The organism is Candidatus Kerfeldbacteria bacterium (genome assembly GCA_016214565.1).
Lineage (GTDB): Bacteria > Patescibacteriota > Patescibacteriia > UBA10025 > JAHIVO01 > JAXDBW01.
This window is the reverse complement of record JACROE010000002.1, coordinates 922,248-1,037,590: the sequence shown is the minus strand read 5'-3', so window position 1 is coordinate 1,037,590 and position 115,343 is coordinate 922,248. Positions and strand designations below refer to the sequence as shown.

At 44.0% G+C, this 115,343-nt stretch carries 130 protein-coding genes and 3 tRNA genes (2 of these 133 cut by a window edge); 69 read left to right on the top strand and 64 right to left on the bottom strand.

Annotated features, from left to right (window positions below):
- The 40 genes from mnmA to HZC01_04965 form a co-directional block, all read left to right on the top strand.
- Positions 1–286 carry the 3' end of a tRNA 2-thiouridine(34) synthase MnmA gene (gene mnmA, locus HZC01_05160; GenBank protein MBI5038060.1) on the top strand. Its footprint begins 788 nt before the window's first position, so only the last 286 of its 1,074 coding nucleotides appear in the window; its start codon lies off the left edge, out of view; it ends in the stop codon at positions 284–286.
- Between the two features lie 46 nt (positions 287–332).
- Positions 333–2,153 (top strand): alanine--tRNA ligase, encoded by a 1,821-nt coding sequence (locus HZC01_05155; GenBank protein ID MBI5038059.1) that lies wholly within the window; start codon positions 333–335, stop codon positions 2,151–2,153.
- Positions 2,154–2,328: 175 nt separating this feature from the next.
- On the top strand, positions 2,329–2,553 hold the full coding sequence (infA, locus tag HZC01_05150) for a translation initiation factor IF-1 (GenBank protein ID MBI5038058.1): 225 nt from the start codon (positions 2,329–2,331) through the stop codon (positions 2,551–2,553).
- An 8-nt stretch (positions 2,554–2,561) separates the two neighbouring features.
- Positions 2,562–2,675, top strand: a complete 114-nt coding sequence (gene rpmJ / locus HZC01_05145) for a 50S ribosomal protein L36 (protein ID MBI5038057.1) — start codon at positions 2,562–2,564, stop codon at positions 2,673–2,675.
- A gap of 5 nt (positions 2,676–2,680) precedes the next feature.
- Positions 2,681–3,076: a 30S ribosomal protein S13 gene (gene rpsM, locus HZC01_05140; protein MBI5038056.1), complete on the top strand. Its 396-nt coding sequence runs from the start codon at positions 2,681–2,683 to the stop codon at positions 3,074–3,076.
- Between the two features lie 5 nt (positions 3,077–3,081).
- Positions 3,082–3,486, top strand: coding sequence for a 30S ribosomal protein S11 (rpsK, locus tag HZC01_05135; protein ID MBI5038055.1), 405 nt, complete (start codon positions 3,082–3,084; stop codon positions 3,484–3,486).
- 3 nt (positions 3,487–3,489) lie between these two features.
- A complete protein-coding gene (gene rpsD, locus HZC01_05130; GenBank protein MBI5038054.1) occupies positions 3,490–4,104 on the top strand; it encodes a 30S ribosomal protein S4 in 615 nt (204 codons plus the stop codon).
- Positions 4,105–4,121: 17 nt separating this feature from the next.
- Entirely contained in the window at positions 4,122–4,931 is an 810-nt protein-coding gene (gene rpoA, locus HZC01_05125) for a DNA-directed RNA polymerase subunit alpha (protein ID MBI5038053.1), read from the top strand.
- A gap of 6 nt (positions 4,932–4,937) precedes the next feature.
- A complete protein-coding gene (gene rplQ / locus HZC01_05120; protein MBI5038052.1) occupies positions 4,938–5,288 on the top strand; it encodes a 50S ribosomal protein L17 in 351 nt (116 codons plus the stop codon).
- A 7-nt stretch (positions 5,289–5,295) separates the two neighbouring features.
- Positions 5,296–5,658, top strand: a complete 363-nt coding sequence (locus tag HZC01_05115; protein MBI5038051.1) for an uL13 family ribosomal protein — start codon at positions 5,296–5,298, stop codon at positions 5,656–5,658.
- An 11-nt stretch (positions 5,659–5,669) separates the two neighbouring features.
- Positions 5,670–6,203, top strand: a complete 534-nt coding sequence (gene rpsI, locus HZC01_05110; protein ID MBI5038050.1) for a 30S ribosomal protein S9 — start codon at positions 5,670–5,672, stop codon at positions 6,201–6,203.
- Between the two features lie 4 nt (positions 6,204–6,207).
- Complete coding sequence (locus HZC01_05105; GenBank protein ID MBI5038049.1) at positions 6,208–7,689, top strand: flippase; 1,482 nt, start codon at positions 6,208–6,210, stop codon at positions 7,687–7,689.
- Positions 7,686–8,825 carry a glycosyltransferase family 4 protein gene (locus tag HZC01_05100; GenBank protein MBI5038048.1) on the top strand — a complete coding sequence of 380 codons (1,140 nt, stop codon included), beginning with the start codon at positions 7,686–7,688 and terminating at the stop codon, positions 8,823–8,825. Before HZC01_05105 ends, HZC01_05100 begins: the two co-directional genes overlap by 4 nt.
- The gene (locus tag HZC01_05095; GenBank protein MBI5038047.1) at positions 8,822–9,472 is read left to right on the top strand and encodes a glycosyltransferase family 2 protein; all 651 of its coding nucleotides are present in this window, start codon (positions 8,822–8,824) and stop codon (positions 9,470–9,472) included. Before HZC01_05100 ends, HZC01_05095 begins: the two co-directional genes overlap by 4 nt.
- A gap of 12 nt (positions 9,473–9,484) precedes the next feature.
- Entirely contained in the window at positions 9,485–10,354 is an 870-nt protein-coding gene (locus HZC01_05090) for a glycosyltransferase family 2 protein (GenBank protein MBI5038046.1), read from the top strand.
- Positions 10,351–11,871 carry an O-antigen ligase family protein gene (locus HZC01_05085; GenBank protein MBI5038045.1) on the top strand — a complete coding sequence of 507 codons (1,521 nt, stop codon included), beginning with the start codon at positions 10,351–10,353 and terminating at the stop codon, positions 11,869–11,871. The genes HZC01_05090 and HZC01_05085 overlap by 4 nt, the downstream gene beginning before the upstream one ends.
- Before the next feature lie 48 nt (positions 11,872–11,919).
- Positions 11,920–12,750 (top strand): glycosyltransferase family 2 protein, encoded by an 831-nt coding sequence (locus HZC01_05080; protein ID MBI5038044.1) that lies wholly within the window; start codon positions 11,920–11,922, stop codon positions 12,748–12,750.
- Between the two features lie 54 nt (positions 12,751–12,804).
- On the top strand, positions 12,805–14,289 hold the full coding sequence (locus tag HZC01_05075; protein MBI5038043.1) for a glycosyltransferase family 39 protein: 1,485 nt from the start codon (positions 12,805–12,807) through the stop codon (positions 14,287–14,289).
- Positions 14,290–14,446: 157 nt separating this feature from the next.
- Positions 14,447–16,402, top strand: coding sequence for a DUF4012 domain-containing protein (locus HZC01_05070; GenBank protein MBI5038042.1), 1,956 nt, complete (start codon positions 14,447–14,449; stop codon positions 16,400–16,402).
- A 10-nt stretch (positions 16,403–16,412) separates the two neighbouring features.
- Positions 16,413–17,420 carry a rod shape-determining protein gene (locus HZC01_05065; protein ID MBI5038041.1) on the top strand — a complete coding sequence of 336 codons (1,008 nt, stop codon included), beginning with the start codon at positions 16,413–16,415 and terminating at the stop codon, positions 17,418–17,420.
- Positions 17,420–18,595 carry a glycosyltransferase family 4 protein gene (locus tag HZC01_05060; GenBank protein MBI5038040.1) on the top strand — a complete coding sequence of 392 codons (1,176 nt, stop codon included), beginning with the start codon at positions 17,420–17,422 and terminating at the stop codon, positions 18,593–18,595. Before HZC01_05065 ends, HZC01_05060 begins: the two co-directional genes overlap by 1 nt.
- 73 nt (positions 18,596–18,668) lie before the next feature.
- Positions 18,669–19,604: a hypothetical protein gene (locus tag HZC01_05055; GenBank protein ID MBI5038039.1), complete on the top strand. Its 936-nt coding sequence runs from the start codon at positions 18,669–18,671 to the stop codon at positions 19,602–19,604.
- A gap of 2 nt (positions 19,605–19,606) precedes the next feature.
- Positions 19,607–20,665, top strand: coding sequence for a hypothetical protein (locus HZC01_05050; protein MBI5038038.1), 1,059 nt, complete (start codon positions 19,607–19,609; stop codon positions 20,663–20,665).
- Positions 20,666–20,674: 9 nt separating this feature from the next.
- A complete protein-coding gene (gene frr, locus HZC01_05045) occupies positions 20,675–21,232 on the top strand; it encodes a ribosome recycling factor (protein ID MBI5038037.1) in 558 nt (185 codons plus the stop codon).
- Position 21,233: 1 nt separating this feature from the next.
- Positions 21,234–22,397 (top strand): RIP metalloprotease RseP, encoded by a 1,164-nt coding sequence (gene rseP, locus HZC01_05040; protein ID MBI5038036.1) that lies wholly within the window; start codon positions 21,234–21,236, stop codon positions 22,395–22,397.
- Positions 22,398–22,401: 4 nt separating this feature from the next.
- Positions 22,402–23,637 (top strand): prolyl-tRNA synthetase, encoded by a 1,236-nt coding sequence (locus HZC01_05035; protein ID MBI5038035.1) that lies wholly within the window; start codon positions 22,402–22,404, stop codon positions 23,635–23,637.
- A gap of 2 nt (positions 23,638–23,639) precedes the next feature.
- A complete protein-coding gene (locus HZC01_05030; GenBank protein MBI5038034.1) occupies positions 23,640–24,695 on the top strand; it encodes a rod shape-determining protein in 1,056 nt (351 codons plus the stop codon).
- A gap of 2 nt (positions 24,696–24,697) precedes the next feature.
- Complete coding sequence (gene mreC, locus HZC01_05025; protein ID MBI5038033.1) at positions 24,698–25,519, top strand: rod shape-determining protein MreC; 822 nt, start codon at positions 24,698–24,700, stop codon at positions 25,517–25,519.
- Complete coding sequence (locus HZC01_05020; protein ID MBI5038032.1) at positions 25,506–26,039, top strand: hypothetical protein; 534 nt, start codon at positions 25,506–25,508, stop codon at positions 26,037–26,039. Before mreC ends, HZC01_05020 begins: the two co-directional genes overlap by 14 nt.
- Positions 26,040–26,043: 4 nt before the next feature.
- Positions 26,044–27,972, top strand: coding sequence for a penicillin-binding protein 2 (mrdA, locus tag HZC01_05015; GenBank protein ID MBI5038031.1), 1,929 nt, complete (start codon positions 26,044–26,046; stop codon positions 27,970–27,972).
- A 155-nt stretch (positions 27,973–28,127) separates the two neighbouring features.
- Positions 28,128–28,598 (top strand): transcription elongation factor GreA, encoded by a 471-nt coding sequence (gene greA / locus HZC01_05010; protein MBI5038030.1) that lies wholly within the window; start codon positions 28,128–28,130, stop codon positions 28,596–28,598.
- An 88-nt stretch (positions 28,599–28,686) separates the two neighbouring features.
- Positions 28,687–30,168 (top strand): lysine--tRNA ligase, encoded by a 1,482-nt coding sequence (gene lysS / locus HZC01_05005; GenBank protein MBI5038029.1) that lies wholly within the window; start codon positions 28,687–28,689, stop codon positions 30,166–30,168.
- Positions 30,155–30,712, top strand: coding sequence for an HDIG domain-containing protein (locus tag HZC01_05000; protein ID MBI5038028.1), 558 nt, complete (start codon positions 30,155–30,157; stop codon positions 30,710–30,712). The genes lysS and HZC01_05000 overlap by 14 nt, the downstream gene beginning before the upstream one ends.
- 7 nt (positions 30,713–30,719) lie before the next feature.
- Positions 30,720–31,220: an MgtC/SapB family protein gene (locus tag HZC01_04995; protein ID MBI5038027.1), complete on the top strand. Its 501-nt coding sequence runs from the start codon at positions 30,720–30,722 to the stop codon at positions 31,218–31,220.
- 6 nt (positions 31,221–31,226) lie between these two features.
- Positions 31,227–32,495, top strand: coding sequence for a serine--tRNA ligase (serS, locus tag HZC01_04990; GenBank protein ID MBI5038026.1), 1,269 nt, complete (start codon positions 31,227–31,229; stop codon positions 32,493–32,495).
- Positions 32,496–32,497: 2 nt separating this feature from the next.
- The gene (alr, locus tag HZC01_04985) at positions 32,498–33,622 is read left to right on the top strand and encodes an alanine racemase (protein ID MBI5038025.1); all 1,125 of its coding nucleotides are present in this window, start codon (positions 32,498–32,500) and stop codon (positions 33,620–33,622) included.
- A gap of 7 nt (positions 33,623–33,629) precedes the next feature.
- A complete protein-coding gene (locus HZC01_04980) occupies positions 33,630–33,848 on the top strand; it encodes a hypothetical protein (GenBank protein ID MBI5038024.1) in 219 nt (72 codons plus the stop codon).
- A gap of 5 nt (positions 33,849–33,853) precedes the next feature.
- On the top strand, positions 33,854–34,981 hold the full coding sequence (locus tag HZC01_04975) for a D-alanine--D-alanine ligase (protein ID MBI5038023.1): 1,128 nt from the start codon (positions 33,854–33,856) through the stop codon (positions 34,979–34,981).
- Between the two features lie 3 nt (positions 34,982–34,984).
- Positions 34,985–35,833: a hypothetical protein gene (locus tag HZC01_04970; GenBank protein ID MBI5038022.1), complete on the top strand. Its 849-nt coding sequence runs from the start codon at positions 34,985–34,987 to the stop codon at positions 35,831–35,833.
- Positions 35,834–35,841: 8 nt separating this feature from the next.
- On the top strand, positions 35,842–36,516 hold the full coding sequence (locus HZC01_04965; GenBank protein ID MBI5038021.1) for a PD-(D/E)XK nuclease family protein: 675 nt from the start codon (positions 35,842–35,844) through the stop codon (positions 36,514–36,516).
- 59 nt (positions 36,517–36,575) lie between these two features.
- On the opposite strand, the gene HZC01_04960 is transcribed toward HZC01_04965, so the two are convergent.
- Positions 36,576–36,857 carry an HU family DNA-binding protein gene (locus HZC01_04960; protein ID MBI5038020.1) on the bottom strand — a complete coding sequence of 94 codons (282 nt, stop codon included), beginning with the start codon at positions 36,855–36,857 and terminating at the stop codon, positions 36,576–36,578.
- A 289-nt stretch (positions 36,858–37,146) separates the two neighbouring features.
- Here HZC01_04960 and HZC01_04955 point away from each other — a divergent pair, with 289 nt between their 5' ends.
- The 3 genes from HZC01_04955 to HZC01_04945 all read left to right on the top strand — a co-directional run bounded on the left by HZC01_04955 (position 37,147) and on the right by HZC01_04945 (position 38,200).
- Positions 37,147–37,398 (top strand): DUF4342 domain-containing protein, encoded by a 252-nt coding sequence (locus tag HZC01_04955; GenBank protein MBI5038019.1) that lies wholly within the window; start codon positions 37,147–37,149, stop codon positions 37,396–37,398.
- Positions 37,399–37,547: 149 nt separating this feature from the next.
- The gene (locus HZC01_04950; GenBank protein MBI5038018.1) at positions 37,548–37,811 is read left to right on the top strand and encodes a hypothetical protein; all 264 of its coding nucleotides are present in this window, start codon (positions 37,548–37,550) and stop codon (positions 37,809–37,811) included.
- Between the two features lie 59 nt (positions 37,812–37,870).
- Positions 37,871–38,200 carry a hypothetical protein gene (locus HZC01_04945; GenBank protein ID MBI5038017.1) on the top strand — a complete coding sequence of 110 codons (330 nt, stop codon included), beginning with the start codon at positions 37,871–37,873 and terminating at the stop codon, positions 38,198–38,200.
- 132 nt (positions 38,201–38,332) lie between these two features.
- On the opposite strand, the gene HZC01_04940 is transcribed toward HZC01_04945, so the two are convergent.
- A complete protein-coding gene (locus HZC01_04940; GenBank protein ID MBI5038016.1) occupies positions 38,333–38,932 on the bottom strand; it encodes a hypothetical protein in 600 nt (199 codons plus the stop codon).
- Between the two features lie 374 nt (positions 38,933–39,306).
- Between HZC01_04940 and HZC01_04935 the strand changes: the two genes are divergently transcribed.
- The 11 genes from HZC01_04935 to HZC01_04885 all read left to right on the top strand — a co-directional run bounded on the left by HZC01_04935 (position 39,307) and on the right by HZC01_04885 (position 47,545).
- Positions 39,307–40,263, top strand: coding sequence for a tyrosine-type recombinase/integrase (locus tag HZC01_04935; protein MBI5038015.1), 957 nt, complete (start codon positions 39,307–39,309; stop codon positions 40,261–40,263).
- Positions 40,263–41,177 carry a hypothetical protein gene (locus HZC01_04930; protein ID MBI5038014.1) on the top strand — a complete coding sequence of 305 codons (915 nt, stop codon included), beginning with the start codon at positions 40,263–40,265 and terminating at the stop codon, positions 41,175–41,177. Before HZC01_04935 ends, HZC01_04930 begins: the two co-directional genes overlap by 1 nt.
- Before the next feature lie 153 nt (positions 41,178–41,330).
- On the top strand, positions 41,331–41,636 hold the full coding sequence (locus HZC01_04925) for a DUF1905 domain-containing protein (GenBank protein MBI5038013.1): 306 nt from the start codon (positions 41,331–41,333) through the stop codon (positions 41,634–41,636).
- An 89-nt stretch (positions 41,637–41,725) separates the two neighbouring features.
- Positions 41,726–42,190: a GNAT family N-acetyltransferase gene (locus tag HZC01_04920; GenBank protein MBI5038012.1), complete on the top strand. Its 465-nt coding sequence runs from the start codon at positions 41,726–41,728 to the stop codon at positions 42,188–42,190.
- A gap of 18 nt (positions 42,191–42,208) precedes the next feature.
- On the top strand, positions 42,209–42,952 hold the full coding sequence (locus HZC01_04915; GenBank protein MBI5038011.1) for a class I SAM-dependent methyltransferase: 744 nt from the start codon (positions 42,209–42,211) through the stop codon (positions 42,950–42,952).
- A gap of 1 nt (position 42,953) precedes the next feature.
- A complete protein-coding gene (locus tag HZC01_04910) occupies positions 42,954–43,721 on the top strand; it encodes an inositol monophosphatase (protein MBI5038010.1) in 768 nt (255 codons plus the stop codon).
- Position 43,722: 1 nt separating this feature from the next.
- Positions 43,723–44,352 carry a class I SAM-dependent methyltransferase gene (locus HZC01_04905; protein ID MBI5038009.1) on the top strand — a complete coding sequence of 210 codons (630 nt, stop codon included), beginning with the start codon at positions 43,723–43,725 and terminating at the stop codon, positions 44,350–44,352.
- A 120-nt stretch (positions 44,353–44,472) separates the two neighbouring features.
- On the top strand, positions 44,473–45,138 hold the full coding sequence (locus tag HZC01_04900) for a hypothetical protein (GenBank protein MBI5038008.1): 666 nt from the start codon (positions 44,473–44,475) through the stop codon (positions 45,136–45,138).
- 129 nt (positions 45,139–45,267) lie between these two features.
- Entirely contained in the window at positions 45,268–45,504 is a 237-nt protein-coding gene (locus HZC01_04895) for a hypothetical protein (protein ID MBI5038007.1), read from the top strand.
- 148 nt (positions 45,505–45,652) lie between these two features.
- On the top strand, positions 45,653–45,976 hold the full coding sequence (locus HZC01_04890; GenBank protein ID MBI5038006.1) for a hypothetical protein: 324 nt from the start codon (positions 45,653–45,655) through the stop codon (positions 45,974–45,976).
- Between the two features lie 102 nt (positions 45,977–46,078).
- Entirely contained in the window at positions 46,079–47,545 is a 1,467-nt protein-coding gene (locus tag HZC01_04885; protein ID MBI5038005.1) for a VCBS repeat domain-containing M23 family metallopeptidase, read from the top strand.
- A gap of 79 nt (positions 47,546–47,624) precedes the next feature.
- On the opposite strand, the gene HZC01_04880 is transcribed toward HZC01_04885, so the two are convergent.
- The 11 genes from HZC01_04880 to HZC01_04830 form a co-directional block, all read right to left on the bottom strand.
- Complete coding sequence (locus HZC01_04880) at positions 47,625–48,884, bottom strand: peptidoglycan DD-metalloendopeptidase family protein (GenBank protein MBI5038004.1); 1,260 nt, start codon at positions 48,882–48,884, stop codon at positions 47,625–47,627.
- Between the two features lie 48 nt (positions 48,885–48,932).
- Positions 48,933–50,366 carry a glutamate--tRNA ligase gene (locus HZC01_04875; protein ID MBI5038003.1) on the bottom strand — a complete coding sequence of 478 codons (1,434 nt, stop codon included), beginning with the start codon at positions 50,364–50,366 and terminating at the stop codon, positions 48,933–48,935.
- Positions 50,367–50,370: 4 nt separating this feature from the next.
- The gene (locus HZC01_04870; GenBank protein MBI5038002.1) at positions 50,371–51,489 is read right to left on the bottom strand and encodes an amino acid permease; all 1,119 of its coding nucleotides are present in this window, start codon (positions 51,487–51,489) and stop codon (positions 50,371–50,373) included.
- The gene (locus HZC01_04865) at positions 51,479–52,009 is read right to left on the bottom strand and encodes a macro domain-containing protein (protein ID MBI5038001.1); all 531 of its coding nucleotides are present in this window, start codon (positions 52,007–52,009) and stop codon (positions 51,479–51,481) included. Before HZC01_04865 ends, HZC01_04870 begins: the two co-directional genes overlap by 11 nt.
- Before the next feature lie 60 nt (positions 52,010–52,069).
- Positions 52,070–52,639 carry a hypothetical protein gene (locus HZC01_04860; GenBank protein MBI5038000.1) on the bottom strand — a complete coding sequence of 190 codons (570 nt, stop codon included), beginning with the start codon at positions 52,637–52,639 and terminating at the stop codon, positions 52,070–52,072.
- 78 nt (positions 52,640–52,717) lie between these two features.
- Positions 52,718–53,770: a hypothetical protein gene (locus tag HZC01_04855; protein ID MBI5037999.1), complete on the bottom strand. Its 1,053-nt coding sequence runs from the start codon at positions 53,768–53,770 to the stop codon at positions 52,718–52,720.
- A gap of 37 nt (positions 53,771–53,807) precedes the next feature.
- Positions 53,808–54,743 (bottom strand): DMT family transporter, encoded by a 936-nt coding sequence (locus HZC01_04850; GenBank protein ID MBI5037998.1) that lies wholly within the window; start codon positions 54,741–54,743, stop codon positions 53,808–53,810.
- Between the two features lie 9 nt (positions 54,744–54,752).
- Positions 54,753–55,223, bottom strand: coding sequence for a 23S rRNA (pseudouridine(1915)-N(3))-methyltransferase RlmH (locus HZC01_04845; protein MBI5037997.1), 471 nt, complete (start codon positions 55,221–55,223; stop codon positions 54,753–54,755).
- An 87-nt stretch (positions 55,224–55,310) separates the two neighbouring features.
- On the bottom strand, positions 55,311–55,508 hold the full coding sequence (locus HZC01_04840; protein ID MBI5037996.1) for a hypothetical protein: 198 nt from the start codon (positions 55,506–55,508) through the stop codon (positions 55,311–55,313).
- 155 nt (positions 55,509–55,663) lie between these two features.
- On the bottom strand, positions 55,664–57,373 hold the full coding sequence (locus HZC01_04835; protein MBI5037995.1) for a DUF2207 domain-containing protein: 1,710 nt from the start codon (positions 57,371–57,373) through the stop codon (positions 55,664–55,666).
- 5 nt (positions 57,374–57,378) lie between these two features.
- Positions 57,379–58,125, bottom strand: coding sequence for a WecB/TagA/CpsF family glycosyltransferase (locus HZC01_04830; GenBank protein MBI5037994.1), 747 nt, complete (start codon positions 58,123–58,125; stop codon positions 57,379–57,381).
- 86 nt (positions 58,126–58,211) lie between these two features.
- On the opposite strand from HZC01_04830, the gene HZC01_04825 reads away from it, so the two are divergent.
- The 6 genes from HZC01_04825 (at position 58,212) to HZC01_04800 (ending at position 64,538) form a co-directional block, all read left to right on the top strand.
- A complete protein-coding gene (locus HZC01_04825) occupies positions 58,212–59,615 on the top strand; it encodes a hypothetical protein (GenBank protein MBI5037993.1) in 1,404 nt (467 codons plus the stop codon).
- A 3-nt stretch (positions 59,616–59,618) separates the two neighbouring features.
- On the top strand, positions 59,619–60,416 hold the full coding sequence (locus tag HZC01_04820; GenBank protein ID MBI5037992.1) for a hypothetical protein: 798 nt from the start codon (positions 59,619–59,621) through the stop codon (positions 60,414–60,416).
- Positions 60,417–60,421: 5 nt separating this feature from the next.
- Complete coding sequence (locus tag HZC01_04815; protein MBI5037991.1) at positions 60,422–61,114, top strand: hypothetical protein; 693 nt, start codon at positions 60,422–60,424, stop codon at positions 61,112–61,114.
- A 90-nt stretch (positions 61,115–61,204) separates the two neighbouring features.
- Positions 61,205–63,076 (top strand): primosomal protein N', encoded by a 1,872-nt coding sequence (gene priA, locus HZC01_04810; protein MBI5037990.1) that lies wholly within the window; start codon positions 61,205–61,207, stop codon positions 63,074–63,076.
- Positions 63,077–63,127: 51 nt separating this feature from the next.
- Positions 63,128–63,613 carry a peptide deformylase gene (gene def, locus HZC01_04805; GenBank protein MBI5037989.1) on the top strand — a complete coding sequence of 162 codons (486 nt, stop codon included), beginning with the start codon at positions 63,128–63,130 and terminating at the stop codon, positions 63,611–63,613.
- On the top strand, positions 63,585–64,538 hold the full coding sequence (locus HZC01_04800; protein MBI5037988.1) for a methionyl-tRNA formyltransferase: 954 nt from the start codon (positions 63,585–63,587) through the stop codon (positions 64,536–64,538). Before def ends, HZC01_04800 begins: the two co-directional genes overlap by 29 nt.
- On the opposite strand, the gene HZC01_04795 is transcribed toward HZC01_04800, so the two are convergent.
- From HZC01_04795 to HZC01_04710, 18 genes are all read right to left on the bottom strand, one after another.
- Positions 64,530–66,044, bottom strand: coding sequence for a glycosyltransferase family 2 protein (locus tag HZC01_04795; GenBank protein ID MBI5037987.1), 1,515 nt, complete (start codon positions 66,042–66,044; stop codon positions 64,530–64,532). The two genes, HZC01_04800 and HZC01_04795, sit on opposite strands and share 9 nt — an antisense overlap.
- A gap of 63 nt (positions 66,045–66,107) precedes the next feature.
- Positions 66,108–66,524 (bottom strand): cupredoxin domain-containing protein, encoded by a 417-nt coding sequence (locus tag HZC01_04790; protein ID MBI5037986.1) that lies wholly within the window; start codon positions 66,522–66,524, stop codon positions 66,108–66,110.
- A 15-nt stretch (positions 66,525–66,539) separates the two neighbouring features.
- A complete protein-coding gene (locus HZC01_04785; protein ID MBI5037985.1) occupies positions 66,540–67,526 on the bottom strand; it encodes a carbohydrate kinase family protein in 987 nt (328 codons plus the stop codon).
- 6 nt (positions 67,527–67,532) lie between these two features.
- Complete coding sequence (locus HZC01_04780) at positions 67,533–69,359, bottom strand: transketolase (GenBank protein ID MBI5037984.1); 1,827 nt, start codon at positions 69,357–69,359, stop codon at positions 67,533–67,535.
- Positions 69,360–69,364: 5 nt separating this feature from the next.
- Positions 69,365–70,012: a fructose-6-phosphate aldolase gene (locus HZC01_04775; protein ID MBI5037983.1), complete on the bottom strand. Its 648-nt coding sequence runs from the start codon at positions 70,010–70,012 to the stop codon at positions 69,365–69,367.
- 19 nt (positions 70,013–70,031) lie between these two features.
- A complete protein-coding gene (locus HZC01_04770; protein ID MBI5037982.1) occupies positions 70,032–70,664 on the bottom strand; it encodes a ribulose-phosphate 3-epimerase in 633 nt (210 codons plus the stop codon).
- A complete protein-coding gene (locus HZC01_04765; GenBank protein MBI5037981.1) occupies positions 70,652–71,092 on the bottom strand; it encodes an RpiB/LacA/LacB family sugar-phosphate isomerase in 441 nt (146 codons plus the stop codon). The genes HZC01_04770 and HZC01_04765 overlap by 13 nt, the downstream gene beginning before the upstream one ends.
- Positions 71,093–71,102: 10 nt before the next feature.
- Positions 71,103–71,474: a CoA-binding protein gene (locus HZC01_04760; protein MBI5037980.1), complete on the bottom strand. Its 372-nt coding sequence runs from the start codon at positions 71,472–71,474 to the stop codon at positions 71,103–71,105.
- 4 nt (positions 71,475–71,478) lie between these two features.
- Entirely contained in the window at positions 71,479–72,873 is a 1,395-nt protein-coding gene (locus HZC01_04755) for a HAMP domain-containing histidine kinase (GenBank protein MBI5037979.1), read from the bottom strand.
- Positions 72,870–74,855 (bottom strand): hypothetical protein, encoded by a 1,986-nt coding sequence (locus tag HZC01_04750; protein ID MBI5037978.1) that lies wholly within the window; start codon positions 74,853–74,855, stop codon positions 72,870–72,872. The genes HZC01_04755 and HZC01_04750 overlap by 4 nt, the downstream gene beginning before the upstream one ends.
- Before the next feature lie 106 nt (positions 74,856–74,961).
- Positions 74,962–75,972 carry a ribonucleotide-diphosphate reductase subunit beta gene (locus HZC01_04745; GenBank protein MBI5037977.1) on the bottom strand — a complete coding sequence of 337 codons (1,011 nt, stop codon included), beginning with the start codon at positions 75,970–75,972 and terminating at the stop codon, positions 74,962–74,964.
- Between the two features lie 24 nt (positions 75,973–75,996).
- On the bottom strand, positions 75,997–78,834 hold the full coding sequence (locus HZC01_04740) for a ribonucleoside-diphosphate reductase subunit alpha (GenBank protein MBI5037976.1): 2,838 nt from the start codon (positions 78,832–78,834) through the stop codon (positions 75,997–75,999).
- 373 nt (positions 78,835–79,207) lie between these two features.
- Positions 79,208–79,278: transfer RNA gene (locus tag HZC01_04735), tRNA-Gln, on the bottom strand.
- Positions 79,279–79,376: 98 nt separating this feature from the next.
- Complete coding sequence (locus tag HZC01_04730; GenBank protein ID MBI5037975.1) at positions 79,377–80,291, bottom strand: ABC transporter permease; 915 nt, start codon at positions 80,289–80,291, stop codon at positions 79,377–79,379.
- 2 nt (positions 80,292–80,293) lie between these two features.
- The gene (gene ftsE, locus HZC01_04725; protein MBI5037974.1) at positions 80,294–80,974 is read right to left on the bottom strand and encodes a cell division ATP-binding protein FtsE; all 681 of its coding nucleotides are present in this window, start codon (positions 80,972–80,974) and stop codon (positions 80,294–80,296) included.
- 15 nt (positions 80,975–80,989) lie between these two features.
- Positions 80,990–82,279 carry an ABC transporter permease gene (locus HZC01_04720; protein ID MBI5037973.1) on the bottom strand — a complete coding sequence of 430 codons (1,290 nt, stop codon included), beginning with the start codon at positions 82,277–82,279 and terminating at the stop codon, positions 80,990–80,992.
- Complete coding sequence (locus HZC01_04715) at positions 82,279–82,941, bottom strand: ABC transporter ATP-binding protein (GenBank protein MBI5037972.1); 663 nt, start codon at positions 82,939–82,941, stop codon at positions 82,279–82,281. The genes HZC01_04720 and HZC01_04715 overlap by 1 nt, the downstream gene beginning before the upstream one ends.
- A gap of 20 nt (positions 82,942–82,961) precedes the next feature.
- The gene (locus HZC01_04710) at positions 82,962–84,521 is read right to left on the bottom strand and encodes a serine hydrolase (GenBank protein MBI5037971.1); all 1,560 of its coding nucleotides are present in this window, start codon (positions 84,519–84,521) and stop codon (positions 82,962–82,964) included.
- A gap of 34 nt (positions 84,522–84,555) precedes the next feature.
- Here HZC01_04710 and HZC01_04705 point away from each other — a divergent pair.
- Both HZC01_04705 and HZC01_04700 read left to right on the top strand, forming a co-directional pair.
- Positions 84,556–84,629: transfer RNA gene (locus HZC01_04705), tRNA-Gly, on the top strand.
- 21 nt (positions 84,630–84,650) lie between these two features.
- A tRNA-Thr gene (locus tag HZC01_04700) sits at positions 84,651–84,726 on the top strand.
- A gap of 15 nt (positions 84,727–84,741) precedes the next feature.
- On the opposite strand, the gene HZC01_04695 is transcribed toward HZC01_04700, so the two are convergent.
- Positions 84,742–85,362 (bottom strand): peptidyl-prolyl cis-trans isomerase, encoded by a 621-nt coding sequence (locus tag HZC01_04695; protein MBI5037970.1) that lies wholly within the window; start codon positions 85,360–85,362, stop codon positions 84,742–84,744.
- Between the two features lie 562 nt (positions 85,363–85,924).
- The gene (locus tag HZC01_04690) at positions 85,925–86,344 is read right to left on the bottom strand and encodes a septum formation initiator family protein (GenBank protein ID MBI5037969.1); all 420 of its coding nucleotides are present in this window, start codon (positions 86,342–86,344) and stop codon (positions 85,925–85,927) included.
- Between the two features lie 196 nt (positions 86,345–86,540).
- Between HZC01_04690 and HZC01_04685 the strand changes: the two genes are divergently transcribed.
- Together HZC01_04685 and HZC01_04680 are read left to right on the top strand one after the other, a co-directional pair.
- Positions 86,541–87,059 (top strand): hypothetical protein, encoded by a 519-nt coding sequence (locus HZC01_04685; GenBank protein MBI5037968.1) that lies wholly within the window; start codon positions 86,541–86,543, stop codon positions 87,057–87,059.
- On the top strand, positions 87,059–88,414 hold the full coding sequence (locus HZC01_04680; protein ID MBI5037967.1) for a nickel-dependent hydrogenase large subunit: 1,356 nt from the start codon (positions 87,059–87,061) through the stop codon (positions 88,412–88,414). The genes HZC01_04685 and HZC01_04680 overlap by 1 nt, the downstream gene beginning before the upstream one ends.
- Here the strand turns inward: HZC01_04680 and HZC01_04675 are convergent.
- From HZC01_04675 to HZC01_04660, 4 genes are read right to left on the bottom strand one after another with little or no spacing between them, the layout of a single operon-like run.
- Positions 88,332–88,715, bottom strand: a complete 384-nt coding sequence (locus HZC01_04675; GenBank protein MBI5037966.1) for a hypothetical protein — start codon at positions 88,713–88,715, stop codon at positions 88,332–88,334. The two genes, HZC01_04680 and HZC01_04675, sit on opposite strands and share 83 nt — an antisense overlap.
- Positions 88,716–88,718: 3 nt before the next feature.
- On the bottom strand, positions 88,719–89,474 hold the full coding sequence (locus HZC01_04670) for a hypothetical protein (GenBank protein MBI5037965.1): 756 nt from the start codon (positions 89,472–89,474) through the stop codon (positions 88,719–88,721).
- On the bottom strand, positions 89,446–90,369 hold the full coding sequence (locus HZC01_04665; GenBank protein MBI5037964.1) for a DMT family transporter: 924 nt from the start codon (positions 90,367–90,369) through the stop codon (positions 89,446–89,448). Before HZC01_04665 ends, HZC01_04670 begins: the two co-directional genes overlap by 29 nt.
- A gap of 56 nt (positions 90,370–90,425) precedes the next feature.
- Positions 90,426–91,025 carry a class I SAM-dependent methyltransferase gene (locus HZC01_04660; protein ID MBI5037963.1) on the bottom strand — a complete coding sequence of 200 codons (600 nt, stop codon included), beginning with the start codon at positions 91,023–91,025 and terminating at the stop codon, positions 90,426–90,428.
- Positions 91,026–91,066: 41 nt separating this feature from the next.
- On the opposite strand from HZC01_04660, the gene HZC01_04655 reads away from it, so the two are divergent.
- On the top strand, positions 91,067–91,741 hold the full coding sequence (locus tag HZC01_04655) for a queuosine precursor transporter (protein ID MBI5037962.1): 675 nt from the start codon (positions 91,067–91,069) through the stop codon (positions 91,739–91,741).
- Here HZC01_04655 and HZC01_04650 read toward each other — a convergent pair.
- A complete protein-coding gene (locus HZC01_04650) occupies positions 91,722–92,972 on the bottom strand; it encodes a DNA polymerase IV (GenBank protein ID MBI5037961.1) in 1,251 nt (416 codons plus the stop codon). The genes HZC01_04655 and HZC01_04650 overlap by 20 nt on opposite strands.
- Positions 92,973–93,034: 62 nt before the next feature.
- Here HZC01_04650 and HZC01_04645 point away from each other — a divergent pair, with 62 nt between their 5' ends.
- Positions 93,035–93,664: a hypothetical protein gene (locus HZC01_04645; protein ID MBI5037960.1), complete on the top strand. Its 630-nt coding sequence runs from the start codon at positions 93,035–93,037 to the stop codon at positions 93,662–93,664.
- A 9-nt stretch (positions 93,665–93,673) separates the two neighbouring features.
- Here the strand turns inward: HZC01_04645 and HZC01_04640 are convergent, their stop codons facing one another.
- A complete protein-coding gene (locus HZC01_04640; protein ID MBI5037959.1) occupies positions 93,674–93,925 on the bottom strand; it encodes a hypothetical protein in 252 nt (83 codons plus the stop codon).
- 413 nt (positions 93,926–94,338) lie between these two features.
- Between HZC01_04640 and HZC01_04635 the strand changes: the two genes are divergently transcribed.
- A complete protein-coding gene (locus HZC01_04635) occupies positions 94,339–94,563 on the top strand; it encodes a hypothetical protein (protein MBI5037958.1) in 225 nt (74 codons plus the stop codon).
- Between the two features lie 70 nt (positions 94,564–94,633).
- Here the strand turns inward: HZC01_04635 and HZC01_04630 are convergent, their stop codons facing one another.
- From HZC01_04630 to HZC01_04580, 11 genes are all read right to left on the bottom strand, one after another.
- On the bottom strand, positions 94,634–95,032 hold the full coding sequence (locus HZC01_04630) for a cupin domain-containing protein (protein MBI5037957.1): 399 nt from the start codon (positions 95,030–95,032) through the stop codon (positions 94,634–94,636).
- A gap of 10 nt (positions 95,033–95,042) precedes the next feature.
- The gene (locus HZC01_04625) at positions 95,043–95,273 is read right to left on the bottom strand and encodes a DUF167 domain-containing protein (GenBank protein MBI5037956.1); all 231 of its coding nucleotides are present in this window, start codon (positions 95,271–95,273) and stop codon (positions 95,043–95,045) included.
- An 11-nt stretch (positions 95,274–95,284) separates the two neighbouring features.
- On the bottom strand, positions 95,285–95,596 hold the full coding sequence (locus tag HZC01_04620; GenBank protein ID MBI5037955.1) for a hypothetical protein: 312 nt from the start codon (positions 95,594–95,596) through the stop codon (positions 95,285–95,287).
- 33 nt (positions 95,597–95,629) lie between these two features.
- On the bottom strand, positions 95,630–95,872 hold the full coding sequence (locus HZC01_04615; GenBank protein MBI5037954.1) for a GIY-YIG nuclease family protein: 243 nt from the start codon (positions 95,870–95,872) through the stop codon (positions 95,630–95,632).
- 55 nt (positions 95,873–95,927) lie between these two features.
- A complete protein-coding gene (locus tag HZC01_04610) occupies positions 95,928–96,614 on the bottom strand; it encodes a hypothetical protein (GenBank protein ID MBI5037953.1) in 687 nt (228 codons plus the stop codon).
- 100 nt (positions 96,615–96,714) lie between these two features.
- Positions 96,715–97,215 carry a GreA/GreB family elongation factor gene (locus HZC01_04605; GenBank protein MBI5037952.1) on the bottom strand — a complete coding sequence of 167 codons (501 nt, stop codon included), beginning with the start codon at positions 97,213–97,215 and terminating at the stop codon, positions 96,715–96,717.
- A 15-nt stretch (positions 97,216–97,230) separates the two neighbouring features.
- The gene (locus HZC01_04600) at positions 97,231–97,614 is read right to left on the bottom strand and encodes a hypothetical protein (GenBank protein ID MBI5037951.1); all 384 of its coding nucleotides are present in this window, start codon (positions 97,612–97,614) and stop codon (positions 97,231–97,233) included.
- A gap of 102 nt (positions 97,615–97,716) precedes the next feature.
- Positions 97,717–98,805 (bottom strand): hypothetical protein, encoded by a 1,089-nt coding sequence (locus HZC01_04595; protein ID MBI5037950.1) that lies wholly within the window; start codon positions 98,803–98,805, stop codon positions 97,717–97,719.
- Positions 98,802–99,368: an RNA polymerase sigma factor gene (locus tag HZC01_04590; protein ID MBI5037949.1), complete on the bottom strand. Its 567-nt coding sequence runs from the start codon at positions 99,366–99,368 to the stop codon at positions 98,802–98,804. The genes HZC01_04595 and HZC01_04590 overlap by 4 nt, the downstream gene beginning before the upstream one ends.
- A gap of 53 nt (positions 99,369–99,421) precedes the next feature.
- A complete protein-coding gene (locus HZC01_04585; GenBank protein ID MBI5037948.1) occupies positions 99,422–100,786 on the bottom strand; it encodes a dihydrolipoyl dehydrogenase in 1,365 nt (454 codons plus the stop codon).
- Positions 100,783–101,496: a DNA alkylation repair protein gene (locus HZC01_04580; GenBank protein MBI5037947.1), complete on the bottom strand. Its 714-nt coding sequence runs from the start codon at positions 101,494–101,496 to the stop codon at positions 100,783–100,785. Before HZC01_04580 ends, HZC01_04585 begins: the two co-directional genes overlap by 4 nt.
- Positions 101,497–101,649: 153 nt before the next feature.
- Here HZC01_04580 and HZC01_04575 point away from each other — a divergent pair, with 153 nt between their 5' ends.
- Positions 101,650–103,509, top strand: a complete 1,860-nt coding sequence (locus HZC01_04575; GenBank protein ID MBI5037946.1) for an N-acetylmuramoyl-L-alanine amidase — start codon at positions 101,650–101,652, stop codon at positions 103,507–103,509.
- Here the strand turns inward: HZC01_04575 and HZC01_04570 are convergent.
- From HZC01_04570 to HZC01_04555, 4 genes are all read right to left on the bottom strand, one after another.
- Positions 103,477–104,436 carry a GTP-binding protein gene (locus HZC01_04570; protein ID MBI5037945.1) on the bottom strand — a complete coding sequence of 320 codons (960 nt, stop codon included), beginning with the start codon at positions 104,434–104,436 and terminating at the stop codon, positions 103,477–103,479. The two genes, HZC01_04575 and HZC01_04570, sit on opposite strands and share 33 nt — an antisense overlap.
- Positions 104,433–105,632: an MFS transporter gene (locus HZC01_04565; protein ID MBI5037944.1), complete on the bottom strand. Its 1,200-nt coding sequence runs from the start codon at positions 105,630–105,632 to the stop codon at positions 104,433–104,435. The genes HZC01_04570 and HZC01_04565 overlap by 4 nt, the downstream gene beginning before the upstream one ends.
- 16 nt (positions 105,633–105,648) lie before the next feature.
- Positions 105,649–106,704 carry an AI-2E family transporter gene (locus HZC01_04560; GenBank protein MBI5037943.1) on the bottom strand — a complete coding sequence of 352 codons (1,056 nt, stop codon included), beginning with the start codon at positions 106,702–106,704 and terminating at the stop codon, positions 105,649–105,651.
- A 108-nt stretch (positions 106,705–106,812) separates the two neighbouring features.
- Positions 106,813–107,307, bottom strand: a complete 495-nt coding sequence (locus HZC01_04555) for a hypothetical protein (protein MBI5037942.1) — start codon at positions 107,305–107,307, stop codon at positions 106,813–106,815.
- A 132-nt stretch (positions 107,308–107,439) separates the two neighbouring features.
- Between HZC01_04555 and HZC01_04550 the strand changes: the two genes are divergently transcribed.
- Positions 107,440–107,658, top strand: a complete 219-nt coding sequence (locus HZC01_04550) for a hypothetical protein (GenBank protein MBI5037941.1) — start codon at positions 107,440–107,442, stop codon at positions 107,656–107,658.
- Positions 107,659–108,032: 374 nt separating this feature from the next.
- Here the strand turns inward: HZC01_04550 and HZC01_04545 are convergent, their stop codons facing one another.
- The 10 genes from HZC01_04545 to HZC01_04500 all read right to left on the bottom strand — a co-directional run.
- Positions 108,033–109,184, bottom strand: a complete 1,152-nt coding sequence (locus tag HZC01_04545; protein ID MBI5037940.1) for a CapA family protein — start codon at positions 109,182–109,184, stop codon at positions 108,033–108,035.
- Between the two features lie 96 nt (positions 109,185–109,280).
- A complete protein-coding gene (locus tag HZC01_04540) occupies positions 109,281–109,784 on the bottom strand; it encodes a hypothetical protein (GenBank protein MBI5037939.1) in 504 nt (167 codons plus the stop codon).
- Between the two features lie 115 nt (positions 109,785–109,899).
- Positions 109,900–110,673: a hypothetical protein gene (locus HZC01_04535; protein MBI5037938.1), complete on the bottom strand. Its 774-nt coding sequence runs from the start codon at positions 110,671–110,673 to the stop codon at positions 109,900–109,902.
- Positions 110,670–111,251, bottom strand: a complete 582-nt coding sequence (locus HZC01_04530; GenBank protein MBI5037937.1) for an RNA polymerase sigma factor — start codon at positions 111,249–111,251, stop codon at positions 110,670–110,672. Before HZC01_04530 ends, HZC01_04535 begins: the two co-directional genes overlap by 4 nt.
- Before the next feature lie 61 nt (positions 111,252–111,312).
- Positions 111,313–111,756 (bottom strand): hypothetical protein, encoded by a 444-nt coding sequence (locus HZC01_04525; GenBank protein MBI5037936.1) that lies wholly within the window; start codon positions 111,754–111,756, stop codon positions 111,313–111,315.
- On the bottom strand, positions 111,719–112,228 hold the full coding sequence (locus tag HZC01_04520) for a prepilin-type N-terminal cleavage/methylation domain-containing protein (GenBank protein ID MBI5037935.1): 510 nt from the start codon (positions 112,226–112,228) through the stop codon (positions 111,719–111,721). Before HZC01_04520 ends, HZC01_04525 begins: the two co-directional genes overlap by 38 nt.
- 8 nt (positions 112,229–112,236) lie before the next feature.
- A complete protein-coding gene (locus HZC01_04515) occupies positions 112,237–113,637 on the bottom strand; it encodes a hypothetical protein (GenBank protein MBI5037934.1) in 1,401 nt (466 codons plus the stop codon).
- Between the two features lies 1 nt (position 113,638).
- Positions 113,639–114,115: a prepilin-type N-terminal cleavage/methylation domain-containing protein gene (locus tag HZC01_04510; protein MBI5037933.1), complete on the bottom strand. Its 477-nt coding sequence runs from the start codon at positions 114,113–114,115 to the stop codon at positions 113,639–113,641.
- A 56-nt stretch (positions 114,116–114,171) separates the two neighbouring features.
- Positions 114,172–114,603, bottom strand: coding sequence for a hypothetical protein (locus tag HZC01_04505; GenBank protein MBI5037932.1), 432 nt, complete (start codon positions 114,601–114,603; stop codon positions 114,172–114,174).
- A 181-nt stretch (positions 114,604–114,784) separates the two neighbouring features.
- A protein-coding gene (locus HZC01_04500) for a hypothetical protein (GenBank protein MBI5037931.1) crosses the window boundary here: on the bottom strand, positions 114,785–115,343 show its 3' portion. 32 nt of this gene lie beyond the right edge of the window; only the last 559 of its 591 coding nucleotides appear in the window; the start codon falls outside the window, past its right edge; the stop codon is at positions 114,785–114,787.

Below are 115,343 nucleotides of genomic sequence, written 5' to 3'. Positions count from 1 at the left end.
TAAAAAAAATGAATTAGTTGTTACCCCAGCATCAGATAACAAACCGTTATTTCAAACACGACTCGTGTTTAAAAATTCAAGCTGGGTTGAAAAAATACCTAACGTTCCACTCGTATGTCAGGTGCGTATTCGATATCGTCAGCCATTACAAAAAGCAAAATTGCGAAAAAAAGGGAACTTTTATCGTTTAGACTTTGTACAAAAGCAGCGTGCAGTTAGCCCTGGTCAAATTGCCGCGCTTTATAGCCGAGGCAGACTTTTGGGTGGCGGAATAATTGTAAAATAATCATGCACTGTTTTACAAATAAAGTTTAAATCTTTATACTGTAATTATGAAGTCCCACGCTATTAAAAAAAAATTCATTAGGTTTTTTGAAGAACAAGAACATCGTATAGTTCAGTCTTCATCTCTATGGCCTCAAGACGATCCATCTGTTCTTTTGACAACTGCTGGTATGCAGCCGTTTAAACCATATTTTATGGGCGAAAAGGATCCCAATGCTGATTTTGGAGCTTGCCGTTTAGCTTCGATCCAGCGCTGTTTTCGAACGTCTGATATCGAATCGGTTGGGGATGCAACTCACAGTACTTTTTTTGAAATGCTGGGTAATTTTTCGATTAATGACTACTTTAAAGAGGAGGCTATTCGTTTTGCCTGGGAATTTTTAGTTGATGAATTAAAGCTTGATAAAAAACGCATTTGGATTACGTATTTTAAAGGTGATGCTGATGTGCCAGCTGATCTTGAGTCAAAAAAGATTTGGAAGCAATATGTTGATGAATCACGCATCGTTGGTTTTGAGCGTGCGGATAACTGGTGGGGACCTCCGGGTAAAAGTGGCCCGTGCGGCCCGAGCTCGGAAATCCACTATGACATGGCGGATGTGCCTGTAACTGATGCTTTGTATGGTCCGAATGCAGCAAACGGATCTTGTATCGAGATATGGAATTTGGTTTTTACTGAATATCACATGAATGAGCAGGGCGTGATCAAGAAACTGAAGACCAAAAGTATTGATACGGGTATGGGCTTTGAGCGTCTTGCCATGATCATGCAGCGAGTAAGAGCCGTTAGTGATATTGACGTAAATCATTCTTTGGTTGAGCTTGTTCGAAGCGATCCGATGTTTGGATCAACGACTGACATTGAGGATATTTGGCGCAGTCGAATAGTGGCCGACCATATCAAGGGCACGGTTTTTTTACTTGCTGACGGTATCAGTTTTAGTAATAAAGAACAGGGCTATATTTTGCGTAGAATTTTCAGGAGAGCACTTGACCAATATTTGCATCAACCAACCCACCTGGAAAAACTTGTATCGCAAGTAATTAAGAATTATTATGAGGATTACCCACATTTGAAGAATAATGAACAACAGATTCTCGCCGCACTAGCTCAAGAACGTGCTGCCTATGAAAAGGTTCTCAAACTCGACGTAAGCGAGCTTGTACAGAAATTAAAAGGCATTCCATATCGTGATCAGGAGGAATCCCAATCATTTTCTCATGTGCCTTTAAGTGCCCAGGAAGCTTTTACGTTGTTTTCGACGTACGGCTTATCCCTTGATCGGCTAAAACGGAAGGGCTATCAGTTTGACGAAGTGGAATTTAATAAACTGGTTGCAGTTCATCAGGAAAAATCCAGAGCAGCAAGCCAAAGTAAATTTGGCGGGCACGGCATCAATAGTTCCGAGCTGACGCCTGAACAAAAAGTTGAAATGACTAAGCTGCACACAGCAACGCATTTGCTACATCAGGCACTTCGGACTGTTCTCGGACCTCACGTACGACAGCAAGGATCTGATATTAATGCCGAACGGCTTCGCTTTGATTTTGAACATCCAACGAAAATGACTCCTGACGAACTGAAGCGAGTAGAAGATCTCGTTAATGAGCAGATTCAGGCTAATCTGTCAGTTGAAAAAAAGGAAATGTCGTACGATGAAGCAATAAGAGCCGGAGCGCTTGCCTTCTTTAAGGAAAAATATGGAAACATGGTGACTGTGTATTCAATTGGCAATTTTTCTAAAGAATTGTGCGGTGGTCCTCACGTTTCTAATACTGGAGAGCTCGGTATTTTCAAAATAGTCTCAGAAAAATCTTCTTCAGCCGGTATTCGTAGAATAAAAGCAACGGTAGGTGGAAAAGGCTAAGGTTAGCAAAAATATTAATATTTTAAAAAGACACTTGACCTTTTTTAGCTAAGTGGTATACTCTCCGTGAGCATTTTATACTATCATTTCAGATCTCAAGCTTTTGGGTCGCCAGCGCAGGGTATATGAGTTTTAACTCATTTCTTGCCTGTACGAGGTAAGATTTTTTATTATCATGGGGGATAAATCAAATAAAGGCTTTATCGAGGTTATCGGAGTAGTCGAAGAGCTACTTCCTGCAACAACCTTTAAAGTACGCCTTGAGAATGGGCACACCATTCATGCTCATCTGTCAGGCAAGATGCGTATGCATAAAATTCGCATTCTTCCCGGAGATACCGTGAAGGTTGAAATGACACCTTACGATTTATCCAAAGGACGTATTATTTTCCGCGTATAAGATTTTCTATGAAAGTGCGAGCTTCAGTAAAAGCCATGTGTCCGAAATGCCACGTTATTCGAAGAAAGAAACGAGTGTACGTGATTTGTGATAATCCTAAACATAAACAGCGACAAGGTTAATATTTATGCCAGCAGCACGTATCGCGGGTGTTACATTGCCCCAGCAAAAAAGAATTGAGATTGCGTTAACATATATTTATGGCATTGGGCTTTCTCGCTCTCGTAAAATATTAGAAACAGCATCCATTAATGGGAATACCCGAACACATGAATTAACTGAAAGTCAGGTAAACTCACTTCGAGACATTATTGAGAAAACGCATCGAGTAGAAGGTGAACTGCGAAGGGAAATTTTGTTGAACATTAAGCGACTTAAAGAAATTGGTACTTATCGTGGGTCTCGTCATTCACGAAAATTGCCGGTTCGTGGCCAACGTACAAAAACTAATACCCGCACGGTCCGTGGTAATGTGCGTCGGACTATGGGATCGGGTAGATCTAAAGCTGCTGAGAAAACATAATTTATATGACAACAGAAGAGAAAAAAAAGATTATTCCGTCCGCACGTAAATCGAAAAAGAAATTTGTTGCGCACGGACGTGCCTATATTCAGGCAACGTACAACAATACAATTATTTCGATAACTGACGCACAGGGGAATGTATTGGCGTGGTCTTCGGCTGGCCATAAGGGTTTTAAAGGCCCGAAAAAATCTACACCGTATGCCGCGAGCCTTATTGTTCGTGACGTAGTTGAGCGGGTTAAACCGATTGGGCTTAAATCAGTTGATGTGTATGTCAAAGGCGTCGGCTCAGGGCGTGAGTCAGCGATTCGCTCGCTTAGTGCAAATAACATTATTATCCAGTCAATTAGAGATTTAACTCCAATACCTCATAATGGCGTTCGTCCACCAAAGGTTCGCCGCGTATAACATATGGCACGTAAATTAGGCCCAAAACACCGTTTATGCCGTCAATTCGGCGAAAAACTCTGCGATTCACCGAAGTGTCCAGTGGTTCGTCGACCGTACCGACCGGGCCAGCATGGTCCAAAAGGAAAACAACGGATTACTGAATATGGTACACAATTGCGTGAAAAACAGAAGGCGGCAGGACTGTATCGAATTCTCGAACGTCAATTCCGGGGTTATGTGCTGAATGCAAAAAAGGCAAAAGGCGATGCCGGTGCCTTTTTAATCCAATCTTTAGAAATGCGGCTTGATAATGTTGTTTATCGCCTTAAATTTGTGCGAACCAGAGACACTGCTCGCCAAATTGTTAGCCATGGCCATGTGATGGTTAATGGAAAAAAGGTTAATATCCCATCCTATCAAGTAAAAATCGGAGATACGGTATCAATAAAGCCAAAAAGCTTAACTCGACAAATGTTCGTAGAATCGTCAAAAGCACTGAATATTAAGGATGTACCACAATGGTTAGAAATTGTTGATCAGGCTACGCTGGTGGGGAAAGTTACTTCACTACCTGCAGCTGAGAGCTTAGACCAGGGATTTGACACTTCGTTAATAATTGAATTTTACTCTCGATAACCAAATAAATTTGCGTTATGGAACAGATACCATTACCAGAAATAATTGAAATAAAAGAAACAGGAGTTAATCAGGCTGATATTATTATCGGCCCGGCGTATCCAGGCTATGGCAACACGATTGGAAATTCTTTACGAAGAGTTTTACTGTCATCGTTACCCGGAGCTGCGGTTACCGCTGCAAAGATTAAGGGGATAACCCATGAATTTACCGCACTTGAAGGAGTTAAAGAAGATGTCGTAGAAATAATTCTTAATTTGAAAAAGCTTCGATTCAAAGTTCATAGCGAAGAACCGGTTGTGGTAAAAATTTCCGCCAAAGGAGACCAGATTGTCACCGGAAAAGATATTCAGCTTAATAGCGATATTGAATTATCAAATCCATCTCAAAGAATTGCGACCTTGACCAGCAAGACTTCAACATTTGAAATGGAATTAACAGTAAAAAGCGGTCGTGGTTATTTACCGGTAGAAAATATTAATAAGGATAATGCGCAGCTTGGCACTATCAATATTGATGCAGTATTTACGCCGGTTAAGAATGTAAATTACCGAATAGAGAACGTTCGTGTTGGGCAAATGACCAATTATGATCGAATTATTTTGACCGTACTCACTGACGGAACGATCACTCCTCAAGACGCGCTTCGCTATGCTGCTCAGGCACTAGTTGACCAATTTAGTAAAGTTGTTGAACTTGCTTCACCATTAGCGACGCCAGAAAAGGAAGTGGCAGAAAATAAGAATGACGCAGCTGAGGCTGAAATTGATGCGCCAGAAGAGAAGGCTAAGAAGAAGCGCGGACGGCCGAAAAAAGAAGCTAAATAATTTCTCATGCGACATCGTAGAACAGCTAAAAAATTAGGACGGTCCGGTTCAGCTCGTCGGGGATTAACTAAAAATCTCTATCGGTCTTTTTTCATCCATGGAAAAATGACTACAACCGAGGCAAAAGCAAAGGCGATTAAACCTGTTTTAGAAAAACTTATTACCACGGGAAAACGCAATACGCTTCATGCGCGACGTGAAATCATAAAGCAAACGGGAAGCGCTGCTGTTGCAAAATTACTGCTTTCAGATATTTCTGTACGGTATAAGGACCGAAATGGAGGCTATCTCCGTATTACGAAGTTATTCAAACGAACAGGTGATGCCGCGCCTATGGTTATTATTACCTACGTTTAAATACCGTATGCCAAATAAACCACTGCAATCAAATACTATTACACTCGATGCTACCAATCAGCGGTTAGGCAGACTTGCCTCTGTTGTTGCGCGGCATCTCATGGGGAAAACATCCGCTTCGTATGCGCCGGAACAGGTACCACGGACAAAAGTGGTAATTCAGAATATCAAGCATCTTAAGATTGATGACCGAAAACTTGTAAATGAAAAGTATTGGAAAACATCACGGTATCCCGGTGGAATGAAGAGCACTTCTTGGGCTACTGTTCATGCGAAGGGTTCGAGCAATCTATTTATCAAAGTGCTCACCAATATGCTTCCTAAAAACCGGCAACGCCGGACAATGCTTAAGCACGTTAGTTTTGAATAGTATTTTTACCTATGACCACTGCAATAAAAAAATCAGGTGTGCATAAAAAGAAAGCACCAGCGAAGAAAAAAGCTGAGAAGAAGCATGTCAAAAAGACGCCGGTAAAGCATCCGGAACATCCTGTACACGTGCCTGTCGCCAAGCCAAAGCGCAAACAAACCTATTTGTACGCCGTCGGTCGGCGCAAACAATCGGTTGCTCGAGTTAGATTTATTATTGGAGACCAGACTGAACTATTCGTAAATGGGAAGCCACTTAATGCTTTTTTTAATAACCCAAGTTGGCAGCGAATCGTTCAAGAACCAATAATAGTTGCTAACGTGCAGGGTTTGGGATCGTTTTCAGTTCAGGTTTCCGGCGGTGGTACTCAAGGTCAGGCCGAAAGCGTGCGTTTAGGCATCGCCCGCGTGTTGCTTAAGCATGATGAAAATTTAAAACCGCTGCTGAGGTCGCACAAATTGCTAACAGTCGACGCCCGCGTCAAAGAACGAAAGAAATACGGTTTAAAGAAAGCTCGACGAGCGCCTCAGTGGCAGAAACGGTAATACCATGCCACAATCAGCTGCAGTATCTAGTAATCAATCCACTGCCAGCGAGGAACGCATATTGAAGAATACGAGCTACTTAACGATTGCCTTTATTATACAGAAGGTACTTTCTTTTTTGTATTTTATTTTTATTGCCCGCCAATTAGGGCCGGTTGATCTTGGATTATATGATCCGATAAAATCATTGATTCCAATCTTGCTGATATTGATTGACTTTAGTTTAAGTACCGTAATGGTTCGTGAGATTGCTCGATCTCCCGACCGAGTGGAAAAATATTTGAGTAGCATTTTGGGAATTAAAGCCGTACTCGCTTTTGTCATAATAACCAGCATGGGACTGTTCACGAACTTTTCCGGCTATTCATCGATGGTCAAAATCGTGCTGTACCTTGATGCAATCATTGTTGTCCTTGATACGTTTACATTGACATTTTTTGCTGTTTTTCGTGGTTTGCAAAACATGAAATGGGAATCAATCGGAATGATTGGCACGCAGTTACTGACTATTATATTTGGCTCTATCAGTTTACTGCTAGGGTGGGGATTGCAATCTCTCTTTATTGCCGTAGTGATAGGCAGCGTTTTCAATTTTATTTTTTCCTTTTACATGATTCGAAGTCGGTTGAATATTCGCATACGGTTGCATTGGGACAAGGAAATAATAGTGAAATTTTTAAAAATGGCATTTCCGTTTGCCATCGCCGCAATTTTTATCAAATTTTACACGTTTACCGATCGTTTCATGCTCCTTTTCATTCATGGCCAAGGACACGCTGGCTGGTATGCTACAGCTCATAAGTTGACCTATGCGCTTGAATTTATTCCCTCTGCTTTCGCGGCAAGCATTTATCCTGCGATGAGCTCATATTTTTTACACTCTCACGCTGATTTGTCTAAAACGTTTCAGAAAGCGATGCATTATTTGATGATTATCGCCGTACCAATTTCCGTCGGCATGGTACTCGTTGCTGACAAGCTGGTGATTGCACTATATGGCGTTGATTACGAAACCTCAATCTTACCACTGAGAATACTTATTTCTAGCTTAATTGTAATTTTTCTAAATTTTCCCGTTGGCGCATTTCTAAATGCGTGTAATCGGCAAGTTATTAACACCCGGAACATGGGTATTACGGTGGCTATTAACATTATTCTTAACATTCTTCTTATTCCCAAATATTCATTTAATGGTGCAGCTCTGTCAGCATTTATTAGCGGCTTTATACTTTTTTTCCTCGGTTTACGCTGGGTAGGGAAGATAGTCGCCTATGACAAGCGATTTCTTATTACAGTGTTGGGTAAGTCGACACTTTCAGCTTTGGTAATGGCAGGGGTAATCGTAGTGTTGCAAAATTACATTTCAGTTTTTATAACTATTCCGATCGCGGCAGTTACATACATTGGCATATTGTTGCTTGTAAAAGGCGTTGATCGAAGCGAGATTGCGACGTTTTCGCGCGCATTATTAAATCGATTTAAATGAAGAAATCGTTATTAGTAACTTTTGATTTTCCGCCGGTCACTGGTGGTATTAGCCATTCACTATGGAATTTTTGCACTTCCTTTCCTGAAAAGAGTGTGGTGGTTTTAACGCAACCATCAGATGTAAAAATTCAATCAAGTTTTTCCATCGTACGAAGAAAACTTCTCGGTCCTCAGTATATATGGCCGCGGTGGTTGCTGCTTGTGTGGCATATGCTGAAAATCGCTCGCCAGGAAAAAGTTGAGTTGATTCAGGCTGGTCAAATTTTGCCTATTGGTACAGCAGCGTTGATTATAAAAAAATTCTTTCACATTCCCTACGTTGTGTATGTGTACGGGCAGGATTTAGTTATTTCTCAAGGAAATAATCGCAAACATGCGTTAATACAATCAATATTGAGGCAAGCTGATGGCGTGATTGCAAATAGTGAGTTTACAAAAAAGTTAGCTGTAAGCCTCGGTGCACATGAACAATCAACGGTCGTCGCATATCCTTATTTTCCGCGTTTTTTTGGTTCCGCAGTTAGTAGAAATGATGTTGACGCTTTTAAAAAAAATAACGATTTATTTGGGTGGCAAATCTTACTAACTGTCGGAAATTTAGTATCGCGAAAAGGCCACGATCAGGTTATACGTGCGCTGACTTTAGTAAAAAGAAAGTTTCCAACGATTAAATATATCATTATTGGAAAAGGTCCTAAGGAAGAGGAGTTGAAAAAATTAGTACGAGATTTAAATTTACTTGATAATGTCGTATTCAAGGGTAAGCTCGCTGATAATGAGTTGAATCTTTATTATACCGCTGCTGATATGTTTATTATGCCTTCACGTGCATTGAAAGATGCACAAGGTGAGCTCTGCGATGTAGAGGGTTTTGGCATGGTGTACTTAGAAGCATCGTCTTTCGGTAAACCGGTAATTGGCGGTAATACTGGCGGCATCCCGGAAGCAATACATGATGGCAAAACGGGTATTTTAGTTAACCCTGAATCAATAAATGAGATAGCGAATGCAATTATTGATCTGCTTTCTAATCCTCAGCGCGCACAATCACTCGGTGACGCTGGGAAACAATTTGTGAACGAAAAATACTCTACCATTGACCAGGCAAACGCCATTATTAGTTTATTGTCATGAATCAAGTTTTAATTAGTATTATCATTCCTTGTTATCAAGCGGCGGACACTATTGAAAAGACGCTTGATTCAATTTTCAAACAAACATACCCATTCCTAGAGGTAATTGCTGTCGATGATGGGTCTACTGATCAAACATTATTAGTTCTTAAAAAATATCAAAACAAAATTACGATTATTTATCAAAAAAATCTAGGCGCGTCAGCCGCTCGCAATGCAGGTTTTAAAGTATCAAAAGGTGAGTACGTGCTTTTCTGCGATGCAGATGTGGTACTGACTAATACAATGATTTCAGATATGCTGTCTGAATTATCTCGTAATCCACGCTCAGCCTATTGCTATTCAAATTTTAAATTTGGCTTTCATACATTTGATTTGTTTCCTTTTGATGCAAACCGTTTAAAAAAAGAGAATTACATAAGTACCATGTCATTAATTCGGCGGGAAAGGTTCATTGGATTTGATGAATCATTATATAAATTTCAAGATTGGGATTTATGGAAGCGGATGCTTGAGCGCGGGGATACCGGCTGCTGGGTTAATAAGCGATTGTTTTATGCACCAATGCGCGCAGGTGGTATTTCTTCATACTCACTAACCAACATTATTAAACTCATTTTTCGAAAAATTACTCAGTTTTTTAGCTAAATTGCTTCAATCATGGATGTTTCAATAATTATTGTTAGCTGGAACAGTCGACAACAAATTCGTCGTTGTTTAGATTCAATATTTAATACGCAACAAGCGGTTTCGCGTGAGATCTTTGTTGTGGATAACGCATCAACTGACGGAACTCAAGAAATTATTGAATCATATGGCTCAATTATAACCGCCATATATAACAAAAAAAACTTTGGATTTGCTCGAGCTTGTAATCAAGCCATAAGCCAGTCACAAGGTGAGTGCATAATTTTATTGAATCCCGACACTGTTTTAACAAATAATTCCTTAAATGCGACTGTATCGTTTTTTGCTCAGCACGCTGAAGCTGGAATTATGGGCCCACATTTAATCTTTCCAGATGGTTCTACCCAATGGTCAGTTCGCCGTTTTCCTGACCTACTTTCGCACATGATTATTTTGACTAAGCTTCACAATTTCTTTCCAAATATCTCCATTTTGCAACACTATTATTGTTCCCAATTTAACTATACTCTAGAGGCGCCCGTGGACCAAGTAATGGGTGCTTTTTTTGCTTTTCGGCGTAGCCTGGTGAATCTGATAGGACTATTGGACGAACGATATTTTATTTGGTATGAGGAAGTTGACTACTGCTATCGTGCGGCCTCAAAAGGATGGAAAACATTCTACAATCCCGCTATTCAGATTGTTCATGAAAAGGCCGCCAGTTTTAAACAGCGGCAGCCATACGCCCTTCAGTTAATTATGTGCCACAGCATGCTTCACTACTTTTTTAAAAATAAAGGCGTACTATACTATATATTACTTTTGCCGTTTGCTTTTCTAAACATCATTCTTGGCTTGTTGCAATCAGTGTTTCGAATTCATAAAGTTAAGAGAAATTTGTGACTACTTTTTTCAAAAACAAAAGTATATTTTACATTTCAATTATTTGTATTGTATGCTTTGAAATGCTATCTTTAATTGGTTTTCAGCAACCGATCGTAAATACCGCTACATTTTTTTTAATTGGGGTGCTTACGTTTGTGCTCAGCTTGCGATTTCCGTTTGCTGGGCTTTGTATAGTTGCTACGGAAATTGTAATTGGTTCGTTTGGCTATCTTTTCTATTTTCAGGTTCATGATACCCGGATTTCTGTGCGGATAGCGATTTTTGCTGCAGTTTTTTTGGCCTGGCTTATTCGACGATTCAGATTCCGGACCCTCTACTTTTTTAAAAACCCTTTAATCAAGCCCATAATTGCACTGGGAATAATTGTCAGTTTTGGGATTTTACTGGGTATTGCTCATGGCAATGGATTGTCAGCAGTATTCAATGACGCAAATAGCTATTTATTCTTTCTGCTACTCTTAGTCATTTCTGATATCGTTTTTTCAAAAAATGATTTTAAAAAACTGTTTATTGTTATATCAGCTGCTTGTACTTGGGTTATTATCAAAACGTACCTGGTACTAGTGTATTTTAGTCATGTTTCTGACGAGTCATTGATTAAGTTTGCTTATCGTTGGCTTCGAGTTACACGAATAGGTGAAATAACAGCCGTTGTCGGCAGTGTCAGTCGAATTTTTTTCCAAAGTCATTTGTGGATTGTATTTGCCATGGTCATCGCTGCTTTTGTGCTTATAAGTTACGTTCGTCGGAAAAACTCGCTTAAATCAAGGGTATTGTTAATTATTATGATTGTTCTTTCAATGAGTGTAATACTAATTAGCTACTCAAGAAGTTTTTGGCTCGGGTTGGCGATGGGTTTGACCATTTCGTTTTCAATATTATTGATAAAAAAATTAATTTCATTTCGCGAGTTCATCGGTATAGCGATCGGCACATGCATAGTTGTAGCGCTTGGACTCGGTATTAATGCATTTCTTATCTATTTGCCATTACCTGGTCTATCAGGGGAACTCGTAAATACAGGTGATTTACTCGTTGATCGAGTGACTGATTTAGATGAACCAGCAGCAAGTAGTCGCTTCGCTTTGCTTGATCCACTCATCGATACAATACGCACCCGACCAATTATGGGCAGTGGCTATGGCACAACCGTAACATACCAATCTGTTGCACCACGTGCGCTCGAAGTTAACAATGGCGTATATACCTCCTTTGCTTTTGAATGGGGTTATCTCGATATATTGACGGAAGTAGGGTTAGTTGGATTAGCTGTTATTGCATATTTTATGTATCGGGTTTTTAAATTTGGCATACAGGTACATCAGGCGAGTCAAGATGATGAAGAGCGTTTGTTTATAATTGGTTTACTCAGCTGTTTGCTGATCCTGATGTGCATTCACATAACCACCCCTTTTCTTAATCATCCGCTTGGCATATTCTTTGTTATTTTATGCATACAATATTTTACGGTTTCTTCTCAAGCAGGATCTGGGGGGAGGCTATGGAAAGCTTGAAAAAAGAGTTTAAAAATTGTATACTTGCAGCTACTGACGTGATTACTTATGCTTGACGTATCCATTGTTATCGTCAATTACAATGCTCGAGGCTTGCTTCGACAATGCCTTAAGTCTATTTTCGATAATCTTACGTTGCCACGTGATAAAGCAACTGTAGTTGTTATTGACAATAATTCCAATGACGACAGCGTTGCCATGGTTCGTGAACAATTTCCGGAAGCACGTTTAATTCCTTTGGAACATAATGGCGGGTATGCCAAAGCGGTAAACTTTGGGATTCGTTCAGTTGAATCCCGTTATTACCTCATCCTAAATATGGACACCACGTTGGTTCAGCCTCGGACAATTGAACGTATGGTTGAATTTATGGATACTCACCCCAAAGTTGGTTTGGCCGGCCCGAAATTAATTAACCCAAATGGCACAACTCAAGCATCTTCATGCATGTTTCCGAAGTTTGTATATCCGCTGTATCGACGAACGTTCCTTGGTTCATTTAGCTTTGCAAAAAAGGCCATTAGTCGCTATTTGATGCTTGACTGGGATCATAACGAGACGCGTGCAGTGGATTGGGTAATTGGGACTGGTATGATTGTTCGACACGAAGCGCTCCAACACGTCGGATTGATGGACGAACGTTTTTTTATGTATTTTGAGGACGTCGACTGGTGTCGCAGATTTTGGGAATCAGATTGGCACGTGATGTATATTCACCTCATCGAGGTTGTCCACTACCACGGCAGGGGATCTGCAAAACAACACGGCTTGATATCAATTATGCTAAATCGACAGACCAGGGTTCACATTATTTCGTGGTTAAAATATGTGTGGAAGTATTTGGGCAAACAGCAGATTCATGGTAAAACTGCTACATAAGCAACTTTGCTGTTCTCAGCAAGGCGGCTACTTACTCTAGTCGTTGCAGTCACTATGCTCAATGTCAGTCCCAATCTAGACGGTAAATTTTACTTGAGAAAAGTATTATTAGTTACTATCCCGCTGCTTGCGACAGTAGGTGTTTTTTGGAAATTTTTTATTGTTGCGGAAGTGCCTTTTAGGCTCGATTATGCCGAAGGGTTTATTTTTACCAATTCACTGAGTATTCTGCAAGGGGAATCAATATACCAAAATATTGTTTCCGGGCCGTATATATTTGGTTTTTATACCCCACTTTTCAATTATGTAAGCGCTGTCTTGATGAAACTGTTTGGGTCTGATATATCTGTTCTGCGAACCCTTTCATTTATTTTTTTCCTAGGCAGCGGAGTAAGTGTCGGGTATATTGTAAAAAAGTACACGCACAGTTTATTTGCAAGTCTATTTGCCGCTTTATTGTTTTTGAGCGCATTTGTCATATCCCAGTGGAGCAGTGTGGCACGACCCGACATGTTTGGCCTTTTTTTAATTTGTCTCGGGTTGGCCACAACTGTTGTTCCGTGGCGAATTAACTTTTTAAGGATCGTAATACCATCAGTTATTTTTGCGCTCGCTTTTTTTACAAAGCAAAATTTTGTGTTTGCCCCTCTGGCATATAGTATTTATTTGGGTTTAAATAGCAACAAGAAGAACTTGTTAAGTTTCGCTGGAATTTACGCGTCGTGCCTTACACTTGGTATACTCCTTCTTCATTATTGGACAAAAGGTGAGTTTACAAAACAGGTATTTGTATATACGGGGTTGGTTTCTTATGGAAATTTGTATACTGCATTTAGAATTGTGGCAATTACGGCTATAACCGCAACCCCTTTCATTATAGCCTCAGTCAAAAGAATTATCAGTAAACCAAAAAATCTACTTTCTATATATGTTGTGTGTAGTGCGCTGACTGGTTTAATGCTATTGCGTGATGGGGGAATACAAAATTATCTCATCGAATTTATTCTGGCGGTTGTCCTAGCGGCCTGCACGACGGTACCCTGGGATACATTACAACGGGCACCAGCTGCGCATGTCTACCCTCTATTGTTTGTCCTACAGTTTTTTTTCGTCCTTTGGTCATATTCCGCCATGCCATGGGATGTGCAAACCTACGCCACAGAACGGCTAAACATATTTAACCAAGAGGTATCTACTATTAGACGTTCATCGCGAATTTTGGTCGAGGACCCTTTGGTAGCGCACGCGACTGCGTCAAAAATTGAACTCGATCCATACACCTATGGGCAAATTACCGAATCTGGCTTGCTGTCGAATACTCAGTTATTTTCTGAAATTAAAAATGGACAATTTCAATATCTTGATGATTATGGCGCATTTGATCGGATTAACGGTATGTTGGCCATAAAAAGTGAATATTTTTATCCAGAATTGCTTCTCAAATTTTCTAATCCAATAAAGCCGTTTGATTACAGTTTGTATAACAAACATGTCGTAAGTGAAATTGGGACGCTGTATCATTTTGGTGTTTCGGACTAGATTGTTAAAAAGTATTTACCATTTCACGATTAGTGCATTACTTGAGTCTATTCAAATAATTTGGTATAATAGTTTGACTAAAGGCTCAAAAATTACGCATTAAACAAGTATTTTTTAGTATTAATCTTGAATAAGTGGTTAGAAATCTGGTTCCTCTATGAAAAATAAAAAGATTAGAAACTTTGTAAATCCAAAAGTAATTTATCATCCGCCCCGCAAAACACGAAAAAAAGTATGGTGGTATTGTTTTGGGGGGATTGTTATGTTGTCGCTTTTTTGTATTGTACTTGGGTGGACATACATGGCCCCCGCACAGGAGGTTCTGGCTCAGAGCAAGGCTGGTAAAGATTCCTTTTTAAAAGCACAGGATTCATTACTTGCCCAGGATTTCAGTGGTGCGCAGATTCTCCTTGATGCAGCAATAAATGATTTTACATCGGCCCAAAAAACGTTTAAAAAATTTCTTTGGCTGCAGCATGCGCCTTGGTTAGGAACTCAAATTAAGGCAATCGATAATTTATTTTCTGTAGGAATAGCTACTGGCCAGTCAGTTCATGATGTTTCTGCAATAGCCTCGTCAATCGTCGCCCCACTTACGAAAGACGAAGAAATTAGTTTAGCAACATTAACAGAGGAGCAGACACATCAATTACTTGCCGATATATACAATTCAAAACCAAAACTTGAAGAAGCAAAGGTGTCTATTGATCAGGCCGTTTCCTATGTCGACAAAATTCCCAGCCATGGCTTAATTCGGCAAATAAGTGAGGTTATTGCCCCACTTAAAGAACAGGTGCCGCTCTTGCAGTCAGGTTTGGATCAGGCGATATCCGTGAGTCAAATTTTACCCTTAATAGCAGGCTATCCAGAACCTAAAACGTATCTTTTTTTATTGGAAAATAATGCGGAGTTGGCCCCGTCTGGTGGATTTATTGGAACCTATGGCATTCTCAAAATTAGGGATGGCGACATTACTTCATTTGTAACCGATAACGTATACAACTTGGATGAGCCAGCTGAAGAATGGCTTGACGTTGACGCCCCATGGCAGGTCGCTCGCTATAATGCCGCCCCAAAGCTTTTTTTAAGAGGGGCTAGTTGGTCACCAGATTTTCCAACTACTGGTGAATTGGCTCAGTGGTTTTATCGCGAAGAACGAGGTCCAGAAAAAAACTTAGATGGTACGGTTGCGATAACCCCGACCTTTATCCAGTCGTTACTCGGGCTAACCGGAGAAATAACCGTTAACGGATTAACGTTTACCTCTGAAAATTTTACCGATCAGCTTCAGGATCAAGTAGAACGTGGATTTCTACGACAAGGTCTAGAATTGTCCGAGCGCAAAGAAATAATCGGCGTATTATCAAAAATTATCCTTGATGATGTACTCGCGCTGCCGAAAAGTCGTTGGCCAGAATTATGGGAAGTATTTCAGCAAAATATTAAGGAAAAACAAATTTTGTTATATGCCAACGACGAGTACGTCCAAAGTATGATTCTTAAGGAAAATTGGGGTGGGGCAATTGAACAAGTTGATCACGATTATTTGTCAGTTATTGATGCAAACTTAGCAAGCTTGAAAACTGATCCGGTGGTTAGAAGGACAATTAACTATTCAGTTGAGCGCGATGGTGAGAACTTGATAGCTGATGTGAACATTACTTATGAGAATACGGGAACAATAACCTGGAAAACAACTCGTTATCGAACGTACACTCGGGTCTATGTTCCGGAAGGGTCTACATTACTGAAATCAGAAGGCACCATGGTTGATTGCAAGATGGACGACGTGGGTGGCGTTGAAACACTTGAAGAGTATCAAAAGACTTCTTTTGGGGCGTTTATTTGCATTGAGCCGGGTGAATCAAAAACGCTGCATTATAAATACCACTTACCCAAAAGAATTTACGATCAAATGAGCGCAGGTTCTTATAAGCTTCTTATTCAGAAGCAAGCAGGAGCCGGAAATCATGCAGTGTCGGCACGAATAGATTTGAAGCAGCCGCCGCAGCAAGCTGCTGGGCTTGACATTGATACCATAATAGCCGATACTGTAGTTTCATTTTCATCCATTCTGTCCCAGGATCGTTTGGTTGAAATAACCTTCGATTAACCAAATTTCAATGTTTGCACGTAAATTAGCGATTGACCTCGGCACAACCAGTTCGTTGGTTCATATTCCAGGACGAGGTATTGTTATCAATGAGCCTTCCGTGGTTGCCATTTCGCTAACTGACAAAAAAGTCATGGCTGTCGGGCTTGAAGCTAAAGAAATGATCGGAAGAACGCCCGATACCATTGTTGCTTCGCGGCCTCTTAAGGATGGAGTTATTGCTGACTACCGTACGACTGAGGCTATGATTAAATACTTTATTAATAAAGCGCTCGGCGGCGTTCGTTTTTTTCGTCCAGAAATAATGATTGCGGTACCGGCCGGCATCACTTCTACTGAACGTCGAGCGGTCATCGAAGCTACTCTTCAAGCCGGGGCAAAAGCCGCCTACATTATTAAAGAACCAGTTGCTGCAGCGATTGGCGCTAATATACCTATTGGATCAGCTTCAGGCCACATGATAGTCGATATGGGCGGCGGAACATCTGAAGTAGCCGTTATTTCACTTGGTGGCATTGTTGCAAATTCCTCTGTTCGTATTGGTGGGACCAAGCTTGATGCAGCTATTCAAGAATTTATTCGTCGAAAATACAATTTGGCAATTGGCGAGCGCACGGCAGAAGATCTTAAGATAACCATTGGTTCGGCACTACCGTTAGCTGAAAGTATGTATATGGAAATACGTGGTCGAGATTCAATACAAGGATTACCAAAGACGGTAACCGTAGAAAGCAATGATGTCACTGAGGCAATTCAAGATGAGCTAAATGGAATGATTCAAGCCATCAAGTCAGTTTTACAAAACACCCCGCCCGAACTTTCAGCCGACATTATGGATAAGGGGATGGTTCTTTCCGGGGGAACTGCGCAGCTGCGTAATCTAGATAAGCTTTTTGCGCAGGCTATTGGCATCCCTGCATTTGTGGCTGATGAACCGCAGTTATGTGTTGCTAAAGGAACTGGCGTTGCTCTAGAGAATCTTGAGTCGTATAAGAAGAGCATTCTCGCAACAAAATAATGGTAATTGGGATTGACGCATCGCGTGCAAATCAGGTGCGCCGTACGGGCACTGAATGGTACGCGTTTCATGTGATCAATGAAATAATACGACGACTAGAACCGACGGATCGCGTCATTTTGTACGTAAAAGATAAACTAGTATCAGACTGGCCTGCCTTCACGTCGCAAGTTTCAGTTCGGATACTTCGCTGGCCACCGCAATTTATGTGGACGCAATTTCGGCTTGCCTGGGAAATGCTTTGGCATGCACCGGACGTTTTGTTCGTTCCCGCTCACACGATACCTATAATTTGCCCCCGTAAAACAATCACCACATTGCATGACATTGGATTTGAATTCTTTCCTGAATTATACTCACAGCATACGATTGGTCCTCGCTGGCTCGATCATGCACTGCGCCTAGTTTCTTTTAATACCATACGATCGGACGAATTATCGTATCATCGGTGGTCTGCTCGTGTGGCTCTGCGCAAAGCAGCTCGAATTATTACTGTTTCCGAATTTTCAAAAATGGAAATTGCGCACCATTATTCGGTTGACCCCACTCGCATTTTGGTTATACCCTGCGGATTTAATCGAGAATATGCGCCGATACCAGAAGAGAACCGCAAGTTTTTTTGTGACAAATATAAGCTGAATAGAAAGTTTTTTCTTTTTATTGGCAGAATAGAAATGAAAAAAAATATTATCAACATGGTAAAAGGATTTGAAATATTTTCTAAGAAGCACCGTGATTTCGACTTCGTTTTAGCGGGAACTCCCGGATATGGGTTTGAATCAATAGATCAGGTTATACAGAAGAGCGCAGTAAAAAGTAACATACGTCAACTGGGGTGGTTGCCAACCGAGGAAATGCCCACACTGATGAATAGTGCACACGCTTTTATTTTTGTGACTGCGTATGAAGGTTTTGGAATTCCTAATCTGGAAGCTATGGCATCTGGAGTGCCGGTGCTGACCTCGAGCCACGGAGCTACAGCTGAGGTGGTAGGTGATGCCGCCCTTACGGTTGACCCCCAAAACGCTGAATTAATTGCACAAGCAATGGAACGAATCGCTTTTGATGAATCATTGCGTAGCGAGCTTACCAAGAAAGCAACGCGTCGAATCGAGCGATTTAGCTGGGGGACCGCTGGCACAGGAGTCCTAAAAGTCATTAAAGAATTGGTATAACATTGGCATCATTCTCGACTTGCCAAAATGGTTGTTTTATGTTACTTTTTTATACACCTATATAGAAAATGTTATGATAAAATCACCCGTTGAATTGAGTGGGATTTGTGGTAACCAAAGTCAGTTTTTGTACGTATCAAGAATCATTGCGCAACCGCATGACCAGCCACATGCTATTTTATTGACTGGCCCCGAGCACGTAGGAAAACGATTTGGTTTATATCAAATTTTGCATTCTATACCGAAGCAATCGTCACTTGATTTTCTTAGCTTGACCCCAGCCGAAGAAAAATCCACAATTGGTGTAGATCAAATTCGTGAGCTGCAAGCCGACATTTCACGACGGCCCCTTTCCGGAAAATATTGGGTACTGATTGATGATGCAGCTTTACTTACAGAAGAGTCTGCTAATGCATTATTGAAAGTTCTAGAAGAACCTCGCACGAATTGCAGTTTTTTTCTTATTACCAACTCAACCGAACGAATTCCCCAAACTATTCGCTCACGGTGTTTGGCGATTCAATTTCTTCCTGTAGCGACTGACGAAATAGCGCACTGGCTTCGCACGATCAACGTATCAGCCGGAACCGCACGAATTATTGCAGCTGCGGCACAAGGGCGGCCAGGCATTGCTTTTCAGTACAGTAGCGAACCGTCTAGTCTATCTGAATGGGAAGAACGAGGAAGAGCATTGTGCGCATTGATGGGGGAACCAATACACGCGCGATTACAGACTGTCCAGACTTTGTTACCAGCCAAGAGCAGTACTGCAGTGACTCGCTTGATTATTGAGCAATGGCTCGGCATTATACGCGATATTTTGCTTATACAACATCATCAGCGCGCTCGTATTAATATATATGCCGAAGCCACACTCGAATCGTTATCCGCGCGTATTTCACGAGGACGAATACTCAACCTAGCTCGAACGCTGACACGTGCATTTGATATGTCCGACATGCCACTTCAAAGTAAAGTCCTTTTAGAAAATTGCGTATTAAGCATATAGCTATGCGATTTATTTACCGATCAATACTTCTTCTTTTGCTTGCTGCATTAACAATCGGTGCAACCGGCTGTTCAATTACCAAAAAACAAACTTCACAAACTGATGGCGGATTTTATGCTTCTACCGATTTTGGTGAGAATTGGAAGCAAAAGGTATTTGTAAATAAAGAGAAAAATGGCATACGTACAATTGCCTCAGTCGGAACAAAAAAAATGATTTTTGATCCGTTAACTCGTAGTCGGGTCTATTTGCTATCGTCAGCTAACGGCATATATGTTAGTAGTAATCGTGGTGAACAGTGGACGCCGACCGGTCTGAGTACAGGTAGCTATGTCGATTTATCAATAGATTATCGGAATAACGCGGTATTATACGCGACACAAGGCACGAAGATTTTGAAAAGTGTTGATGAAGGAGTGCGTTGGAGTGAAATATATACCGAAACTCGACCAGATCAAAAATTAGTTTCAGTTCAGGTTAGTCCTACTAATTCGCCGATAGTGTATGCTGCAAGCAATGGTGGAATATTAAAAAGCACTGACTACGGAAATACCTGGAAATTGCTTGATTGGACAATGCCAGCTATTACTCAATTACGCGTCAGTGAACGAAGCGGAAACACATTATACGCTTTAACTTCGTCAGGAATTTACAAATCTACTGACGGTGCGCAAACATGGAACATCATTACTGATCCTTTGAAAAATTTTCCCGGTGCACTTAAGATACTGTGGTTCAATTTTGACCAACGCAATGAACATATTATTTTAGGTACGGCATATGGTGTTTTACGTTCTACTGATGGCGGGTCGACTTGGAATGAAATACCCACTCTATTTGATTTTAAGAAAGTGCCGATTGTCGCTGTCATTGACCATCCCAATGACCTAAATAGAATTGTGTTTGCCGTTAAAAACGTTTTGCACAAAACTGACGATGGCGGACTAACATGGAAAACGATTAAAACAGTTGGCACAAGCCGCTCAATAAACTATTTGATTAATGATCCAGAAATTGTCGATTCAATTTACGTTGGTACCCAAGAACCCCCTAAAAAATAACAAATATGTATGACATCTCCAATAATTGAAAAGCAACATTATCAGTTTGACGAAGCGGTGGCTCACTTTAAGCACGAGTTGAGCAATATTCGTACTGGTCGAGCCAACCCAGCGGTTATTGAGCAACTTCTTGTCGATTATTACGGTACGAAAACCCCCCTTATCCAGATAGCCTCAATTACCGTTCCTGACTCACACTCACTTGTTGTGCAGCCGTGGGATCAAAACGCTCTCAAAGATATAGAAAAAACTTTGCGCGCTTCTGATTTAGGTTTTAATCCGGTAAACGAAGGTCATCAAATTCGCATCCCGATTCCACCGCTGACTGAAGACCGGCGAAAAGAGCTGGCGAAGATTGTGCATGAGAAAGCTGAAATGGCCCACATTTCTGTCCGAACTGTACGAGAAGCAATTTGGAAAGAATTAAAGGATGCAAAAGCGAACGGTTCTATAACGGAAGACGACTTATTTAAGCAGCAAAAAGAGCTCCAGAAAGTCATCGATGAGCATAATGCAGAGATAAAATCGATGAGCGAAGAAAAAGAGCGTGAAATCATGACACTTTAATATGCTGCTGACGATCATACTTTTCGTTGTCATTTTAGGGCTACTTGTATTTGTGCACGAATTGGGGCATTTTATGGCCGCTCGTCGCATGGGTATGGCTGTAGATGAATTTGGTTTTGGATTTCCACCCCGAGCCTTTGGTTTGTATAAAAACGCTGTAGGAACATGGAAAATAGTTTTTCGAAAAACTCCCGAATCCGATCAACCAAGATCAACAATATATTCGATAAACTGGTTTCCGCTTGGCGGATTTGTCCGTATTAAAGGTGAGCAAGGGGATAAAAAAAATGAAGCTGACAGCTTTTCGTTTCACAAACCATGGCGACGCGCAGTTGTTTTGATGGCTGGCGTAAGTATGAACGTAATATTTGCATTTGTTTTAATAAGCATTGGTGCAGGCATCGGCTTGCCGGGTGTTGTTGACGAGTCGCTTCCATCATATGCTCGTGTCAGTAATGATCAGTTACAGATCGTGCAAGTAAATGATGACACGCCTGCGGCCCAGGCAGGATTACAAGCAGGGGATACTGTGCTTTCGATTGATGACCAAGAAGTTGCATCGGTCAGCGCATTTCAGGAATACACGCAGCCCCGGCTTGGGAAAGAGATGACTATCACCGTGAGGCGCGGCGATGAAGTTACCACTCACCCAGTCACGCCAGAAGCGCTCTACGAAGAGGGAAAAGGCGCAATTGGAACGGCACTTGCCGAGACCGCTTTTATCACATATCCCTGGTATATAGCACCCTGGATTGGCCTGCAAACAACTATTTCTCTGCTCTGGCAAATTATAGCCACCTTTGGGATAATTATTGCTGGTTTGTTTACTGGTCAAAGCGCCGGGGTTGATGTGGCTGGGCCAATTGGAGTTGCGGCACTGACCGGACAGGTAGCACAGCTTGGATTTATTTACGTACTCCAGTTTGCCGCTATATTATCTATAAACTTGGCAATCATAAACGCGATTCCATTTCCCGCGCTGGATGGTGGTCGACTCCTTTTTGTCATTATTGAAAAAATTCGTGGAAAAGTAATTCAACATCGAACTGAAACCCTAATTCACAATCTTGGTTTTATGCTTTTGATGCTTTTGGTTGTTTTTGTTACGTTTAAAGACTTAAATCGATTTACTTCAATTTTCGAAAAAATCGGAAATATTTTTTAGTTCTATGCGTCAATCTATTTTATTTCCAAAAACAGCGCGAACGGCGCCTAAAGACGAAGTTTCGCGTAATGCCCAACTCCTAGAACAAGCCGGCTATATTTCTAAGTTATTTGCCGGTGTTTATTCGTACTTACCGCTTGGTTTTAGGGTTTTAAGAAAAATTGAAAAGATAATTCGGGAAGAAATGGATTTGGCTGGTGGGCAAGAACTATTTATGCCAGCCCTGCATCCTTTGGAAAACTATCAGCAAACTGGCCGCGCAGACATTGACGTTCTCTTTCATCTCGAAATGGCCAATGGCAAGAAATTAGTTTTAGGACAAAGCCATGAGGAAGTTATAGTCCCTTTGTTTAAAAAGTATATTCAATCATATAAAGACTTACCCCGACATTTATACCAGATTCAAACAAAGTTTCGAAATGAACTGCGCGCGAAATCTGGCATTTTACGTGGACGAGAATTTATGATGAAAGATTTATACTCATTTCATACAACCGAGGAGGATTTATTGAAGTACTATGATCGAATGCGTCAAGCGTATGAACGTATATTTATGCGAGCCGGAATCGGTCATTTAACTCATTATACGTTTGCATCAGGCGGGACTTTTTCAGAATTTTCTCATGAATTTCAAACGATAACATCAGCCGGAGAAGATACCATTCATGTATGTGAAAAATGCGGTGTGGCAATTAACGATGAACTAATAACAAAATATCAGGCCTGTCCGGAGTGTAACGGTCGTACGTTTGCAAAACACACTGCGATTGAAGTGGGTAATATTTTTCCACTAAAGACAAAATTTTCAGAAAAATTTGATTTATCATACACATCGGAAAGTGGTACAAAGCAATTGGTCGTTATGGGATGTTATGGAATTGGCTTGGGGCGACTGATGGGCGCTGTGGTGGAAGTGAGACATGATGATAAGGGAATTTATTGGCCACGACAGCTGGCACCATTTCAAGTACATTTAGTTAATTTAAATCAGGAATCGGGAGCCACGGCTGACACGGTATACAACCAACTACTCGATCAACATATCGAGGTACTTTATGATGACCGCGATGAAAGTGCTGGTGTTAAATTTGGCGATGCTGATTTAATAGGCATCCCTATTCGATTAGTCATTTCAAAAAAGACCGCTCAACAGGTCGAATTAAGTCACCGCGGAACTCGCCAGGGAAGTTTAATGAGTGTATCATCAGCAATTAAAGAGATTGAACGACATTACGTATGAGTATTATAGATGGCTTTTTAGGACGCTTTTCAAAGGATATGGGCATTGACCTGGGTACGGCAAATACCCTGGTCTATGTACGAGACCGCGGGATCGTTATCAATGAGCCCTCGGTTGTTGCAATTAATACACGCAACGATCAGATTTTAGCCGTTGGAATTGAGGCGCAAAAAATGATCGGAAAAACTCCGGCACACATTGTTGCGTCACGACCGCTTGTCGATGGCGTCATATCTGATTTTGAAGTAACGGAAAAAATGCTTAAGTACTTTATTGACAAGGTGCATCGTGAAAGTTTCTCAGTATTGCCGCGACCGCGCATTGTAATTGGCATTCCGCTTGGTGTGACTGAAGTTGAGCGAAAAGCTGTAGAGGACGCTTGTCTCAATGCAGGCGCCCGTGAAGCATTCTTAATCGAGGAACCCATGGCTGCCGCAATCGGATCACGCCTTCCCATACAGGACGCATCGGGGAACATGGTTGTCGATATTGGCGGCGGAACGACTGAAATAGCCGTGATTTCGTTGGGTGGCGTAGTTACTTGGAAATCCTTACGTACCGCAGGAGACGAGCTTGATCAAAATATAATTCAATATGCGAGAGATCATTTTAATTTATTGCTTGGCGAACGTACTGCCGAAAGTATCAAAATTTTGATTGGATCAGCGCTTCCCTCAGATGAGCCACAAGAAACCACCATGCGCGGACGTGATCTAATCACTGGCTTACCAAAAGAGGTTGTTATCAATAGCAATCATGTCCGTGAGGCAATAAATAGATCCTTGCGCCAGATTCTCGAAGGAATTAAAACAACGATTGAAATTACCCCTCCAGAGCTGGTGGCTGATATTTTTGAACGGGGGATAGTTCTATCTGGCGGTGGCGCTTTATTGCGTGGTCTAGATGCGCTGATTCATCAAGAAACGAAGATTCCCGTTCACATTACCGATGATCCATTAACTGCTGTTGCGCGTGGCGCTGGCATTGTACTAGATGATTTGGAAAATTTGAAAGACGTCCTGTCGAACGACAGTTCAAATAGCGTTTTGACCAGCTAAATATGAAGTTTTTACTTAAATCACGCCTCGGTATCATTACCGTGGCGGTTATCAGCATCGGCTTGCTAATTACCACGCAGCGGCTTGGAGTACTGCGTCCCGTGGAAAATATTGTTTCGACCGCATTGAGACCGATTCAAGAATTTTTAGTTACCTCTTCTTTAAAAATACAAAATATTTCTACGTATTTTACTAATTTAGAGAATCTACAAAAGGACAATGAACAGCTACGCGAAGAAATTGCGGCTCTTACAAATAAGAATTTAAAGCTACAGAACACAATTGATGACGCCGATGATATACGAGAACAGCTAGAATTTATTAATTCGAACGATATACAAACGGTCAACGGGAAGATTATCGGCCGTGCATCGGATGAATACCTCAGAACTGTTATTATAAATAAGGGTGATGCTGATGGCATCAAAATTGGCAACCCCGTAATAACCGGGAGTGGGATTTTGTATGGTAGAGTAATTGACACTAATCGATCTATTTCAAAAGTTTTATTACTCAATGATAATCAAAGTGAACTCAGCGTTATTGTTAGCAATGATGCACGAAGTCCGGGAATTTTGAAGGGACAGTTTGGCCTTTCGTTAATTATGCAGTTAATTCCCCAAAGTGACACAATTTCGATTGGAGATTTAGTCATTACTTCCGGTCTTGAAGAATCAATACCTTCCGATCTACTTATTGGTAAAATTTCCGAAGTACGTAAGCAAGACGGGCAATTATTTCAAGAGGCGACCATTGAACCCTTGATTGATTATCAGACTGTTCGTGTTGTAAGTATCATCACACCAGCCTATGCTCAAGAATAGCTTCTTTGCGGTAGCCATAATATTAACCGCAGTTTTTTCAATAAGCTTTTTCGGGAATTTTGACTTTAGTAGAAACTATATCAATCTGCCATTGCTGATTTCAGTATACTTGATTATTCAATCCCACTACGAACGTGGCTTTATTTTTGCCGCTGGTGCTGGGCTTATATTTGATATGTATTCAAGTTCAACGGCTGGAACGTATACGCTCGCTATGGTGGTGCCGCTTGTGGTAATGTTTTACGCTTTTCGAAGTTTGTTTGCTCGCAAATCAATGTACGCGATCATTTTAATGATGATTGTCAGCACCATTATGTACCATTTGTTTATTTGGGGTTTAACCGAGTTTTTTTATTTAGTCAATTGGCGCGAGTTCAGATCAAGTATTAATAGTGATTATATAATTTCTCTGTGCGTTCAGCTCAGCGTGCATGTAGCGTTAATTGTTTGTATTCACGCGTTGTCGCTTCTAGTAGGCCGACATGTAGTTCATCGTTTTCGTTTAAATCCTCGCGTGTAACGTAATGAAACACAACGACATTTTTTCAATAGGCGATGAGCAGAATCGTCATATCAGCCGGAGACAGTACCGTGTGGCTTGGGTAGAAAATTCGTATATACCAACGAGGGACTCTGATACATATCTTACGTCCAATTTTGATGTACGTCGGTTGCGTTGGGTATTTATCGGTATCCTTATATTTTTTGGAATATTGCTGTTTAGAACCGCGTATTTGCAAATTATTTCAGGTGGTGATTTTCGGGCGGCCGCTGAAGATAATCGCATTCGAATTCATGAAGTTAAAGCGCCTCGAGGTATTCTATATGATCGCCATGGGACGATACTTGCGCGTAATGTGGCTAATTTTACACTATCTGTGACAACCGCTGATTTTCCCGAAGATTTAACAACGCGAGCTGCGATTATCAACAAACTGAGTACGAAAATTGGTATAGACGAATCAGAACTATCTGACAAAATAAATGCACTTGAACCGTACTTATTTGAGCCTCGGGTTATCGTTGAACACATACCGTATGACACTGCACTGTTACTACAAATTGAAAGTGCTTCATTACCCGGCATAACGATTCAAGCAGACACTTTTCGAGAATATACCGGCGGAGAATATTTTTCACACAACCTTGGTTATTTAAGCAAAATTTCAGAAACTCAGTTAACCGAACATCCTGAATATTTATACGATGATGTTATTGGTGCTTCGGGAATTGAACAATTTTATGAATCAACTCTTCGCGGAACTTACGGAAAAAAGGAAGTAGAGGTTGATTCATTAGGAAAAGAGATAAAAGTTCTCAGTGAACAGTTACCCTCGCCAGGAAAAAATATTATATTGACCATCGATGCAGAATTGCAAAAAACACTAGGCGAAGCACTTTCAGAATACATGTCCAGTCACAAAAACGTTACAGGGGGTGCAGCAGTCGCTATTGATCCAAAAACCGGTGGCATCAGAGCGCTTGTTTCGGTGCCAACATATGATAATAATGAATTCAACAAGGGTATTTCCGCCGATCGATACGCTGAGCTTATTGCCAATGATAAGCGCCCCCTTTTTAATCGGCCTGTTTCAGGGGAATACCCGTCAGGATCGACTATCAAGCCCTTAATAGCGCTAGCCGGACTTGAGGAAGGAATAATAACGCCACAGACAACCGTTTCCAGTACCGGTGGAATTCGAATTGGAGAGTGGTTTTTTCCTGATTGGAAAGCGGGTGGTCATGGACAAACTAATCTAGCAAAAGCCATCGCCGAATCAGTTAATACGTATTTTTATCTTGTAGGCGGCGGGGACGAAACACACACCGGTCTGGGAGTTGATAAAATCAGATCGTATTTGGAAAAATTTGGTTTAAATACGTTGCTGGGTATTGATGTGCCTGGTGAATCAGACGGGTTTTTGCCGACGAAAGAATGGAAAGAAGAAACCAAAGGCGAGCGCTGGTATATTGGTGACACGTATCATTTAAGTATCGGACAGGGAGATTTGCTGGTTACCCCTTTGCAGGTGGCAAATTACATCGCCATGATTGCAAATGGCGGTACGGTATTTCAGCCTCGTCTGGCAGATTCATTTTCAAGCCCTGACGGACTCAATGTTCAACCTGTTGAACCAAAAATTATCAGGGATCATGTTGCGTCTGAAAAAAACTTAAAGGCTGTTCAAAATGCACTGCGTGAAGCAGTATTAAGTGGAAGCGCCCGACGTCTCCAAGAGTTACCAGTGGCGGCTGGCGGTAAAACAGGAACTGCGCAGTTTGGAGCAGATAATAAAACACACTCCTGGTTTACCGCTTATGCACCATTTGACAACCCCGAAATCGCTATTGCGGTCATTGTCGAAGCAGGTGGCGAGGGAAATGATGCCGCACTTCCTGTTGCGCTTAAGGGCCTTCAATATTGGTTTCGTGATGTGCCCCGACCTCAATAATCCGGCACTGTCTTGACATGATTATGAGGAGATAGTAGAATTGCTCAGCAAATAAGTAATGCCGTATATATAAACACATGCCCATGCCATTTATGAATGGCCGGTGCTGATTATTATTTCGATGATATTTGATATACGCAACTAATGATACGAGTATGAATGATCGAGACACATTTATTACTATGGTAGGGCTTGAAAAGCTCAAAAAAGAACTTCATGAATTGAAGAATGTTAAACGTGCACAAATCGCTGAGCGTATACAATCTGCCAAAGAACTCGGTGATCTTTCAGAAAATGCCGAGTACGTAGAAGCAAAAAATGAACAAGGATTTGTCGAGGGGCGCATTATGGAGATTGAGACGATTATTAGAAACGCTACCATTATTCAAAAATCGAAAGGTTCTGACGGCATTGTCCGGGTGGGCTCTCGGATACGGATTAAAGATCATTCCGGCGAGCGAGAATATGTCATAGTCGGGTCAAATGAAGCCGATCCAGCCCAGGGTATTATTTCTAACGAATCCCCCTTGGGTCAGGCTTTTTTAGGCAAAAAAAAGGGGGATATAGTTCAAATTGACCTTCCTAAAGGCACTACAAAAATTGAGATATTAGCAATTGTGAGTTAATCAATCAATAAATAAGCCCGAATGGCTACTTTATTGCGAAATATGGCCTTTTTTGCTATGCTTATCTTCACTGACTAATATTTTTAGCATGTCTCGAATCGACGAAGAATATCTTATTCGGATTAAAAAACTTGATCAACTCCGTCAAGCGGGCATAGATCCGTATCCGCCGCGGACAAGTCGCCGGCAAAGCATCGATTACATCGTTCGATCATTCGATCAATTTTTGGGTACGGGTAAACCTCTGACCATTCCGGGCCGAATTAAAAGTATTCGAGCTCACGGTGGTTCTACTTTTGTCACTATTACAGATGACTCCGGATCAATCCAGGGATATTTGAAAAAAGACACCATGAATGCCGGGCAATATGATTTATTTAGCACCACCGTGGATATTGGCGACTTTATTAGTCTGACGGGCACTCCATTTACCACCAAACGCGGCGAAAAAACTATCCTTGCCACTGACTACAGCATGCTCAGCAAATCGCTACTGCCGTTACCTGAAAAATGGCATGGTTTATCCGACGTAGAAATCCGTTATCGTAAGCGTTACCTCGATCTTATTTCAAATGAAGGAATTAAAGATATTTTCCGCAAACGAGCACTGTTAATCAAAACCCTTCGAAGCGTCGTTGAGGCAGAAGGATTTATGGAGGTTGATACGCCGGTTTTACAATCAATTCCAGGCGGTGCTACAGCGCGCCCCTTCATCACACATCATAATGCGTTGGATGCTGATCTTTATTTACGGATTGCTCCTGAATTGTATCTCAAGCGGTTGATTGTCGGTGGATTTGAAAAGGTATACGAAATCGCGAGATGTTTTCGTAATGAAGGTATTGATCGTGATCATAATCCTGAGTTTACCCAAATTGAAATGTATGCCGCTTATTGGGATTATGCGCAGATGATGAAATTTACCGAAACGATAATTACTTCAATTGTGCAAGCTTTGCACGGTACTTTGACCATTACAACTCACAATCAGGAAATTAATTTTACCGCTCCGTATCACATTACTAAATTTCGCGACGCAATAAAGCACAATGCAAAAGTGGATATTGATACAGCGAGTGATGACGACTTGCGAAAAGCACTGACTGCAAGAGCAGTATCATTCGATCCCAAATCGAATAGAGCCAAGCTGATGGATGAGCTATTTAAGGAAACCGTACGAAAAAATACAATCGATCCTACATTTATTATCGAGTACCCGATTGAATTATCACCATTGGCAAAAAAATGCTCTGGGAATGAACGCTACGTTGAGCGATTTCAGCTGCTAGCTGGGCGCACGGAATTATGCAATGCTTTTACTGAATTAAATGATCCAATTGATCAACGTGCGCGATTTGCAAACCAAGAAGAGATGCGCGCGGCAGGAGATGATGAAGCCCAGCGGATAGACGAGGACTTTATTGAAGCTCTGTCTCATGGAATGCCCCCAACCGCCGGTATTGGAATTGGCATCGATCGCTTAGTGGCACTATTGACTGATTCTCAAAATTTAAAGGAAGTTATTTTATTTCCCACGCTTAAGCCTGTGACTGATCATGACGCCGACTAGAGCAGACGCACTTTTACTACTTAACGAGTACGTTCAAAATCCTAACCTGCAAAAGCATATGTTTGCGGTTGAAGCCGCTATGCGTGCATATGCGACGAAATTTGAAGAAGACGTTGATTGGTGGGGGATGGTTGGCCTTTTGCATGACTTCGATTACGAACGCTACCCCGACTTAAAAGACCATCCATATCGCGGTAGTGAAATACTTCGTACAAAGGGGTATGCGGATGATTTTATCGAAACAATCCTAGCGCACGCGGCTCACACCGGCAAACCACGGGACACGCAAGCAAAAAAGGCAATATTCGCAGTTGACGAATTATGTGGATTGATTGTCGCGGTAGCGCTTGTCCGCCCCAATAAAAAATTATCCGAAGTCACCGTGGAGTCAGTGATTAAAAAGATTAATCAACCCGCATTCGCCCGACAGGTAAATCGCGATGAAATACGCCAAGGCGCAGCTGAACTGAATTTGCCACTAGACGAACATGTAACCATCGTGCTTACCGCACTTCAAAATATTCATCAAACATTAGGACTGTAACAACTATATGACACCAACCCCAGAAACAATAGGCGAATTAACCACATTGGATATTATTATCCGTATCGGACTCTCTTTACTTTTGTCCGGCATTATTGGTTTAGAACGAAAATTTTATCATAAACCGGCTGGGTTGCGGACTAATATAATGGTTTCGCTTGGCGCTACAGTTCTGATGCTGATTTCATTAAGTGCGATCAACCAGTATGATCCCAATGGCGTCGTGGACATTACCCGCATTGCTGCCCAGGTAGTCACCGGTATCGGCTTCCTCGGCGCTGGCGCTATTATCCAAGGCAGGGGATCAATTCATGGTTTAACGACCGCCGCCGGTATCTGGGTAGTGGCAGCTCTTGGCATGGCTGTTGGTCTGGGTATGTACACGATCGCCTTTATCGCTACCGCTGCTGCATTAATTGTATTAGTGGTTCTCGGCCGGATCGAATTTCGATTTGAACATCGACACGATGGTGATAATCAAGCACCGGGAGACGAACCTCAACAATAATTATATATGCTCGACATTAAATACATTCGTTCGAATACAGAAGAGGTAAAAAAAGCATTACAACGACGAAGCAAACGTTTTGCCGATGAAATTACCAGTATTCTCAGTGTTGATGAAAAACGAAAGAAACTTTCCCAAGAACTCGAAGTGATTAATGCACAAAAAAACTCTTTTTCCAAAGAGATTTTGAAACTTGCTGACGCAGAAAAGAAAAAAGCGATTGCCAAATTTGCAAAACTTAAAAGCCAAGAAGAGTCACTGACAGCGGACTTGCGGACTTGTGAAGTAACACTGCAAGACAGTTTGCGAAAAATACCAAATCTACCTGCAGCAGAAACACCAAATGGAGCCACGGATAAAGATAATAAAGAAATAAGAGTTGTTGGTGAGCAAACAAAGTTTTCCTTCACACCCCTTGACTACGTCACATTGGCAGAGCGACATGGATTGATTGATACTGAACGAGCGGCAAAAATTAGCGGCTCACGCTTTGGGTTTTTGACGGGGCGTGGGGCAATCCTGTGGAATGCCTTAGTGCAATTTACGCTACAAGAAATCTTAAAGGCTGGCTTTACGCCTTTTTATTCACCGGTGTTGGTTAAAAAAGAAGTTATGGTTGATAGTGGCTACGATTCGTATGTTGAGGGGGGTGAGGCTTATCTATTGGAACAGGATGGGCTGTATTTGGTAGGAACAGGCGAGCACGCGCTCTTGCCATATCACCGCGACGAAATACTTCAGGAAACTGATTTGCCGCGAAAATATACCACATACTCCAGCTGCTTCCGACGAGAAGCGGGAAGCTACGGTAAAGACACTAAAGGAATCTTACGAGTCCATCAATTCGATAAGCAAGAATTGGTCGTGCTGACGACTCCACACAACGCAGTTAAAGTCTTCGATGAGCTCGTCGCCCTACAGGAGTCAATCATATCTCAACTGGAGTTATCGTATCATTTACTCGCCGTATGCACCGGGGATTTGCCACGTCCGTCATCGCGCGTCACCGATCTCGAATGTTGGATACCGTCCGAGAAGAAATACCGTGAAACCCATTCTGCGTCCAATTGTACCGATTATCAAGCACGTTTGAATAATATCCGCTATAAAACCAAGGAAGGCAAAACTCAGTTTGTGCATATCCTCAATGCAACCGCGATGACCCCGCGTACCTTGATTGCCATCCTTGAACAGCATCAGCGGGCCGACGGATCAATCGCCATACCAAAAGTACTGCATCCATTTACCTTTGGTTTAACTTCAATTACGTCGTAATCATGTCTCAACACCTGCCAATCACCTGGGTGGAAATTTCACGCAGCGCGATATTGCATAACATCCGCACGCTGCGACGTTTGCTTTCGCCCGGCACCCAATTCATGCCGATTATTAAAAGCAACGCATACGGACATGGATTTGAGCAGCTCACGAAAATCCTAACTGCAGCGCGGACAGCCTGGATTGGCGTGGTAAATGCAGATGAAGCGCTTCGATTGCGGCAATTAAACCGCCACGCTAAAATTCTTATCTTGAGTTTTTTCGACCCCGCCTTACTCTCTGATGTCATTCGAAAAAAAATCCGGCTACCGGTATACGGGCTATCTGCTGCCCGATCAATTAATGCAGTAGCAAAACAGCTACAAGTGAAGGCCTATGTCCATTTGAAAATAGACACCGGCACATCTCGCCTTGGCGTGCTACCTGCTGACGCGGTTCGACTCGCGCTCAAATTAAGAGCACTTGATCACCTAGTGGTGGAGGGGATTTTTACCCATTTTGCTGATGCAGAAAACCCCGATCAAAAAGTTACCAAACGACAGCACGCGCTATTTGCAAATGTCATAACATCCATTGAAACTGCCGGAATACGCATACCAATTAAACATGCGGCCTGTTCAGCCGCCCTCATGCTTAACCCGAGGACTCATCTTGACCTCGTTCGTGCCGGTATCGCATTGTATGGGCTGAATTCAATTGAATCGAAACATACCTCAGTCCGCTTGCTGCCTGCCTTATCCTGGCACACGCGTGTCATCCAAGTAAAAGAAATTCCGGCGGGAAGTCGCATTGGATATGGCCAAACATACCGCTCAGCACACGCTATGAAATTAGCTATACTGCCGGTTGGCTATTGGGATGGCTATGATCGAAAGCTGTCTAATGTCGCTTCGGTAATTATAAAAGGCAAGAAATGCCCGGTCCGTGGCCGGATTTGCATGAATCTCATGATGGTGGATGTCACCGGAGTGTCGAGCGTCGCGGCAAGTGACAGAGCCACGCTCATTGGCTATACTGGAGCCGTACGGATATCTGCAGACGACTTAGCGCATCACGCAGGAACTATCAACTATGAAATTGTCACTCGAATAAACCCATTAATTCCACGTATAATCGTGGCATAAACTACCTATGCAAGAAACCAAAGTATTTGATAAAGGAGAAATTGTCCCGCTCGAAGGGAATTACGTTTGCTCTCCTTGCGGATTTTCCCACCACTACCGAGCCGGTGAAACTTTTGGCGAATGCACCTCGTGCATGGCTGGTAGTGATTCAGGGCATCCCGAATATGTAGATGGATCCGGCCTCTGGGAGCATAAACCAGACGAGCCAACCGAAAAGGAAACGTAATACGTATGGCTAAACGGATTAGAATAGGCATCATTTTTGGCGGACGCTCAAGCGAGCATGAAGTTTCGCTTGTTTCAGCCACGTCCGTGATGCAGCATTTAAATCCGAAAAAATTTGAGGTTGTTCCGATTGGTATAACTAAATCCGGCGCCTGGGTCACCGAGGCAAATCCACTGCGACGGCTTAAAGGTAACACGCAGCTTTCGACACCTTCAGAGTCGATTATTACACCGGACGCGAATGCTCGTGGATTGGTAACGGTAAGGACCAAGAAAAAAATTGAGCACCAATTATCTACGCTCGATGTTGTATTTCCAGTGCTGCACGGACCATACGGCGAAGATGGCACGATCCAGGGCTTGTTGGAGCTTGCTAACATTCCGTACGTCGGGTCTGGCGTGCTTGGTTCTGCCGTGGCCATGGATAAAGTCGTACAAAAGCAGGTATGTCAACAGTTGGACATTCCGGTAGTGCCCTACACCTCTGTCAAACTCGACGACCTATCGAAGCGACGCGCTACTGTGTTACGCGCGGTTCAGCAATTAGGTTATCCGGTGTTTGTGAAACCGGCCAATCTGGGTTCGTCCGTCGGCATATCAAAGGTGAAAACACAGCGAGACCTGATTGCTGCCATTCGCTACGCCGGCCGCTACGATCGCAAAATTATTATAGAAAAAGCGGTTGTTCAACCGCGGGAAATTGAAGTGGCGGTGCTGGGTAATGACCAGCCCCAAGCATCACTGCCCGGAGAAATAATTTCTTCAAATGAGTTCTATGATTATGATGCGAAGTATGTAGACGGCAAGTCCTTTGACCAGATTCCCGCCCGCCTGCCCAAAAACATTATAACCGCCATTCAGCGGTGGGCAGTCCAGGCTTTTACCGCCTGCAATTGCGCTGGTTTAGCCCGGGTGGATTTCCTCGTATCAAAAAAAGATGGCCGGGTATTTTTGAATGAAATTAATACTATTCCGGGATTTACCTCGATCTCTATGTATCCGAAGCTGTGGCAGGCGTCGGGGCTGTCCTATTCTAAACTGCTAGAAAAACTTATAGCGCTCGCTCTTGAACGATTTAAGCAAAAGAAGAACTTGCTTACCTCATACCAGCCAAAGAGCAATTGGTACCATTAACCTATGCCAATCCCTGTATCATACCGTTACCGTGGAGGGGAATCATCTGGCTATCACCAGAACCCGATTAATGTCCAGCGAAATTGGAAATCTTTTGTGATTGAGCATTTTGGCCTGGTGGCTTGGGCAGGCATCTGCCTGTTGCTTGCAATCATTTATTTCTTGCTGCTGAGCCCTTGGTTGGCAGTGGCGACGGTCCAAATAACCGGTACCAATAACGATCAAGCACGCGCTGTTTTTTCAACTATTACAAAAGATTTAAAAAAACATCGCTGGGGTCTCATACCGCAATCAAATTTATTTGCTTTTGATGAAACACGCGAGGGGCAGCATATTAAAGACGCCTTTGCTTTTAGCGTAGCGACTATTGACGTACAACTTTTTAAGAAAACAATATCTATTACGGTTACCGAAACGCCCCCCTCGCTTATTTGGTATTCCCAAAACGCCTACTATTTTGTTAATAATCAAGGTATTATTATTCGAGCTATTGCTGATATCACGCAAGAGGGGAGTGGCATGGCACAGATTATAGATGACTCAATGGAAGGCGTTTCAATTGGACAAGAAATTTTTGATTCAGAAAAAATAAGTTTTATTTCCACGGTTCACGCCGCGATAAAAGAAATCCCAAGCCTGCCAATTTTTAATTACTCACTGGCGAATAAATTGTCTACCCAACTGAAGGTACATATTATTGATCAACCATACGCAATTTATTTTGATACGAGCAGCGCTGTTGAGAGTCAGCTGGAAAAACTGCGGCGTATCGTCAGTGAAGGAGTAATTGCAGAAAAAAACCCTCGTGAATATATTGACCTGCGCATTGGCGACCGCGTTTATTTTAAATAGAATCTATTATGGCGTATTCCCAAAAAAAGAAAATCTGGCTTTCACCAACTGGCTTAGAAACCGTTAACCGATGCCCTCGATGTTTTTGGCTTCAGTATAAGAAAAAATTGCGCCAACCAGAGGGGATTGTCTCCCGATTGGCAAACCGGTTTGACGTGATTATAAAAAAATATTTTGACCTCTACCGACCAATTGGCGAATTGCCGCCACTTCTCGAAGGCAAAGTCGATGGCACACTCCAGCATCCATTCCAGGAAGTATATTTCTACCATCACGATGAGGATTATGGCTTAATGGGTAAGCTCGATGAGTGTTTAGTCACCAAGAAGGGTACCTACACGCCTGTAGATCACAAAACATCTAGTTCTGATCCAAATGAACGGCCAATGATTCCGGCATATCAAATGCAGCTTGATACGTACGCTTTTCTGTTAGAAAAAAACAATCGACCCTCGAGTGGCATTGGCCATTTATTGTATTTTTATCCAGCACAATCGGATGACCTACACAATCGGTTCCCCATGGAAATTACTTTGAAAACTCTCAAGACTGACCCGCAGCACTCATTTGAAGCTTTTAAGAAGGCCATATCAGTATTGAATGGCAAAATGCCAAAACCTGCTCCTGATTGTCCTTTCTGCACCTGGCATACCGAATACTCAAAAGCGATAAAGGAAAAATAATCGCAATACAAAAAAGACTCGCAATCATGCAAGTCTTTTTTGTTGTTCTCTATTGGATCTTAGAGAATAGCTTCCTTTGCAGCTTTCGCAACGCGGAACTTCACGACCGTTTTGGCCGGAATTTGGATCGTTGCACCAGTCGCCGGATTGCGGCCAGACCGTGCTGCGCGGTGTTTCTTCACCAATTTCCCTAAGCCGGGAACGGTGAATTCACCAGAGGACTTGACCTCGCCATAAGCAGTCTCGACGAGAAGGTCCATCATACTGGTAACCTCTTTTTTGGAGAGGCCGGACTTCTCTGAGAGATGTGCCATGAGCTGAGATTTGGTCATCTTTGCCATGGTATTTGTACCGTTAATGGTAAAATTGCCAATGAACTTATCAATGGGTAGTATAGCACGAAAACGCATTTGAGCCAATGTTTATGGGCATAAAATATACTTACCAGCTTAAAAGAGCTAATTGAAGGCTAATATTAGCCAAAATAAAATAGCTTAATTATTTAGCAAAAAAGGGCGTTTTATTAATATTTATAAATATATTATCAAGTAACAAAACATTAAATTTGCTATACTGAAACTAACGAAGGCGCAGCAAAACACAAAAAAAGAATCATTATTAATTACCAATATGACTGACGAAAAAACTTTTAAAGAAGAAATTAAGGTAACGGGCGAACAACTCGTAGAAACAGTGAAGAAGCTGGTGCACGAAGCAAACGTTCGCAAGCTGATCATCAAAGACGACAAAGGGAATCAAATATTGGAAATACCGGTAAGCTTTGCTTCAGTCGGGACGATTATATTGCCCATGTTAGCAGCTGTTGGAGCTTTAGCTGCATTACTGACGAATTGCTCAATAGACGTCGTCAAAAGCAAATAAAAATACAAACAAGCTCCTTGAATTGGAGCAAAAACCCGTTTAAAGGAGGCAGGTGATTTATGGACGCCGCGTTATACGTTTTATGTGCAGCGGGATTCATGTTTTTTTGTGCCTTGATAGCACAAGGATTCAAGGAACCCAAAAGCGGCATGCATCGATTTGCGTACAGCAAAGAAACTCCGGAAATGGCTGAACACAAGTATAACCGTGTTCGAAATTTCCAGCAGATTTGCATGTGGGCTGGTCTTGCCTTGATCCTGGCTGCCGCAGCCACATTCATCATCCCGCGCTGGGATAATATTCAGCGCAATCTCAATAACGGTACGCAGACATCACGTCTGATACTACCTCAGGAGGCCGGCATCACGCTGGCCTTCTTTATTTCAATTGACAATGAGGTGGGCGAGTCGTAGCATGAAGATGTACCCACTTCCGCATTTCGTTAGGCTCTTTAGACACATGGAGGTTGCACATGCACATTAAACTCAGCTTGCCACCGTCCCAGGTTGTCCAGGTCGCCCAACAGTCCACCTATTTTTACGCCTGGGGTCCCATGCCTGATCATCGGTATCACGGTTCGATTCGCGACGCCGCTGGATCATTATTGCTCAATGTTGATTTTGGCAATCAGCAAGATCGCACTGAGATAATAAGCGCACTCAAGACCATCGTACTTTGTGCGCGTAACATTGTCTCAGATGGAAACTGGGACAACAAAGACGTCGAGCTCAATATCAAACCTGGTAAAATCGTGAAGGTAAGTGATGTTATTCCATCGGTGGCTGAGAAATTTAGGCGTTGAGCGCATCATGCGCTACAGGACAAACCGTTGTTGTATATATCCATATGGCAACGGTTTTTTTATAACTAATAAAAAATAAAATCCCGCCACTCTCAAATAATTGAAAATGGCGGGGGAGTCGTATGGTTACAATTAGATTGCGAAACCAAGTTGCTGCTCGAGCCAGGTAAGGTACTCCTTGATAGTCTTATCAGGGATAATGTCACCCTTTTCCTGATACGCTCGGATGCGCCGCAGCTCTCCGGCGAGAAGAATCCACTGGCTGAGTCCAAAGTCAGGAAAGACTTTAGTCATAGGCGCCGAAGCGGCGTGAGGAATGAGCAGAAGATCATCATCGGTACAGCCGACATTGTGCAGTGAGCTAAGAGTGGTTAAGTACGCTCGTGTCAGGTGAAACGGCGCGGCAATCAATACTGCCGATGTTACGCTTTGCTCAAAGCACTGCCGGGCAATCCAATTTGCCTGATCTTTGGTATGCTCAGCACATACCTGGGTAAATACCTGCGTCGGCGGCACGAACGAATAGGGATCACGAGCCAGAACCTCAGGATGCAGCAGTGCATATGTACCAACATTATCATCGATAAGTTTGGGATGAATGCCTCCCACGATTAAACGCTTAAAATTCGCGTTTTCATGGAAAAGGGTAATAGCATTACCCATCATTCCAGGGCCACCAAAGCCAGGGAAGACGATAAGTGTATCAGCCTGGGAGATGAAGCGTCCTGACATATTAAGCAGTGTCAGGACGGTTGAGGTCAGAAAGTCCTCAGGAGTTGCATCTATTTCTCTGGGTATCAATGAAAACCTCCAGTAGTTAAATTGTTCTATGTACGATATTTATTCCCGACATAATAGGCAAATAAACTACACTTGTCAAGGTATGAGGAACGAACTAGTTTACTGAAAGATAATTCTCAAAATCACGGTTTGACCTGTTTTTGGTATATGCTACAATGGATATGTTACTCGGTATAATATCTCTTACACCGAATCAAATAGGCCTATAATATACCCTATTAATAGCTACATCACCCTTGTCATTCTGAGTTAATACGAAGAATCTCCTGACGCAGTCAGGCAACAAGCGGCAACTATAATCATTTATGCCCAAACAAAAGAACCAACTACCCCATCTGGATGACTTCCTATTGAACCTCCAGACCAATAGCTACTCCGAAAAGACCATATACAACTATGAACGGGATTTGGGGGTATTCCTGGTATGGCTGCAGGAAGAGTCCTCCAAGCCCTTCACAGGCCTCCAGAGGCGCGATATTGAGCTGTACAAGGCCTATTTAGTGTCACGCGACAGGAACACCGCCAGTGGCCAAACAGCCCCTAAAAGGCTCAATTCTTACTCAATTAATCGAATGTTATCCAGTTTTCGCACATATTTGAGGTTTTTAATCGATAATGACTACGAATGCCCCATAAACCCCCAAATGGTGAAATTAACCAAAACAGCTAAAACCCACCCCCAGGTAGCAGAATTGGCAGATATTGTCCGATTGATCGAATATCCGACCATTGCTGAGAAGAAGGATAAGAAGGTAGCACTACGCAACCGAGCCATCCTTGAGGTCTTATTTGCCACTGGTATGCGTATCTCAGAATTGATATCCTTAAACAAGAACCAGATCGATGCCACGGGTAGAATTTTCATTGAAGGAAAAGGACGCAAGCAACGCTTCGTCTATCTCACTGATCGAGGGAAGCGGCACATCCAAGAATATCTCGCTACGCGAAATGATAAATTTCCCGCGCTCTTTATCCCCTACCGCGGCCGCCATACCAAGTCCGGTTCTGACACGCGTATCTCACCTGACTATATCCAGATGAAAATAAAAGAGTATCGTGAAGCATTGCAGATCAATGTGCCCACCTCAGCGCATAGTCTTCGTCATGGCTTCGCCACATACCTCGCCGAGTCCGGTGCCAACCCAGCCGCTATCCAAATCCTGCTTGGCCATGAGTCACTCGATACCACTACCCGCTACGTAAACGCTTCCGATCGTTACGCCGAAAAGACGCATAAAAAATATCATCCGTTGGAAAAATAATGACAAGTAGGATATATCTGATCAAAAACTTGTTAATAAATAATAGTGCTCTACCGACAAAGGTTGGTGAGAATTTAATTGTTAATCCAACAAAAGAAGAATACTGGCGTAAGATGATAAATGCAAATTACATTGACACCAATTATATAAATATTGCAATTCATCGTAAATATGTGAACCATGACCCAAATGATTTTATCTCAGAATTAAAAGATGTTGGTAGGGTTATTGCAATATTAAGAATAATACACCCAAATACTGCAAAAATTTCTGGATTGTATATATACGAAAAAAATACTAATACATTTTTGTCATTTCCAATTGCTAAAGGCATAAATCCGTATATTCACGAAAAAGTAGCTGAACCAAAACCTATCATTAATCACAGAGATTTAGATTTACTTTCAAAAACATGGAAAAAAGTTAGCCAACTATACTCCGGGAAAGAGTATTCTAGACTAAGGAACACCATTGACTTTGTTGAGCACTCTAGATGGACAACATCGATAACTGACTCAATTATTAACCTGGTTACCGCATTAGAGAGTTTATATACATCTGACAATATTGAAGTCTCAAATAAAATTGCTACCCGAGTTGCTTGGTTTCTTCATCCATTAATAAAAGACGCAAATAAACGCATTGAATTAGTAAAGGAGGTAAAAAAACTTTACACATTCCGAAGTTTTTTACTCCACGGTAATGATGTTTCAAAGTATCTTGAAAAAACTGATGAATATATTAAAACGGCAACGTACATTTTAAGGGCATCGATTTTGAAAATTCTTCGTGATGAAAGAAACGAAAATTTATTTACTATTTTTACTTCAAAAGAGAACTCAGTGATTGAGGAATACTTTCTTGAACTTTGCATGGGGGAGAAATCAATTAATCAATATAAAAAGTTTAATTAAATTAGTAATTATTTGATTTTGAAAAAATGCCATCCCCTACTGTTTACACATTGGTAGAATGAATAATTAATAATTTCTAATTACTAAATTCTGATTTAGACATTTGAACATTGATTAGAAATTAGATATTTGGAATTAGAAATTGCTGCACTAATGACTTCAAACACAATATATAAATTCAAAGGGAAAGTGTGGGTGTGGCAAGGCGAAGGCGCTTGGCACTTCGTGAGCTTACCCAAGGACAAGTCGACGGGAATCAGAAAGCTGTACCACGGGCTGACGGGTGGATTTGGATCATTGCCCGTGAAAGTAACGATTGGTAAAACGACGTGGAAAACATCGATTTTTCCAGAAAGTAAAGCTGGACAATATATGCTGCCACTGAAGAAAGATGTACGGAAAGCGGAAAACTTTAGTGAGGGTGATGTCATAACGTATAAAATACAAGTGCTAATTTAATACACCACCAACTCCTGTCACCCTGAACTTGATTCAGGGTCTGTAGCTCAGATTCCGGATCAAGTCCGGAATGACAAATAGAAACATGTATGCAAATAATCAAAGCGACACTAGAACATAAATCCCCCGCGCTTATATTACTGGACGAATTCCGGACGCATGTCATGCACCAAGAAGATCCAAACACCACAGCGGTTTCAACTGACGCAGTACACAAAGGTGGCACCGTATATGACGAAGTGGTTCAGTCAAAGAGCGGTGCGATATTTCTAGCACAAGATGGTGACCAGTACGTCGGTATCGTAACTATCTATCGTTTTCCCCGCGTGCGTGCAGGAACGTATTACGCTGAGATTGAGGAAATGTTTGTCCAACCAGCGTATCATGGTAAAGGCATAGCACAGCAACTCGTAAAAGCGGCCACCGCTTGGGCTAAAGAAAACGGCGCTGAGACGATTACCACCAAGAGCGGTGAAAAACTAGCGCGGGCCCACGCCTTTTACCAAAAAATGGGATTTAAGGTGTACGGTAAGGCGTTTAAAAAACAATTCTAACCTGTCATTTCGATTACCATGAAACTTAAAGAAACATTTAGCACCATCCCTGAGCAATACGACAAAGCACGGCTGGATTATCCCAGCCAGATGTTTCGCGATGTAATACAGTATGCAGGACTCAAGAAATCTGATCCAATCCTCGAAATCGGTATTGGCACGGGTAAAGCAAGCGAGCCGTTTGTTCGGCGTGGCAATGCGTATGTGGCGAACGATATTAGTATAGGACTGGTAACTATAGCCCGTCGGAACCTTAAACGCTATCGACGAGTCAAATACATTATCAAGCCGTTTGAAAATATTAAGCTCCCCAAAAACCGGTTTGGTTTAATATTTTCCGCTCAAACGTTTCACTGGATTAAACCGAGTACACGTTTCAGTAAAACACATGCACTGCTTAAACCAGGCGGCACGTTGGCCTTGATGTGGAATTACAATTATTACGACCGCGGCATCGGAAAAATGGCGCTGCGCCTGCATAAGAAGTATTCACGCGCTCGAGGCGGCAAAGCAGACGCAATTATTAAACAGCTCAAGGCGCATAAGCAGTTTACCCATGTCACACTTAAAGAATACCAGCGAAACCTCCATATGACCCACCAAGAGTATATAACGATGCAAACATCGTTTTCGTGGTATCTCGCGCTATCAGAAAAACGGAAAAAACAGGCACTGGCCGACCTTAAGCATATTGTTTCTCGTTTCCCAAAAAATATTCCGATACCCATTCGAACTAAGCTAGTGATGGCCAAAAAGAAATAATATGCAGTACCAGACGTTTATTACCAAGCTCGCCCGCCAAGCCGGTGGTATTATGCGGAAACATTTTTCAGATGAAATCACTAAAGACTGGAAAAAAGACTCTACGCCAATTACTATTGCCGACAAACAGATTAATGCGTTAGTGGTTCGTTCAATTCGTAAATCATTTCCCACACACGGTATTCTTGCAGAGGAAGGCGGCAGTCTGAGAAAGGAAGCGGAATACATCTGGGTGTGCGATCCGATAGATGGCACACTCCCCTATTCGCATGCCATACCGACCAGCACGTTTTCATTAGCACTAGTGCATGATGGTGAACCGATTATTGGCGCGCTGTATGATCCGTTTATGGATCGACTCTACTATGCAGAGAAAAACAAAGGCGCTACTCTCAACCACCGGCGCATCCGAGTGTCAACGTCCCGCACTATCAATCGCAAAGTAATCGGATCAGTCGTCTGGCCCAGTGCACCAATGAATTTGGTCAAAGTTAATGATCTTCTTTTCCGTAATGGCGCTTATGCGATTAATGCCGTGGTCACTACGTATTTTGGCATGCTGGTTGCTAGCGGACAGCTGATTGCTAATATTTTTCCTGGAAAAAATCCCTGGGATACCGCTGCCCAAAAAATCATTATCGAAGAAGCGGGTGGCATAGTCACTGATTTTTATGGCCACGAACAACGTTATGATCGCCCAACCAAAGGAATCATCGCAGCAAACAATGCGACTGTACATCGGAAACTTTTATCACTGATGCAAAAGTAATATGCAATCCTACTGGAACAAACAGCACGAAATCTATAGTAAAGCGGATTGGATTAATCAGCCGTCGCTTTTTGCTGAATGGTGTCTGCAGTTTTTCCCACCCTCTGGGACTCTACTTGATATGGGGGGCGGGCAAGGACAGGACGCCAAATACTTTGCGGAAAAGGGGTACCAGGTTACTTTGATTGACTCAGCCGAAACGGCACTGATAAAAGCGCAGGAAAGAATGCTTCGTACCTCAAACAACATTCGCATTCAGCACCATGATATCAGCAAGCGGCTGCCGTATTTGGAAAATACATTTGATGTGGTATATGCCCATTTATCATTACACTACTTTGACACGACAACCACCTATGAAATTTTTAATGATATTCATCGGGTTTTAAAAACAGGTGGTATTTGTGCCTTCCTAGTAAATTCACAGAGCGACCCGGAGTTTCGTAGTGGCATTCCAATCGAGCCGGGTTTCCTCGACGTTGATACTGTTCAAAAACGATTTTTTGACATTACTATGGCAATGCAATTTACTCGCCAATTCCAGACTATTATGGTCGATGCACGAGGTGAAACGTACAAAGATCGCTTAACTGACAACCACAATCTCATACGCTATGTCGGCAGAAAATAACCTACTGAAAAATCGGCTCGCGGTACAACAAATTGTTATTTTTAACTACCAATAGTCTGTCGGCACCTGGACGAACAAACGCTTCAGGGATACAATAGGTACATCATTAAAATTAATCATATGAAAAAAAGTTCAAAACAAGCATTAAGCGGCATACTGTTATTGATTGCAGTTGTAGTAATTGGTGCTGTTGTCTATAGCCGACTGGGTACGAACGAAAACTCCTGGGTATGTGAAAATGGCGCATGGGTTAAGCGAGGCAACCCCACCGCAGCCGCTCCGACGACTGGATGTAGTAACACAAATACCACCGCTAATTCAAATGGCGGGGTCGGCGGACCAGAAATTACCACGTATGATGAGTGTGTGGATGCTGGCTACGCCATCATGGAGTCATATCCGCCGAGATGTGCCGTACCGGGTGGCCAAACTTTTACCCAGGACATTGGCAATGAATTGGAGAAAGCAGATGAAATTGTGGTTGACAGTCCCCGCCCTCAAACTAAAATTACGAGTCCGCTCAAAATCACCGGACGCGCTCGCGGTTCCTGGTTTTTTGAAAGTGAATTTCCGGTTACGCTCATGGATAGCGATGGAGCTGTAATAGTAAGTGGTACCGCCTCTGCCGAGGGTGACGCCATGACTACTGAATTTGTAGATTTCACGCTAACGCTGACATTTGATAAACCAGAGGGCAATGCCGGCACACTGATACTCAGCAAGAATAATCCCTCTGGGCTTCCTGAATTGAATGATGAATTGTCCATCCCTCTTATCTTTGACTGACGATTAAAATCTTGACTAAATATGACGAGTGCGGTACGGTAATGAACCGCACTTTTTGTTAATCATTGCGCGCCATAGGATGCGCGTATCATCGCATAGGATGCTCCATGTCTACACTATGGAGCGTGTATGTTGGTAGAATTCGTCTTATCGATGGATGATCTGGTTGTCGATGGTAAGAATATCGACAATTGTGTCATGACATGGCGAAGTGATCTCGATCAACAGGAAATTTTAGAGCTATCCCACAACTGGATCAGTACTCAAAATTTCCTTACTCGCCGCATGATCGGTTTACAGCGCGTCGGCGAGTCATCGCTGACCATTGAGCCTATCGAGCGACGCAGTGCTACCGAGCACTGGTAACCCCCTTTTTTACCCCGCACGGCATTATGTCTGGCGGGGTTCATTTTTGGCTACCCTTGACATATATTGGCATTTCCGCTAATATTATCGCTAAACATTATTACTAACCAAAAACCAAAACAAACAATTTCAAAAAGGAGTTCTTTCCATGAAGAAAAAAATCGCGTCTGCGCCGAGACTTGTCCGGATGGATACCGATGCCCTGGTAACTCATTTTAAAGAAGTTATTCCGAGTATTCCATCTGCGATCACGGATGAACACACGCCGGTTATCAACGAATTCTGCGCCCGTTTGCCTACGATGAAAGAGGTGCCCGTTGAATTGATTATCAACGAGGGCGCCTACGCCTTAGTCTTCAGCGATACCAGTCATCAGTTCCCGGCTGATTGTCTGTCTCGCCGAGCTTTGCGCGGAATCGTCAAACGGTATTGTGCCGCTCCGCATCATTCTCGAACTTATTCCACCTGCTGAAAAGCAGGCTGCCTCCCTTCAACCATCCCCACACCCCCAGTTCACTGAGTGCGTGGGGATTTTAATATTGATTTTCACGAAAAAATCTGCTATACTTTCAGTATGTTACAAATAAAAACAATAGCCCTGACCATACTGGTTGCGGCAGGTTTATTCATGGGCGCGCACGTTTGTGCGGCAGAAACACGAGATATAATCTTTCCCGTATTAGGCGATACTCGTTTTTCAAATGACTTTGGCGCACCTCGATCAGGCGGACGTACGCATGAGGGAAATGATATTATGGGCATGAAGCATCAGCCGCTCGTTGCAGCTGTCGATGGAACGGTTCATTATGTCGCCTACCCAGAACCATATTATGGGTATGCGGTTTTTCTCGAGGACGCGGCTGGTTATGAATACTGGTATTTACATATTAATAATGATACCTACGGAACCGACGATGGAAACGGTGGCGGGATGAGTGCGTATGCACCAGATATCCTGCGTGGCAATCCGATACAGCGAGGCCAACTCATCGGCTGGATGGGAGACTCGGGTAATGCGGAGTCAACCGTTTCCCATCTGCATTTTGAAATCCACGCTCCCGATGGAAGTATTATTAACCCTTTTGATTCACTGTCCAGCGCGCTCCACCTTGGTTCAGCCACAGTTCCTCCCCCATTAGAAAATGAGATTGTTCCCTTTGACCGATTTATGGGTGGCGGTTCAATCGCTTATGGAGAGCTGAATGGCAAATTTGCCGGAGAAGAAATTATCGTCGGTGCAGCCGCCGGTGGCGGACCGCAGGTGCGTATGTACGCGCAAAATGGAACACTTCTCGGCGGGTTTTTTGCATTTCCTGAATCTTTTCGCGGTGGCGTAGACGTGGCGGCTGGAGATTTCAATAACGACGGCATTGATGAAATTATTGCTGCGGCCGGTCCGGGCGGTGGCCCGCAGGTGCGTATCTTCACCGCCGATGCAAAAGTACGCGGGCAATTTATGGCATATGCTCCATCCTTTCGCGGTGGTGTAAATGTGGCTGCGGCAGATCTCACCGGAGATGGAATTGCGGAAATCATTACTGGCGCCGGTCCGGGTGGGGCGCCGCACGTCCGAGTCATGACACATGGTGGCGCACACATCAGTCAATTTTTTCCGTATGCCACGACTTTTCGCGGTGGCGTAACAGTAGATGCTGCTGAAGCTACTGAGGCAGCGCCCGCACTGATTGTGACTGGCCCTGGCATCGGTGGCGGAGCTCACGTCAGATTATTTGATAGCAAAGGCAACCACTATGGGCAGTTTTTTCCGTACGATAGCTCATTTCGCGGTGGCGTAAACGTTGCCATTGCCAATATGGATTCCGGATCGCTTGAACCCGAGGTTTTAGTCGCCCCGGCATCCCGCGGTGGACCTCAATTTCGCTTGTATTCAATACAAGGCGGTTTAATACAGGATTATAATGCATACGAGCCGTGGTGGCGTGGCGGATACCAGATTGCCGGTAGTACTGACACGGCCAGCGTAGTAACAACTAAATCATCCCGACGTACATCAATCCGAGAACTATTTTCTCCTTATTAATTTTACTTGCGAATTATTTCACAATACAAAAAAGCCTCGGGTCATCCGAGGTTTTTGTTTTGCTTAAACCGCCGACTCATTAGTAGCCTGGCAAATAATCCAATGGATTAACTGGAATACCATTTGAGCGTACCTCGAAGTGAAGATGTGGTCCTGTGGTAAGACCGCCAGCGCCTGGAGTGCCTGGCAAACCACCTACTAACCCGATTTGTTGGCCACGAACCACGTACTCCTCTTCCGTCACGTCAATACGGGAAACATGGCCGTACACAGTCGTGAATTGATCATTATGCACCAGCATGATATAGCTGTAGCCCATCCCGGCATTTTTAGCACGGACAACATACCCATTATCCGCGGCACGGATCGGCGTACCCTGTGGAGCTGGAATATCGATTGCTGGATGTTCGAAGATGTGACGAAATGGATAACTTGGATCATGAAAATATGCAGAAATACCTTTAAGAGGTGCAACGGGCCATATCAACTGTGTGTCGGCACTTAGGTCAACCCCTTCTTCTTCCAGCTGCGACCGAGCTTTTGATTCTAATGAACGAATGTCGGCTTGCGCTGAATCCTGCTCGCGTTTTGCTTCTGCCAATAAAACTTGATACGTTGCTTCATCTTCTTTAGTATCGGCTAACAGGGTCGTTTTGTAATCTTTTTGATTACCTAAATCAGCGACGCTTCCAGTCAGTTTGTCGGACAGTTGCGATAACTCTGATTTTTTATCTGACTTTTCTTTTTCTTGCAAGGCTAATTCATCGCGCATTGTTCGTGTCGCAACCAGCGCTTGCTCAACGTCAGCTTGCAGTTTTTGGGTATACTGAAAATTATCAAAGAATTCAGAAAAAGACTTGTTTGTCATGAGTATCTCGAGGTATGTCTGCTGATCATAGCGATGTATTAATCGCAAATACTGAGCCAATACCTCTTGGCTACTCTGCAGCTCAACTGTCTTGTCAGCGATATTGACGGCTAACTGTTCAAGTTCAAGATTAAGTGCCTCTATCTCCGCCGTAATCCGCTCGATATCATTCTGGGTCTGCTCTACTTGTACATCAATCAATGAGAGCTGATTTTGTAGAGTTGATGCCTCCTTCTGTTTAGCCTTGACCGTATCTTCATAAATTTGAGCCCGTTTGTTTAGCTCTTCGACTTCCTTCCGCTTCGCGTCAATTTCTGCATTCAAGGCGGTTACGGATTCATCTGACTGGTTATCCCCCGCTGTCTGCGCAAATGAATTCCAGCTCCAACCGAAGAAGCCCACCAAGACTATGGTGAGTACCCCAAGTACGACTAAATAATGATTTTTCTTTATATTACCGTAGAGAGCCATTTTTTATGCGCTAAGGTTAGTAGCAAATAAGAATATAGCACATTTCCCTTATTTTTTCAATAGCAGGATGGCTTTTTCAATCCGCTGTAGCGTTTCGTCCTTGCCTAAGCCGAGCATCAGTTCATCAAATCCAGGGCTGTTCGTCCGGCCGCTCAGAGCCACACGCAGTGGCCATAGCAACGATTTAGTGGAGGTCTGGTGCTGAGCAATGGATTCTTTGAAAAGTGTGACGATGGCCGGTCGATCGAGTTCACTAAATGATAGAGGTCTAATAATCTCTCGAGCAAGGGTCAATGATTGGATTGCCTGTGACGCATCCTCCCCTTTCGCGATAATCAATGACGGGTTGGTCCAATCGATCGGCTCAAAGAAAATCTTTAAATCGTCCACTAAATCAGTCAATCGGGTTACTCTTCCGCGAACAGCGTCAAGCGCTGGCAAAATATTTTTATGCTCAGCGTACGAACCGATAAACGGACGTGCGTATTCTAATAATTCAGACGGTGAAATGGTGCGAATCGAATGAGCATTCAGCCAGTCTAACTTTTTCACATCAAAAACGGCGCTTGATTTATTTAATTTCTCTAATTCAAAGGCTTCGATTAATTCTTGAATTGTAAAAAACTCTTGCTCTGTTTTCGGATTCCAGCCAAGCAATGCGATAAAATTCAAAATCGCTTTCGGGGTGTACCCAAGCGCTCGATATTCAAGCGCGGGCACGGCGCCATGCCGTTTTGATAATTTCGCTTTGTCACTTCCTAATATGAGCGGCAAATGACAAAATGTCGGCGGTTGCCAACCAAAGGCCGCATACAAAACCATGTGTTTTGGCGTCGAAGGTAACCACTCCTCGCCGCGAATCACATGCGTCACCTCCATATCATGATCGTCAACCACATTTGCTAAATGGTAGGTGGGAAAGCCATCGCTTTTTAATAATACCTGATCATCAATTCGTGCGTTCTCAACCGTAACCGTGCCGTACACCTGATCGTCAAATGTTGTTGTGCCCTCTTCAGGCACGCGCAGTCGAACAACGTACGGCTCGCCGGCTTTTATTTTTTCTTGAATGACAGCATCAGTCAGTGACGCGACCGACAATGAACGGTACTTAATGGGAATACCTTGCAGACGTTGAACCTCGCGAAGTTTGGTTAATTCGTCAGCAGTTTCAAAACTGTAGTAGGCATGGCCAGATGCGATCAGTCGTTCCGCGGCTGCTCGATACAGGTCAAGTCGTTGAGATTGAAAAAAAGGACCAGCGTCAACATCCAGTCCATACCAAGCCAGTGCTTCCTGAATATTCTCAACTGCGCCCGGTACTAATCGAGTTTGGTCAGTATCCTCAATACGTAAAATAAATTTTCCGTTGTTTTTACGCGCCCACAGCCAATTAAAAAGTGCCGTGCGTAGACTGCCGATATGCAAAAATCCCGTGGGCGAAGGGGCAAATCTGACAACAACTGATGCTAATGAAGCCATACAATTAGGAAGGTTTAGTTATTTCAAGAATCACCCCAATCAGCAAACAAACCATCAAAACAGCGCTTAACATCGAATAAGCCGTAAGACGGCTAGATCCTTGCTTACGCTTCATAGCAATAAATACCAAAGCAACTAAAATACCGTCTAGTCCCAGCATGATAGCACCGGTTATGCTAATAATGGCAATAAAGTCCTGTAAACCAATAATAAATAACGTAAGGGGAACAAACATGGCAAGCAACCATGACCAAAACTTTGGTATCTTGTAGTCGTACCAAAAGAGTTTATGCGTAGTCATACCAAGCGTGGTAAATGAAGAAAAGGTTGTTATCACGCCAAGCAAATAACCAAATTTAACTATATCTCCGCCAAGCGCGCTCGTAAGACCTGCGATTGCGTTTTCGCTTGTAGCTGGACCGCTAATGCCAATGACTAAAAATGAAAAAACTAAGTACAAGGCGAGACACGTAGACAAGCCAACTATTATAATGCGAGTTAACTTTTTCAAATCCCCTGCTAATTCCTCCTTGAGTTCAGGAATAATGGACGCTCCCCACATGGCGAATAGTGCGACGCCGTATGGTAGAAATGCGTAGGACCAGTTAATCGGTTTCAAATTTGTTGCTTCAATGGAACTAAATCCAAACACAAGCAACAAAATAACCAACAAAATGAGAAGACTCATAAGAATTAATTCTACCGGCCCGATAGAGCGAGCTCCGCGCCAAATCAAGAGAGCGGCAACAATAAAAAATATAAACGTATACAAAATGTCAGGTCCACTCAACAAGTTTGCTAAAAACTGGCCGCCAATAATTAGGTAGCTTAAAAGCGTTCCATAAAATGACAACACTTTAATAACCAACGCAGCGCGCTTCGCCCATGGACCAAGATATGTCTGAGCATAGCCGGGTAGCTGGTGCAGTCCCGGAGTATGAACCGCGATTGATGCCAGCATCCGATTAACGACAAAAACAATAATAGCGGCAAGTAATAAAAAACTGACCAATAGTAAAAATCCCGCCTGCGCGCCAACGTACGGTAATCCATAAATACCCACACCAACGATGGTACCAATAAACGTTGCGAGTGCAAAAAAGAACTTTTTATTATATACCATGATCGCTGCTGTTAAATGATGAATTATACGCCGACTGAAAAGCCTGAAAATCGTCAGCGGAATGCAACACAAAAGTAATTTTTTGAAAGTTTGGATGCGAGCTAAGAAAATCGTGCGCGCACTCCATCTGTATTTGAGCGGCTTTTTCTACAGGATATCCCCCATACCCCGTACCCACGGAGGGAAAAGCGATGGTTTGAATATTCAATTCGGATGCGCGGCGATACGCGTTAGTTAGCGCTGCTCGCAAAGTCGTTTCACTCGTACGACCACCCAAGGACATTGAGGCGGCATGAATAAGGTATGTGCACTTAAGCTTGCCTGCCCTCGTCACAGCTGCTTCACCGATTGCGATCGGGCCAATCTGATCGGAGTCCTCTTGGATCTGTTCGCCTCCTGCTGTGGCCAGCACTCCTGCTAAACCGCCGCCATGAACCAACTCACTATTTGCCGGATTGACTATCGCATCCGCTTCAACTGCAGTAATATCCCCCTGTACTAAAGCTATTTTTTCTTTCATATTTGCTTTCACTATACCAAAAAATCGCCCTCTGATCAAGCGAATATCAATGGTTTGCACTTATTTTTTGACTGGCGCTACGCCCCGATGATCGACCATGTTACGCTGCAGCCACATGATCATGACAATAATTGCAATTGCGGCGGTTAAAAGCACAAAATATTTTCCATACAACGCATGGTGCCTCAGTGAATACGCCAAACCCTCATATGTAACTCTAACGGTTCCCCATGCAGCGACAATGACAAATACAACTCTAAATATTTTACCGGTAACGCTTCGCTTATTTATGTTTATTAAAACAAAACCAAGTACACAGACGAGGACAAGCGGCACAACTACGTCCGCATGCAATAATAATCGGGCAGATTCATATTGCTTCAGGTCGCAGGTTTTTGGCACTGAATCCGTATCAAATAACCGCTGAACAATCGGACCACGCGCTCGACATGAGTCATACTGAGGATTAAATATTCGATTAATATCTAGGAGCGCAATCTCCATGGTCACCGCGATCAGCAAAATCAAAATGATTGCAAAAAAAGCGACCGAACCTGAGACGTGTTCAGGCTCTACACGTTTTGTCTCTTTTACCTTCTGAATTGTTTGCTCAAATACGGGTACTGGCATAATAGATAGTGGCAATCTCAAACCCTAGCTCATTTCGCTTTATTTGTCAACCACAGCCCAGATACTATAGTCTCACATTTATCGAATATTTTCATTCAGAGGAAAGGGAACTATGCGGTTCGAACCATGAGGATTATACCCATTTTTCAGCTCCTCGCTGTCAGTATAGCCATCTCCATCAGTATCGGCTCGGAATGGGTCGGTACCAAATAAGCGCTCCCAAATCAAATACAATCCATCGTTGTCATCATCAGACGCATCAGAGCCAATATTAATACCAAGTAACGAGCCAAACAAAGGTAAATCAAGCGTATTTGTTTTTACAAATAAGTCCGACCAAAAAATTTCAAATGGTCGGGCTTCGGTTGGTTCTGTCACACTAACTGTTTGACCATAATCACTAATAGTAAGCATTGCCTGCGTTAATCCAGTACCAATCTCCAGCCGGTACAAACGGTGATCATTTTTTCCGATAAATACCACAACTGGGACGGACTCGGCGCTCTGACTCAGTGGAATCCCCCACTCCTCAAACGCTCGACGAACATCCATCACTCCCTTTAGCTGGTACATTTGATTATTATTCAGAGTAACGTCAGCATCACGAGTCAGAGACGTAATATAATCTGTCATGCGTAATGGCTGGTGATTCTGAGTATGCGTTTGCCATCGATTAGGAAAGCGATACCACGCGCCATCCAATGTACGAATATCGAGAAATGGGATCGCTGGAAACTCTTGAAAGCCAAGATACACCCACTCATCAGTGGCACGCGCCTCCGCGGCCATACGGAAACGAACGCCTTGCAAATCAAATTCGGCAAGTATTGAGCTCGTACCGCGCCATTGGGGATACAGCTGACCTTGATGAACTACGGTCATGTTAAATGTCACTCCTTGATCAGCAATCATTACGGACTGAGCGCGGGTCAGTCGATAAGTTGCTGTAGTTGCTTCTTCTAGCAATCGAATTGATTCGCTTAATATACGCTCCGGATCCTTCTCCAAAAATGGTATCGTGATAACCCGATTAAGGAGCGGCAAAGGTTGGCCTTGGTAAATTAAGAGAACGGCACCCCCAAGGCTCGCTAATATGAGAATTATTAAAAATAATTTTAAAAACACATTCATATAAATGAATATCGCAAAAAACCAAATGCACCCTTAATCATACGGGCAATACTTTCTGAGAATTGTCGTTAGCCGAGGTTGATACGGAATAAGCATGACGACTTGATCGCTGTACCATAAAAATTGAAATTACCAGCACAACCCCTCCGGCTATCTGGGCCAGGCTTAACCGCTCGTCTAAATATATCCAATTAAGAACAACAGCTGAAAACGGAAAAAATAATTCAGCAATGGTTGCTACCGACGCACGAATGTGTCGTAAACCCCAGTAATATAATAGCAACGCGCCTGTACCGGGAAATAAAGTTATCAAAATAAGCGACCAAACGTCTGTTTTCTGCAATGAGCCAATATCTCCAAAAGAGTGATTAAAATTCATAAGTAGGATTAAAAAAACCAAAGCAGTTAATAACCGAATAGCGGTAAGTGCAGGAAAGCTGAGCCGAGTAGCAATCATTCGCCCTGCTACCGTGGATGCGGCCCACAGTCCAGCCGCTCCCAGCGCTAAATAAATTCCACGAGAATCTGATAATGACCAATCAGGTACAAGACGAGGAAAGGAAATTACGTACGCACCAACCATGGCTAATCCAGCCCAAAGCCAAAAAAATTTTCCCATTCGTTCACGAAGAAATGCCGCTGCTAATATAATAACAATAATTGGTTGAACTTTTTGTAATAAAATGCTTACTGACGGAGAAACATAATTAAAAGATTGAGTAAACAAAACGGTAGCTAAGGCGGACCCACCAATGCCAATAAACAAAATCGCTACCCAATCGCGCCGTGACAGATTCCGATACTTTCTTAAACTAAATAATAAAACTGGTAGCAAAAGCACCACCCCAAACAGATGTTCATAAAAAACAATAACTTGACTTGAGAGATGCTCGGTCAAAGGTAGTCGCAGCAGTGCATCGGTACTCCACAGAAATGCAGCGAACATGATCAGAATAGTAGCAACCTGATTCATACTATACAATTAATAATGATACTGGCCACCGCTTGAAATCATGCTCGCGCGGTAAATTTGCTCAAGCAAAATAACGCGGGACATCTGGTGCGTAAATGTCATTTTTGCCAGCGATAACGTTACGGCTGATTTTTCTAGCACACTCGGCGCTAGTCCAAGCGGTCCACCGATAATAAACGTTAGCCGCTTGCCAAACCGAGACCAGATATTCAGCTGATCGGCCCATTCCCTTGAATTAAACATTTTCCCTGCCCGATCAAGCGCAACAACAAAGGTGTCCTTGGGTATTTTTGTCAGTATACCTTCTGCTTCAATCTTGAGAATGCGCTCGCGGTCAGCCACCGATGAAATGCGCTCTTCGGGCACCTCAATCACGCTAATCCGAGCATGGCTTCGCAGCCGCTTCAAATACTCCTCAATGGCTTTCTGCCAGAAGGGTTCTTTGATAGTCCCTACTGAAATTATGAGAATGTCGAGCATATCTATATGCTACTAGAGTGGTGACTATTTGACAACTCAGGGGAAAAAGAAAGCCGGCAATTCACAAAAGTGAATGCCGGCTAAACTTTATAAACGAGGCATGAGTGAAACAACACCCAGCACAAATGAAGCGATACCCACGAAGAGTATCAATGTCTCCACCAGGAGTGCCGAGAGTGCGACCATGCCACGTCGTCGCGTCGGAGCTGACCGTCGATTTCGCCGAAGCGAAAAAAGAAGGAGAATACCTCCAAACGCGACCATGAACTCAGGGGAAAAATCCATGGCCGTTTCGATTAATAATTAATCAATTCGGCCAATATGGCCCTTGAGTATCAGTCGCTTGTCTAAAGAGTCAAAGAACCATCATCCAGCCAAGTATAATAAATCAAAATACCCCGCCTGTCAAGGAGGGGTATTGAATAGTTAGCCAAAAATAATTACCAGCTGCCTCCCCCGCCGCCGCCAAAACCGCCACCTGAAAAACCACCTCCAAAGCCAGAACCGCCCGAGCCAGCACTTGATGGCCGGCTGACCGCTACAGAACGAAAATCGCTCGACATGGATTGCAAACTTCCAATTAAAAATAAAGCACTAAAATGGTTAGTTGGACCGCCGCTATACCACTCTGGCGGAGTTACGTACAAATCAGCAAATTGGTTAGCCCATTGCGTTTCTACCCCGAGTGCCATGGCATAGGGTAAGAGCGATTCAAATTGCTTAGGAGAACGCTCTGGCGCATTGTGAAATTTCAATCGTTCTTTTTCAGTCACTTTGAGAAACCACGTAAGTCCCTGAATATGCTCGAAGGCTTGTACACCTTTTTTAGTTTTTCGCGGCATGTGCTGAGCGACAAACAATGCGATAACGCCGGAGATGGCGGTCATAATACCAGCCACTGCGCTATTAAAGAAAATAATGCTAAAACCAATGACGACAATTAACCCAGCGATACCACTGTATACATTGCGGACATTATCGGGACTCGCCGGGAAATATCCTTCAGTTGTCAGTTGTGCATACATCGACTTTTTAATTTTTGGTAAATCGCGATAAAACTTATTTTTTAAATCTTTAAGTCGACGCTGCGTCCCCTCAGCAAATAAAGCATTAAGTATATCCTGTTCATATTGACCTAAGGTCGAATCGGGAATGCGTAACCGCACAAATTCATAATCAACGTTAGTGCCGATAAATTTCTTGTCTTCGTGGCGAATAATCTTAAGATATCCCTTGACTGCCAATTGAATCAATGCAGCTGATATGTCTCTTAGTTGAGCTTTTTCGTCTACAATAGTACCGACTAAGCCGGCTGACAAACGATCAGGTGCTTCATATTGAGGTATAATCGTTTTTTGACCAAGCGGATCGCGGCCACGGCGATACCACACAGTATACATACCAATTAACACAATGATGGGAATAGCTACTGCCCAATTATCCTGCACAAACCAAATCAGACGCTGCGCTGTTGTCGGCGGCGTAGTAATGCCGCCCGGCCACCCCAGAACAATTGTTAATCCTTCATAGGGGCTCAATAGCGTGTCGCTGGTGTATACTGCCGTATACTCATCGAAAAATATGCTATGGCAGTTTGACTCAGTGCTATTGATTGGTCCGGTAAAGCACTGAGTTAATCGTTGATCATCGGTTAAACCCCGAGAAAGCGTAATGCGTGCCACAGCAGCCTCAATCCCGACTGGCCAATCGTTGCCAGTCACATTCCAATACAGCTCATCATGATCACCGAAATAATTAATGGCTCGTTCAACAGTATACGAAATTTGATATGTCTGTTCCCCGCTCACCAGTGTCTCGGGATCACCAATCTTAATATGGAGCATACCTCCACTTCGGCTCAATGCATACGGCTCAGACTGTCCCAATTCATCAGTCACGCTCACTATGGCCAATCGCAATTTGTATGCATTTCCCGAGCGAGAGTAGGCATACGGAATATCACGAAAAATTCCATGTCGCTGCCCATCGCCAAAATCATACGTAATCTTTTCGGTGACCATCATAACGCTGGATGGCTCGATTGAAATATTTACCTCAAATGATGAAATCTGCTCTGCCTGCACACTATGTGTCACCACAAATAATGTGAGGAGTATTGCGAGGCTTACGACGATGGTTCGACGGTACATAAAAACTAAGATGAATGATGATGCGCTGATCGTAACACAGTGAGACCAAAGCGCACAACAGCAGTAAAAATTCGAGATGCCCGCCACGGCTGTCGGAAAAGTCGGAACAACCACTCTAAGCCAACCGCCCGCATCCAACGCGGTGCGCGACGTATTTTCCCAGATACATAATCAAAAGCACCGCCTACGCCAACCGCTATTTTGACACTGTTTAATTTGGGGAGGGCTTGGTATATCCATTTTTCCTGCTTAACCTGACCAAAGGCCACAAACAAATAATCAGGTCTTTTCCGATTGATCTGATCAATTATTTTTTCGAGTGGAAATGGCCGATGCCAGTGTCGAAATCCCGATTCAGCACCAACAATGTGAAGTCCCGGAAAACGGCGATGAAGTTCCGCCGCTGTTTTTTCTGCCACTCCCGGCTGTGCTCCCAAAAGAAACACTGAACGATTTTGCGACGCTGCTAATTCGCACAAAAAAATCATCATATCGACACCGGTCCATCGCCCTTGTAACCGCTGACCGAGGCGTCGTGCAGCCAAAGAAATGCCAAATCCATCAGCAACGGATAAATCCGCCCGATTTAATATCGAGCGAAATTCAGTATCATGCTGGGCTGCCATAATAAATTCCGGATTTACCGTAACAATATGATGCGGCAGCCGGTCGTCGCCTAATTGTCGAACTCGCTCTTTGAGCTCGACGACGGTTAGATTGTCCACGGGAACACCTAGTATTGAAAACCTCATATGGTACTAAGTATACACCTTTTTTTAAAGACACCGATAGGGCTTCCCAGGCATTAAAAAATATGCTAGAATAAAATTTCAAAACTATGAAAAAACGCACACCGCGTCTCATCATAGCGCTAGCCTTTATGCTAGTGCTTACCCCACTCTTGAGCCTACCCCAGGCCGCCTTTGCTGCAACCTTCAATTACAACATGATACTGACGGACAATGAGTTGGAAAATTCGCTTACCATGACCGTCAGTCAAATTCAGCGTTTTCTTGAATTAAAAGGTAGTGGCTTAGCCCGTTATGCCACGACAGACGTAGCTGGAGCACAAAAATCTGCCGCACAAATTATTTACGATGCAGCACGCTACTGGCGCATCAATCCACAGTATCTCATTGTCCGGATGCAAGTAGAGCAAAGCCTCATTACCACTGCCAGTCCCACGCAGCGTCAGCTCGACTGGGCGACGGGTTTTGGAGTGTGTGACAGCTGCTCAGTAACCGACCCGGCCGTTATAAAATACAAAGGATTTTTTAGCCAAGTTAATTGGGCAGCTCGCCGTTTCCGTGAAAGCTATTTACCCGATATTGAATCACGGGGGTACACATTTACCGGCTGGGGTCCCGGCATCACCAAAAGAACCGGAGATGGATATTTAGTTACCCCTGTCAATAAAGCAACTGCCGGACTCTACACCTATACCCCTCACGTCTACAACGGTAATTATAATGTGTGGCGTTTCTTTAACGAATGGTTTACAAAGGTTTATCCTGACGGTTCCTTGCTTCAAGCGCAGGGTGAACAAGGAGTATACTTTATTCAGAGTGGTAAAAAACGCCCTATCATGAATCGATCGGCGCTCGTTTCGCGTTTTGATCCGACGCGCATTATTATTGTCTCTCGTACCACGCTTGAACTGTATCCCAATGGAGAGCCAATTAAATTTGCAAACTATTCTCTGATACGATCACAGAATACGGGCAGAGTTTGGTTGATTGATGGAGATCTTAAACGATACATCGAATCGCCCGACGTGTTTCGAAAAATTGGTTTTAACCCAGAGGAAGTTGTAAATGCGCCTGAAGGAGACCTGACGTCGTACACCCGGGGTCAGAATATTAATATGCAAAGTATTTACCCGACTGGCGTATTATTGCAGTCAAAGGAGTCCGGTGGTATTACATATGTCGAAAATGGTATTAGACATGCCATTGTGTCCCGTGAAATTTTACAAAATCGATTTCCTACCCGACGTCCTGTCATCGTTGAAGAGGCCACCATCCGTGAATACGCGGCGGGTGACCCAATTCTTTTTAAGGACGGTGAATTAGTTACGTCTCCCGGCTCAAATGGTGTCTACTACATTTCTAATGGTCAGCGGCGCGGGATTGCCTCACCTGAAGTCATGGAAACGCTTGGCTTGAAGTGGAAAAACCTTATTCGAACCACGGATAAATCAGTATTTCTCCATCCTGAAGGACCGAAATTAAACGTTAAGTAATCCATGATTGTATTTGCTGCACTTACCCCCCACCCGCCACTCGCTATTCCAAAAATTGGAGGTGAGTACGTGCGATTTATCAGTGAAACAATTGCCAACATTTCGCACCTGGGGAAAAAACTTGCCGCGGCAAAACCGGATACAATCATAATCATTTCCCCACACGGACAAATCAATCCCGACGCTTTTACTTTCAATCAGGCGCCCACCTTCGACATTCAATTCAAAGAGTTCGGTGATTTAGAAACACGTCTTTCCGTTTCTGGTGATATTGCCCATGTTCATCATTACAAAGAATTGGTCGAATCTACTCAACCGGTCATGCTCCAAAGCCAACCAACACTTGATCACGGAATCGGTGTCCCTACCTATTTAATGTATAATGAATTTCCAAAGAAAAAGAAAAAACCATTACTGGTTCCCTGCTATCCCAGTCAAAAAACGTTGCGCGAACACTTTCAATTCACCTCCGCACTACGGGATGACATACTCAATGATCAAAAGCGTATTGCAATAATTGCTTCAGGGGATCTATCACATCGCTTGAGTGAAGACTCGCCAGGAGGGAAATCAAATTGGGCGGAAAAATTTGATGAAAAAATTCGAACTTCTTTGCTCAACCGAGATACTGAGTCGCTTTTGAACTTAGAACCTGAGTTTATCGATGATGCGGGTGAATGCGGTTTAAAACCGATTATCATGCTACTTGGCATTTTGGGAAATTTATCGTATCATCCACAGGTACTCTCATACGAAGCACCGATGGGAGTGGGATATTTAACTATTGATTTTAAAGTTTAATTACTATGGTTTTACAAAAAAAAATTATCGCCCTTCTGCTGGGAGCCACGCTTGGTTTACTTTTTTTGAGCTTGCCAGTATCACAAATCATTGCTACTGGAAATCAGCATTTTACACTTTTTGATCTAACGGCACCCACACTTGGAGCGTTTATTGGTTCTGGCTGGGGCGCAGCGACCGTCATTATTGTTAAGCTCGTTCACGCATTCAGCACCAACCAGGCACTTGATACCATTACTATTATTCGATTATTTCCGCTAGCCATGGCTGCACTGTATTTCGGTGCCCGACGATCAAAATTCATTATCGCTCTCATTCCGCTTATCTGCATGGCACTCTTTATCATGCACCCCGAAGGGCGCCAAGCCTGGTACTATGCATTGTATTGGCTGATTCCTGTCGTTGCAATTTTTGCAAAACGAAGCCTGGTATTAAACAGTTTGGGCGCAACATTTACCGCCCATGCGATTGGAGGCGTTACCTTCCTATACGCATTAAACCTCTCAGCCGAGGTTTGGATTGCTTTAATTCCTATTGTCTTTATAGAGCGTATGATATTTACGGCAGGCACCGCGGTCAGCTATGTAGCCTTAAATTCATTAGCTAATTGGCTTCACGTTAAACTGCACGTGCCGATGCCTGCTCGATTAATTCAGCCAGAGTACACTTTTTCTAGAGCCTTGCTTAAAAACCTTTAATTTCAGACGTATTCATTACGATTACACGAGCGTCCAACCGCGAATTTGGGCGCTTTTTGATAGTTACGTTGCATGGTACAATATACTCATATGTATGCCGAAGTAATTTTGTCACAACGATTTCCCAAGCACTTGGGAATTTTTGACTACACTATACCTCCGTCACTTGAGCATCGTATTGTTTCCGGGAGTATGGTTCGAATACCATTTCGTTCACAAACCCGCGAAGGGATTGTTATTCGATTAAAAAAACGTGGTATCGAGGGAAAACATATCAAATCTATTATTGACGTCATTACGAATACAGCGGTTTTAAGCAAAGAACAGATTACTTTGGCGGATTGGATGGCTCAGTACTATTCTATTTCACTCGGCACAATCGTAAAATCAATGCTGCCGCCACTCCCCCCGCAACGACATTCGGTTTCAAAAAAATTGATTATTATTCCACGCCCAGTTCCAACAATGCCATTATCACCTGCTCTGACCCGCGCATTAGCCTCACGGGAAAGCACGCTGTTAATTATGCCCCAGTCGTATAAGGAGTACCAATCTTTGTATTGCAAAATATTTTCCGAAAAAAAAGGCTTGCAACTTATCATCGTTCCTACCCGAGAAAAAATAAATGAATTACTCTCTATGCTCCCTGCTGACAGGCATGATGATTGCATAGTTGTACATGGCTTATTAAGCAATAACGAACTCTTTCGTATTTGGGAGCAAATAAAGAATAACTCTAACGCAATTATTATCGGGACCAAATCAGCCATTTTTTTACCATTGCACTCACTTCATCGAATTATCATTGATGAAGAAGAAAATCAAAATCACAAACAGGCTGATCAAAATCCTCGTTATGACGTTCGAACACTTGCCGAAAAATGTAGAGACATATATCAGACTCAGCTTGTATTCGTATCACCCGCCCCCCAAGTTGCTGCATTTTATCAAACGCCACGATCCGATCATTTTTATCTCAAAAACTCAGAACGTCGGCCTGCCCCTATTGAACTAGTCGACATGCGAGATGAGCGCAAGCGAAAAAATTATTCAATGCTTTCGGAAAAACTTGAAGAATCAATTTCTCAATCATTATCATCTCATTGTAAAATATTACTTATCATCAACAAGCGAGGATCTGCTAATGCAATGATGTGCCAAGACTGCGGCACCACGCTCCGATGCCCCGTTTGCTCAAATGCCTACACCTATCACGAGAAATCGCAAGAATTGTATTGCCACCACTGTCTCAAACGAGCCGAGATTCCACCTTTTTGCAGCACCTGCCGTGGCACGAATCTGAAAACAGTCGGTTATGGAACGCAATCGGTGGAAACACACATTAAGAAAAAGTTCCCCTTGGCACGGGTCGTCCGTGTAGACGCTGACAGTGAAATACTCGAAGATACAAAGGGAATTGACATACTCATAGGGACTAGTAGCACCGCCAGGCTTATTCCGAACTTTACACCCACCTTAATTGGTATTATTGATGCCGACACTTTTTTATATTTGCCGGACTACCGTGCTGTGGAACGAACGTGGCAATTTATTAAATCTCTTATTCAATACCCGGCTACATGTATCATTCAAACTTATAATCACGAACATTTTGTATTTCAAAAAATAATTAACCACGCTGATAACGAATTTTATACGACTGAGCTGGAGGCTCGTAAAAAACTGGGATACCCCCCGTTTGGCTCACTTATCAAATTAATATATAAACATCGTGACAAAAAAGTAGCGCTGAGCGAGGCTCAGCGACTGTATCGTCAGCTTAACCAGCTTCCCCTCAGTGTATCGCTTGTCACGCCACTCAAACCGTATCAACATGCTTTTTGGCAGATGTATGTAGTGATCAGGTTCGACACGGACGCGCCTCACCCAGTGGTCGATACCGTCCTAAACGCAATACCGGACAATTGGATTATTGACCGCGACCCAAGCTCTCTGCTCTAGCCTCTTTACAGTCGCCCCACATCAGGCTATACTACGTTCGATTTATTACCTATGGCAAAGCTAACGATCATTACGAATCCGCATCCAACGCTGCGAAAAAAAGCGGCCCGTATTCCCATTGAGGAGATCCCTTCCCTCAGGAAATTCGCCGACGACATGGTCACTACCATGTATCATGCCAACGGAATCGGCTTAGCCGCTCCCCAGGTAGACCGGTCAATATGCCTTATTGTCGTCAGCACAAAGGATGGTGCACTGAAATTATTTAATCCTGAAATTATAAAGAAGTCGTTTCGCAAAGAAGAAGGCGAAGAGGGTTGTTTGTCCATTCCCGGATTGTATGGAATAGTCAAACGGCATAAAACCATTACCGTAAAAGCCTACCAAGAAAACGCACATCTGGTTACCGTAAAAGCGTCCGGCCTATTTGCTCGAGTACTCCAGCACGAAATAGACCATATCAATGGCATACTTTTTATTGACCGTACCAAAAAAATAATGACTGGCAATGAAGCAGAACCGAGTGAAAACTTATAGCGCGATTTTTGCCGGAACTCCAGAATTTGCCGTGCCTGTACTAAATGTTCTGCATGGCATGCCGGAGATACAGCTTCAGGCGGTCATCACCCAACCCGACAAACCAGTGGGAAGAAAGCAAACGGTAACTGCTTCACCCATCAAACAGCAGGCCAACGTCTACGCACTCCCTGTGCTTCAACCAGGGTCGCTTCGAAGTACAAAAATTTTTGACGCTATACTGAAGTACAAGCCGGATATCGGGATTGTCGTGGCATACGGGAAAATTATTCCCCCTGAAGTTTTGAAAATTCCCACATACGGATGGGTAAATATTCACGCTTCGTTGCTTCCTGCCTACCGCGGCGCTTCTCCGATGCAAGCGGCTATAGTACATGGCGACACGGAAACAGGGGTTACTCTTATGCAATTGGACGCCGGCCTCGATACAGGTCCAATTATTGCCCAGCTAAAAACACCAATTTCTTCTCAAACAACAATTAGCGAATTGCACGACACTTTATCGACTCGTGGCGCGACATTGCTTCAACAATCACTAATCCCCTATCTTCAGGGTGATTTACCAGCCCAGGCACAGCCAAGCTCCAATACATCAATGACGAGGCCAATCCAGACCTCGGATGGAAGTATTGATTGGCAAACCAGCGCGACACATATTGAACGACAAATCAGAGCCTACACGCCATGGCCGGGAGTTTACACCTTTTGGAAGGCGATTCGATTAATTATTAAAAAAGCCCATATTGCTGATAATTTTGAAGAAACAATTGCCGGAAGAGTCAAGCGCAAAGGAAAACAGTTAATCGTTGGGACAGGAAATGGCGCTTTGGTAATTGACGAAATACAACGAGAAGGTAAAAAAAGTCAGTCTGCAGAAGCATTCCTGGCAGGAGCGGCTAACATTGATGGCGCTCAGTTAGGATGACGACGCGTTTTTGCGGACTTTTTGAGTTACATCAAACCCCAAATACTTCCCGAGGAGTAGCCGAGTCTGAGCATCGATAGCGGGCACCGCTCCCCAACCAATCAAGGTGATCGGGATCAGCGCCCACTGCGCTACCATAAAAATATACTTCCAGCGGTTATGGCGGGAAGGGCGTTTAGGTAGTAACGTCGCCCCCAATACTGCTTGGGTGAGCAATCCAAGCATCGCGGCTGTCATTAACCACTGCAAAATATGGGGGGCTGATTGTGAAAGTAAATCCGGGTATTCACGCTGATTCGCCAGCCATATTGGCAAATTACCCATAATGAAAATAAGTATCGGGGCGGTCGCCCAAGAATATACTCCTTCAAGCTGATTAAAAATATATCGGAATTTTTGGACGAACGGCATGCTTTTGTTTCTTCCGAAATTCCACACCATATATGGAAAATTTTCCACGCCATACGCCCAGCGGCGTTGTTGGATATATTGGTTTTTTAGTGACTGCCAAAATGTACGACCAAGCACGACATCCATCGATACCGGAATATGCAGCGGTACCACTTCGTATTTACCATCATATTCCATATAGCATTGGAGGCAAATGCGCGAATCTTCAGTTACAATATCACTCTGCCAAAAACCTACATCGACCAGTGCTTTTAGACTCATGCTGTGCGATGAAAACGTGAACATTCGTTCGGGCCGGCTTTGCTCACCCATGAGCCAAAATGATGTGCTATACGCAATTACTCGAGTCAAAGCGGGAGAGTCCCATATATTATTATTAAAAAGCGCTAAAGGCTGATAGCTGGCCCGCGTTGGATTTGGATGTGAGAGATAGGTATCGGTCAAATGAGCGAAATAATGCTCATGCACAACCGTATCACTATCAAACGACGACACGATGACCTGTTCATAGGGCAGCCCAATGGAATCGACATATTCACGAAGCCGCTCCCCCGCCCAGGCAATATTTGACCCCTTACCAGCTATCTCACCGGGTAGTCCGCTCGGATGTACTGTCACCATAAATCGGAAAAAGCGCTGCCCATAGCGATCCTCAATTGCATGGGCGACCTGAGAAAAATTGTCCTTATCCTTTTCTTCTCCACATAAAATAACGATAAATTTATCCAACGGGTAATCGCTTCTTATTAATCCAGCAAAGGTCGACTCAAGCACCTCAAGGGGCTCCTGGTACGTGGGAATAAATATGGCATGATAGTAATCTTGCCAATGGGCATGACGCTGCACTCGATCAAGCCAGTCAATACGAATCGCTTGTCGATATTTACGAAACGAATGTACAACAAAAAATATCATATACAGGATTCGCACTAACCAATAAAGGTCAAACACAATAATAAAATAAATCGCCCAAATCGGCTGAATCAATGACAGTGCCAGCGCGCCTAGAATTGTGATCCAAACCATCACACCCGGAATATATTCCAGGATGCGATACTGACGGTATTCTGATAATGATATACTTAGTGGCAGCATACGATACAAAAACTCGTCTGCCCCGACAGAAAATCCGTGACAGACGAGTTTGTAATTGATGTATTATTCGACGATAACCTGCCCGCTCTTAATAGGGTTAAGTTCATCATAATAACTCCAAGTACCGGCAGTATCAAACGTATGGGTGAATGACTCATCCGTCGTCAATTCTTCTGATTTAAATAAACTTCCGGCGCTCGAATCGCCCACAGCCATAGAACTTACCTGACGGGCGGTCTCATCCTGATTGACCCATGTAACGGATTCGCCAGAACGTATTGTGATCACTGAAGGGCTGAAATTGCCATCAATGATCCAAACGGTGCTCTCGGGAGGTCGTTGACGGTTAGCCACGGTACTGACCGCATTATTTAAATTTGTTGTCGCAGATTCATCATTTTGCAATAAGTACCAGGCAATGAATCCGCCTACCACAATAACTAAAATTATAAGGACAAGCGCGAGCGTTTTATTATTCATAATGATTTGTCATTCTTATAAATTAATTACTTGTTTCGTTGTATAAGTCACATGATTCAACCGATCGTTCCGCTTCAGCAATCCGTTCTTTGCGCCAATCTGTTTAATAGTAGACGCCGCGTTATTGAGCGCTAGCCGGAGAGCCCGCGTGACATCGCCTTTGAAACGGATCAGACCAGCCACAAACCCTGAACCAAATGCATCGCCTGCGCCTGTCATATCCTTTCCCGGTATTGCGTTTAGTATAACACGCCAGGCGGTGTTGTCCACCGAGTAATAAGCGCCACGATCGCCCTCAGTAATTAAAATAATACCGGGCGTCCATTCGCGTAATTGTCGAAACATTCCCCGAATATTCGCATACGCACGCCCTGTCAGTGCAGCGGCTTCTTCTCGATTAAGCTGCACCACCGTGCAATGGCGCAGCAAACGCTGTACCCGTCCAGGATGCGCATCAATTTCGCGCTTTCCCGGATTAAAACTGATTTTTACTGAATGCGAATGGGCCAAACGAACGACACGCTCAAGGGCAACTATGTCGCCTCCTAAAGAAGTAATATATACCCAACGGGTATGTGTGAGCCACGATTTTTTTATATCGTCCGCTTTGAAGTTTTTTGTTGCTCCGCGATAGACAAGAATCGTTCGCTCGCCCGTTCGACCTAAAAAGATAACGCCACTACCAGTACGCAGGCGGCGATCGACCAAAAGATGATCAGTAATGCCAGCCTGCTTCAGTGAACGCTGCACATCAAAACCAGCGCCATCATTTCCAATGCGTGCGACGCAAGCCGTTTTTAATCCTTGGTTTTTAAATGTATATGCGGCATTCGTCGCTCCCCCGCCGACTTCAAATACAATGTCGTCAAGCTCAATTTTTGTGCCAAAAGCAAACCACTCGATCAATCCGCTTTTTCTGCGCGGGTCTTCATGAAAGTGAAACTGCCTACTGAAGACATAAATGTCTTGGGTGGCAGAACCAATTGTCGTGACATCAAACATACAGTCCTATTTTAAAATTCGCTTCACTGCTTGCATAATAGCATGTTTTCCGATCTTTTCATAAGCCAAAAGTTGATCCGGTTTGCCACTACGTGGTTCCTGGCGCACACAAAGCGAAATAATAGGTTTGACTGAACCATACAGCTCACTCCGCACTGCTTCTCCTATCCCGCCTGCCTGATAATGATCTTCCACTACGACCATCCCACGTGTTTCACCCAGCGCCCGCCTGAGCGTAGCAACGTCTAGCGGTTTGATGCTATACGCGTCGATGATGCGAACAAAAATTCCATCTGCCTTTAATGCATCAGCGGCTGCGAGTGCTTGATGCAGTGTAATGCCTGCGCTCACAATACTAACTCTATCCCGCTTGCTCCGGCGAAGCGTATGCGATCCTCCGACGACAAACCGATCAGATGATCGGTAAAGCTGCGGAGTCGCGTTGCGCGTTGATCGAATATAAACAATACCTTTTTCTTTTAACCCCTCACGCAGTAATTTCTGTGCAGAAGGTGCATCAGCGGGATACAAAACCACCGACGTCCGCAAAGACCTAAAAAAAGCAATATCTTCAAGCGCCATCTGGGAATACCCATCCTTACCGATGGTGACACCGGGGTGCGATCCTATATACATAATCGGTACTTTCGCATATTGACTCATACGTATCTGATCTGCTGCACGCAACAAAAAAGCACCAAACGTCGAAACTATGGGGTGTAATCCTCGACGCGCCATTCCAAGTGCCACGCCGACCATGTTTTGCTCGGCAATAAACATTTCAAAAAAACGATCAGGAAAAGCTTTTTGGAAATAGTTCATTTTCGTAGAATTGCTTACCTCGGCATCAAGCACAACAAGCTCGGGGAAAACCGTACCTAATTGCGCTGCAGCAACACCCAGCGCCTCACGCACAGAATCAATTTTTTGTTTCGTCAATTGCTTATGTAAAACCTTTTTAAGAGGACGGTGCGTTTTAGATTTTTTTGGCATCAAAATTTTTCCTCGTACTGACTGATCCAGCTGAGCAAATGAAGGGAGTAGATCGGCAAATTGCTGCGGATACAAAGCTTTGCCGTGCCAATTATTTTTATTTTCGAGGAAAGCAACACCTTTTCCTTTTACTGTTTTTGCCAATATCATTGTTGGCCGGCCGGTCCCCTGCTTCAATTGAGCAAAGGTCCGCCGTACCGCGCGTAGGTCGTGTCCGTCCACGCTCATCGTATGCCATCCGAAGGCGCGAATCCGCCGTTCATATTCAACCAAACGATGGCCATACATTGTTTCCCCACGTTGTCCAAGACGATTAATATCAATAATGCCGATTAAAGAATCCAAATGATAATGCGCTGCCAGCTGAATTGCTTCCCAGTTTGCCCCTTCAGCCATTTCACTATCGCCAAGCAACACAAACGTACGATAGCGTGCTCGCGTGAGACGCGCTTGTAGCGCCATGCCTACACCCATCGAAAGTCCCTGGCCGAGCGAACCCGTTGGTAATTCAGTAAAAGCGAATCGTCTGGTAGGGTGCCCTTCGAGCGAACTAGAAAAACTACGATATGCCCGTAGCTGAGACGGCTGGATTGCTCCAGCAGCAACCCATAACGCATAAAAAAGTGGCGATGCGTGTCCTTTTGAAAATATAAGCCGGTCATTATGTGGGTCATTTGGGTGTGTAACGTCAAAACGAAATACGCCACCAAATAACAGCCCAACCATCAGCTCAACAGCTGATAACGATGATGACGGGTGCCCCGATTGAGCCTCGGTAGTCATCATGAGGATCCAATAGCGGATCAAACGAGAAATTTTTTGTAATTTCAAAAAACTCATGCTCGTTACTTAGGAATTTTATCCCAATCATCATTAAACTTTTTTAACCCTTTATCAGTTTGGGGGGTGCGGTACATTTGCACTAATACTTTCTCCGGAACGGCAACGCTGGGCATATCTTGCAGAGCAAGCGCCTCAACCTCAGCAGCATCCTCAATGCTACTCACAACAATTTCCGTTGAAAATTGATTTTGACGAAAAATAAGCGCGATATCGCGAGCAATATCCATTTCTTTAGCACCGAGCTCATTTGCGATACCCTCGAATAGGGTAATGTATTCTGCTCCTGCACGAGCAGCAAGTAATGCTTGGGAGATCGAAAAAATTGGCGTAATGTTTGTCTTAATACCTTTTAAACGTAACTCACGAACAGCAAGCAACCCTTCATCAGTCATGGGAATCTTTATGACCACATTTTTAGCAAGTTTTGACACTGTTTTTGCTTCAGCAATCATTTCGTCAACGGTTTGTGAAACAATTTGAATATGAACCGGCGCGGTGGAAACCGTCTCCAAAATGTCATTGACCACATCGCCTAATTTTCGATCAGCGCTATTCAAAAGTGTTGGGTTTGTAATTACTCCATCAATCAAACCGCGTTCTAATGACCATTCGATCTCTTTTAAAATAGCTGAGTGCAGATACGTTTTCATAAAAAATAATTTATACTTATTATTCAATTATTGATCGTAACGCTTGAATTGTTTCTGAAACATTGTCACTGTGAGAAATGGCTGACCCAACGATGATATCGTCTACCCCAGCATTAGCTGCCTGATCAATTGTTTGGAGCGTCATCCCGCCATCGATGCCTATTTGATGATCAGGAAACTCAAGAATAAATGCCTTAATTGTTTCGATGACTCGAGGATCAAACGCCTGTCCTTGGGCTCCTGATGGGACCCCCATGAACAGCACATTATCAACTAATTCGACGTATTCGCGGTACCGGTCCAGCGGGGTACCAAGATTTACAGCGCAGCCAATTAAGAAACCAGCCTCTCGTAATTGGCGGATGAGCTCAGTCGGATCAGCCAAAGCTTCGACATGAAAATATACACGTCGAAATAACGTTGGCGAAAGCAGTGTTGCCCATGCTTCAGGGTCGCGAACCATCAAATGCGCTTCAAGCTTTAAATCGGTCATCAACGTATTGGCTTCCTCTGCGGTTATTGACTGAGCCGGAACAAACAAGCCGTCCATAAAATCAATCTGCGCCCATTCAACTAAACCCACCAAACGATCAAGTTGACGTTGAGCTTCAGCAAGCGAATCCGTTAAAATGCCGGGAATTATTGTGGCCATGTATCTATTTTTTTTAATCGTCTCACGCGACGAGCCAGCGGTTGAAAGGGAGTCTTGAGCCAGGCGCTGATAAGTGGATACAATTGTGATGAACGCACCTCCCAGGCGGCTACGACTAAAACATTTGAATTATCGTGGGTTCGCGCAAATCGTGCTTGACGTGGCGTATAGACCAGCGTCGCTCGAATTTTTTTAAATCGATTTGCACCGATGGTCATCCCCTGCCCTGTTCCACACACTAAAATACCAAAATTCTTATTTGATAACTGAACAGGTTGAACAACAGATTTAATATAATCGGTAAAATCGTTTTTTTTAAGTGCGGACGTGCAACCCACATCAACAAAGTTGACGCTACTTTTTTCTAAAATCTTCTTTATTCGCTCCTTGACGGTGTATCCGGCATAATCTGATGCAATATAGAGCATGGTATATCAATTAATGATAATTACGCGGCTGTTTCCCTATGGCAATGATGGCGCAAGCTACAATGGGTTCAAGTCCTCGTGACCGCGCTTCAGCAATCAGGGCGTCACTTTCACTCCCCGGGTTGCAGTATAATTCTCTCGGCTTCACCTGAGCAATTTCAGGAATGAGAGTCAATCCAACCTCAGGCGGAACGTATAATGCTACTCGATCAATTGTTTCCTTAATATCAGAGATGTAATGAAAAACGGGAATTGTTTCAATGATCGTTTCGTGAGTATTTACCGGAAAAACTTTCCACCCAGCCTCACGATACGCTCGGACAGCTTTATTGCCGTACTTAGCGCGATTATTCGAGGCGCCAATGATGGCTACTGCAGGCATAGTATTAATGTGAAATTTGCTTGGGCGGGGCTAATGGAACTAATACAGTCACGTGCGTACCCAGGTGTTCAATGCTATCCAAATAAATCTCACCTTTCATCAGATGAACTAATTCACGGGTAATCCATAATCCCAAACCGGTGCCGATAATTTTATCGGTTTCTTTATTATGAACTCGATAAAACTTTTGAAAAAGGCGATCTCGATCTTTAGCTGCAATTCCCATGCCCGTATCTGATATTTTTATACGGACCATCGATTTTTTATCACGGATTTCTTCCGCCGCGATGGTTACCTTTCCGTGCATCGTATATTTTATGGAATTACTTACCAAATTCATGAGAATTTGTTGAAAACGACCAGGGTCAACCAAAGCGTATGGCAAATTCGGCTGAATTGATTTTACTAAATCCAGTCCCTTGACGCTGGCCTGGACGCCCAGTACTTGGCAAACAGTCGTTATTATTGGCGCTACATCGCTCGGCTGTAAATTCAAACTCACTCTTCCCTGTTCAATCCGAGAAACTTCAAGCAAATCTTCCACCAACGCATGTAATCGATTACTCTCTTCATTAACCATTGATAATTTTTGGCGAACGTCAGCTGGGAGTGGCCCAAATGAACCATCGAGAATCATCTGCAAATAGCCACGAATGCCCGTAATAGGTGCTCGCAATTCATGAGAGGCCATAGAAATAAACTCATCTTTCATGGCATCAACCTCTTTCAGCTTCTGTAGTAAAATCGTATTACGGAACAAACGGGCATTGTGGGCTAGCAAGAGAACAATAATTACTATTGAAAATAGTAAAATTGCAAGTGAGCGGTTTAAATTATCCTGAGTCAAATTATCAATAATAGCCGAGGAGACCTTCATGGAAATGATTCCAATAAGCGATCCATCATCATTTTTTATGGGCCGAACAATAACCCAAAATCGCTCTTCCCCAACTTGCGTTGGGTCTTCGGTCGATCGAGCAGCTGAATTTGTTTGATAAGCGATTGGCTCACCCGTTTGCCAAGCAATCGTATTATACAAATAATTTGAAAGCGTGCCCACCTGAGTAGTATCAAGACTGGCAACGATGCGAAACTGATCATTTTCAGGAATTAATACATCAAGACTACGAATCTCCTCATTCTGATCGGCAATCTGCACTAATTCACTTTGTACAATCTCAATATTGTCAAATTTATTTCGAATACTACTACTCACAATGCTGGCAGCCAGTGAAGCTTTTCGCTGCAATTCAATATCCATGATCGTGCTGGTCCGACTCGTCAGAAGTACAGTATTAACCACCAGTGCACCAGGAATCAAGATAAACAAAAAAATTCCATATATAAATTGGAAATTATCCCGAAGCGTGCGCCAGGTTTGAGCTGGTGAGAAGGTCATGGATTCAGTGGTTTTGATTTTTTTCGTATTAACCAACCGATGCCTAATGCCGCAATCAAACTTAAAATAATAATTGCGACTATTCGAATATACTGTGCCATTTGCTGGCTACCCGAGGTGACTACATCCACGTCCCCACGCAAATATTCTTCCTCGGAAATAGCCTGAGCACTTCTCACAAAAAATGTTAGCGGTGCGCTTTTTTCAATAATTTTACCAGTTTCATCATTAACGGTGACGTACACCTCGTGCTTGCCATCAAGTAAATTGGAATCGAGGGTATACTCAAAATTTCCCTGTGCATCAGTTTGGGTAGTAACCACGATAGGATTTGAATATATATACAATGTCACATAACTATCGGCTGGACCAACTCCGGAAATGATGAATTGACTGCGGTTTGATTCGGGCTTTGCGCTAAGAATGGCGCGTACCTTAAGCTTCTCCGGCGCTTCCACGCCGCTTCTCGTCGGTTGCTCAAAAGCTGTTTGATCGAGCCGAGTACGTATTTGCTCAGCTTGCGCCTGAGTCAGTCTCCCGAGATCAACGAGCTGATTAAGTGCGGCCTGAGCTTCATCAGGATCACTTGTAAATATTTGACGAATGATTGAGTCGGTCGTCGTGGTAGCATCCGGCGTTGTCGCATCGGTTCCCAGCGTTAATTCGGTAGCGTCATCAGCGCCATCCCCATCAGTATCTGGTTGGGTATACGTATCGGTCGCAGGAGCTTGAGGCGAATCACTCGTATTACTCGGCGTGGCATCCGTTGTCTGATTCAATACAGCCACGCCAATGGGCGAACTCAAAGCGGTTTGGCCAGCCGAGTCACTTGCTCGAGCCACAATGAAATAACTACCATTTGGCACATCGCGAGTATTCCACGTTTGCGTCCACACTGTCGGATCAGTGGTGCTTTGACTAGCATTGGCAATCCGGTACTCAACAGTCGATAACGGAATCATATAAAAAAATGTAACTGCCTGAGCCGACCCACTGACCTGTGCACGCAACGCTAATAATTCGCTCACTGTTGTTTGCGCCTGCGGCTGTGTGATACTAATTCCTAATGAGGTTTGCTTGGTGGTTGTAGAGTTACTCTCAGTATTGGTAGAACAAGGCTGTGATTCGGTGGTTGTCGTACCGCATCCATCTGAACAGCTACGAGTGCGAATCCCTGACGTCGAGCACGCGCTCCACTCACCGCACGTCCACAGAGCCGTACAGGCTGTCTGGTTTGAAATTGTTACCGTCTGGGTCACTACACGCTCGCGGAAAGTACCATTTAAACTCTGAAAACTGAGAGCGATAGAATATGTGCCATTTACAAAAGTGGCGGTATCTAGTGATCGCTGCCATACAGAGCTGCGCATCGGCTCACCGCTGGTTTTTTGCAAATCTAATATGTCACCTGATCCAGATTGTGCTATATGCACTCGTGCGTTCAGTACATCTCCTGATAATGATACGCTGACCGGTACCGAGCCCGAAATGACATTTGAACCTGGCTGAGTAAAAGTAAATTGATTTTGAATCGTTAGTGGGCCGAATTCTGCGGGTAGCCCGGTGCTTTTTACTAACATAATAGCAGTGCTACCGGCCATTGCGGTAAGCTGTATCCGATAGATACCGTTACTGAACCCGAGGGTATCGCAAAAAGCGTGCCAGCGAAATTCTGTATCAATAGTGGCGTTGATACAATGCATTGGTTGAATCACACTTGCGGAATTCACCAACGAGACGGTAACGCTGGTAATTTGCGGAGCTAGTGTTCCGGCCAGACGAACCGTAAATGGAGTTTGCCCTGAAACAGTAGTCCCCGTCGAATTCGTAACATCGGGGGTCTCAAGATACGCAACTACATAATTAGCACCTGATTGTGCTTTTGCATCATTGAGCTCAAAGACGGCATAAGACCGTGCAAAAATCGCGACGCTTACAACGGCACAGAGGAATAAAAAAACGTTTAAAAGCTTTCCTCGCATACATTTCACTGAATACGTTGCTTTATGACTTCGAGTATACCATTTTTTTTCATTGAAGTCAAAAAGTGCCGGCTTTTCACCGGCACTTAATGCTCGTACAATGCAATTACCATTTTAGCCCGCCCGTTTTATACTCAGTTACTCGCGTTTCAAAGAAATTCTTCTCTTTGCGAAGATCAATCACCTCGCTCATCCAGGGAAATGGATTGGCGGTACCATATTCACTCTTGAGGTGAATCCGTTCGAGACGCCTATCGGCAATATATTCAATATACTGCTTGATCGAATCTGCGTTTAACCCAAGAATACCATGCGGCAAGCAATCGCGGGCGTACGTATTTTCCAGGTCGACTGACTTGATTATATTATCGCGAACGATTTTCTGAAATTCTGGAGTCCAAATGTGAGGATTCTCTTTGACAATCGTATTGATAAGATCAACGCCAAAAGCTAGGTGAACTGATTCATCGCGTAAAATGAATTGAAATTGTTCACCTACTCCAACCATTTTATTCTGTCGCATGAAAGACAGCATCATGACAAAACCAGCGTAGAAGAAAATGCCTTCCATAATTACGTAGAAACCAACTAAGTCATGGACAAATTTCTGAATGTTCTCATCTCCTACCGTTGTAAAATTCGGATCAAGAATTGATTTAGTCATATTTACTACAAAATCGTCCTTTTCTTTGATACTCGGGATCCGATTATACATCGTGTACACATCTTCTGGATCCAGTCCAAGTGTGTCGCAGCAATAGATAAAAGTATCGGTATGAACTGCTTCTTCATACGCCTGGCGAAGCAAATACTGCCGGCATTCGGGATTCGTAATTAAGCGGTAAATAATTAAAACAATGTTATTAGCGGTTAGACTTTCCGCCGTGGAAAAAAATCCCATGTTCCACATGACCAAACGACGCTCATCTTCAGTCAAGGCGGTCGGACTCTGCCACATTTCTACATCCTTTTGCATATTCACCTCTTCGGGTACCCAGTTATTAGCTACACCGTTTTTATAATGTTGCCGTGCCCACGTGTACTTCATGGGCAAAATTTTATTCGGATCAGTAGTACTACAATTCAGTATTTTCTTTTCATCTTGAGTTGTATCCATATTCTTTGAAACGTTACTTAATAATTACTGGCATGCCTCACATTCCTCGTCATTCACGACCGCTGACGATTGCGGCGCAGATACAACGGCTGGAGCAACGGGCGCGGCAAGCGGACTGACAAAAGTAGGAGCCGCGGGCTCAGGTACAATCGGCGCTGGCTGCTGCACTGGTTTAACAATGGCGGCAGCGGCTGGGGCTGACTCGAATTTCTTATTTATGTCGAGGGTGGACTTCTCAATCGCAGAAGCGCCTAAAGTACGCAGGTAATACGTCGTTTTGACGCCCATTTTCCAAGCTGTCAGATACACATCGGAAATCAATGCGCCAGAATCGCTCTTGGTAAATATATTCACTGATTGACTCTGATCGATCCATTTACTGCGATGTGCAGCGTGCTTCACGATCCAATACGTGTCTATTTCAAATACCTCCTTGTATTTGGCCTTCAGTTCAGCGGGCACCTCGGATATTTGTTGAATACTACCATCAAAGTATTTAATTTTTTCAAGCATCTCACGGTTCCATAAATGCAATTTCTTCAAATCTTCCACCAAATGACGATTCACTACAGTAAATTCACCACTCACGTTTGATTTAACATACAAATTCTTATAGATCGGCTCAATCGAGGGTAAGCAGCCTGATATATTAGCAATTGTTGCGGTCGGAGCAATTGCGAGACAATTAGAATTCCGCATGCCATGCGCTGCCACATGTTTTCGCACTGGCTCCCAGTCCAGCGCACCGGTCAAAGCTAATCCGGTCTTCATCCCCCGCTCTTCCTCAAGCATTCGCATAGTGTCAATCGGAAATAGTCCGCGATCCCATTTTGAACCCTGATAGGTTTGATACGTTCCGCGCTCTTTAGCTAATTCGGACGATCCCATGATGGCGTAATACGAAATAAATTCCATTAACTCATCGGCTACCTGCACCGCCTCATCGCTATCGAAAGTCAAATCCAGATCATACAGCACATCCTGAAATCCCATTATGCCAAGGCCAACCGGACGATGCTTCAAATTAGAATGCTCTGCTTCCTTAGTCGGATAATAATTCAGGTCAATCACATTATCCAGCATACGCATCGCAGTACGGACGGTCGTGCGCATCTGTTCTTTATTGATCTTACCTTGGTCTACATGAGCAGGTAAATTAATTGAACCGAGATTGCACACGGCGGTTTCCTCTTTTGACGTATTCAGCGTTATCTCAGTGCATAAATTTGAGCTATGCACCACGCCCACGTGATCCTGAGGAGAACGAATGTTACAGGGATCCTTGAATGTTATCCAAGGATGACCCGTCTCAAACATCATAGTAATCATTTTGCGCCATAATTTGACCGCGCTCAGCTGTTTGAAAAGCCGAATTTCACCTTGCGCTACCTTCTGTTCATACGCTTCATATCGCTTTTCAAAATCACGACCGTAGGTATGGTGCAAATCAGGAGTTTCATCAGGAGAAAAAAGTGTCCAGGTTCCATTTTCCATTACCCGCTTCATAAACAAATCAGGAATCCAGTTGGCCGTATTAATATCATGAGTGCGGCGGCGCTCATCACCAGTGTTTTTCCTTAATTCAAGAAATGCCTCAATGTCATAATGCCATGTTTCGAGATATACACAGGTCGCGCCGCGCCGTTTGCCACTGCGGTTAATAGCGGCGGTGGTTGAATCAACAATCTTAAGAAATGGAATTACTCCCTGACTGCCAACATTGGTTGACTTGATCAGTGCGCCGGTACCGCGAATATTAGTCCAATCGTTTCCCAGTCCCCCTGACCATTTGGACAATTGTGCATTATCTCCCACCGCTTTGAAGATATGGTCGAGATCGTCCTCAACCGTGGTTAAATAGCAAGAACTCATTTGGGGGTGATGCGTACCAGAGTGAAATAAGGTCGGCGTCGATGGAACATAATACATCTGAGAAATGACATCATAAAATTCTATGGCGCGAGCCTCTTTGTCCTTTTCATTGATGGAAAGACCCATGGCGATGCGCATCCAAAAGTACTGCGGAGTTTCCAAGATATGCTGGTCATGGTCGCGTACAAAATAACGGTCATACAACGTCTGGGCACCTAGATACCAAAAAATCCGATCGCGCTCAGGTTGAATAGCTTCCTGGAGTTTTGGCAAATTAAAGTCGAGTAAACGCGGATCATAACGCCCAGCAGTCACGCCCTGCTGAATCATCCGCGCTAATGACGATTGATATTGCCCAATGAACTTCGGATCAGACTCATCGACACCCAGAACATCTTTATATAAGTCATTAAACAAAAATCGAGCGGCCAACTTCGAGTACCCCGCATCACGCTCAATACGACCCTTAATTGCCATTAAGACCGCCTTATTTATTTCTTTGGTAGTAATACCGTCGTGCACATTTGCCAAAGAATCCTCAACAATCTCATGAATCGCTTCGCGATTTAGATGCCCATTACACTTCATGACCGCTTGTTCGATCATGCTAATGTCAAAATCAACCATTGAACCGTCACGCTTCTGTACTTTCAGCTGGCGAGCTTTTGCCCGAGCGTACAATTCCCGCTGCATTTTTTCCCGCTCGGCCTCACGCTCTTTACGGTAAAGAATATATGCTTTAGAAACCTCAAAAAAGCCGTGCTCCGCAATGATTCGCTCAACGACATCTTGAATATTTTCTACTGAAGGAATGGTGTCGCCGAAAGTGTTGCCCAATTCTGCTATGACGGTGTCGGTCATGCTCATTATCTGCTCATCCGTAACATCGGTGGAAGTAGCAAGAAATGATTTTTTGATTGCATTCTCAATTCGCGATCTATCAAACGGAACGATCGTGCCGATCCGCTTCTTTACTTGCGTGAGTGCCATAATATTTATTTTTGGTTGTTGATTAATGGGACATGGCCATCAAGGCCGCAAATCAAGTAACAATATAGTCAGACAGACACCACCGAGACAAAAAAAGCCTCGATTTGGTTAATGCACGAGCAGCTTCACCAGCGTATCACCCCACCTCGCGTTACCGGCGGTTTCGGTACTTATTTTTATTTTTCGGTTTTAATTCTTTTTAAGTGTGCTACAAGACAGTATACACCATTTAGCAAGACGCTTCAACTGTGGATAAACAACATATTGTGTTATACAAGCCTTAAGCGACACTATAGATAGTATTTTTTGCTAATAATAGCCATTCTGAATAGGGTGATACGGGCGCTTTTCCAATAAAAAAAGACCGACTCTACTCCGGGACTTGGAGTCGAACCAAGATACCAGGCTCCAAAGGCCTGTGTCCTACCATTAGACGATCCCGGAGCAGATGCGGCCTTTCCCCGCCTGTCTGCATGATCTAATACAAAAAAACGCCTGAGTGAGACGTATTCTAAGCAAAAAATAAAAGACTGTCAACGAGCTCAGACCTTAAGATACCGACCGATGGCTATGCTCGCACTTAAGGTGCTCAATAACACCGAAAATACTAATTGCATACCAATCACATAAAAAATGTGGTCATGAACGTAGGTTGCCAAATCAAGGTCATACCCTTCAAAAAAACTGCTAACCTGAGGGGCAACAACATTCATGAGTGGATAGAGAATGGCAATCGTTAATACAACCGAAATCAATGCGTACATAAACGTTTCGATGATGAACGGCATGCGGACAAATGCATTGCTGCTCCCCACCAATTTCATTATACCGATCTCCTCTCGGTGAGTATAAATATTAATGCGAATGGTATTGAACACGATCAAAACCGCAATCAGTACAAAGATAGCACTAATAATTATCCCAATTTGCTCAATACGATTTGAAACGTCGGACAGCCGGCTAATAACCGTTTCATTGTCATCGAAATTTCTTTCTTCGATCAAATTACTGTACTGAGGATTATCAAGTACAGCTAAAATAGCGGTGTACTCCTCAATCGAATCAGCTTTAATAATTATTGTGGCACTTAAAGGATTTTCTTCAAGCTGTTCTATCGCTTCTAGGATCACGGTATCGTCCTGATGTTGCGACTTAAATTTCTCGAGTGCGTCTTCCTTAGAAACATAAGTGACTGTCTCCACTTCCGCGAGTCCTAATAATCGATCACGCACCGCCAACGCATCATTTTCGCTAACTTCCTGTTTGAAGTAAATCGAAACATCAACTCGATCTTGAATCGATGCAATCGCCTGCTCCGCCACAACATTAATACCGGCAACGAGTGTAATCGAGCAAAGCGTCAACACTAAAATGATTATGGTTACAACCGATAGCCAGAAATTTCTAAAAAAGCCCTGCAATGCAAATTTAATTGTTCGTGCCAAAAAAAGCAGCATATTTATAAAATATATTTTCCTGTTTGTTGGTCAGAAATTATCGTACCTTGATCAACGGTAATAACGCGTTTTCGTAGCGCATTGACGACTTCACGATTATGAGTGACCAATACGACGGTTGTTCCGAACTCATTTATTTTTTTCAGTAAATTGATAATTTCTTGAGAATTAATAGAGTCAAGATTCCCTGTGGGCTCGTCGGCTACTAATATTTTAGGGCGGTGAACTAACGCACGGGCAATAGCGGTTCGCTGCTGCTCACCACCGGAAATTTGTCTGGGAAACCGGTCGCGCTTCTTATCAAGACCGACAATCTTCAATACTTGCGGAACTATTTCATTAATCCGTTGAGTCGTGGCACCTGCTACTTCGAGGCCAAACGATACATTTTCAAAAACCGTTTTGCGGGGCAATAATTTAAAATCTTGAAAGATTACTCCAATTTGCCGTCGCAATACCGGTATTTCATTCGGTCGAATATCAGTAATATCCCAATCCCCAATAATAACACGCCCTTTGCTTGGCCGCTCTTCGGCGATAATCAACTTAACCAGAGTTGTTTTCCCGGTTCCCGACTGCCCAACAATTGATACAAACTCGCCCGGTTTTATATGCAGATTGACGTTTTTCAGGGCGTACGTGTCCGGTGGATAGATTTTCGAAACATTCTTGAAATGTATCATGCGTTAAAAACTCCCTCATTCATATTTTAGCGCATTAATCGGATCGAGTCGAGCGGCACGAATGGCTGGCGCAACTCCAAAAAATACGCCCACCAACGCAGTGAAAACAAAGGCCAGCAGCATCGTTTCAATACTAATAATCGGTGATAAGCCAATTTTTGCTTCAAGAATAAATCCTGTAATAAAGGCTAAACCAATACCAATGGCTCCGCCTAAAAAAGTTAAAAACATTGCTTCAACCAAAAATTGAATCAATATATCATACGATGAAGCGCCAATTGCCTTCCGTAACCCAATTTCTTTCACTCGCTCGGTCACTGAAACGAGCATTATATTCATCACACCAATGCCGCCAACTAACAATGAAATTGCTGCAATACCAGATAACATTCCGGTAATCACTCCTAAAACATCGTTAAATACAGCGAGTAAATCTTCTTGTGTCAATACCGAAAAATCATCGACGCCCTCATGACTCTCAAGTAAGGTAGCCTCGACGGTATTCTGCAAATCTTGGACATTTTCAGTCTCCTGACTCGTTATGATAATACGATTAATTTGTAAACTCGCACTAATTTCTTTTGCTGTCGTAAACGGAATTATCATAATGTTTGAAAACTCGCTCTGACCAAACATACTTGACGACTGATCAGCTTGGAGTAACCCGACGACTGTAAACTTTTCTTTACCAATATAGACCGTTTCATTGATTAGTTCACTGATCGGTCGTCCAGGAAATAATTTCTCCATTGCACCTGAAAAGCCGACCACAACACGCGCTGCACTGTCATATTCCTCTTGCGTGAACATCCGACCATATTCCTCGCCTTCAGTCACTTGTCCCGTAAAAGCCTCGCGAACTGCTATTGTGCTTCCCATAACCATGGCAGCGCTCTGTGCTGATGGCGTAGAGCCGGGGGTCCCCCCAGCCGCGCCATTTATCGGCATGGTCGCTGATACAGGAGAGGCAAGCAGCGCCATCGGAACAACGTGTTTAACGCCCGGCAAACTCTCTAATTTGGGAAGATCGGATTCCGTTAATGTGCTGGCACCAACAAAAGCACTACCTGAAGTGGCTCCGGCAGACTCGGGGTCAATATTTCCTGGCGTAACAAATAATAAATTCGAACCAAGACCCTCGATTTGCCCTGTTACTTCCTGCTGTACTCCTTCACCTAAAGCAATAAGTGTAACAATAGAAAATACGCCAATAATAACTCCGAGCATAGTTAAGAGCGATCGAATCTTCTTTGCCCAGACTGCCTGCAGCGCTAATTTAATGTTTTGAAGTAATTTAATAAACATTATTCGATTTTTCCATCAATTATGTGCACCGTACGCTTTGTTTGAGCTGCTACGTTTGGATCGTGAGTTACAACAATTATGGTTACACCTTGATTATTCAGCGTTTGTAAAATATTCATTATTTGCGAACCGCTTGCCGAATCGAGATTTCCTGTCGGTTCATCAGCCAGTATTATTGATGGCTTAGTTATCAGGGCACGAGCAATCGCCACCCGCTGCTGCTCTCCTCCGGATAGCATGGCCGGCTTACTCATCGTTTTATTTCCCAGGCCAACCTGCTCAAGAACTTGGCGCGCGCGCTGATGCCGCTCATGCGCATGAATACCCTGATAGATTAACGGTAGCTCTACGTTTGCCAAGGCTGAGTAGCGCGGTAAAAGATTGAAATTTTGAAATACAAATCCAATTTTATGACGTCGTATTTTAACGAGGTCTGCTGAACTTTTTTCAGATATAAGCTCACCGTCAAACCGATACGAGCCTAAAGTTAATTGATCCAGGCAACCGATAATATTCATGAGTGTTGATTTCCCAGAACCGGACACACCCATAATCGTGACAAATTCTCCAGCTTCCACATTCAGCGATACCCCATGCAATGCGGTAAACGAATTGGGCTTATCGGGCGAATACGTTTTGACAACATTCTGTATTTGGATCAGTGACATGCTATCGTAAATCCTTAAATTAAATTTAATCCGTACTGAAGCAATGCGTTGGTCTCGGCCCAACGTTGTACGTCAGATGCAGCGCCAAGGACTACCGATATTACTTCTGGCGCGCCACGAGCGCTACTTGCTTTTGTCACAAAACAATACCCCGCCTCATCAAGGTACCCCGTTTTCATACCGGTAATAACCAGTGAGCTCCCCTGCATACCTTTTGCAGTATTTTTAATCGTGTGCGGCGTCCCTGTGCTGGTAATAAAGCCGTATGACCACGTGGTCGTAGCTTGCAAGATATCCCATTTGCCAAATGCGTGTTTTGCTAATTGCGCAATATCATACACTGTAGAGGTATTGCCAAGATCCAGACCAGTCACATCAACAAACTTTGTTTTTGCTAAACCTAGCTGCTGAGCCTTCAAATTCATCTTTTGTACAAATAATTCTCGAGAAAGACCGCTCGCTCTGGCTAGTGCGTTAGCGGCATTGTTTGCTGATCCAACTAACATGGTAAACCATAAATCTTTTACTCGCAGTTGTTCGCCAGGCGTAATAGATAGTCGTGCGCCAGCAGCATCATCGCTTGATGCATAGGTAACTAGGGTATCAAAAGACGTGTGAGTATCTAAAAAAACTAATGCTGTCATCAGTTTTGTAATACTTGCAAGTGGTAATTGTTTATCGTAATTTTTTGAATACAAAATCGCCCCAGTGTTACGAGACAGGGCGATAGCGGCGGTTGAAGCAATATTTGGTTCAGCGACTGCTTTTGTCTCAGCCCCGAGCACCACACCAGCATCGATCCGCCATACCTGTACTTTCGCAGTTCCTTTCCATGATTCTTCAATTTGCTGAAATGCGGTAAGCGACAAATCAATGACGCGTCGTTCGCTAAACGGAGTGAAGGGACCGGTTGAGACTACCTCCACGTCAACAATTTTACCGTTATTGACATTACGCACACGCAATTTTGTCCCAATTGGAAAATCGTTGCTGGCGGCCCCGTAAGGATATCGGCTTGATCGGTACCATGATGCATATCCTTCAGTTCCATTATGGTCTTCAAAAACCGCTATCCGAGAAAATGGTAAATGCGTTATGGCTCGCACATATCCATTCGTGTAATCAATATTAGAGGGAAGCGGCCGCCATCCTTCAGCGGTTCCTGTCCAAAAAAATATTCGTTTCCGCCATAAATTTCCCGAATTAAACCTCAGGGCCAAGTAAAACGGTTTGTTCAATTTGAGCGGTTCCTTCGAAGATTGATCTTGTCGAAGGATGTCATAAATAAAATAATCACTCACCCGTACCATTCCAGCTGGGTCTGGGAATTTTGACCCATCAAACTCCTTCATATACAGGTCAATTTGCTCGTTGACTAAATCCGGCAAAATACCGACACGCAAATCTCCCCACGTCGGGTGGGTAGTCTGTCGAAAATCAGCGGTATACCCGCGTAACATAGCTTCTGCTGAAAATCGAACCCGCTCCTCCGCTGCTAACGCATGCGCATCAAAGCCAATGCCAAGAAAGAAGGTAACAATTGACAAGGTAAGCAGAAATGAATATCTTTTCATAATACAACTATTTTTGTATACTCAAGTCTCACCTGCGGGTATAGTATAACGGTAGTACGTGACCTTCCCAAGGTCGAAGCACGGGTTCGACTCCCGTTACCCGCTCCATCGAGCTTCCGCTCGACAGGTGCCACCCTAGCTCAGTTGGTAGAGCAATGCTTTCGTAAAGCAGAGGTCGTCGGTTCGACTCCGACGGGTGGCTCCAGTCCCAATCGGCCAGCTACTCAGCTGGCTGGGTTTGGCTATCGGTCGGGGTGCTTGTCTGCTGGGCAACATCAAGCAGCTCATTTTGTTCGCAGGTTTCTTCAACACCTAAAACCAGGCCGCAATCATCTTTCCACTCCAGTCCTTTCGGAAAAATTGCAATCGAGGCTTCGGCCAACTGCTGATTGGTATAGGTATCTAAGTCAACTCCCTTAAAAAGAATATGTGAAGCTCTTACTTGCTCAGGCGCATCATCGGTCGCAGCCACCCGCTCAGTTACTCGAATAATGTGGTAACCAAATTGGGTTTGCACGACACCCGATGTTTCTCCGGGTTGTAATGCAAAAGCGGCCGTTTCAAATTCGCTCACCATCTGACCGGTACTGAAAAAACCCAAATCACCGCCTGATGATGCAGTTACATCATCACTATACTGCTTCGCAGCGTCTTCAAAAGTAATTTCTCCCGCGTTTATTTTCGCTAATACAGAATCCGCCTCTGTTTTTGCATCAGCATTTAATGACTGGTCTTTACCAATTGCTGTTTCTAGTTTTGAGCGAAGTAAATATGGACGTAAAACTTTTTGTTTAAATTGATCTGGTGTCCATTCATAAAGCCGAGTTAACGTACTAACCACCTCTTCTTCACTTGTGGCCTCGGCAACAACAGCGTCAAACTCTGAATTTAATTCCTCGGCGGTCACGGTAACATCATATTGTTCGGCCAACTGTTCGGTGTAATGTTCTCGAATAATACGGGATAGTACGCTCTTCTGTAAAAAAGTTGCAGTCGGTGTTGTCGTTTGACCGGTATTTTCCTCAGCTTGTGCGGCGTAAAAATGATTGAGCGTATCAATGTCAGTCTGATAATCATCAAAAGATAACGGACTGTTATTGTACAAGGCTACTGGGATCCTAAGACCGCGAACAATGGATGACATAAATGAATTATCCCAACCAAATCTAAAAAAACCAACAACTATAACTATAAGAATGACCACCAATCCAACCAAAACACTGCCAACGCCAAGCCAAATCATCCGCTTACTCCGAGCCACCACAGACTGAGTTGGCTTCGAGGGCATCGTTGATGAAGATGTTTGAACTGTCGGCACAACGGGTTTCACTTCTGACTGATTCCCTGCTTTCTTTTTCTCTTCGGGCATAATACTAATAAACAATGATTAAATAATTATAAACTTAGAAAAAATAATTCAACCAACGACGTGGATTGCTCTGCTCAACGCCATCGGTAGTTGTATTAGATTCCGGTGCCATGGTAACACTCGCAACGTCCGTTTCGGCACCTAAAACCGTCACCACCGATTCGCCCGGTTTCTGCAAACCTAATTTCAAGCGAGCCTGCTCTTCCGCATACGCATCACTTTCAAAGTATGTAATTAACTGCTGTAATTGCTGATTTGTGCTCGCCAATGATTCTGCCTGTTCTTGCAAAGCGGCTATTTCATGTTGGATTTGATACTTGCGAATAATTTCTTTGCCAACAGCGCTTGCCAAAACAACCAATACGATAATCTCTCCAATAATAAGCGCTCGAGAATGTATCAGACGAGAAAGTAACGATGTGTATTCTTGTTTTTTTCGTGATGATTCAACCATGGCCAAGTAAATCACAAGTCAATAAAAGAGTGCGTCAATACTACCATATTTTACGCGTATGGTCAACATCCCTTTCAGCAAAGACTAGAATCACTAAAGCATCTATGCTAAAAACTAACATCGTGCACCACCAAAACCGCAAAAAAATTGAAAAATTTTACAATTACTTCATAAATGTTATACTATCGACACGCCTATGCAAACATCATCAGCTATCAATAAACCAACACTGACTGGAAAAAAACTACGCATTGGCTGGTTTAGTTTCTCCTGTTGTGAGGATTCAACAATTGTTTTTACTGAGCTCATGAATGACCGCTGGGAGCTTTGGAAGAAAATCCTCGACATCCGTCACGCTCGTGTACTGCAGACCCATAATGTTCTTGATGCTATGGATGTCGCATTTATCGAAGGTGCGCTTGCTTCGCAAGAACAAGTTGATATGGTAAAAAAAATTCGTTCATTGTCGAAAAAGGTGGTAGCCATTGGTGCCTGTGCAGTCGATGGCCTACCCTCTGCCCAGCGAAATGACTTTGATCCCGAACGGCTTAAAGAAATCCAAATGGTGCTGAATCAATTTAACTATCTACAGAAAGTGCAAAAGCTTTCCGAGGTTATAACGGTTGATGTGAATATTCCTGGGTGTCCGATGAATGAAAAAACTTTTTTAGAAGCACTTGATTCATTACTTACAGAATTTAACATAGTTGCATAATGCACCTGCTCGATCTCACTCTAAAGAAAGAAATTACTAAAGTTGAAGGTTCAGCAACGCTGGATGTCAAAATTGCGGGCGGAAAAGTTGAGCACTGTCGATTTGGCATATCCGAGTATAAACGATTTTATACCCAGGGCATGCGTGGTAAACCCTACCGCGCCCTACCGACACTCCTTGCGCGCATTTGCGGCACCTGCTCTAATGCCCACCTTCTCGCGAGTATCGAAGCGTGTGAAAAGGCGCTTGGTTTTCAGTTATCTGAACAAGCGATCAAACTCAAACATTTGACCATGTATGGATTGAATATACGAGATCACGCACTACATCTCTATTTATTTGCCATGCCAGATATGTTCGGCAAGGATTCATTTTTGGAGTTTGATGAAAATAAACCAGACGAGCATCAAATATTGCATGACGCATTTGAGATTAAGGCTGCCGGTAACTATTTATCGATTATTATCGCCGGCCGATCAGTTCATGCGATCAAGCCGCAGATTGGCGGGTTCGCCGGTATCCCCAAGCCCGAGGAAATAGCCACTGCAGTGCAAAAATTAGAAGCAGCCCGACCTGCTGTTTTGCGTACCATTAAAATATTTGCAGAAGCCAAGGACCGCTTTGATCGCCAAACGAAATTTATGGCCATGGTGGCACGACCGTTCTCCTTCCTTGAAGGACACATTGTAAGCGACCAAGGCGATTACATCGAAGAGAAAGACTATCGTAACCACCTGGAACATACGATTATCCCCTATTCACACGCCTCCGGATATAAATTTAAAGGTCAATCCTTTATGGTTGGGGCCTTAGCGCGAATCAATTTAGCAAAAGAAACCCTGCATCCGGCAACCAAAAAAGACGCGGCTGACGCACTCGCATCATTCCCCTCAACTAACATTTTTCACAATAATCTTGCCCAAGCTATCGAGATACTTCACTGCCTCGATCATAGCATTGAATTACTTCAATCAACGCAATTTAAAGCAGAGCCATTGGCTCAACCGACGCTCGAAAAAGGCACCGGAATCGGCGTCGTTGAAGCCCCGCGCGGTACGCTCTATCATCGCGTAACTATCGGCACAGACGGAAAAGTGATTAAAGGTGACATTGTCGTCCCGACCGGCCAAAATCAAATTAACATTGAGCAAGACTTAGCCCGACGCATTGAAGAATTATTACCCAGCGATCCGGATGCTGATACGCTGCAATTAGAAATGGAAAAGCTCATTCGTGCGTACGACCCGTGCATGAGCTGTGCCTCCCATTTTCTCAAAGTCCGTATTGACGGAGCAGCTGTACGAGCTGGTCATAAGCTACAGCAGCGCTCAGATGGGACGGTATCCCAAAAATAAATAATTGCTTAGGCAGCTTACCCAGCTTATTCATAAACTGGAGTTGAGTGCCCAAATCAAAGTCGTGCATGGTGACATGTGGGGCTTGTTGAAATGCATCAAGCGAAGTGAAAACACTAACCACGTTCACACCCTCGACGGTATCTATCAAATATAATGGATCAGGCATTTCCCACTCATCGAGTGGATCTTGATGCGTAAACCTATGTTGGGTAAATTCCCGCTGCAAACGGGGCATGAGCTGCACCGGCAGCGCATCCTGAGCTACATCTTGGTTTCCAAATATCCAAATCTCTGCCATACCTTACAATGTCGTATTAGCCAGTGCCAGGTGCTTTTGCGTATAGTGAGACAACCAATGCACATTGCGCGGAGTAATGATTTCGCAGGGCATGCCCCAATGCATACTGATGTAATCCCCAATCTGCAGATTTTCAAATGTCCAATCGTCATCCAAGCGACGAGTGACATTAACTGATTCAGCCGGACCAAGGTAGAGTCGGTGGCCATCTATGAGCAGCGGCTGACGATCGACAGTAATGCGCGGACCAACCACATGCGTTACCTTCCCCCAACTGATGCGGCACGTATCCATACTTTGCAGCGTATGCAAAATTTCATGATGGCCGGTTCGCTTATACACATTAAATACGTGAAACGAATGATGCATCCGAGCGCCGAGCGGCAATTTCGTTGACAACTCCTCAAAACTTTTAGAGCTCGTCTTCGCTTTTAAACGAAGCTTATCAACCATATGCGCATAAAAAGTTTTGGGAGGAATCCGTTCAAGCAATTCATTACCGAGCCAATACGCCTCTACCACGCGCACATCAAAAGGATCAGCAATATGGTTTGCATGAGCGATAGTTTCAAGATATGGGTGTAATGTTTGAAATTGCTCAAGTATACGGCTTAACCCAGGATCAGCAGTATGGGCATCAATATATGAACCAAGCTGCCGCTGCATGTCAGGTCCGCACATCCGCTGAATATTGGGGCCGAAAGCGTATCGCGCGCATTTACTGATACCATCAATTTGTGCGGTGAGCGTCGGCTGCATATTGATATGATTGTGATCGCTGACGGAACAATTCCCAAAGAAGCAGCCCAATACCAAGACAGATGGCGACGCCGCTACTGATCTGCGCTGGAGTCATCGTTTTATCTTGGAGTACTTGAGTCAAAATATTGGTAATAAATGTCGCGGGTACCAGCAATGAAGCCACAATTGAAGCACGCGCGTATTTAAGCGCCGTGTACCACGTGGTGACATACCCAAGCAGTAACGCAGCCGGTATCAGTGTCCAGAGCCACTGCGTACCAGTTAGCGTAAATATCATATCAAAGTTGCCCTGGAACAATACAACAACAGCCAAAATAACTGAACCAAATGCCATGCGCGCTCCAGCCACCGTGATGCTACTCAAATCTGCCAAAACTTTCTTAGCAATAATATTTTCTACCGCCCAAAAGAGTGTTGCGGCAAGTATCATGAGCTCGCCAGTTCCCCAGGAAAATCCTTTTACTCCGCCGAGCATGAAATTGCCAAGAATAAGCAAAATAAAGGCGGCTCCCTGGAGTGCGGTGATACGCTCTTTGAGAAATGGAACAGCGAGAAGCGCCACCCAAATAAATAGAGTTTTGTGAATCAATCCACCGCTCAAGGCTGTCGTCTTAGTTAAGCCAACAAAAAATAAAATAAATGGGATACTCCCCCCGACTACCCCGATTGTTATCAGCCGTACCCATTGCTGACGAGAAAGTCTGCGCCACTCGCGGAATCGAGAGACAAAAGCAATAATACCCACGAGCAGAACCGCAACAACTGCATTCTTAAGCAAGGTGAATACCACCGGGTCAGAAACGACGGTGACCGCTATTTTTGCGAGATAATTAGAAAACCCAGAAATGAGGGCGGTACCCAAGGCTAACCAATAAGCATTTGATCGTGACATGCGTAAATAGTAAATAATTGTGTTACAGCCAGTATAGGATAAATCCTCCCTCTCGTCTACCGGCGCTGCAAAATGGCAAATAACGCTTTCACATGCGGATAACTGCCATGAAAAACGGAATCCTCAATCGAAATAATGTCAAAATATGGTGCAAAATACTCTTCAAGTTGAGAAGGTGAAAACCTAAACGGACCATCCGTGCCGGGCTGCTGATGGCTAAAGCACTTAAGCAACATGTACCCATCTGGTCTCAACAATTGATAAGTAGTATGGACATAGGGCGCTCGAGACGGCGGCATGAATGTGTGGAATACACCACGATCAATAATATAATCAAATGGCCCATGTAAAGAGGTTTCGAGAATGTCGTCGACTTTAAAATCTACCTGGACTCCATGCTCACGGGCGCGCACCTGAGCGTACTCTACGGCAGTAGGCGCGATATCCACGCCGACCACGTCAAATCCCCGCTCAGCCAAGGCAATCGCCTGCGTACCAGGCCCCGAGCCAACATCCAGGACCCGCTTGGTTGGACCATCAATAGCCTCAAGTGCCCGGGCGAAATCCGGATCTAATTCAGCATAATACCACGGCAGCCGTTCGGCCGGAGTTTTTTTATATACGTCATCCCAGGTTGGTTGATTTGTCTGTGTCATGCTATGATTGTACAATTCAATATTGATTCTATCAACTTGATATGCCATTCCGCTTAATAACCTTGATCACCGGTTTATTTGTCGCTGTACTCCTTATCTCCAATATAGTTTCAACCAAAATTGTTTCTTTTGGATCGTTTACTTTTGATGGTGGCACATTACTCTTCCCGCTGGCTTACATTTTCGGTGATATACTGACCGAGGTGTATGGGTACACCGCTGCGCGTCGAGTTATTTGGATTGGATTTACCAGCGCCGTTTTAATGTCAGTCATGATCATGCTCATCGATTGGCTCCCTGCGGCACCAGACTGGCCCTATCAAGACGCATACCATACTATTCTCGGCTTAACCCCCCGTATTGTTTTAGGATCACTCACTGCCTACTGGGCGGGGGAATTTCTTAATTCATACGTATTGGCTAAAATGAAAATCGCCACGCACGGGCGCTGGCTCTGGGCTCGCACTATTGGATCCACAATCGTTGGTGAAGGGGTTGACACGGCATTGTTTATTCTAATCGCTTTCTGGGGAGTTCTACCCACCTCACTAATCGTAAGTGTGCTGATTTCAAATTATATCTTTAAAGTGGGGGTAGAAGTACTCATGACACCAGTTACCTATACCATAGTGCGCTTCCTCAAACGCAGGGAGCGTATCGATGTCTATGACACCAATACAAACTTCAATCCATTTGTCATAACTGATCGTCCATAGTCAATCCTCCCTGACCCTGGAACTCCGCCGCCACACTCTTCCGAAATCCAACCCGATCCGGTGCGTGCATACCACCCAACCGCAATAATGGCCCCTGCACTATTGTTTCCTCACCGTATTTATTATTCAGAGCATCCAGCGCTTGAGCTAATCTGGGGGATATTTTTTTATTTGAAAATAACGTCAATTGATCAACGCGTGGCCGCAAGTGAAAAAGTCCAACTGCAAAAAAAGTCGGCACGTCATGCCGAAGGTGCGGCTGTAACAAGCGCCACGCATAATCAAAGATCTGCGAGGTATGCGTAATCGGGTGATGCATCTTTTGACTGCCGCCGATTGAGTCACGATGATCCGATGAACTGTGAAAATATATTCCTTGCGCTTCTAAATTTTTTTCCCGCAACCGGCGGCCGGTGCGCTCACAGAGGCGCATCAGGACTGCCTGATAAAACCGAGGATCACGCGTCCGACTGCGCAAGATATGACTATGGCCGATTGACTTCGGCTGACGTCGCACTTCCAAACCGGACAATTCGATGCCATTCACCTGCGCCCAGAGATAATACCCCCGCACTCCCATCACGGTCATCAGATTTTGCACCGGATAAGTAGCTAATTGATCCAGTGTGCTAATGCCCAAGTGCTCAAGCTGGGTCGCGGTCGCGCCAGCAATCCCCCAAGCCTCCTGCACATCACGACCCTGTAAATACTCAAATAAATTATCCTGCGTTAATACAATCGCTTCACCTTTTGGCGCGGTATCGCTGGCAAACTTAGCCAACCAGCGCGTCGGCGCGATACCTATCGAACAAACAAGCCACTCCCCAATCTCGTCCTTAATCCGCTGTTGGATTTCTCGAGCTATCACGAGCGCCCGATCATATGACGCCGCCACGCCGGTTAAATCAACAAATGCTTCATCAATTGAATATGGCTCAATATCTTCAGAATATTCCGCGTATAAGGAAAAAATACGCTCACTGGTTGAACGATATTTAGGTGGATCAACTTCGATGAGAACAACATGAGGACAGAGCGCTTTCGCTTCCGGCACCCGACAACCTGTCTTAATCCCCAGGGCTTTTGCTTCACGCGATGAGGCGATGATGCAGCCATTCGGCGTCATGGTAGCCACTACGCCAACCGGCCGGCCACGCAAACGAGGATTCGCCTGCTGTTCCACGGAAGCGAAATAGGAACTCATGTCGAAATGAAGAATGATACGTTGCATTGACAAATCAATTAATTACGCGATAGGCTTATGCTGTCTTTAATCCACTATACATAATCACTATGGACAACCAGGAATACCAGGGGCTAACACCCAATGAACAAGCTATCATGGAGAAGCAGCTACCTGGCCGCGGATTGCTCGAGCAAAATCCAGAGCTCGCGCTGGCGGATAAGTTGCCGGAAATGGACGGCGACCACCGCACCGCAGAAATTATCCAGAATGAGCAGGGCAAAACTGCCTGGCGCAAAGATATTGCCTATAACCGCGTTGATGGCAAAAACACGGATGTCATCAAAGCAATTACCGAACGTGCATTCAACTACGATGATAAGGGAAACGTAACTACCATAAGCGGTACCAATACTGATCGCGAACACTCCTGGGTGGAGAATTACCAATATGATGATCAAGGAACGCTGATTGAAAAAACTGGTCAGGTTACCGAAGGCGAACGCATGGGAGAAATCTACCGGGAAGCTACCACGCGCGAAAAAATTGGCGACTACACGAAAGAAACGACCACCATTATTGGCAAAAAAATGATTGAGGGACAATTGCAAGATTTCACCGTCACCCGGTTCAATTTCCTCGATGCACAGAATCAAACGGTCTATGGCCACCAAGAAGAAACGGGCAAGCCTGAATCAGCTATGACGTGGGGCGAAAAACCAACCGATCTCGAAGACTAGTACCTACCCCTACTCCATTTGAATCTCTCGTAGTGTCCAACGCAACGCGTACGGATCATAAAAAAGAACGTACGTATTTGCCGCGTCCGAACAGGCAAAGCACCAGTGGTAACGATCCCCAACCCGCGTCCGATATACCAAATTAACCCGGTCGATATCATATCGCCGGCCTTGGTGGCGGGTAAACGACAAGGGGCGAACCTTTTTGCCGCTAAAATCAGCCACCACACGGATTGGTTCATCCAGCTTTTCCACCTGCATAAGGCTGTTTTTAGTATACCGAATAAAAACCGAAACATCAAATTTATAAGACTTGATGTTTCGCCCCGAGGCCATAACAGGCCGAGGGGCCTACTTACGTTTTCGCCACTGAGTCCACCAGGGACGAAGGGCCTGTTTGCATTTTCGTCCTGAGACCACGAAGGGGCCACTGCTCCACCAATACAATTGACCATAGCCAGTCACTGGTGTATACTACCTTTTGCATATGAATAACCGACGCAGCACAATGCAATACCCGCCAAAAAACGAGGCCCCCAAAACCCTCATGGCTGGTGCTGCATAAATTTTCTGCACTAACGGTCAATTTACAGTGATCCCGGCCATGATAGGGCCGGTTTTTTTATTATGCAAAAACAAACCTAGTAATTGCACATTACCATTAAGGAGGAATCATGAAGAATCATGAATTAACTTGTCTATCCGAGGACGCGCTGCTTGATTTGCTGATATTACCAAATCAGGTAAAAACAGTTGAAGAAGAGCTAAAAGTCCTCGCTGAATTGGCCACGCGTTTTTTGACAATTCGTCAACAATTGATTGTCAGACGGAAAATGACGCCGGAACGTCGCCAATACAATTATGGCTGCCTTGATCAGGATGATCCGGAAAGTACCTAATCAACAACATGCTATGCGATCAAAAACGACTGCCCTACGTACAGCAGTCGTTTTTTTATTGATCAAACAATTACTCTGAAGTTATTCCGTCAAACTCTTCGTCATCGGCTACAGCAGCTTTCTTGGTATCATGGGCAACCCCATCACGGTGATGAGCCGGTGCATACAGCGTATACATCTGCAGCGGCTTATCCGAGGAGACATTCATAACATTATGCTGAGCACCGGCAGGCACGATAATGGCCGACCCATCGGTTACTAAATATTCATGAGTATCAATTAATACTTTCCCGTCGCCAGATTCAAAACGAAAAAACTGATCATTATCCATATGAACCTCCATGCCGATTTCCTCTTGTGGCTGAAGACACATCAGCACTAACTGACTATGCTTGCCAGTATAGAGGACTTGGCGAAATTTTTTGTTAGCAAGCGTTTGCTGCTCAATATTTGAATGAAAACCTTTCATATTGATAATATTAATTATGTAATATAAATACTTTGTGGGAGGAACGTTGGCCAGAGTGTAGCGAAAGGCTGGTGGGAGGCACGCGCATATAGTCTGCCAAAACTCGACGTATGGCCTCATTTGCTTTACCTGCCTCAGCCGGCTCGGTCACTGAAATAGTAAAATGAGTTTCATCCTGCTGAGCAATCGTTACCGAATGCGCATGTGCTTTTGCTCGAACGTAAATCCTAGATTCAATCATAAGCACAATGACTACTGAGTAACGATCCCGTCTGCGCCAACACGCGCGGTAACTGCTGTAATGCCAAAAAAAGTTTTGCCTCGCACGAGATATTGATCCATGCTCCCCTGCTGCACCTGACGTTCTGTAATCTGATAACGAAAAACAAATAATTGCTGCAGCGGGTGGTCAAAATGAGTTTCTACGCTCCATAAAATAACGCTATCCATGCTATCAGGCACGCTAACTCCTGGGGCAACCGACGGGGTGAGAATCACTGGCACAAAGGATATGAGCAATAAACCAAAGGTGCCGCCAATAATACATGCCCATTTCTTATTCATATACTGTCATATTCCCACGAACTCAATTAATTATCAATGGCGGGTTAATTTTAGTTTATCAGCACGAGATAGCTGCTTGATTCGACTTTCAGCCCGACTGGCCGTTGATCGATTGCGAAATCGCTTACGGTATACCAATCGCACCGGCCGCCGTTGTCGAGTATACCGAGCGCCAGCGGGAGACGAATTGTGCTCTCGCACGCGACGGGCAACATCAACGGTAATTCCCGTATAGAGTGTCTTATCTGCACAGCGAACAATATAAACAAAATACATACGATTTAAGTATACCAAAAAACACCGAGCTCAGCTCGGTGTTTTTTTGAATATCTTATTTTACTTCCTTTTTCTTCTTTGCTGCTTTAGCAGGTTTGCTTTCCTTTACCACCTTTACTGCTTTTTCTTTAATCACTTTGGGTGTGACGGGCGCTGGTACAACCTTGGCTTTTGTCGCAACTTCTTTTGCCATGACCGGCGACAATGACGAGATAATTCGATCCAATTTTGCATTTAAAAGATTAAATTGGGCCAATAATTCCTTGTTATCTCCGCCAGCTGATTGCCGCGGTCGGCTGTCGCGTCGATCGCCACCACGGTCGCTGCGCCCCCCGCCCATGGTGCTGAAACAATCGTTGCAGTACACAGGCTTCTCGCCGCTGGGTCGAAATGGCACTTGGCAGGGATTGCCGCAATTATCGCAGGTAGCATCAAACATTCGCTTTTCTTCGAACCGCGGTCGGCTGTCGCGTCGATCGCCACCACCTCGTTCATCTCGAGTATTGTGTTTGTCGAAACAATTGCTGCAATAGACCGGACGATCGCCACGCGGTTTGAAAGGCACTTGGCACAAATCGCCACAGTCAGCGCAGGTAGCCTCAAACATTTGTTTAGGTCCAGAATCGCGGCCACCAAAACGGCCACCGCCTCGTCGGTCGTCAAAACTACGACGACCACCATCGCGGCCACCAAAACGGCCACCTCGACCACGATCTGGTCTACTATCTCTTGAATTCCTCATATATTTCAATATTTTTATGATTAAGGGTGAAGTGTACAGGCAAACTCTAAAAATAGCAAGGGTTGAGGTAATCTGTCGGACGTATCAGTCAACTTCGGACCTACGTGATCTTAATTACGCGACATGAAACATTCCTTTTTCCAAGTAATACTTCAAATACATCGCCAATTTTTTTGCCTATCAATGCGGCTCCGAGTGGCGATTGATAAGAAATAATTCCCAGGTGAGGGTTGCTCTCAGTGGACCCCAGTATTTGAAATGTTTTTTGTTCACCATCTTGCTCAATGATAACGGTATGCCCTATTGCAATGACGTCCGCAGTTGATTCTGGGACTATCACGACTGCTCTATCTATCTGATCTACCAATTCGTCAATGCGATTATTGATTCCCCGCAGTCTGCCTTTAGCAATTTGGTATTCGGCATTTTCGGAAAAATCTCCCATTTCCGCCAAACGTTTCGTTTCAAGAATTGCCTGAGGCCTGGAAACAGTCTTCAAACGATGCAATTCACGCTTTAATTCATCCAGCTTTGCCGGAGTGAGATGCGGGTCGGATTCTTGATTGGTATATATGCCTGGTTTGCGTTTTGGTACTTGCATAGCTGTTCAAGGTTATTACCTGCCCTCAAAGTAGTCATACTGTTGCTGAACAAGTTCTTCAAATGCACGTGCCGCGACGGTATGAATGTCTGCTAATTTTTTTTGAGAATATGGATTTCCAAAATGATCGATAATATACTGAGCGGCATCAATAACTGCCCGTGGCTCCTCATACACTGCACCAGCTGCTTCGGCTCGAAGTGACCCCTCCAATTGCGTTGTCAAAGCCGAATCATGTGCTGACACGCGTTCTAAAACACTAACCGCTGCCACATATCGTTCGGCTGATGCATTGGATTGTTCAATACGACGATCGACGTTTTCGACGATTTTTTTAACATCCGCTTCGACGGATTTCTCTATATAATCGGGATCTCTGGATGGATTTCCTTCGCGCATATGGTGTCACCCCTATTGTCCATCAATTGATAAAATAAATCAAACGTTAAACAAAACCACCCGCTGCTATAGCGGGTGGTTTAAAATTTGATTCACAATTCTTTAGTTGCCGTCTTCCACGTCTTCTGTTTCATCTTCGGCTTCGTCCTCGTTAGTATTGCTGTTTGCATTCTCATCATCATTTGAATTGTCCTCATTTACATTCTCATTGCTGTCGTTACTGTTGCCGGCCCCATTACGATTCTGATTTGCATTTCTGTTGCGATTCTCTTGACCATTTCCATCCTCATCAGCATCATCCCCTTCCTCATCATTCAAATCATCATTGGTATTTCCATTCGATTGATCTTCATCAGCGTCATCATCGTCATCAGATGCCGATGATCCTCGGTCAAGCTTCAGCATAATAGCAATATCCTCAGTGCTCAGTCCGGTACGACTACGAATTGATTCGATGATTGAAGCGAGATCAGTCTCATTCAACGTGTATTCTTGTTCAGTATTGTTGATTTTTATCTTCACTTTTGCTATCGAACTATCAATTTCAGCTTCAAGTTCTACCTCACCGAATGTTTCCTCCAGGGCTTTTCCAGTTTGTTCACGTTGACGTTCAATGAATCGATTCTGTACCTCTTCTAATTTTTCAGAAACGTCATCAAGCGCTTCGCTGGACTTCCCTTCATCTTCATGCTCAGCTCGAACTCGGTTAATTACGATTAATGCATTATCCAAGGCGCGGGCAGCATGATCAGCGGCCTCTTCAGCTAACTCAGTTTCGCCTTCCTCAATTAACACTTGCATTTCTGACTCGCGCTCTTCCGCGATGTCAACCCAAACTTGGCTCTTCGCATCATCGCCAAAAGCGAATGAAAGACGAGCCTCTTCAAGTGCCTGATCTACGCCAAACAAGGCGTCACCTGGCTTTGCATTATCCGCTGCAATGGCGGTACCGGTCGTTCCGGCCATGAGGACGAGGGCAATGATAATTGGTATCATAGGTCGTACCATTAATGTTGATAAGTGAGCCTTAATTGACTCGTTATTAGTATATCGTTGCTTGCTAACTGACGTTACAGTATCAAATATAGCAAATATACTCAAGCGCATTCGTTGACGAGCTTGATTATCCAGGTGCAGCTGACTGCCCCGCTTCAATGCCTGCGTTATTTCATTATTCTGGTATGATTTCATAATGAGGTGGCTGACGATTCATTGAGTAGTCTGCGTAGTTGACGCAGCGCGCGATACTTAATCACCCGAGCATTAACCGCGCTTGTTCCGATGATCTGCGCAATATCAGATAATCCAATTCCTTCGACGTAATGCAACTGGAGCACTTCTTGAAATTGTAAAGGTAATTGTTTGAACATGCGCCATACCGCTGTACTGCGAGAATCAAATGCAAGTTCCGGTGACTCAACAATTAAAGTAGCATGATTAATTTCTGATACGTGATCCAAGGGGATTTGAACCCGCTGTTGGCGATAATGATCAATCAACTTATGCCGTGCTATCTGGAACAACCAGGTGGAAAATTTAGTCCGTCCGTCATTCATATATCGATGGAGCGACTCAATCGTTGCAACAAATATTGTCTGGGTAAGATCCTCGGCGGTTTCACGAGTACTCACGCGATATGCCACAAATCGGTAAATTCGATCATTAAACAAATCAAATAACTGCCCCATGCTGTCACGGTCACCCGATTGGGCAGCGCGTACTATTTTTTGTATTTCATGTTCCGATATCTCCATGAATACCTATATCGTTATTCAATTATGACCGTTACAATAGGCCCACCCAGCAATTAGCTGAGCTTCATAAATGCCCGTTGCACCACCTCATTCATGGCTGGATGAATATGCACTGTATTAGTAATAGCAGAAACGTATGCTCCGAGACGCATAGCCACAACGACTTCATGGATAAGCGTTGAGGCCTCGGGGCCCATAATTTGGCAGCCCAATATCGTCTGGCCGTCAGCGCTGACCAGCGCTTTGACAAAGCCATCCTGCTCCTGGAAAGCAGCGCCCATGGCCGTACTGGCATACAGAGCTCGCCCAACGCGATAAGGCGTTCCAACGGCTTTCAATTCATCTTCAGTAGCGCCGACACCAGCCACCTGAGGATAGGAAAAAATAGCATGGGGCATGGCCGTATAATCAATGGGGACTTTCTGATCCGTAAACATATTTTGGATGGCAAACCGCGCTTGCCAATTTGCCGCATGGCGGAACATATGATGCCCGACAATATCTCCTAACGCAAACACGCCGGCGATGTTCGTTTCCAAATATTGATTGACGGTGATAAAACCTCGATCATCCATTATCATTCCCGCTGCACTTGCGTCCACCCGGTCGCTATTTGGCGTCACGCCCGTCGCAATTAACAACTGCTCAGCTGTAATTTCACTGATACCACGCGGACCTTCGACAGTAATCGTAAAACCTGCTGTACTATGCGCCACGCGAGTAGCCCGATGCATAAGCAATGTGTTTGCGGTTCGAGAAAAAACAGCAGTGAATGCCTGAGCTATCTCAGAGTCTTCTTTATCAAGCAATCGATCAGTTGCCTGGAGCACCGTGACTTGAGTTCCCAAACTGCTAAATAAATGTGCTAGTTCGGTGCCAATATAGCCTCCACCAATAATAACCAGTGAAGTAGGAAGCTTGTCCAAGCGCAGCGCCTCAGTGCTGGTCAAAAACGGCGTGCCGGCTAACCCCTCGATTGCAGGAATAAACGGTCGCGCGCCTGCCGCTATTAATATTTGATCGGCGGTTATCCGCTTGCCATCAACCTCAATGGTTTTTTCATCCACAAACCTACCCGCCGTTTGATACAGGGTAATATTAGGGTTACGGAGTGTCCCTTCAGTCATTTTTTGAGAATGTTCATCCACATACCCTGTCACGCGTTTCACAATGTCAGTAAAATCAATGGACTCAAGCGATGCGTTCAAATTAAACCGTTTCGCATCACGAATAGCCCGCGCTAACTCCGCTGTATGTATATACAATTTGGACGGAATACAGCCCCTGTTTAAACAAGTGCCGCCCAACGGACCATCTTCAATCAAGGCAACTTTTTTGCCCAGTTTAGCGGCATGGGTAGAAATTTTCACTCCGGCACCTGAACCGATAACAATAACATCATAATGTAAGTTGGTCATATCGTACCTGCTAAATAACGTTTACGAATTCGTTCGGGAAATTTTTCAATTGCGTACCGAAGCATCGTTCGCGGCATGCTCCGATAGTATTTTTTTAAGAATTGTTCTTCAGCGGCCTGATCGCGATTGCCCACTTCACGCAGCATCCACCCAACGGCCTTGTGCATTAGGTCATGCGAATCACGGACTAATAGTGTAGCAATTTTCAGGGTGTCCGTAAAATCACCCTGTCGAATATAGGTATAGGTGGCTAATATTGCAATCCGGCGATCCCATAGCATCTTTGACCGAGCCAAACGATACAGCTCTGTTCGTGGCCGGTTTAATAAAAATGTGCCAACAATATTTGGTGCCGTGGTATCAACCAAGTCCCAATTATTAATCTGCCGACGATGCTTCACATAGAGTCGATATATTTTTGTTTGAATAGCGCGATCGCCTCGGTCAAACTGCTGAATCATAATATACAGCGCGACCATACGATGCTCGTGGATCGTGCTGGCAAGCAATCGCACTGCGTCTACTAATGCCAACTCTCGATATTGCTTAGCAAGCTTACGCACAACGGGCACCCTAATGCCAGTAAAACGATCACCCGCTCCATACTCTCCTTTCCCCGTCTTAAAAAACCACCGGGCGATTTTTGCCTGACGGGGGCTGGCGGCTAAACGTAACTCTCGTAGAAGCGCAGCACGTGTCACGTTACTCATACGGTGTTAAATAATGTATCTGCGGTAGGTCATTTAAATTCGCGTGCGTTTTACAACATGCATTGTAGCAAACTATGCTGCTCTGGACAAAATCGTCATTTTGCGCTATAATAGTATATGAAACATGAAAAACAAAAACCACTAACAAGGGCTATGCAGAACGGTTACGTAACAACTCGATCGTTCCTCTTTGGTTCCCTCCTGGCGGCTATCGTTGTCTTTTTTGGTATTCAGGCAATAGCCACGACTATTCCGGAAGTGCGCAGTAATGAAGAAATTGATTCAACAATTCCGGTCACCAATGGGACGTTCCGATCAGAAATTATCACGGCAGATTATCCATTCCAGGTGGGCGGGTTTGCCTGGCGCGGTGATAGCACTGATGTTGCATTTGAATTTCGACTCTATGTTGCTGATGGGTGGAGCGTCTGGTACCACGCAGAATCCGATAGCTACGTGGAGCAAAATGGTTACCAGTACCTGCGTGAACCCTTCATGGCTAATAATGCAACGCAGATTGAATATCGCCTCACTGCCGACGGAGCGATTGATGATGTCAAATTTATTTATGTTCAATCATCCGACCCTCCTGCTTTTGGTTCGCTCAGTATTTTTGATTGGCTTTTTAAACGCGCTTCAGCTGCTAGCGCCATAACCATCATCCCCCGCTCAGGCTGGGAAGCAAATGAAACTTGGCGCTATGATGCACAGGGAAAAGAAGAATGGGTGCCTGAAGTAGTTACCCCTGAAAAATTTATCGTTCATCACACTGCCGGCGATCCAGGCACCAGCGACCCAGCTGCTACAATACGATCAATCTACTACTGGCATGCGGTAGTGCTCAATTGGGGTGATATTGGCTATAACTATCTAATTGACCAAAATGGAAATATTTACGAGGGTCGCTACGGCGGGGATGGCGTTATCGGCGCCCACGCCTATCGTTCGGCTGCCTGTGCCGCCTCCCGATTCGGCGGCAGTAGCAATGAAGCGAGTTTCAATCGCGGCACCATTGGCATCGCTATTCTCGGTGATTACGAAGCAGGATTAGCGCTTAATCAAAAGGTGCAGACTGCTTTGCAAAATCTTATCGGTACCAAAGCAGCGTTGTTTGGCATTGATCCTACCGGCACGAGTGAATTTATTGATGCGTCTTACCCGAATATAATCGGGCATAGCGATGTTGATTGCACGAGTTGCCCAGGAAAAAATTTATACAGTGCTTTTTCTAATATCCGAAGTGGGGCGCGTAGCGTTTTTTTGGCTCAAGGAGGCATACCCGGCTCGACCCAACTGGCATTCTCAGGCGAGGTAGTCACCCAGGACATTCGGCCGGCTACTTTTACCCGGGCTACCCAAACAATTACCACTACTGTTCGCAATACCGGAACCGAAACGTGGACACGCGGTCAGGTAAAACTTAATATCTACGACCTTGGCGATAACGTAAGTCGCTTCCGGCACTCAAGCTGGCCGAGCCAGTGGGGCGGATTTGATTTTTCTGAATCAAGTGTCGCACCTGGGGGAACAGCCACATTTACCAGTACACTGCAGAGTCCCGACCGGATGGGAACCTACCTTAATATTTACCGGCTGACTGGACCAGCAGACATAAACCAAGAGGACGATCGCTCAATCACCCGAGTCGATTCGCGATTACAGGCTGCCTTAATTTCCAATACCATGCCACCGGCGCTTCTCTATCTGTGGCGGCCAGCGGTTACAATCAAATTCAAAAATACTGGCCTCGCTACCTGGGACCGACACGTGACACTTGAGGCGATGGACTTAGGCGGAGCGGTCAGCAGATTCCGCGATCGTTCCTGGCTGTCAAACTATACCACTGCCCGACTTCAGGAAACCACTGTCGCTCCTGGACAGATTGGTACGTTTACTCTGCGCCTCGATCCCCCAAATAATCCCGGCCTGTACCTCAATAGTTTTTTCATGCAGCGTTACGGCGAAATGGTGCAAAATGGATCATTTAGCATCATTACCCGCGTGGATGGTTAAATCCTGGCGCGGAATTCCTAATCCCTGAATAATATCATCATCGTACGCACCTAGGCCTTCACCCATGAAGGTTATTTGAGTCTTCTCCGTATAGTGTGATAACGGCGTGTAATCAAAACGGCCAAATACGTAATTCAATAAATACGGGCCGTCGGCAAACCGAACCATGCCTTTAATGCGATAAAATTCTGTTTTCGGAAGTTTGGTAAGCATTGCATCAACGTTTCGTCGCTCCAATAGGATATCAGTAACCACCGTGGCAATTTCCACTTCCTGGTCATGATGATGTGTATTCCTCCCCTGTTCTGCCGCGTCAATCTCCAATTGCGAGGCAAACAATTTCGTATCCAGTCCAAATATTAGATCCGGACTGACCACTCCATGGTCAGTTTTAACTTTTGGGGTATTCGGATTTAGCTCGTACACGTCATCAAGTGTCTGATCAAGTGTCCGCTCATCAACTGATTCGTGTTTATTAATCAATATTAAATCAGTATATTGAGCTTGAATTTTAGCTGTGTAGCTTTTGTCAGCGTATCCTTCGAAATTTATCGCATCAATAACGGTCACAATAGAATCTAAATGTAATCGATCCTCCATTTTACGAATTTCCAATGCAATAGGTGCCGGATACGCTGAACCGGATGTCTCGATAATAATTCGGTCAGGATTGTACGTGGTCAATAGCTCATCAATCGCATTGCCCATTTTTCCAACTAAAACACAGCACAAACAACCATTTAACATCTCGGTGACCGCGATATTTGATTCTTGAGCAAGCTGAGAATCAACCGCGACGTCGCCAAACTCATTTTTCAGAAGCACCATCGAGTACCTTTTAGGCATTTGCCGAATCAGGTTCATAATGATGGTAGTCTTGCCGCTGCCGAGATAACCCGTAAAAACGGTGACCGGAATGTGACTCATAGTGGTTGACTAGCCTGAGTAACTTTTATAGTCACTGCCAGTCTCGATATAATAAGCAACGCAACTAAGCAACCGACAACAACAATAAAGGAAATGTGAAAAATATTATTCGCTAATAATAAGACGCCATATAGTAAAGCTTGCCCTCCCATTGAAGCTGCATTACGCCAGGTCGACGCAGAAAGGGTGTCCATTTTTTCACCTTTTTCAAAAAGTGAACTGGCCAACGGTATGCTCATCATTACAGCGCATAAACCAACTACAAAAACACTAAAATAAACAAATGCGTAATTGACTATAAAAATTCTCAATAACCAAAACACTGCGGCAATCAATGCGCCAGTAATAATAGTTTGCTGACGATGTTCACGTTTGATCCGTCCGGTAAAAAAGGTAAAAACCATCATGGCTAAAGCCGCAATAACAGCTACGGCCGCAACTGATTCGACATTACCAATTAAGAAATACAAAAAAAGTGGATATATAATGAACTCAACCGACATATGCACTCCATAGAGTGCAATTCTAAAATAATCTCGTGCGTTCTGCCATGACCCCCAATATGCAGTCCAAGGCTGCTGCGGAACACGCGGTCGATCAGGAGCGTTTTTAATTTTAAATAGAGGAATTATAGAAATTAATACCACAGTTACACTAATATACATCAAGATATCATCAGGAAAAATTAGTAAAACAACAGCTCCTAACGCTGGTGCAAGCATTTCAGCTAACTGCTGAACAATATATAACCAACTTGTATCACGAGATATGTTCTCCTTATGAACACTGCATTCCATAAAGAAAAATAAATGCGATACCCAATACAATGCATCGTACAAGGCGGCAAAAAATGAAACGAATGCTAGCGCCACCCAATCATTTGGCTGAAGAGCGGATAATGACAAAAAATACCCGACCATAGCAACCGAACCGGCAATAATAACTAATCGCGCCCCAACTTTCCTAACTAGCCATCGAGCAAAAAAATTAAGTGGAACATCCATGACCGTTAATAATAAAAGAAACAATAGCACCTGATCGATACCATATCCTATACCGAGCAATAACACTGGAATAAATACTGATATCAACGCACGAGCAAACGTGTGAAGTCCAACTGACCACTCAAAAAGACCCATTGACGAATGCAATGCGCGATGCAGGCGTAAACTAAGATGTTCGTGCTGATGATGCATCAATTCTTGAAATTACTTACGTAGTTGCGGGAGAATTGCCGTTCTTAAAGTATTTGAGATACAGCTCTATCGTCGTTACCAGCAGTATCATGATAACCGGACCATAAATAAATCCCAGTATGCCAAACACTTGCAGTCCACCCAAAACGCCTATGAGCACCAGCGCCGGGTGAAGAGAAAGTTTTTTAGAAACCAATTTAGGCCGCAGATAATTATCCAGATTGCTTACGACTAAAATATTAGTGCCAATGAGGAAGAGGCCTTGCCAAATATCGCCTGTCAAAAGCAGTACTACCGCAATGGGCAACACAACAACCGTGGCACCAAGCATCGGAATAATACCAATAAACATCATAATAATCATCCAAAACAATATGTAATCTACGCCTGCCACCACGAGAAACACCGATGAAACCAACGCCTGGACAAAGGCGATCAAAAACGTTCCTTTCACCATTGAGCGGGACATTTCCACGATTCGCGACAAGTACACCTGATCAATCCGGTCATCCATAGGACTTAAACGCTCGATAAACTGAAAAAACTTCCGCTGAGCTGGAAATAAAGAGAATAGAACAACAACATAAATAAAGCCCGCGGCCATGAAATTAGCTGCGCCTGAGCCTATTTTTGGCAATTGTTTTACAAAAAACTGCCCAATGGCGCCGGCTACATTTTTCAATTCAGCTTGCACATTTTGGACAGTCAACCGATAATCGACGCCAATTTTATCAAGTGCATTATTCCCGACGTCAACTAATGCGCGAATGTCCAAATTGCCTGAGCCGGATAAATCATTGTTAAAAAGGATTATTTGATTTACGACAGCGGCAATTACTAATGACAGCGGAATAACCACCGCAACAATAACCACCATCACAGTAACAAATGAAGCTAATTTCGTGCGCTGACCGAATGAGTGGTGGAAATATTCGTAGACAGGCTTAAAAAATAGTGCGGTTAAAAATGCTAATACCACCGGCGTCAACAGGGGTCGTACGACAATAAACGCGAGAACAGCTACGATAACGATCAAGGCGTAAAAAAACGGTTGTTTGCGAATATTTACCATAGACATGAACTTAGTATAGCTTTTTTAAAAGGAAAATGGAAGACTGACACGCTCAAAAACTGCGAAGGAGATTTTCCGTCGCAGCTTTTGAAACATAACTGAAAAACGTTATTCGGAATCTGTTGAAGTGCTGATCACGACTGAAGATTGATCATCCGTGGCCCCGATAGTCACTGATAGTGTCCGATTGTCCTTTTCCGCAGTAAAAGAAACTGATCCACTTACCTCATAAGTTCCGAGGATCGTCCAACCGTCATCAACAATAGCTGACTGGTATTCTGATTTCAAATCAGTAACGGAATCAGATGAATTCAAAGATACTGAGTACCCATCAGGATCAGTCACATGAATTGCCGATACCAAGGTTCCTTCGGCCACATGTACATCTGAAGGAAATCCATCGGGCAATGTTACGTCCTCTCCTGATTGAAATGAACCGCCATCAGTATTGATACTGACCGTCTCATTATCAACGTCAACATCAACGTCCCCGTTAGTTTGCGATTCAATAATGGTCTCCGCCACTTTTTCGCTTGGGCTAGTACATCCAGTAGCCACTAGGGCAAGTAGCATAATTCCCAAAACGCAAAAAACTTTGTACATAGGGATAATTAATTAGTAATAAAGACTAACAGTTAATAGTATACCTCATTTTGATACAACGCACATACTCGGGACTATCCTGACACACGCAAACATGCTATCGTACAGATACCATTAACCAAATATATCGTTATGTTTAAATCTTACAAGCCAAGCGACACAAAAAAGGCTCATGCTCATCTCGACAAGCTGATTGAACATGCCCAGAAGGCAAAAAGCAAATACGATTCCATGGATTCGCATTCAAAAGAAAAACTCATAGCTGGCGTGGCTGCCGCCATATCGCTACTCGGCGGCATCATTCTTTTCAAAAAAATTAAAGGCAAGAAAGACAAATCGCAAGATTTCTAGCTATTGCGATCCGATAACAGCTGAGAATTAAAAACACCTGTGTGACACAATGTCAGACAGGCGTAATGGTTTTTTGTTTTGGTCTTGAGAACGAATTGTTAAAGGTGCAATTGTGGCCGCACCGTGCGCTTTCCGGGATATCCCAGAGTTGTGCATTGGTGGGCTTTGACGGGACCATGATGGGCCCCACATCGTGAACAATGTTCTGATGCAGAGAGTATCATCTGGTCATGCTTTTCGTGATTCTTGGTGCCATCTATGGCGGTTTTCTTGCTGAGCGGCTGCATGTATAGCTCCTCCGTGCGGTGATAGGGTGAAATAAATATGTCTAATGTACGATTATTTAAGGAGTATATACGGTGGGGGATATTTTGTCAATAATTGCTCTCAATAGACATATCCACAACCCAATCCCCTGCGCTATCGCCTGAATACGCGATAGCCAATCGATCAAGTACTTGATGTGCAATCCGTTCATCAGTAATGATATGTGGCTGGGAGTAATTCTCTATTTGGATGGGTATCAACCTAATCTGAGTAAGTAGATCATCAACCACTGTGGTCTCCAGAGCCAAACCCTGACGAGTTTCCATTGACCACATCTGGTCAAAAATAAAATTTCCTAAACTATAAAATATGTATTTCCCCCGATATACTTCAGCAGATTGAACGACGTGTGGATGGTGCCCAATAACCATATCAGCACCGCCATCAATCGCGGCGTGGGCAAATTCAATTTGCCGAGTATTAGGCTGAACCGTATATTCACTACCGCTGTGCATCATCACGACCACCCAGTCTGAATTTTCTTTAGCCCGCGCAATATCAGCGGATACCGTCGCCGCGTCCATAAGCGCGGTACCAGCATGATCATCGCGTGCAAAATACCCGTCAGGAGCCACATCGGTGTCATTATACGCAAGCATCGCTACTGTACAATTATCACGGGTGACATACGCGGGTGCCTTCGCAGCAGATACCGTTACCCCTGCTCCACTATGGACAATCTGAGCGCGATCAAGCGCATCGATCGTATCAACAATTCCTCGCTCACCTTGATTAGGTATGTGATTATTAGCCAACCCCAGCAAATCAAACCCTGCGTCTGCTAAAGCAGGGGCCCATTCCGTATCAGCCCGAAATACCATGGCCTCTGTTGGAACAGTTACTCCTTCGGTGAGTGGTGATTCAAGATTACCAATAGCTAGATCGGCTGACGCGAGCACATTCTTCATTGCTACAAATGGATAGTCGTAGCTCAGCTGACGTTTACTGATCGACTCGACATCTCGACCAAGCATCACATCGCCAGCAAACACGATTGTAACAGTTGAGGATTTTATCTGACGAGTACCCAACCCTAGATTTTCACCGGCGCGTTCATATTCGTAGTTAAGACTAACCATACTCTCTCCCCACCATAGACTCATCAGCACTGCAAAACCGCTCAGCGTGCCAATTAATAACACATATAATAATCGCTGCCAATAACTATTAGCTTGCTGTGTAGTAAACCAAGAAACCATGCTACTAGTATACGACTGGGGAAGCACGATCGCAAACCAAACCGACGCTTGTGGGTAACCAAGCGCCAGTCTGGCATAAGGGGGGCAATGGGGGGGTTATCTGGGACCGTGCCCTAATCCTGGGCGATCAGTTGACTGCATCTGTTCTAGTCGTGCATCCATTTGTTCTTGGGTTATAGTGCCATCGTCAACCAGAGACTGTAAATGCGTTTGTGCGCGTTCGAGATGCTGCGTTTGCATGAAACTGTGCAACTGGACATGCGAAATTCCTTTTTCATCCAAAAGTTCAGCAAACGATTTACTCTCAAGCGCCGTGCGTAATTCATCAGCCGTCATTCCGAGTAATGCCGCACGTTCATCGAGCATATGCTCATCGCGGAATTCCTGCAATTCAACGTGACTAATGCCTTTTTCATCAAGTAGCTCTGGCAATGTCTGGTCATCCAGCGCAGTTTGTAGCTGATCATTCGTCATCCCGAGTAATTGCGCCGTATCTTCGGACGCCCCAGCGTGGCCGAATCCATGCGCCGCAGCGACGGTGCCGCCAACGAGGATAAATGCTGCCAAGCCGATTATCGCGCCGAAAATGTATTTCTTCATGTAGTGAGTATTAGTGGATTAGTGATTAGGGGCTAGCCTGTCGACCCTGTCACTCACTAATACGTATCTCATGAAATACTTTTTCAATTGTTTAGCGTGAGTTTCCTACCCAAAACTACTGCGGCATGACCCGAATATGATATTCCATCCCTCTGACGGGTAATTGCCCACCATTAATTCCTGGACCGAAAAATAACGGCATAATGCGCTGTGCTCCGAATATCCGCGCATCATGATCAATCGTATAGCCGACAATGCGGATATAATCCCCGGTTTGAGGATCATACTGCGGCGGCGCCAAATACTGAGTAGTAGGTCGGATAATCCATTCCTCTCCGTCCAATGAAACAATCTCAAACATGCCCACACCGCTCAACATACCAGTAATTTCTCCAGCCAACCTTCCCTGCTCCGGCTGAACCCATATTTCATATCGATCGTCAGCCATGTGCTGCATAAAGGGAATGTGTTGGTTGACAAACGCATCAACGCGTGGACCCAAACCACAACCATACAACACACCACCAAAAATAAGACTCAACCCCATACTCCCAATCACTATAAAATAAGCATGATATTTGTAGCTACCATGAGTATGCCGTACGTTATAGTATGCTATGCCAATGAAAATAATGAGCACAATCAGCCATATATACGGCATAGTATTGACGAGATGCTCTAACGGACTGCGGGGCAATGACTCAATAATTTCCCAATCATTATTAACCAAGCGGAATAAAATCACACTAAATGCAACGCTCCCGACCGTCACGGCAAATACCGAAGCGACCCAGACGATCCACCGCTGCACCAAAAATTGCCAGCGCGGTTTCGGCTGGATATGTTCCGCTTTAATAACCTCTATTATTTTTCTTGAAATTTCATTCATAATTGTATCCCCTCCTTTTTGATCAAAGTGCGCAATTGGCTTTTGGCGCGGTGCAGCAGTGTTGCTACCGTGCCTGGTGGTTTTTGCAAAATATCTGATATTTCTTGGTAATCTTTTTCTTCAATGTAGCGAAGCATGAGGACCTCAGCATAATGCGGTTCAATACGGCTCAGTAAGCGCTGGACTAAATCGGCATCAAACCGGGCATTTACGGTCGCGTGCGGATCCTGATTGTCATCGGCCACAAGCGCCAAAAATTGTTCCGCCGATTCACCGCCGACTAATTGAACACGAGCAGTTCGCTTTCGATGTTCACTAATAACCGTATTATGAGTGATACGATAAATCCATGAAGAAAATTTCATAGATTGATCAAAGTCGTTAAGGTTGCGGTATGCTTTCAAAAACACCTCCTGTAGGACGTCCTCGGCATCCTCTCGGCTAACACCAGAAATACGGCGAATATACCGGAGCAGCTGTTGCTCATACCGCTGCACAATAAAAGCGTACCAATCAGAATCTGACAGGCTTAAGCGCACCAATTCAACGTCTGATTTGGTTGCGGCTTCTGATTCCATGCGGCTAGATCAACCGAGTATTACCCATAGTATTACATACGCGCTCACGTCTGCATCTCTTTCAAAAATCAGCAACATCCCGCCACGATGTGAGCGCGACATTGGGGGTTAGCGAAGCAATTTCGACTCTTATTTTTCGAATCGTGGTATCCACGGTACCAAATGTTTCTACCGTTCGATTCGTATTACCGGTGCCAAGCACCGGCCTGATGGTGCAAGTACCATCACCCAGGGTGCGCACTTCATTGCCTGCATACGTATTAGCATCAAGTAATTGGCTGATCGCGTATTCAGCGCAAGCGTCGGCTAAATATCGAGCGCTCGTAGCTTGATCACGTTCGAGACTTGATTGAGAACCACTGATACTGATTGCCATCATGCTCGAGGCAATGGCTAAGCCAACTACACTGACAATAAGCATGCTAATCAGCACGACATACCCACGCTGATGCGACACAGGATTGAATTTAGCGAATAGTTGCACTTCCATAAAAAGTTTTTTCATACGAATACTCTTGACGCCCACTGGGATTGACCGAGCGCACCGTATAGGTGATTGAGAGTGCTCCGGGAGTCCCCGCATAACTTACGTTCGTAAATGCTACATTTGCAATTTCGACGCGATCCGAATGCAGCGCGATAGCTGGTTCGCCAGCACGTGATACGGAAAGCGTGTTACCGGTCAAACTGATCACCATTGGATCATCCGTCAGATCATACATATTGAGCGTTAGATTCACCGCAGCACCTGACGCCGGTTCAGTAATCGCATCGGCATTCCGCACTGCTTGAGTAATATATCGCATCATAAATGCTCCTTGTTGCTCGACTTCATTAATCGTTTGCTGTTTAACCCGTGCGCCCAGCATCACGTAGAGCAACGTCGACACGCCAGCAATAATGATTCCCGAGATTGCTAAGTAAATCAAAATCTCCATCAGGGTAAATCCCTTTTGCTCTGCATTGATATGATACAAAGTCTTCCTCATTGAGGTTTGAAAATGAAAAACTCCGCAGCATTATCCGGGCCGACGCCGATGGCGCGATCTTTTACTGCGTGATAATACATACCATTAATAAGTCCAGCAACCGCTGGCGGATAATCAACGCTGCTGTAGAGTACTGGAGCGGTCAGGTCGGCCAAATCAATTACTTGAAATTCAGCAGTCGCAAAGCCCGTGCCCAGGAAACCAAGACTGGCGTCATTTTTTATGGCGATCGATGGTACGGTGCCTTGCGCGTTATAGACCCCACGCTCAACCGGCGCCGTTGGAGTAGTAATGTCGATGATATGCACCAATCCATTTGTCCGTCCAATCAAAAGAATATTATTAACCGCTGCGACAGAAATAGCATCAGTAATACCCGTTAAATTCGCTGCGCCAGCAATCGTAGGTGCTGCTGGATTCGCTACATTGATAACCAGTAATTCCTGGGTATTGCTGGCTGTGGCCGCATAGGCATAGTTGCCTACCACCACTAAATCTGATATCAATGAAGCAAATTGTAGGCTGCCACTAGCAGCTGGCGCGGCGGGATTGGCAACATCCACCACATAAAATTCAGGGTCGGTACTGACGGCTCGGGACATATACGCGTGCGTACCGGCCACCGCGATCGCCTGCCCATCAGCGTTGCCGGCAGGATTAAACGTGCCAACAATCGATGGCGTCACTGGATTGCTATGGTTTATTATCACCAGCTCCTGGGTATTGCTGGCAGTGGTCACATATGAATAATTGGAACTAACGGTAATGTGAAATGGATTCCCGCTCGTATTTATGGTGCCAGCGATGGTCGGAGTGGCGGTATTAGTAATATTCATAATCTGATAATCCGCAGTTCCACCATTGCGCACAATGTATGCGTAATCACCACTCGCCTCGACATCAAGCCCATCTTGCGTATTACTTAAATCAATTGATGATTCAAGGCTTGGCACGCTCCACCCCCCGCTGATCACGCGATGCCAATTAGTTAAATCAGTGGTAAACACGATTTCACCCGGGCGAGTTCGCGTTTGATCCCAGGCAACCCTGGATTCGACTCGCATGGTATTAGCGTCAATGGCGCTCAAAGTAATTGAGCGTGAAAAAATTTCACGAGTATCGAATGTGCCCGCAAACGTCCAGTGCCCACCACTCAGCTGCAACCCGTGCACTCCAGGAATCAATTCTAAATATGCGGAATCCCGAATGCTCCGTACTGCCTCAATGCCTTCTTCGGCCAGCGCAATGGCACGCTCACGCGAACCAGCCAAAACGCTAGTACTCTGTATCGTGATATAGCCACCAACTAATACGGTGATGACAAGTGCAAAAATTCCACCGGCGATGAGAACCTCCAAAAGCGAAACGCCTTGTTGGTTTTTTAATAGTATGCGCATATTAAAAACTCACTACCCCGAGCGAATTAAGACTCACCGTCATGCTTCGACCCGTCTCCTGCATGGTAACCGAACCAATAGTCGAAGGTAGCCCGTGCATTTTACTAAATACGACTTCAGATAGCCCAGTCAATTGCACATCTGAAGAAATGGTATATACATCATCAAAAGGAACGTCTCGAGTCGCATACGAGGCGCCCCGAAAAATAACTATAGTACCGACGCTCAGGTGCACTCCCCACGATTGATCCCCTACCATATCCATGGCATGCGCTTGGGCTAATCGAAAACTGTTCGTGAGCGTTGCTGCTGCAATATCAACATCTGTTCGATTTTGAAAATTTTGATACACCGGTGCGCTAAAAATGCCAATCATTGCAATCAAGCCAATAACTACTAAAAGTTCAACCAAGGTAAAGCCAGATCGCTGATCAATCAAAGTATTTCTAACTTGTTTCACATTTAGGACTGCCTCCATAATTGCTATTATACCATAATAATCAAAATCTGGATAAAAAAAGAAGGTCGAAAGCATTACATGCTCTCGACCTTACGTTCAACCTTATGCTGCAGTTTTTGCTCAACCAAACGCATACGCGCTCGGTAAAAAAGTGGACACACGCCCATCATCCATAAATCAGAAAAAGCGATTCCGAGCAAACACTGTAGCAACAACGAATCAACAAATTTTCCAGCGAAGAATATGCACGCCGGTCGAACAAAGACCGTGTCAACGGCTTCAGAAACACCAAATTCCACTGTAAGTGCCTGAATGGTAGTCCAGACAACAGCAACGTATTTGTTCAAACCGACCAAATGATGCATTTTCTTACTGAAATGAATCAGATCTCGAATAACAAAATATCCGTAAAATCCCAGCACGTCACATAATGACGCAACATAAATAATTTTCCAGATATCCGCTGTCCAGAGACTTGCCAGCGAACCGCCGACGACACCGCTCACGAGGCACGTGATCTGTCCGCCAATGTAACGGTTAATACTGAACTTCAGATAATCTTTGATACGTTTCGTATATACTCCTTTGTAGAGAACATTTTGAATTTTTTTATTTTACCAGTATGTATATCACGAATAATCCGCTCTGTCAAGAGTGCGACTGAAAAAGGCTTGTTTTTATGAAGTATTATGCCTGCCCAAGCAGCCCTAGCTGATTTGCCATTTGCAGCATGACAGCGGCAAGTAGGATAAACCAAAGGAGTAAAAAGTCTTTGCTTAACTTCTTTGCCATATCGCCCGATGGTCGGAGCCCGTGAATAAAGGTGTATCCCTGACCGATATAATTGATGCCAAAAATAAGCGCGATCCCTCCTACAACAACGCTGATAAATTGCATGGTTTCAGGAATGTCGGTGGTCCAGGCAAAAAAACCAATAATCGGCGCAATTGATAAAAGTACGACACCAATAATTGCCATAGCGCCAACCACATAGAACAGCAATTCAGCCAACGTAATGCGGGAGCCGCGTATGATGCTAAAGACAAATAGTGACGGCAGACAAATGAGCAGAGAATCCCAGTAGACAACGAGGACTTTCCACATTCGCTCACCGACGCTTTGCCACGTGAAATCAGTCACGGATAACGCGCCAAATACAGCAATGCCTACAACGCCGACGATAAAAAATTCAAGGACGTACCGCTTCCATAGGCCTGCTTGATTTTTTGACTCAAAAACCGCTTGT

Excerpts from the sequence above, each read along its gene's own strand:
- HZC01_05155 (MBI5038059.1), top strand. The coding sequence starts at position 333 with ATGAAGTCCCACGCTATTAAAAAAAAATTCATTAGGTTTTTTGAAGAA.
- infA (MBI5038058.1), top strand. The coding sequence starts at position 2,329 with ATGGGGGATAAATCAAATAAAGGCTTTATCGAGGTTATCGGAGTAGTC.
- rpmJ (MBI5038057.1), top strand. The coding sequence starts at position 2,562 with ATGAAAGTGCGAGCTTCAGTAAAAGCCATGTGTCCGAAATGCCACGTT.
- rpsM (MBI5038056.1), top strand. The coding sequence starts at position 2,681 with ATGCCAGCAGCACGTATCGCGGGTGTTACATTGCCCCAGCAAAAAAGA.
- rpsK (MBI5038055.1), top strand. The coding sequence starts at position 3,082 with ATGACAACAGAAGAGAAAAAAAAGATTATTCCGTCCGCACGTAAATCG.
- rpsD (MBI5038054.1), top strand. The coding sequence starts at position 3,490 with ATGGCACGTAAATTAGGCCCAAAACACCGTTTATGCCGTCAATTCGGC.
- rpoA (MBI5038053.1), top strand. The coding sequence starts at position 4,122 with ATGGAACAGATACCATTACCAGAAATAATTGAAATAAAAGAAACAGGA.
- rplQ (MBI5038052.1), top strand. The coding sequence starts at position 4,938 with ATGCGACATCGTAGAACAGCTAAAAAATTAGGACGGTCCGGTTCAGCT.
- HZC01_05115 (MBI5038051.1), top strand. The coding sequence starts at position 5,296 with ATGCCAAATAAACCACTGCAATCAAATACTATTACACTCGATGCTACC.
- rpsI (MBI5038050.1), top strand. The coding sequence starts at position 5,670 with ATGACCACTGCAATAAAAAAATCAGGTGTGCATAAAAAGAAAGCACCA.
- HZC01_05105 (MBI5038049.1), top strand. The coding sequence starts at position 6,208 with ATGCCACAATCAGCTGCAGTATCTAGTAATCAATCCACTGCCAGCGAG.
- HZC01_05100 (MBI5038048.1), top strand. The coding sequence starts at position 7,686 with ATGAAGAAATCGTTATTAGTAACTTTTGATTTTCCGCCGGTCACTGGT.
- HZC01_05095 (MBI5038047.1), top strand. The coding sequence starts at position 8,822 with ATGAATCAAGTTTTAATTAGTATTATCATTCCTTGTTATCAAGCGGCG.
- HZC01_05090 (MBI5038046.1), top strand. The coding sequence starts at position 9,485 with ATGGATGTTTCAATAATTATTGTTAGCTGGAACAGTCGACAACAAATT.
- HZC01_05080 (MBI5038044.1), top strand. The coding sequence starts at position 11,920 with ATGCTTGACGTATCCATTGTTATCGTCAATTACAATGCTCGAGGCTTG.
- HZC01_05075 (MBI5038043.1), top strand. The coding sequence starts at position 12,805 with ATGCTCAATGTCAGTCCCAATCTAGACGGTAAATTTTACTTGAGAAAA.
- HZC01_05070 (MBI5038042.1), top strand. The coding sequence starts at position 14,447 with ATGAAAAATAAAAAGATTAGAAACTTTGTAAATCCAAAAGTAATTTAT.
- HZC01_05065 (MBI5038041.1), top strand. The coding sequence starts at position 16,413 with ATGTTTGCACGTAAATTAGCGATTGACCTCGGCACAACCAGTTCGTTG.
- HZC01_05060 (MBI5038040.1), top strand. The coding sequence starts at position 17,420 with ATGGTAATTGGGATTGACGCATCGCGTGCAAATCAGGTGCGCCGTACG.
- HZC01_05055 (MBI5038039.1), top strand. The coding sequence starts at position 18,669 with ATGATAAAATCACCCGTTGAATTGAGTGGGATTTGTGGTAACCAAAGT.
- HZC01_05050 (MBI5038038.1), top strand. The coding sequence starts at position 19,607 with ATGCGATTTATTTACCGATCAATACTTCTTCTTTTGCTTGCTGCATTA.
- frr (MBI5038037.1), top strand. The coding sequence starts at position 20,675 with ATGACATCTCCAATAATTGAAAAGCAACATTATCAGTTTGACGAAGCG.
- rseP (MBI5038036.1), top strand. The coding sequence starts at position 21,234 with ATGCTGCTGACGATCATACTTTTCGTTGTCATTTTAGGGCTACTTGTA.
- HZC01_05035 (MBI5038035.1), top strand. The coding sequence starts at position 22,402 with ATGCGTCAATCTATTTTATTTCCAAAAACAGCGCGAACGGCGCCTAAA.
- mreC (MBI5038033.1), top strand. The coding sequence starts at position 24,698 with ATGAAGTTTTTACTTAAATCACGCCTCGGTATCATTACCGTGGCGGTT.
- HZC01_05020 (MBI5038032.1), top strand. The coding sequence starts at position 25,506 with ATGCTCAAGAATAGCTTCTTTGCGGTAGCCATAATATTAACCGCAGTT.
- mrdA (MBI5038031.1), top strand. The coding sequence starts at position 26,044 with ATGAAACACAACGACATTTTTTCAATAGGCGATGAGCAGAATCGTCAT.
- greA (MBI5038030.1), top strand. The coding sequence starts at position 28,128 with ATGAATGATCGAGACACATTTATTACTATGGTAGGGCTTGAAAAGCTC.
- lysS (MBI5038029.1), top strand. The coding sequence starts at position 28,687 with ATGTCTCGAATCGACGAAGAATATCTTATTCGGATTAAAAAACTTGAT.
- HZC01_05000 (MBI5038028.1), top strand. The coding sequence starts at position 30,155 with ATGACGCCGACTAGAGCAGACGCACTTTTACTACTTAACGAGTACGTT.
- HZC01_04995 (MBI5038027.1), top strand. The coding sequence starts at position 30,720 with ATGACACCAACCCCAGAAACAATAGGCGAATTAACCACATTGGATATT.
- serS (MBI5038026.1), top strand. The coding sequence starts at position 31,227 with ATGCTCGACATTAAATACATTCGTTCGAATACAGAAGAGGTAAAAAAA.
- alr (MBI5038025.1), top strand. The coding sequence starts at position 32,498 with ATGTCTCAACACCTGCCAATCACCTGGGTGGAAATTTCACGCAGCGCG.
- HZC01_04980 (MBI5038024.1), top strand. The coding sequence starts at position 33,630 with ATGCAAGAAACCAAAGTATTTGATAAAGGAGAAATTGTCCCGCTCGAA.
- HZC01_04975 (MBI5038023.1), top strand. The coding sequence starts at position 33,854 with ATGGCTAAACGGATTAGAATAGGCATCATTTTTGGCGGACGCTCAAGC.
- HZC01_04970 (MBI5038022.1), top strand. The coding sequence starts at position 34,985 with ATGCCAATCCCTGTATCATACCGTTACCGTGGAGGGGAATCATCTGGC.
- HZC01_04965 (MBI5038021.1), top strand. The coding sequence starts at position 35,842 with ATGGCGTATTCCCAAAAAAAGAAAATCTGGCTTTCACCAACTGGCTTA.
- HZC01_04960 (MBI5038020.1), bottom strand. The coding sequence starts at position 36,857 with ATGGCAAAGATGACCAAATCTCAGCTCATGGCACATCTCTCAGAGAAG.
- HZC01_04955 (MBI5038019.1), top strand. The coding sequence starts at position 37,147 with ATGACTGACGAAAAAACTTTTAAAGAAGAAATTAAGGTAACGGGCGAA.
- HZC01_04950 (MBI5038018.1), top strand. The coding sequence starts at position 37,548 with ATGCATCGATTTGCGTACAGCAAAGAAACTCCGGAAATGGCTGAACAC.
- HZC01_04945 (MBI5038017.1), top strand. The coding sequence starts at position 37,871 with ATGCACATTAAACTCAGCTTGCCACCGTCCCAGGTTGTCCAGGTCGCC.
- HZC01_04940 (MBI5038016.1), bottom strand. The coding sequence starts at position 38,932 with ATGTCAGGACGCTTCATCTCCCAGGCTGATACACTTATCGTCTTCCCT.
- HZC01_04935 (MBI5038015.1), top strand. The coding sequence starts at position 39,307 with ATGCCCAAACAAAAGAACCAACTACCCCATCTGGATGACTTCCTATTG.
- HZC01_04930 (MBI5038014.1), top strand. The coding sequence starts at position 40,263 with ATGACAAGTAGGATATATCTGATCAAAAACTTGTTAATAAATAATAGT.
- HZC01_04925 (MBI5038013.1), top strand. The coding sequence starts at position 41,331 with ATGACTTCAAACACAATATATAAATTCAAAGGGAAAGTGTGGGTGTGG.
- HZC01_04920 (MBI5038012.1), top strand. The coding sequence starts at position 41,726 with ATGCAAATAATCAAAGCGACACTAGAACATAAATCCCCCGCGCTTATA.
- HZC01_04915 (MBI5038011.1), top strand. The coding sequence starts at position 42,209 with ATGAAACTTAAAGAAACATTTAGCACCATCCCTGAGCAATACGACAAA.
- HZC01_04910 (MBI5038010.1), top strand. The coding sequence starts at position 42,954 with ATGCAGTACCAGACGTTTATTACCAAGCTCGCCCGCCAAGCCGGTGGT.
- HZC01_04905 (MBI5038009.1), top strand. The coding sequence starts at position 43,723 with ATGCAATCCTACTGGAACAAACAGCACGAAATCTATAGTAAAGCGGAT.
- HZC01_04900 (MBI5038008.1), top strand. The coding sequence starts at position 44,473 with ATGAAAAAAAGTTCAAAACAAGCATTAAGCGGCATACTGTTATTGATT.
- HZC01_04895 (MBI5038007.1), top strand. The coding sequence starts at position 45,268 with ATGTTGGTAGAATTCGTCTTATCGATGGATGATCTGGTTGTCGATGGT.
- HZC01_04890 (MBI5038006.1), top strand. The coding sequence starts at position 45,653 with ATGAAGAAAAAAATCGCGTCTGCGCCGAGACTTGTCCGGATGGATACC.
- HZC01_04885 (MBI5038005.1), top strand. The coding sequence starts at position 46,079 with ATGTTACAAATAAAAACAATAGCCCTGACCATACTGGTTGCGGCAGGT.
- HZC01_04880 (MBI5038004.1), bottom strand. The coding sequence starts at position 48,884 with ATGGCTCTCTACGGTAATATAAAGAAAAATCATTATTTAGTCGTACTT.
- HZC01_04875 (MBI5038003.1), bottom strand. The coding sequence starts at position 50,366 with ATGGCTTCATTAGCATCAGTTGTTGTCAGATTTGCCCCTTCGCCCACG.
- HZC01_04870 (MBI5038002.1), bottom strand. The coding sequence starts at position 51,489 with ATGGTATATAATAAAAAGTTCTTTTTTGCACTCGCAACGTTTATTGGT.
- HZC01_04865 (MBI5038001.1), bottom strand. The coding sequence starts at position 52,009 with ATGAAAGAAAAAATAGCTTTAGTACAGGGGGATATTACTGCAGTTGAA.
- HZC01_04860 (MBI5038000.1), bottom strand. The coding sequence starts at position 52,639 with ATGCCAGTACCCGTATTTGAGCAAACAATTCAGAAGGTAAAAGAGACA.
- HZC01_04855 (MBI5037999.1), bottom strand. The coding sequence starts at position 53,770 with ATGAATGTGTTTTTAAAATTATTTTTAATAATTCTCATATTAGCGAGC.
- HZC01_04850 (MBI5037998.1), bottom strand. The coding sequence starts at position 54,743 with ATGAATCAGGTTGCTACTATTCTGATCATGTTCGCTGCATTTCTGTGG.
- HZC01_04845 (MBI5037997.1), bottom strand. The coding sequence starts at position 55,223 with ATGCTCGACATTCTCATAATTTCAGTAGGGACTATCAAAGAACCCTTC.
- HZC01_04840 (MBI5037996.1), bottom strand. The coding sequence starts at position 55,508 with ATGGATTTTTCCCCTGAGTTCATGGTCGCGTTTGGAGGTATTCTCCTT.
- HZC01_04835 (MBI5037995.1), bottom strand. The coding sequence starts at position 57,373 with ATGTACCGTCGAACCATCGTCGTAAGCCTCGCAATACTCCTCACATTA.
- HZC01_04830 (MBI5037994.1), bottom strand. The coding sequence starts at position 58,125 with ATGAGGTTTTCAATACTAGGTGTTCCCGTGGACAATCTAACCGTCGTC.
- HZC01_04825 (MBI5037993.1), top strand. The coding sequence starts at position 58,212 with ATGAAAAAACGCACACCGCGTCTCATCATAGCGCTAGCCTTTATGCTA.
- HZC01_04820 (MBI5037992.1), top strand. The coding sequence starts at position 59,619 with ATGATTGTATTTGCTGCACTTACCCCCCACCCGCCACTCGCTATTCCA.
- HZC01_04815 (MBI5037991.1), top strand. The coding sequence starts at position 60,422 with ATGGTTTTACAAAAAAAAATTATCGCCCTTCTGCTGGGAGCCACGCTT.
- priA (MBI5037990.1), top strand. The coding sequence starts at position 61,205 with ATGTATGCCGAAGTAATTTTGTCACAACGATTTCCCAAGCACTTGGGA.
- def (MBI5037989.1), top strand. The coding sequence starts at position 63,128 with ATGGCAAAGCTAACGATCATTACGAATCCGCATCCAACGCTGCGAAAA.
- HZC01_04800 (MBI5037988.1), top strand. The coding sequence starts at position 63,585 with ATGAAGCAGAACCGAGTGAAAACTTATAGCGCGATTTTTGCCGGAACT.
- HZC01_04795 (MBI5037987.1), bottom strand. The coding sequence starts at position 66,044 with ATGCTGCCACTAAGTATATCATTATCAGAATACCGTCAGTATCGCATC.
- HZC01_04790 (MBI5037986.1), bottom strand. The coding sequence starts at position 66,524 with ATGAATAATAAAACGCTCGCGCTTGTCCTTATAATTTTAGTTATTGTG.
- HZC01_04785 (MBI5037985.1), bottom strand. The coding sequence starts at position 67,526 with ATGTTTGATGTCACGACAATTGGTTCTGCCACCCAAGACATTTATGTC.
- HZC01_04780 (MBI5037984.1), bottom strand. The coding sequence starts at position 69,359 with ATGAGTTTTTTGAAATTACAAAAAATTTCTCGTTTGATCCGCTATTGG.
- HZC01_04775 (MBI5037983.1), bottom strand. The coding sequence starts at position 70,012 with ATGAAAACGTATCTGCACTCAGCTATTTTAAAAGAGATCGAATGGTCA.
- HZC01_04770 (MBI5037982.1), bottom strand. The coding sequence starts at position 70,664 with ATGGCCACAATAATTCCCGGCATTTTAACGGATTCGCTTGCTGAAGCT.
- HZC01_04765 (MBI5037981.1), bottom strand. The coding sequence starts at position 71,092 with ATGCTCTATATTGCATCAGATTATGCCGGATACACCGTCAAGGAGCGA.
- HZC01_04760 (MBI5037980.1), bottom strand. The coding sequence starts at position 71,474 with ATGCCTGCAGTAGCCATCATTGGCGCCTCGAATAATCGCGCTAAGTAC.
- HZC01_04755 (MBI5037979.1), bottom strand. The coding sequence starts at position 72,873 with ATGACCTTCTCACCAGCTCAAACCTGGCGCACGCTTCGGGATAATTTC.
- HZC01_04750 (MBI5037978.1), bottom strand. The coding sequence starts at position 74,855 with ATGCGAGGAAAGCTTTTAAACGTTTTTTTATTCCTCTGTGCCGTTGTA.
- HZC01_04745 (MBI5037977.1), bottom strand. The coding sequence starts at position 75,972 with ATGGATACAACTCAAGATGAAAAGAAAATACTGAATTGTAGTACTACT.
- HZC01_04740 (MBI5037976.1), bottom strand. The coding sequence starts at position 78,834 with ATGGCACTCACGCAAGTAAAGAAGCGGATCGGCACGATCGTTCCGTTT.
- HZC01_04730 (MBI5037975.1), bottom strand. The coding sequence starts at position 80,291 with ATGCTGCTTTTTTTGGCACGAACAATTAAATTTGCATTGCAGGGCTTT.
- ftsE (MBI5037974.1), bottom strand. The coding sequence starts at position 80,974 with ATGATACATTTCAAGAATGTTTCGAAAATCTATCCACCGGACACGTAC.
- HZC01_04720 (MBI5037973.1), bottom strand. The coding sequence starts at position 82,279 with ATGTTTATTAAATTACTTCAAAACATTAAATTAGCGCTGCAGGCAGTC.
- HZC01_04710 (MBI5037971.1), bottom strand. The coding sequence starts at position 84,521 with ATGAAAAGATATTCATTTCTGCTTACCTTGTCAATTGTTACCTTCTTT.
- HZC01_04690 (MBI5037969.1), bottom strand. The coding sequence starts at position 86,344 with ATGGTTGAATCATCACGAAAAAAACAAGAATACACATCGTTACTTTCT.
- HZC01_04685 (MBI5037968.1), top strand. The coding sequence starts at position 86,541 with ATGCAAACATCATCAGCTATCAATAAACCAACACTGACTGGAAAAAAA.
- HZC01_04680 (MBI5037967.1), top strand. The coding sequence starts at position 87,059 with ATGCACCTGCTCGATCTCACTCTAAAGAAAGAAATTACTAAAGTTGAA.
- HZC01_04675 (MBI5037966.1), bottom strand. The coding sequence starts at position 88,715 with ATGGCAGAGATTTGGATATTTGGAAACCAAGATGTAGCTCAGGATGCG.
- HZC01_04670 (MBI5037965.1), bottom strand. The coding sequence starts at position 89,474 with ATGCAGCCGACGCTCACCGCACAAATTGATGGTATCAGTAAATGCGCG.
- HZC01_04665 (MBI5037964.1), bottom strand. The coding sequence starts at position 90,369 with ATGTCACGATCAAATGCTTATTGGTTAGCCTTGGGTACCGCCCTCATT.
- HZC01_04660 (MBI5037963.1), bottom strand. The coding sequence starts at position 91,025 with ATGACACAGACAAATCAACCAACCTGGGATGACGTATATAAAAAAACT.
- HZC01_04655 (MBI5037962.1), top strand. The coding sequence starts at position 91,067 with ATGCCATTCCGCTTAATAACCTTGATCACCGGTTTATTTGTCGCTGTA.
- HZC01_04650 (MBI5037961.1), bottom strand. The coding sequence starts at position 92,972 with ATGCAACGTATCATTCTTCATTTCGACATGAGTTCCTATTTCGCTTCC.
- HZC01_04645 (MBI5037960.1), top strand. The coding sequence starts at position 93,035 with ATGGACAACCAGGAATACCAGGGGCTAACACCCAATGAACAAGCTATC.
- HZC01_04640 (MBI5037959.1), bottom strand. The coding sequence starts at position 93,925 with ATGCAGGTGGAAAAGCTGGATGAACCAATCCGTGTGGTGGCTGATTTT.
- HZC01_04635 (MBI5037958.1), top strand. The coding sequence starts at position 94,339 with ATGAAGAATCATGAATTAACTTGTCTATCCGAGGACGCGCTGCTTGAT.
- HZC01_04630 (MBI5037957.1), bottom strand. The coding sequence starts at position 95,032 with ATGAAAGGTTTTCATTCAAATATTGAGCAGCAAACGCTTGCTAACAAA.
- HZC01_04625 (MBI5037956.1), bottom strand. The coding sequence starts at position 95,273 with ATGATTGAATCTAGGATTTACGTTCGAGCAAAAGCACATGCGCATTCG.
- HZC01_04620 (MBI5037955.1), bottom strand. The coding sequence starts at position 95,596 with ATGAATAAGAAATGGGCATGTATTATTGGCGGCACCTTTGGTTTATTG.
- HZC01_04615 (MBI5037954.1), bottom strand. The coding sequence starts at position 95,872 with ATGTATTTTGTTTATATTGTTCGCTGTGCAGATAAGACACTCTATACG.
- HZC01_04610 (MBI5037953.1), bottom strand. The coding sequence starts at position 96,614 with ATGAGGAATTCAAGAGATAGTAGACCAGATCGTGGTCGAGGTGGCCGT.
- HZC01_04605 (MBI5037952.1), bottom strand. The coding sequence starts at position 97,215 with ATGCAAGTACCAAAACGCAAACCAGGCATATATACCAATCAAGAATCC.
- HZC01_04600 (MBI5037951.1), bottom strand. The coding sequence starts at position 97,614 with ATGCGCGAAGGAAATCCATCCAGAGATCCCGATTATATAGAGAAATCC.
- HZC01_04595 (MBI5037950.1), bottom strand. The coding sequence starts at position 98,805 with ATGAAATCATACCAGAATAATGAAATAACGCAGGCATTGAAGCGGGGC.
- HZC01_04590 (MBI5037949.1), bottom strand. The coding sequence starts at position 99,368 with ATGGAGATATCGGAACATGAAATACAAAAAATAGTACGCGCTGCCCAA.
- HZC01_04585 (MBI5037948.1), bottom strand. The coding sequence starts at position 100,786 with ATGACCAACTTACATTATGATGTTATTGTTATCGGTTCAGGTGCCGGA.
- HZC01_04580 (MBI5037947.1), bottom strand. The coding sequence starts at position 101,496 with ATGAGTAACGTGACACGTGCTGCGCTTCTACGAGAGTTACGTTTAGCC.
- HZC01_04575 (MBI5037946.1), top strand. The coding sequence starts at position 101,650 with ATGCAGAACGGTTACGTAACAACTCGATCGTTCCTCTTTGGTTCCCTC.
- HZC01_04570 (MBI5037945.1), bottom strand. The coding sequence starts at position 104,436 with ATGAGTCACATTCCGGTCACCGTTTTTACGGGTTATCTCGGCAGCGGC.
- HZC01_04565 (MBI5037944.1), bottom strand. The coding sequence starts at position 105,632 with ATGCATCATCAGCACGAACATCTTAGTTTACGCCTGCATCGCGCATTG.
- HZC01_04560 (MBI5037943.1), bottom strand. The coding sequence starts at position 106,704 with ATGGTAAATATTCGCAAACAACCGTTTTTTTACGCCTTGATCGTTATC.
- HZC01_04555 (MBI5037942.1), bottom strand. The coding sequence starts at position 107,307 with ATGTACAAAGTTTTTTGCGTTTTGGGAATTATGCTACTTGCCCTAGTG.
- HZC01_04550 (MBI5037941.1), top strand. The coding sequence starts at position 107,440 with ATGTTTAAATCTTACAAGCCAAGCGACACAAAAAAGGCTCATGCTCAT.
- HZC01_04545 (MBI5037940.1), bottom strand. The coding sequence starts at position 109,184 with ATGGTTTCTTGGTTTACTACACAGCAAGCTAATAGTTATTGGCAGCGA.
- HZC01_04540 (MBI5037939.1), bottom strand. The coding sequence starts at position 109,784 with ATGAAGAAATACATTTTCGGCGCGATAATCGGCTTGGCAGCATTTATC.
- HZC01_04535 (MBI5037938.1), bottom strand. The coding sequence starts at position 110,673 with ATGAATGAAATTTCAAGAAAAATAATAGAGGTTATTAAAGCGGAACAT.
- HZC01_04530 (MBI5037937.1), bottom strand. The coding sequence starts at position 111,251 with ATGGAATCAGAAGCCGCAACCAAATCAGACGTTGAATTGGTGCGCTTA.
- HZC01_04525 (MBI5037936.1), bottom strand. The coding sequence starts at position 111,756 with ATGAAAAAACTTTTTATGGAAGTGCAACTATTCGCTAAATTCAATCCT.
- HZC01_04515 (MBI5037934.1), bottom strand. The coding sequence starts at position 113,637 with ATGCGCATACTATTAAAAAACCAACAAGGCGTTTCGCTTTTGGAGGTT.
- HZC01_04510 (MBI5037933.1), bottom strand. The coding sequence starts at position 114,115 with ATGGAGGCAGTCCTAAATGTGAAACAAGTTAGAAATACTTTGATTGAT.